The organism is Streptomyces sp. NPDC053426 (assembly GCF_055585405.1).
On sequence record NZ_JBVJKE010000006.1, the window covers coordinates 287,188 to 393,859 of the forward strand.

Annotated in this window: 103 protein-coding genes, 2 tRNA genes and 1 riboswitch (1 of these 106 cut by a window edge); of the genes, 28 read left to right on the forward strand and 77 right to left on the reverse strand. The window is 71.3% G+C overall.

What is annotated here, in order from left to right:
- Both ACZ62B_RS15050 and drmB read left to right on the forward strand, forming a co-directional pair.
- Positions 1–1,260 carry the final stretch of a helicase-related protein gene (locus tag ACZ62B_RS15050; RefSeq protein ID WP_469690593.1) on the forward strand. Its footprint begins 1,986 nt before the window's first position, so only the last 1,260 of its 3,246 coding nucleotides appear in the window; its start codon lies beyond the left edge, outside the window; the stop codon is at positions 1,258–1,260.
- Entirely contained in the window at positions 1,257–3,125 is a 1,869-nt protein-coding gene (gene drmB / locus ACZ62B_RS15055) for a DrmB family protein (protein ID WP_469690595.1), read from the forward strand. The genes ACZ62B_RS15050 and drmB overlap by 4 nt, the downstream gene beginning before the upstream one ends.
- Positions 3,126–3,133: 8 nt before the next feature.
- Here the strand turns inward: drmB and ACZ62B_RS15060 are convergent, their stop codons facing one another.
- Complete coding sequence (locus ACZ62B_RS15060) at positions 3,134–3,799, reverse strand: ATP-binding protein (RefSeq protein WP_469690597.1); 666 nt, start codon at positions 3,797–3,799, stop codon at positions 3,134–3,136.
- Positions 3,800–4,010: 211 nt separating this feature from the next.
- Between ACZ62B_RS15060 and ACZ62B_RS15065 the strand changes: the two genes are divergently transcribed.
- On the forward strand, positions 4,011–4,859 hold the full coding sequence (locus ACZ62B_RS15065) for a helix-turn-helix domain-containing protein (RefSeq protein ID WP_468886201.1): 849 nt from the start codon (positions 4,011–4,013) through the stop codon (positions 4,857–4,859).
- Positions 4,856–5,068 carry a DUF397 domain-containing protein gene (locus ACZ62B_RS15070; protein ID WP_468886200.1) on the forward strand — a complete coding sequence of 71 codons (213 nt, stop codon included), beginning with the start codon at positions 4,856–4,858 and terminating at the stop codon, positions 5,066–5,068. The genes ACZ62B_RS15065 and ACZ62B_RS15070 overlap by 4 nt, the downstream gene beginning before the upstream one ends.
- Before the next feature lie 21 nt (positions 5,069–5,089).
- On the opposite strand, the gene ACZ62B_RS15075 is transcribed toward ACZ62B_RS15070, so the two are convergent.
- Complete coding sequence (locus tag ACZ62B_RS15075; RefSeq protein WP_469690599.1) at positions 5,090–5,572, reverse strand: DUF7919 family protein; 483 nt, start codon at positions 5,570–5,572, stop codon at positions 5,090–5,092.
- Positions 5,573–5,692: 120 nt separating this feature from the next.
- Between ACZ62B_RS15075 and ACZ62B_RS15080 the strand changes: the two genes are divergently transcribed.
- A complete protein-coding gene (locus ACZ62B_RS15080; RefSeq protein ID WP_469690601.1) occupies positions 5,693–6,139 on the forward strand; it encodes an ester cyclase in 447 nt (148 codons plus the stop codon).
- A 95-nt stretch (positions 6,140–6,234) separates the two neighbouring features.
- Here ACZ62B_RS15080 and ACZ62B_RS15085 read toward each other — a convergent pair whose 3' ends face one another.
- The 4 genes from ACZ62B_RS15085 to ACZ62B_RS15100 all read right to left on the reverse strand — a co-directional run bounded on the left by ACZ62B_RS15085 (position 6,235) and on the right by ACZ62B_RS15100 (position 9,127).
- Entirely contained in the window at positions 6,235–7,077 is an 843-nt protein-coding gene (locus ACZ62B_RS15085) for an aminoglycoside phosphotransferase family protein (protein WP_469690603.1), read from the reverse strand.
- 190 nt (positions 7,078–7,267) lie between these two features.
- The gene (locus ACZ62B_RS15090; protein ID WP_469690605.1) at positions 7,268–7,681 is read right to left on the reverse strand and encodes a VOC family protein; all 414 of its coding nucleotides are present in this window, start codon (positions 7,679–7,681) and stop codon (positions 7,268–7,270) included.
- The gene (locus ACZ62B_RS15095) at positions 7,678–8,277 is read right to left on the reverse strand and encodes a dihydrofolate reductase family protein (protein ID WP_469690607.1); all 600 of its coding nucleotides are present in this window, start codon (positions 8,275–8,277) and stop codon (positions 7,678–7,680) included. The genes ACZ62B_RS15090 and ACZ62B_RS15095 overlap by 4 nt, the downstream gene beginning before the upstream one ends.
- A 283-nt stretch (positions 8,278–8,560) precedes the next feature.
- Positions 8,561–9,127, reverse strand: coding sequence for a CGNR zinc finger domain-containing protein (locus tag ACZ62B_RS15100; RefSeq protein ID WP_344563711.1), 567 nt, complete (start codon positions 9,125–9,127; stop codon positions 8,561–8,563).
- Positions 9,128–9,212: 85 nt separating this feature from the next.
- Between ACZ62B_RS15100 and ACZ62B_RS15105 the strand changes: the two genes are divergently transcribed.
- Both ACZ62B_RS15105 and ACZ62B_RS15110 read left to right on the forward strand, forming a co-directional pair.
- Positions 9,213–10,130 (forward strand): alpha/beta fold hydrolase, encoded by a 918-nt coding sequence (locus tag ACZ62B_RS15105; protein WP_468881567.1) that lies wholly within the window; start codon positions 9,213–9,215, stop codon positions 10,128–10,130.
- Positions 10,127–10,579: a VOC family protein gene (locus ACZ62B_RS15110; protein WP_382054897.1), complete on the forward strand. Its 453-nt coding sequence runs from the start codon at positions 10,127–10,129 to the stop codon at positions 10,577–10,579. Before ACZ62B_RS15105 ends, ACZ62B_RS15110 begins: the two co-directional genes overlap by 4 nt.
- 101 nt (positions 10,580–10,680) lie before the next feature.
- On the opposite strand, the gene ACZ62B_RS15115 is transcribed toward ACZ62B_RS15110, so the two are convergent.
- From ACZ62B_RS15115 to ACZ62B_RS15135, 5 genes are all read right to left on the reverse strand, one after another.
- A complete protein-coding gene (locus ACZ62B_RS15115; protein ID WP_469690610.1) occupies positions 10,681–11,265 on the reverse strand; it encodes a L,D-transpeptidase in 585 nt (194 codons plus the stop codon).
- Between the two features lie 149 nt (positions 11,266–11,414).
- Positions 11,415–11,765 (reverse strand): hypothetical protein, encoded by a 351-nt coding sequence (locus tag ACZ62B_RS15120; protein WP_344563717.1) that lies wholly within the window; start codon positions 11,763–11,765, stop codon positions 11,415–11,417.
- A 335-nt stretch (positions 11,766–12,100) separates the two neighbouring features.
- Positions 12,101–13,129, reverse strand: a complete 1,029-nt coding sequence (locus ACZ62B_RS15125) for a peptidoglycan-binding protein (protein WP_469690612.1) — start codon at positions 13,127–13,129, stop codon at positions 12,101–12,103.
- A 392-nt stretch (positions 13,130–13,521) separates the two neighbouring features.
- Positions 13,522–13,980 (reverse strand): TIGR03618 family F420-dependent PPOX class oxidoreductase, encoded by a 459-nt coding sequence (locus ACZ62B_RS15130; RefSeq protein ID WP_344563721.1) that lies wholly within the window; start codon positions 13,978–13,980, stop codon positions 13,522–13,524.
- A gap of 74 nt (positions 13,981–14,054) precedes the next feature.
- Entirely contained in the window at positions 14,055–14,897 is an 843-nt protein-coding gene (locus ACZ62B_RS15135; RefSeq protein WP_344563723.1) for an aldo/keto reductase, read from the reverse strand.
- A 119-nt stretch (positions 14,898–15,016) separates the two neighbouring features.
- Here ACZ62B_RS15135 and ACZ62B_RS15140 point away from each other — a divergent pair, with 119 nt between their 5' ends.
- Positions 15,017–15,718 carry a PH domain-containing protein gene (locus ACZ62B_RS15140; RefSeq protein WP_469690615.1) on the forward strand — a complete coding sequence of 234 codons (702 nt, stop codon included), beginning with the start codon at positions 15,017–15,019 and terminating at the stop codon, positions 15,716–15,718.
- A gap of 110 nt (positions 15,719–15,828) precedes the next feature.
- Here ACZ62B_RS15140 and ACZ62B_RS15145 read toward each other — a convergent pair whose 3' ends face one another.
- From ACZ62B_RS15145 to ACZ62B_RS15165, 5 genes are all read right to left on the reverse strand, one after another.
- Complete coding sequence (locus ACZ62B_RS15145) at positions 15,829–16,407, reverse strand: TetR/AcrR family transcriptional regulator (protein WP_344563727.1); 579 nt, start codon at positions 16,405–16,407, stop codon at positions 15,829–15,831.
- Between the two features lie 16 nt (positions 16,408–16,423).
- Complete coding sequence (locus ACZ62B_RS15150) at positions 16,424–17,008, reverse strand: sugar O-acetyltransferase (protein WP_344563729.1); 585 nt, start codon at positions 17,006–17,008, stop codon at positions 16,424–16,426.
- Positions 17,009–17,061: 53 nt separating this feature from the next.
- On the reverse strand, positions 17,062–17,436 hold the full coding sequence (locus ACZ62B_RS15155; RefSeq protein ID WP_468719425.1) for a VOC family protein: 375 nt from the start codon (positions 17,434–17,436) through the stop codon (positions 17,062–17,064).
- 182 nt (positions 17,437–17,618) lie between these two features.
- Positions 17,619–18,095 carry a DUF2267 domain-containing protein gene (locus ACZ62B_RS15160; protein WP_468719424.1) on the reverse strand — a complete coding sequence of 159 codons (477 nt, stop codon included), beginning with the start codon at positions 18,093–18,095 and terminating at the stop codon, positions 17,619–17,621.
- A 168-nt stretch (positions 18,096–18,263) separates the two neighbouring features.
- Positions 18,264–18,692: an Hsp20/alpha crystallin family protein gene (locus ACZ62B_RS15165; protein ID WP_201262966.1), complete on the reverse strand. Its 429-nt coding sequence runs from the start codon at positions 18,690–18,692 to the stop codon at positions 18,264–18,266.
- Positions 18,693–18,907: 215 nt separating this feature from the next.
- On the opposite strand from ACZ62B_RS15165, the gene ACZ62B_RS15170 reads away from it, so the two are divergent.
- Complete coding sequence (locus tag ACZ62B_RS15170) at positions 18,908–19,210, forward strand: hypothetical protein (RefSeq protein WP_073931643.1); 303 nt, start codon at positions 18,908–18,910, stop codon at positions 19,208–19,210.
- 83 nt (positions 19,211–19,293) lie between these two features.
- Here the strand turns inward: ACZ62B_RS15170 and ACZ62B_RS15175 are convergent, their stop codons facing one another.
- The 8 genes from ACZ62B_RS15175 to ACZ62B_RS15210 all read right to left on the reverse strand — a co-directional run bounded on the left by ACZ62B_RS15175 (position 19,294) and on the right by ACZ62B_RS15210 (position 29,428).
- Positions 19,294–19,731 (reverse strand): DUF5980 family protein, encoded by a 438-nt coding sequence (locus tag ACZ62B_RS15175; RefSeq protein ID WP_344563737.1) that lies wholly within the window; start codon positions 19,729–19,731, stop codon positions 19,294–19,296.
- A 208-nt stretch (positions 19,732–19,939) separates the two neighbouring features.
- The gene (locus ACZ62B_RS15180; RefSeq protein WP_344563739.1) at positions 19,940–21,412 is read right to left on the reverse strand and encodes an MFS transporter; all 1,473 of its coding nucleotides are present in this window, start codon (positions 21,410–21,412) and stop codon (positions 19,940–19,942) included.
- A gap of 324 nt (positions 21,413–21,736) precedes the next feature.
- Positions 21,737–23,101 (reverse strand): DUF445 domain-containing protein, encoded by a 1,365-nt coding sequence (locus tag ACZ62B_RS15185; protein WP_344563741.1) that lies wholly within the window; start codon positions 23,099–23,101, stop codon positions 21,737–21,739.
- Between the two features lie 247 nt (positions 23,102–23,348).
- Positions 23,349–24,515 (reverse strand): XdhC family protein, encoded by a 1,167-nt coding sequence (locus ACZ62B_RS15190; RefSeq protein WP_468886190.1) that lies wholly within the window; start codon positions 24,513–24,515, stop codon positions 23,349–23,351.
- Entirely contained in the window at positions 24,512–26,722 is a 2,211-nt protein-coding gene (locus tag ACZ62B_RS15195) for a xanthine dehydrogenase family protein molybdopterin-binding subunit (RefSeq protein WP_468719422.1), read from the reverse strand. The genes ACZ62B_RS15190 and ACZ62B_RS15195 overlap by 4 nt, the downstream gene beginning before the upstream one ends.
- Positions 26,719–27,702: an FAD binding domain-containing protein gene (locus ACZ62B_RS15200; RefSeq protein WP_344563747.1), complete on the reverse strand. Its 984-nt coding sequence runs from the start codon at positions 27,700–27,702 to the stop codon at positions 26,719–26,721. The genes ACZ62B_RS15195 and ACZ62B_RS15200 overlap by 4 nt, the downstream gene beginning before the upstream one ends.
- The gene (locus ACZ62B_RS15205) at positions 27,699–28,334 is read right to left on the reverse strand and encodes a (2Fe-2S)-binding protein (protein ID WP_344563749.1); all 636 of its coding nucleotides are present in this window, start codon (positions 28,332–28,334) and stop codon (positions 27,699–27,701) included. Before ACZ62B_RS15205 ends, ACZ62B_RS15200 begins: the two co-directional genes overlap by 4 nt.
- Before the next feature lie 86 nt (positions 28,335–28,420).
- Positions 28,421–29,428: an aldo/keto reductase gene (locus ACZ62B_RS15210; protein ID WP_344563751.1), complete on the reverse strand. Its 1,008-nt coding sequence runs from the start codon at positions 29,426–29,428 to the stop codon at positions 28,421–28,423.
- 187 nt (positions 29,429–29,615) lie between these two features.
- On the opposite strand from ACZ62B_RS15210, the gene ACZ62B_RS15215 reads away from it, so the two are divergent.
- Positions 29,616–30,386, forward strand: coding sequence for a TetR/AcrR family transcriptional regulator (locus tag ACZ62B_RS15215; protein ID WP_344563753.1), 771 nt, complete (start codon positions 29,616–29,618; stop codon positions 30,384–30,386).
- A 198-nt stretch (positions 30,387–30,584) separates the two neighbouring features.
- Positions 30,585–31,952: an SGNH/GDSL hydrolase family protein gene (locus ACZ62B_RS15220; protein WP_469690620.1), complete on the forward strand. Its 1,368-nt coding sequence runs from the start codon at positions 30,585–30,587 to the stop codon at positions 31,950–31,952.
- 200 nt (positions 31,953–32,152) lie between these two features.
- Here the strand turns inward: ACZ62B_RS15220 and ACZ62B_RS15225 are convergent, their stop codons facing one another.
- The 4 genes from ACZ62B_RS15225 to ACZ62B_RS15240 are packed head-to-tail and all read right to left on the reverse strand — an operon-like array spanning position 32,153 to position 35,579.
- A complete protein-coding gene (locus ACZ62B_RS15225; RefSeq protein ID WP_344559335.1) occupies positions 32,153–32,917 on the reverse strand; it encodes a DUF1707 SHOCT-like domain-containing protein in 765 nt (254 codons plus the stop codon).
- A gap of 33 nt (positions 32,918–32,950) precedes the next feature.
- Positions 32,951–33,958 (reverse strand): ABC transporter ATP-binding protein, encoded by a 1,008-nt coding sequence (locus tag ACZ62B_RS15230; protein ID WP_344559333.1) that lies wholly within the window; start codon positions 33,956–33,958, stop codon positions 32,951–32,953.
- 6 nt (positions 33,959–33,964) lie between these two features.
- Positions 33,965–34,786 carry an ABC transporter permease gene (locus ACZ62B_RS15235; RefSeq protein ID WP_468719418.1) on the reverse strand — a complete coding sequence of 274 codons (822 nt, stop codon included), beginning with the start codon at positions 34,784–34,786 and terminating at the stop codon, positions 33,965–33,967.
- Positions 34,779–35,579 carry an ABC transporter permease gene (locus tag ACZ62B_RS15240; protein ID WP_383456360.1) on the reverse strand — a complete coding sequence of 267 codons (801 nt, stop codon included), beginning with the start codon at positions 35,577–35,579 and terminating at the stop codon, positions 34,779–34,781. Before ACZ62B_RS15240 ends, ACZ62B_RS15235 begins: the two co-directional genes overlap by 8 nt.
- A gap of 223 nt (positions 35,580–35,802) precedes the next feature.
- Here ACZ62B_RS15240 and ACZ62B_RS15245 point away from each other — a divergent pair, with 223 nt between their 5' ends.
- Entirely contained in the window at positions 35,803–38,208 is a 2,406-nt protein-coding gene (locus ACZ62B_RS15245; protein ID WP_469690626.1) for a transglycosylase domain-containing protein, read from the forward strand.
- Positions 38,209–38,224: 16 nt separating this feature from the next.
- On the opposite strand, the gene ACZ62B_RS15250 is transcribed toward ACZ62B_RS15245, so the two are convergent.
- The 3 genes from ACZ62B_RS15250 to ACZ62B_RS15260 all read right to left on the reverse strand — a co-directional run bounded on the left by ACZ62B_RS15250 (position 38,225) and on the right by ACZ62B_RS15260 (position 39,445).
- A complete protein-coding gene (locus ACZ62B_RS15250) occupies positions 38,225–38,545 on the reverse strand; it encodes a DMT family transporter (protein WP_030825380.1) in 321 nt (106 codons plus the stop codon).
- A gap of 33 nt (positions 38,546–38,578) precedes the next feature.
- Positions 38,579–38,640, reverse strand: a riboswitch (guanidine-III (ykkC-III) riboswitch).
- Positions 38,641–38,706: 66 nt separating this feature from the next.
- Positions 38,707–39,063, reverse strand: a complete 357-nt coding sequence (locus ACZ62B_RS15255; protein WP_004930971.1) for a GroES family chaperonin — start codon at positions 39,061–39,063, stop codon at positions 38,707–38,709.
- 52 nt (positions 39,064–39,115) lie between these two features.
- Positions 39,116–39,445, reverse strand: coding sequence for a DUF3618 domain-containing protein (locus ACZ62B_RS15260; protein ID WP_344559320.1), 330 nt, complete (start codon positions 39,443–39,445; stop codon positions 39,116–39,118).
- A 148-nt stretch (positions 39,446–39,593) separates the two neighbouring features.
- Here ACZ62B_RS15260 and bcp point away from each other — a divergent pair, with 148 nt between their 5' ends.
- Together bcp and ACZ62B_RS15270 are read left to right on the forward strand one after the other, a co-directional pair.
- A complete protein-coding gene (gene bcp / locus ACZ62B_RS15265; protein WP_468719416.1) occupies positions 39,594–40,061 on the forward strand; it encodes a thioredoxin-dependent thiol peroxidase in 468 nt (155 codons plus the stop codon).
- A 39-nt stretch (positions 40,062–40,100) separates the two neighbouring features.
- Positions 40,101–40,187 (forward strand) — tRNA-Leu (locus tag ACZ62B_RS15270).
- Positions 40,188–40,191: 4 nt separating this feature from the next.
- On the opposite strand, the gene rdgB is transcribed toward ACZ62B_RS15270, so the two are convergent.
- The 4 genes from rdgB to ACZ62B_RS15290 all read right to left on the reverse strand — a co-directional run bounded on the left by rdgB (position 40,192) and on the right by ACZ62B_RS15290 (position 42,418).
- Entirely contained in the window at positions 40,192–40,794 is a 603-nt protein-coding gene (rdgB, locus tag ACZ62B_RS15275; protein WP_344559318.1) for an RdgB/HAM1 family non-canonical purine NTP pyrophosphatase, read from the reverse strand.
- Between the two features lie 33 nt (positions 40,795–40,827).
- Positions 40,828–41,226: a tropomyosin gene (locus ACZ62B_RS15280; protein ID WP_383456367.1), complete on the reverse strand. Its 399-nt coding sequence runs from the start codon at positions 41,224–41,226 to the stop codon at positions 40,828–40,830.
- Positions 41,227–41,370: 144 nt separating this feature from the next.
- Positions 41,371–42,108, reverse strand: coding sequence for a ribonuclease PH (rph, locus tag ACZ62B_RS15285; protein ID WP_344559317.1), 738 nt, complete (start codon positions 42,106–42,108; stop codon positions 41,371–41,373).
- Positions 42,109–42,184: 76 nt separating this feature from the next.
- Complete coding sequence (locus ACZ62B_RS15290) at positions 42,185–42,418, reverse strand: PTS sugar transporter subunit IIB (protein ID WP_344559315.1); 234 nt, start codon at positions 42,416–42,418, stop codon at positions 42,185–42,187.
- A gap of 185 nt (positions 42,419–42,603) precedes the next feature.
- On the opposite strand from ACZ62B_RS15290, the gene ACZ62B_RS15295 reads away from it, so the two are divergent.
- Together ACZ62B_RS15295 and ACZ62B_RS15300 are read left to right on the forward strand one after the other, a co-directional pair.
- Positions 42,604–43,917, forward strand: coding sequence for a PTS transporter subunit EIIC (locus ACZ62B_RS15295; protein WP_344559313.1), 1,314 nt, complete (start codon positions 42,604–42,606; stop codon positions 43,915–43,917).
- A 211-nt stretch (positions 43,918–44,128) separates the two neighbouring features.
- Positions 44,129–45,376, forward strand: coding sequence for a PTS transporter subunit EIIC (locus ACZ62B_RS15300; protein ID WP_469690633.1), 1,248 nt, complete (start codon positions 44,129–44,131; stop codon positions 45,374–45,376).
- Between the two features lie 73 nt (positions 45,377–45,449).
- Here the strand turns inward: ACZ62B_RS15300 and ACZ62B_RS15305 are convergent, their stop codons facing one another.
- Complete coding sequence (locus tag ACZ62B_RS15305; protein WP_344559309.1) at positions 45,450–46,202, reverse strand: MBL fold metallo-hydrolase; 753 nt, start codon at positions 46,200–46,202, stop codon at positions 45,450–45,452.
- A gap of 201 nt (positions 46,203–46,403) precedes the next feature.
- Here ACZ62B_RS15305 and ACZ62B_RS15310 point away from each other — a divergent pair, with 201 nt between their 5' ends.
- Positions 46,404–46,541: a hypothetical protein gene (locus ACZ62B_RS15310; protein WP_344559347.1), complete on the forward strand. Its 138-nt coding sequence runs from the start codon at positions 46,404–46,406 to the stop codon at positions 46,539–46,541.
- Between the two features lie 63 nt (positions 46,542–46,604).
- On the opposite strand, the gene ACZ62B_RS15315 is transcribed toward ACZ62B_RS15310, so the two are convergent.
- From ACZ62B_RS15315 to clpS, 7 genes are all read right to left on the reverse strand, one after another.
- Positions 46,605–47,555: a PLP-dependent cysteine synthase family protein gene (locus ACZ62B_RS15315; RefSeq protein ID WP_344559307.1), complete on the reverse strand. Its 951-nt coding sequence runs from the start codon at positions 47,553–47,555 to the stop codon at positions 46,605–46,607.
- A 6-nt stretch (positions 47,556–47,561) separates the two neighbouring features.
- Positions 47,562–47,840, reverse strand: a complete 279-nt coding sequence (locus ACZ62B_RS15320; protein ID WP_344559305.1) for a MoaD/ThiS family protein — start codon at positions 47,838–47,840, stop codon at positions 47,562–47,564.
- Positions 47,841–47,942: 102 nt separating this feature from the next.
- Complete coding sequence (locus ACZ62B_RS15325; protein WP_327378561.1) at positions 47,943–48,038, reverse strand: putative leader peptide; 96 nt, start codon at positions 48,036–48,038, stop codon at positions 47,943–47,945.
- Between the two features lie 113 nt (positions 48,039–48,151).
- Entirely contained in the window at positions 48,152–48,574 is a 423-nt protein-coding gene (locus ACZ62B_RS15330) for a M67 family metallopeptidase (RefSeq protein WP_344559301.1), read from the reverse strand.
- Between the two features lie 155 nt (positions 48,575–48,729).
- Positions 48,730–50,271, reverse strand: coding sequence for an alanine/glycine:cation symporter family protein (locus ACZ62B_RS15335; protein WP_344559300.1), 1,542 nt, complete (start codon positions 50,269–50,271; stop codon positions 48,730–48,732).
- Positions 50,272–50,635: 364 nt separating this feature from the next.
- Entirely contained in the window at positions 50,636–51,238 is a 603-nt protein-coding gene (locus ACZ62B_RS15340; RefSeq protein ID WP_344559345.1) for a DUF2017 domain-containing protein, read from the reverse strand.
- 71 nt (positions 51,239–51,309) lie between these two features.
- Positions 51,310–51,627, reverse strand: coding sequence for an ATP-dependent Clp protease adapter ClpS (gene clpS / locus ACZ62B_RS15345; RefSeq protein ID WP_344559298.1), 318 nt, complete (start codon positions 51,625–51,627; stop codon positions 51,310–51,312).
- A 97-nt stretch (positions 51,628–51,724) separates the two neighbouring features.
- Between clpS and ACZ62B_RS15350 the strand changes: the two genes are divergently transcribed.
- A complete protein-coding gene (locus tag ACZ62B_RS15350; protein ID WP_468719413.1) occupies positions 51,725–53,071 on the forward strand; it encodes a nicotinate phosphoribosyltransferase in 1,347 nt (448 codons plus the stop codon).
- A 170-nt stretch (positions 53,072–53,241) separates the two neighbouring features.
- Positions 53,242–53,835 carry a nicotinamidase gene (locus tag ACZ62B_RS15355; protein ID WP_073931621.1) on the forward strand — a complete coding sequence of 198 codons (594 nt, stop codon included), beginning with the start codon at positions 53,242–53,244 and terminating at the stop codon, positions 53,833–53,835.
- A gap of 96 nt (positions 53,836–53,931) precedes the next feature.
- Here the strand turns inward: ACZ62B_RS15355 and ACZ62B_RS15360 are convergent, their stop codons facing one another.
- Both ACZ62B_RS15360 and ACZ62B_RS15365 read right to left on the reverse strand, forming a co-directional pair.
- Positions 53,932–54,261 (reverse strand): hypothetical protein, encoded by a 330-nt coding sequence (locus ACZ62B_RS15360; RefSeq protein ID WP_468886177.1) that lies wholly within the window; start codon positions 54,259–54,261, stop codon positions 53,932–53,934.
- A gap of 122 nt (positions 54,262–54,383) precedes the next feature.
- Positions 54,384–56,741 (reverse strand): immune inhibitor A domain-containing protein, encoded by a 2,358-nt coding sequence (locus tag ACZ62B_RS15365; RefSeq protein WP_344559292.1) that lies wholly within the window; start codon positions 56,739–56,741, stop codon positions 54,384–54,386.
- 389 nt (positions 56,742–57,130) lie between these two features.
- Between ACZ62B_RS15365 and ACZ62B_RS15370 the strand changes: the two genes are divergently transcribed.
- A complete protein-coding gene (locus ACZ62B_RS15370) occupies positions 57,131–57,448 on the forward strand; it encodes a hypothetical protein (RefSeq protein WP_468886173.1) in 318 nt (105 codons plus the stop codon).
- A 3-nt stretch (positions 57,449–57,451) separates the two neighbouring features.
- Here the strand turns inward: ACZ62B_RS15370 and ACZ62B_RS15375 are convergent, their stop codons facing one another.
- The 3 genes from ACZ62B_RS15375 to ACZ62B_RS15385 all read right to left on the reverse strand — a co-directional run bounded on the left by ACZ62B_RS15375 (position 57,452) and on the right by ACZ62B_RS15385 (position 61,194).
- Positions 57,452–58,135 (reverse strand): RDD family protein, encoded by a 684-nt coding sequence (locus ACZ62B_RS15375; protein WP_344559281.1) that lies wholly within the window; start codon positions 58,133–58,135, stop codon positions 57,452–57,454.
- Positions 58,136–58,220: 85 nt separating this feature from the next.
- Entirely contained in the window at positions 58,221–59,663 is a 1,443-nt protein-coding gene (locus tag ACZ62B_RS15380) for an RDD family protein (RefSeq protein WP_468719411.1), read from the reverse strand.
- Between the two features lie 115 nt (positions 59,664–59,778).
- Positions 59,779–61,194 carry an FAD-binding oxidoreductase gene (locus ACZ62B_RS15385; protein WP_344559277.1) on the reverse strand — a complete coding sequence of 472 codons (1,416 nt, stop codon included), beginning with the start codon at positions 61,192–61,194 and terminating at the stop codon, positions 59,779–59,781.
- 103 nt (positions 61,195–61,297) lie between these two features.
- On the opposite strand from ACZ62B_RS15385, the gene ACZ62B_RS15390 reads away from it, so the two are divergent.
- On the forward strand, positions 61,298–62,710 hold the full coding sequence (locus ACZ62B_RS15390; RefSeq protein ID WP_469690640.1) for a tetratricopeptide repeat protein: 1,413 nt from the start codon (positions 61,298–61,300) through the stop codon (positions 62,708–62,710).
- Between the two features lie 345 nt (positions 62,711–63,055).
- Here ACZ62B_RS15390 and hppD read toward each other — a convergent pair whose 3' ends face one another.
- Positions 63,056–64,204: a 4-hydroxyphenylpyruvate dioxygenase gene (gene hppD / locus ACZ62B_RS15395; protein WP_469690642.1), complete on the reverse strand. Its 1,149-nt coding sequence runs from the start codon at positions 64,202–64,204 to the stop codon at positions 63,056–63,058.
- A 122-nt stretch (positions 64,205–64,326) separates the two neighbouring features.
- Here hppD and ACZ62B_RS15400 point away from each other — a divergent pair, with 122 nt between their 5' ends.
- Genes ACZ62B_RS15400 through ACZ62B_RS15420 form a run of 5 tightly spaced genes read left to right on the forward strand, consistent with a single transcriptional unit; the run spans position 64,327 to position 68,618 of the window.
- Positions 64,327–64,797 (forward strand): Lrp/AsnC family transcriptional regulator, encoded by a 471-nt coding sequence (locus ACZ62B_RS15400; protein ID WP_344559271.1) that lies wholly within the window; start codon positions 64,327–64,329, stop codon positions 64,795–64,797.
- 30 nt (positions 64,798–64,827) lie between these two features.
- Positions 64,828–65,475, forward strand: coding sequence for an ABC transporter permease (locus ACZ62B_RS15405; RefSeq protein WP_344559269.1), 648 nt, complete (start codon positions 64,828–64,830; stop codon positions 65,473–65,475).
- A 19-nt stretch (positions 65,476–65,494) separates the two neighbouring features.
- Entirely contained in the window at positions 65,495–66,763 is a 1,269-nt protein-coding gene (locus ACZ62B_RS15410) for an ABC transporter ATP-binding protein (protein ID WP_469690708.1), read from the forward strand.
- Positions 66,760–67,635, forward strand: coding sequence for an ABC transporter permease (locus tag ACZ62B_RS15415; RefSeq protein WP_469690644.1), 876 nt, complete (start codon positions 66,760–66,762; stop codon positions 67,633–67,635). The genes ACZ62B_RS15410 and ACZ62B_RS15415 overlap by 4 nt, the downstream gene beginning before the upstream one ends.
- Entirely contained in the window at positions 67,632–68,618 is a 987-nt protein-coding gene (locus tag ACZ62B_RS15420; RefSeq protein WP_344559265.1) for a glycine betaine ABC transporter substrate-binding protein, read from the forward strand. Before ACZ62B_RS15415 ends, ACZ62B_RS15420 begins: the two co-directional genes overlap by 4 nt.
- On the opposite strand, the gene ACZ62B_RS15425 is transcribed toward ACZ62B_RS15420, so the two are convergent.
- The 6 genes from ACZ62B_RS15425 to ACZ62B_RS15450 all read right to left on the reverse strand — a co-directional run bounded on the left by ACZ62B_RS15425 (position 68,615) and on the right by ACZ62B_RS15450 (position 74,978).
- Complete coding sequence (locus tag ACZ62B_RS15425) at positions 68,615–69,400, reverse strand: YlbL family protein (protein ID WP_344559263.1); 786 nt, start codon at positions 69,398–69,400, stop codon at positions 68,615–68,617. The two genes, ACZ62B_RS15420 and ACZ62B_RS15425, sit on opposite strands and share 4 nt — an antisense overlap.
- Positions 69,401–70,070: 670 nt before the next feature.
- Entirely contained in the window at positions 70,071–70,712 is a 642-nt protein-coding gene (locus ACZ62B_RS15430) for an IclR family transcriptional regulator (protein WP_073931606.1), read from the reverse strand.
- Positions 70,713–70,988: 276 nt separating this feature from the next.
- On the reverse strand, positions 70,989–72,788 hold the full coding sequence (locus ACZ62B_RS15435; RefSeq protein ID WP_344559260.1) for a DEAD/DEAH box helicase: 1,800 nt from the start codon (positions 72,786–72,788) through the stop codon (positions 70,989–70,991).
- Positions 72,789–72,903: 115 nt separating this feature from the next.
- A complete protein-coding gene (locus ACZ62B_RS15440) occupies positions 72,904–73,278 on the reverse strand; it encodes a type II toxin-antitoxin system death-on-curing family toxin (RefSeq protein ID WP_344559258.1) in 375 nt (124 codons plus the stop codon).
- Positions 73,275–73,475 carry a hypothetical protein gene (locus tag ACZ62B_RS15445; RefSeq protein WP_469690647.1) on the reverse strand — a complete coding sequence of 67 codons (201 nt, stop codon included), beginning with the start codon at positions 73,473–73,475 and terminating at the stop codon, positions 73,275–73,277. Before ACZ62B_RS15445 ends, ACZ62B_RS15440 begins: the two co-directional genes overlap by 4 nt.
- A 48-nt stretch (positions 73,476–73,523) precedes the next feature.
- Positions 73,524–74,978, reverse strand: a complete 1,455-nt coding sequence (locus ACZ62B_RS15450; protein ID WP_469690649.1) for an MFS transporter — start codon at positions 74,976–74,978, stop codon at positions 73,524–73,526.
- 219 nt (positions 74,979–75,197) lie between these two features.
- On the opposite strand from ACZ62B_RS15450, the gene ACZ62B_RS15455 reads away from it, so the two are divergent.
- Positions 75,198–75,270, forward strand: a tRNA-Cys gene (locus ACZ62B_RS15455).
- Between the two features lie 154 nt (positions 75,271–75,424).
- On the opposite strand, the gene ACZ62B_RS15460 is transcribed toward ACZ62B_RS15455, so the two are convergent.
- The 10 genes from ACZ62B_RS15460 to ACZ62B_RS15505 all read right to left on the reverse strand — a co-directional run bounded on the left by ACZ62B_RS15460 (position 75,425) and on the right by ACZ62B_RS15505 (position 88,314).
- Positions 75,425–76,600 carry an SUKH-4 family immunity protein gene (locus ACZ62B_RS15460; RefSeq protein ID WP_344559253.1) on the reverse strand — a complete coding sequence of 392 codons (1,176 nt, stop codon included), beginning with the start codon at positions 76,598–76,600 and terminating at the stop codon, positions 75,425–75,427.
- Between the two features lie 229 nt (positions 76,601–76,829).
- Complete coding sequence (locus ACZ62B_RS15465; protein WP_469690651.1) at positions 76,830–79,148, reverse strand: xanthine dehydrogenase family protein molybdopterin-binding subunit; 2,319 nt, start codon at positions 79,146–79,148, stop codon at positions 76,830–76,832.
- Complete coding sequence (locus ACZ62B_RS15470) at positions 79,145–81,175, reverse strand: (2Fe-2S)-binding protein (RefSeq protein ID WP_469690653.1); 2,031 nt, start codon at positions 81,173–81,175, stop codon at positions 79,145–79,147. The genes ACZ62B_RS15465 and ACZ62B_RS15470 overlap by 4 nt, the downstream gene beginning before the upstream one ends.
- Positions 81,172–82,065 (reverse strand): FAD binding domain-containing protein, encoded by an 894-nt coding sequence (locus tag ACZ62B_RS15475; protein WP_344559247.1) that lies wholly within the window; start codon positions 82,063–82,065, stop codon positions 81,172–81,174. Before ACZ62B_RS15475 ends, ACZ62B_RS15470 begins: the two co-directional genes overlap by 4 nt.
- Positions 82,066–82,387: 322 nt before the next feature.
- The gene (locus ACZ62B_RS15480) at positions 82,388–84,046 is read right to left on the reverse strand and encodes a beta-N-acetylhexosaminidase (RefSeq protein WP_468719401.1); all 1,659 of its coding nucleotides are present in this window, start codon (positions 84,044–84,046) and stop codon (positions 82,388–82,390) included.
- Position 84,047: 1 nt separating this feature from the next.
- Positions 84,048–84,893 carry a carbohydrate ABC transporter permease gene (locus ACZ62B_RS15485; RefSeq protein WP_073932043.1) on the reverse strand — a complete coding sequence of 282 codons (846 nt, stop codon included), beginning with the start codon at positions 84,891–84,893 and terminating at the stop codon, positions 84,048–84,050.
- A 29-nt stretch (positions 84,894–84,922) separates the two neighbouring features.
- Entirely contained in the window at positions 84,923–85,912 is a 990-nt protein-coding gene (locus ACZ62B_RS15490) for a carbohydrate ABC transporter permease (RefSeq protein WP_344559245.1), read from the reverse strand.
- Complete coding sequence (locus ACZ62B_RS15495; protein WP_468719400.1) at positions 85,909–87,201, reverse strand: extracellular solute-binding protein; 1,293 nt, start codon at positions 87,199–87,201, stop codon at positions 85,909–85,911. Before ACZ62B_RS15495 ends, ACZ62B_RS15490 begins: the two co-directional genes overlap by 4 nt.
- Positions 87,202–87,429: 228 nt before the next feature.
- On the reverse strand, positions 87,430–87,711 hold the full coding sequence (locus tag ACZ62B_RS15500; RefSeq protein WP_073931595.1) for a DUF3039 domain-containing protein: 282 nt from the start codon (positions 87,709–87,711) through the stop codon (positions 87,430–87,432).
- Positions 87,712–87,741: 30 nt separating this feature from the next.
- Entirely contained in the window at positions 87,742–88,314 is a 573-nt protein-coding gene (locus tag ACZ62B_RS15505) for a YqgE/AlgH family protein (RefSeq protein ID WP_344559240.1), read from the reverse strand.
- A 254-nt stretch (positions 88,315–88,568) separates the two neighbouring features.
- Between ACZ62B_RS15505 and murA the strand changes: the two genes are divergently transcribed.
- On the forward strand, positions 88,569–89,915 hold the full coding sequence (murA, locus tag ACZ62B_RS15510; RefSeq protein ID WP_073931593.1) for a UDP-N-acetylglucosamine 1-carboxyvinyltransferase: 1,347 nt from the start codon (positions 88,569–88,571) through the stop codon (positions 89,913–89,915).
- Between the two features lie 449 nt (positions 89,916–90,364).
- Here the strand turns inward: murA and ACZ62B_RS15515 are convergent, their stop codons facing one another.
- The 12 genes from ACZ62B_RS15515 to ACZ62B_RS15570 form a co-directional block, all read right to left on the reverse strand.
- Positions 90,365–90,646, reverse strand: a complete 282-nt coding sequence (locus tag ACZ62B_RS15515) for an HU family DNA-binding protein (protein ID WP_004987462.1) — start codon at positions 90,644–90,646, stop codon at positions 90,365–90,367.
- Between the two features lie 337 nt (positions 90,647–90,983).
- Positions 90,984–92,402 (reverse strand): NAD-dependent malic enzyme, encoded by a 1,419-nt coding sequence (locus ACZ62B_RS15520; RefSeq protein ID WP_344559237.1) that lies wholly within the window; start codon positions 92,400–92,402, stop codon positions 90,984–90,986.
- 408 nt (positions 92,403–92,810) lie between these two features.
- A complete protein-coding gene (locus tag ACZ62B_RS15525) occupies positions 92,811–95,108 on the reverse strand; it encodes a HelD family protein (RefSeq protein WP_344559236.1) in 2,298 nt (765 codons plus the stop codon).
- A 242-nt stretch (positions 95,109–95,350) separates the two neighbouring features.
- A complete protein-coding gene (locus ACZ62B_RS15530) occupies positions 95,351–96,112 on the reverse strand; it encodes an anti-sigma factor family protein (protein WP_468719399.1) in 762 nt (253 codons plus the stop codon).
- A gap of 65 nt (positions 96,113–96,177) precedes the next feature.
- Complete coding sequence (locus tag ACZ62B_RS15535) at positions 96,178–96,762, reverse strand: sigma-70 family RNA polymerase sigma factor (RefSeq protein WP_004930798.1); 585 nt, start codon at positions 96,760–96,762, stop codon at positions 96,178–96,180.
- Between the two features lie 280 nt (positions 96,763–97,042).
- On the reverse strand, positions 97,043–97,636 hold the full coding sequence (locus ACZ62B_RS15540; protein WP_468719398.1) for a CGNR zinc finger domain-containing protein: 594 nt from the start codon (positions 97,634–97,636) through the stop codon (positions 97,043–97,045).
- Between the two features lie 269 nt (positions 97,637–97,905).
- Complete coding sequence (locus ACZ62B_RS15545) at positions 97,906–99,060, reverse strand: uroporphyrinogen-III synthase (protein WP_468719397.1); 1,155 nt, start codon at positions 99,058–99,060, stop codon at positions 97,906–97,908.
- 150 nt (positions 99,061–99,210) lie between these two features.
- Complete coding sequence (locus tag ACZ62B_RS15550) at positions 99,211–100,569, reverse strand: nitrate/nitrite transporter (protein WP_468719396.1); 1,359 nt, start codon at positions 100,567–100,569, stop codon at positions 99,211–99,213.
- 152 nt (positions 100,570–100,721) lie between these two features.
- Positions 100,722–101,516, reverse strand: coding sequence for a hypothetical protein (locus ACZ62B_RS15555; protein WP_469690658.1), 795 nt, complete (start codon positions 101,514–101,516; stop codon positions 100,722–100,724).
- Between the two features lie 178 nt (positions 101,517–101,694).
- Positions 101,695–102,990 carry an acyltransferase family protein gene (locus ACZ62B_RS15560; protein WP_469690660.1) on the reverse strand — a complete coding sequence of 432 codons (1,296 nt, stop codon included), beginning with the start codon at positions 102,988–102,990 and terminating at the stop codon, positions 101,695–101,697.
- Positions 102,987–105,185, reverse strand: a complete 2,199-nt coding sequence (locus ACZ62B_RS15565; RefSeq protein WP_468719393.1) for a polysaccharide deacetylase family protein — start codon at positions 105,183–105,185, stop codon at positions 102,987–102,989. The genes ACZ62B_RS15560 and ACZ62B_RS15565 overlap by 4 nt, the downstream gene beginning before the upstream one ends.
- Positions 105,185–106,000 (reverse strand): hypothetical protein, encoded by an 816-nt coding sequence (locus tag ACZ62B_RS15570; RefSeq protein WP_469690662.1) that lies wholly within the window; start codon positions 105,998–106,000, stop codon positions 105,185–105,187. The genes ACZ62B_RS15565 and ACZ62B_RS15570 overlap by 1 nt, the downstream gene beginning before the upstream one ends.
- Between the last annotated feature and the right edge of the window lie 672 nt (positions 106,001–106,672).

The window sequence follows — 106,672 nt, forward strand, 5'->3', positions numbered from 1 at the left end:
ACCCCTCCTCCGGAGCTGATCGTCCAGGACGAACTCCACCTGATCTCCGGCCCCTTGGGCACTCTCACCGGCCTCTACGAGACCGCTGTCGACGCGCTGGCCGACCGGCCCAAGGTGATCGCCTCCACGGCGACCATCCGCCGCGCCGCCGACCAGGGCCGCCACCTCTTCGCCCGCGATGTGCGGCAGTTCCCGCCCGCCGGCCTGGACTCCCGCGACTCGTGGTTCGCCGTGGAGACCCCGAGCGAGGAAAAGGCGAGCCGCCGCTACGTCGGCCTCCTGGCTCCCGGCACCAGTCAGTCCACGCTGTTGATCCGCACGTACGCGACGTTGCTGCACCGGGCCATGCACGCGGACACCGACGACAAGGTGCGAGACGCCTACTGGAGTCTCATCGGCTACTTCAACAGCCTGCGGCTGCTCTCCGCGGCCGAACTCCAGGTCCACGACGACGTGGTGGCGTACCTGGAGCTGCTCGCCGACCGCGAGGGCGTGGCGGTGCGCTCGGTGGCCAACTACTCGGAGCTGACCAGCCGGATCGACGCCAGCGAGATTCCCACGCGCCTCAAGGGCATCGAGAAGAGGCTCCCGGACGAGGACACCGTGGACGTCCTGCTCGCCACGAACATGATCGCGGTGGGTGTGGACGTGGACCGTCTCGGACTGATGGCCGTGATGGGCCAACCGCAGACGACCGCCGAGTACATCCAGGCCACGAGCCGCGTCGGACGCGCCCATCCCGGCCTGGTCGCGGTCATGCTCAACTCGGCACGAGCTCGGGACCGCTCGCACTACGAGAACTTCCAGCATTACCACTCGGCCCTCTACCGCGAGGTCGAGTCCACGTCCGTGACCCCGTTCTCCGCCCGCGCGCGTGAACGTGGACTGCACGCGGTGATCGTCGCTCTCGCCCGCATCCTGATCCCTGCCGCCCGCCCGAACACCGGCGCCGGTCAGGTCGAGTCCTACGAGCACACCCTTCGGGGCCGCATCAGGTCCCTGCTCCTAGACCGTGTCCTCGCGGTCACTCCCTCGGAGGCCGATGCCGTGGAGCAGGGCTTCGACAAGTTCGTCGATTGGTGGTGCCAGGAGGCCGACATTCACGGCGATTTGCTCTTCGAGCCGAAGCGGGGCAGCCGTGCCCCTTCGATCCTGAAGTCGTACGACGACGAGTCCGAGGACCGCGAGGCGTGGCCCACCCTGTGGAGCCTGCGTGACGTCGACGCCGAGTCCGCCCTGTTCCTGGAGGGAAACCGATGACCCCGCCTCCCGCCCGCCGCCGTCGGACCGCGGCGAACGGCACCGCCCCGGCCCACAACCTGCCCCGTCGCGGCACGGTCCGCCGGGCCCAGGCGATCAGCACGTACGGTGTCGGGTCGCTCATCGCCGTCGACCACGAGTCCTTCGTCGTCTCGGGCCTGGACGAGGCCGACCGCACCTGGCGCAGGGACGAGTCGCCCGTCGTCCATGAGCGGCGGCTGGCCCGGCTGCTCGACGTCGACTTCTTCCGGCTGCCGCCGGCATCCGACGACACCAGCAAGGACGGCCTTCGGGTCCGCCGCTTCCCCTTGATGCACTCGTGTCCGGAGTGCAACGACCTGCAGCCCCACCGTGACTTCTCCCCGCCGGCCGGTCGAAGCGTCTGCGGCACGTGCGAGGTGGACCTCGTCCCCTCCCGCTTCGTCGTCGCCTGCGAGGCCGGGCACCTCGACGAGTTCCCCTACTGGCAGTGGGTGCACCGCTCGCCCGACCGTGACTCCGCGAGGATCGGCAAGTGCGGCGGCGAGCTCAGGATGCGTACGACCGGACGCACCTCCTCGCTCCGCTCGATCGTCATCTCCTGCACCTGTGGTCAGGTGCCCGAGGTCTCGATGGAGGGTTCCTTCCGCAGGAACGCGCTGAAGGACCTGCGCCTCACCTGCCGAGGCGCCCGCCCGTGGCTCGGCTCCTCCGCGACGGACCCGGCGGGGTGCGGGCTCCCGCTGCGCACCCTGCAGCGCGGTTCCTCGTCGGTGTGGCAGCCGGTGCTGAAGTCGGCGCTCTCCATCCCTCCGTGGAGCAACAGCCGTGCCGATCCACTCGCGGAGCACTGGGCCGCACTGCGCCAGTTCGACGACCGTGAGCACATCCGGATCTACCTCCAGGGAGCGTTCCGGGGCAACTGCCCGGTCCCGCTGGACGAGGTCATGGCCCTGCTCGACGCGGAACGCGAGGAGGACCCGGAGGACGACAAGGCGTCCAGCTTCGACCACCGCTATCGCGCCCTCCGCAACAAGGAGTACGAGCGTCTGCGCTCGGGCAACGACGAGAGCGAGCAGTCCCGTGACGAGCAGTTCGTCTGCGAGACGCCGCTCGGTGACCCGAGCGTGCTCCAGCCGCTCGGGATCACCGGTCCGATGCTGGTGAAGAAGCTTCGCGAGGTGCGGGCCTTGAAGGCGTTCACCCGCCTCGTCGACGCCGAGTCGACGACCGATGCGAAGGAGATGTCGCTCTCCGAGAAGCCCCTGCGTTGGCTGCCGGCCATGGAGGTCCAGGGCGAGGGGGTCTTCCTGCGTCTGGACGAAGACCGTCTGGACGCCTGGGAGAAGGCGCCGGCCGTGGCGGCCCGGGTCGAACGCATGCGTACCGCTCACCAGCGGGTGCTCGAGCAGCGGGCCGACGACCCGAGTCAGGCCGTGGCGTCTCCGGCGACGCCTCGCATGGTGCTGTTGCACACCTTGGCCCATGTCCTCGTCAACGAGTGGAGCCTGGAGTCGGGCTACCCGTCCGCCTCCTTGCGCGAGCGCCTGTACGCAGCGGATGACATGGCCGGGGTGCTCATCTACACGGCGACGAGCGACTCGGCGGGCAGCCTCGGCGGTCTCGTCGCTCAAGGCGAACCGGAAGTTCTCGACCGTACGGTGCGTTCAGCGATCCGCCGGGCCGAGTGGTGCTCCTCCGACCCACTCTGCATGGAGGCCGAGGTGGCTGGCTCGACCGGGACGAATCTCGCTGCCTGTCACGCCTGCGTGATGCTCCCGGAGACGAGTTGCGAGCACAACAACATCCTGCTCGACCGCGCCCTGCTGGTAGGCGCTCTGGAGGATCCCTCGGTGGGATTCTTCCGGCAGGTACTGACGGGCTGAAGCAAGCCTCACCGCCCGCTCACCGACAGGACAGCCTCGTAACGGCTCTGCGCGCGATCGAGCACCTCGTCCGCGTCGCACCCGTGGGCCCGCAGCCAGCGGAGGAAGTCCGTGATGACGTCGATCACGGCCTCCTCCGCCACCGTCCGGCCCACCCTGCCGAGCCCGGGTTCGTAGCGGCAGGTCGGCGGCCTCAGCGTCGCGTACATGTCCAGCAGTGCCTCGGCGCGTGTCACCGACGGGTCCACCGTGTGGTCGGCCGGTGGCGTGAGCCCGGTGGCCAGTTCGCACCACGTCACCTTGTGGTCCTCGTGGAGTTGGACGCCCCAGCGGTCGGTGAGGGCCTCGACGAGTGCCATGCCCCGCCCGCCCTCGGCCTCGATGTCGGCGGCGACGAGGGTAGGCAGGGCCCGGGTGTCGGGGTCGTGGACCTCGATGCGCAGGTACGCGCCGTCCACCGAGACCGCGAGCGAGCCCGGCGTGCCGAGGCCGACGTGGGTGACGACGTTGGACACCAGCTCGCTGACGCACAGTTGGGCCGCGTCGACGAGCCCGTGCAGGTTCCAGGCCGCCAGACAGAGACGTACGACGCGCCTCAGTGCGGCCACCTCCTCGGGGTGGGCGGTGAACTCCACGCTCCACGGCTTTCGCGTCGGGCACGCTTCCTGGATCAAGAGGGCTCTCCCATCTGTGTTCACACCTGCCGTTCACCAGCGGAGCGTCACGAGTCATCACTCTGCGTCTCTCGCCGGTGTTCAGCATGGAGTCGGCGTATCCCGTTGTGCAATGTGCACGGCGGGATTCCCACTTCCGTGTGATTGGCAAGCCGCACTCTTGGCACGAGACTGAACACTCGTTACGAGCCCGGGGTTTGAGAGGATCGAGATGGCCGGTTCACCGACGGCACGCCGACGGCGTCTGTCGATCGAGCTGAAGAAGCTCCGGGAGAAGAGCGCACTGACCTGCGCTCAGGTCGGCGAGGCGCTGGACTGGAGCGGATCCAAGGTCAACCGCATGGAGACGGGCAGCGGCAGGGTCCAACCGTCCGACATCGACGCGCTGTGCCGGTTCTACGACACGAGTGACGAGCTGCGTGAGTTCCTCAAGTCACTGGCACGACAGGCGAAGACGCGTGGTTGGTGGCAGGTCCACGGTGCGGGTGTGCCCGAGTGGTTCAACATCTACATCGGCCTGGAGCAGGACGCCTCCACGCTCCGCCAGTACCAGTGCGAGGTGCTGCCGGGCCTCATGCAGACCAAGGCTTATGCCCGCGAGCTGCACACGACGGGCGCGCACATGTCGGCCGAGGACATCGACCGGGCCGTCCGCGTACGGCTGGAACGCCAGGAGATGCTGGCTCGGCCGGATTCCCCCGACGCCTGGTTCATCGTGCACGAGGGCGCTGTGCGCAACGTGATCGGTGACCGGGAGATCATGCGGGAACAGCTCGAGCGGATACTGGAGACGACCGAGCTGCCGAGCGTGACCCTGCAGGTCCTCACCTTCGACTCCGGCACCTACCCGGTGACGGGTTCCTTCACCATGCTGGGTTTCCCCGCCCCGGAAGACCCGGATCTGGTGTACCGCGACGGGATCACGGACGCGGTCTACCTGGAGGGCGAGCATCATGTACGGGAGTACACGCGAGCGTTCGACGGCCTGCGCGCCGCGGCCCTGAGCCCTCAACGCTCCGCCCAGCTGATCGAGTCCGTCGTCAAGGAGCACTCAAGGTGAACGCCACCGAGCCCATGGGGGCTCCCCCGATGTGGTTCACGTCGTCGTACAGCAACGGCGCGGGAGGCGAGTGCGTCGAGTGCGCGATGGTCCAGGACCGCGCACTCGTACGCGACTCCAAGAACACGGGAGCTGCTGTGGTCGCTGTGAAGCAGCACGCCTGGAATTCCTTCGTCCAAGCCCTCAAAGGCGGCCCTTGGTCGCACTGATCGCCGGCGGCGCCCCGGCATCTACTCCAGCATGCGCTCCGCGTCCCCAGGAACCCAGGGAAACGGCACGTCGGGCCACCGTACGGAGGCCCACGCGTCGGCGTCGACCGCGAGGACGGCGTCGATGAAGGCCCGGGGCGGGCGGTAGCCGTGGGCGGTGACGTAGTGCGTGATGAGGGACGGGGCGGCGTAGGCGATGCCGGGCTCGCCCGGGATGCGTAGCTCCCCGTTGCCCTCCGGGGGCGGCTCGTCCCCCGCCGGGCACAGGTCGCACTCGTGCACGCCCAGGCAGACGTTCATCCACTGGACCCGCTGGACGGCCTTCAGCTTCTCCACGAACCCGTCGGGGACCGGGCCCGTCGGGTACGGCTCGCTGGCCTCCAGCCAGCCGACGTTCAGGCGGGTGTACGCGGGGCGGTACCAGGTCCCGTAGAAGCCCGACTCCGGGTCCGTGAAGGTGTCGTCGTCCAGGTGGTCGTACTCGCTGAGGTCCTCGTGGAACACCCGCACATCATCGCCTCACGGTGGCGGTCACGACGCCCTGGCCGGGTGTCGTGTCACATTCCCGGCGGCCGTGTCGTCGTATTGCTGGGACACCCCGTACGGACGCAGAGGAGAGAGCACGTGTCGGCAGCCGGGACCACGAGCAACGCAGCGACGCTCCAGCGCTTCCACTCCGCCGTGAACAGCGGCGATCCGGAGGTCATCTCGAAGGCCATCGACGATCTCGTCGCGCCGGACCTGCTCTTCCACGCGCCGGTGCCGATGGGGCTGACGGGTGCGGAGGCCTTGAAGCGGGTGTGGGAAGTGCTTCTGCGGGCGTTCCCCGACATCCGCGTCACCGCCGAGGAGACGATCTCGGAGGGAGACAGGACCGCCGTCAGGAACACGGTGACCGGAACCCATCGGGGCGAGTACCAGGGTGTGCCGCCCACCGGGAAGACCGTCTCCTACAGCGAGATCTTCATCTTCCGCTTCACGGGCGGGCGGATCGCCGAGGTGCGGGGTGTCGTGGACGTCCTCTCGCTGCTGCGTCAGCTCGGCGCCCTCCCGTCCTGGCGGGGCTCATGAGCCGGGATCGTCCCGTGTCAGGGCTCCGCTCCGGGCGGGGAAGTCCGGCACCCGGCACCGGGGCGGGTCCGGCCGGCAGTCCCTCCGTCTCGGGTTCAGTCCGGGCCGCAGCGATCAAGGGCGGCGCGGACGTGGCTGAGCCCCTGGACTCTCCAGTGGGCCCGGTCAGGCATCTGGTCGTCTCGGCGCCAGCGCCAGGCCGAGAACATCGCCCAGTTCAGGGCGCGGCACCGGTGGATCAGGTCGTGGTCGGCTCCCGCGTAGTGTGCTCCCACTTCTTCGGGCGCATGGGCGAGGTCGAACTCGACCGGTCCGCGGCAGCAGGTGGCGAGGTCCACGAAGAGCGGGCCTCGCCTTGTGTTCAGGAGGTTGCCCGGGTGCGGTTCGCCGTGCAGCAGCTGGTCGTCGGTTGTGTCGGAGCTGATCGCGGCGCTCAGGTCGGTGAGGGTGTCGACGAGGAGTTCCCGGTCGGGGTCGGGCAGGTCGGGGGACCGCTCCCGGTCGTTCACCTCTCTCAGTGCCGCGGCGACTCGATCGGTGAAATGCGGTGCGTCGAGGTCGGTCCGGCGCAGGGCGGCGTGGTGCCGTACGAACGCGTCCGCGTAGTCGGCCGGCGCGATCTCTGATCCCACGGGTTCGTAGTAGGTCCAGAGTGAGATCGCGAAGGCGTCACGCACATGGACTTGGGGGGCGGCCCGCGGGTCGAGCTCAGCCACCGGAGCGCCGGTGTCGGTGAGACGGCGAGCGACCTCCACTTCGAACTCGGAATCGGCCAGTTGTCCCGACGGTGCGACCCGAGCCAGGACGTCGCAGGGGACCAGGCGCAGTGCGACGCGGTCCGAGTCGTGGATGACGACGACTTCGTCGACCCGAAGGCCCAGCTCCGAAGCGGTCGCCCGTGCCGCCTCGACTGCCCGCTGGAGTTCCGATGGCTCCATCCCGTCCTCTCTCATCGCCGGGTACACGTACCTGTCCGGGGTGACGGGTGACCGGGTGTGGGTCCTCTGCGTCCTCAGCAGGGGATCCTTCTCCAACGCGGCCGGCCCGGGCAACATCTTTTGGCCGACGGGGAGCACGGGGCATCGGATGCGGGCGTGCTCGTGCCGGCAGGGTGGTCACCGCCGGCACTCAGGAGAAGTCCGTGGCGGTGATGCCGTCGGGGTGTCCAGGCGGCCATTCCACCAGTTCGATCCGGTAGCCGTCCGGGTCCGTCAGCCACGACGTCTTCGGGCCGTGGGGGCCGCCCGGGTACTGGACGGGTCCCGGGTCCAGGCCGGCGCCGGTCAGCCGGTCCAGGGTGGCGGCCAGCGCGTCCACTTGGATCGCGAGGTGGTCGAAGCCGCTGCCCACGTCTACGCGTCCGTCCGCGGGGCGGTGGACCAGTTCGAGCGAGGCCGCCGGTTCGCCGGGGAAATGGAGGATCACGAGGTGACTCCCGTCGCCGATGTCGACCCTGCCCAGTTCGACGTAGCCCAGGGCGGTGTAGAAGTCGAGCGAGCGGGTCAGGTCGGTGACGCGGTAGGAGACGAAGAGCGTCTTCACGGGGTTTTCTCCTCGGGTCGGCGTACCCGGTAGCGGAGGTGCGTCACGTCCCGGTCGTCGAGCCGTCGGACGAGGTCCAGTTCGATGTGATCACCACCCAGGTGATCGAACAGGCGTCGGCCGTCCCCCAGGAGGACCTGGACCAGGTGGATCTCCATCTCGTCCATCTGTCCGGCTCGGAGGAGCGCTCGGGCCGCGCCCGCCCCGTGGACCATGACCGGCCGGTCCCCGGCGGCCTCGCGGGCCTGACGGGCGCAGTCGTCGACGTCGGTGACGAATCGCGCATGGCCGGGTGGCACGTCCCCGTCGTCCACGTGGTGGGTGAGGACGAGGATCGGTACGCCGGCGTGGTGGTCGCCCTGCCAGCGCCCGGCGAGTTCGAAGGTCCGACGGCCGGAGATCACCGCGCCGGTCGCCAGCGCCTCGCGATGGACCTGTCCGCTGGGACCGTCGGATTCCCGGTCGTCGAGCCAGTTGAAGAGACGTCCCCCGGCGCGTCCGAGCTCCTGGCCGGGGCGATCGTCCGGACCGGCGATGTAGCCGTCGAGCGACATCGACATGTACAGCCGAATCGGATTGCTCTTCTTGGCCGCCATCTCTGCTCCATAGCGTGGGAATGCTTCGCTTCTCGTCCTGTATGGACGGGAATGTCAAGAGGAAGACTCCGAGCGGCGGGCAAACTCATCGCCCTGGCCGGGAGCAGATCAAGAGCAGCCGATCAGCGGGGCCCGGGGCGTCTCGCAGCGCATCGTCACCGACAGCGAGCGGCTGCGTCAGCCGGCCGTCGCCTTCCCCGTGCCGGACCGCTCCGGCGTCCACCCGGTGAACGGTCTTTCCGTCGGACTCGGCGAGCCGTTCCCCGATCCGGTCGGCGGGGTGTCAGGTGGTGCGGTGGCGCTGGTAGTGGCGGGCGACGCGGACTCGGTTGCCGCAGCGGGCGGCTGAGCACCAGCGGCGGCGTGGGTGGGTGGGCAGGAACAGCAGGACACAGTCCTCGGCCGCGCATCGGCGGACCGTGGTGACCGCCGGGTCGGTGAGCAGGTCGGTGGCGGCTTCGGCGAGCCAGGCCGCCAACCGCGCGGCGGTCGGACCGGTGCGGCGGGGGGTGGCGGTGACGGCCGTGCCGTTCCAGTCCAGTTCGCGGACGGCGGGCGCGGCGCCCTGGGCTCGGGTGAGTGCGTCCAGCGCTTCCGGTGGGGGCCGTTCGCCGCCACGGGCACGGTCGAGCGCGCGGGCCGTGTGCGCGCGGACTTCACGCGCGGCCTCCAGGTCGGCGTCGGTGAGTTCGGCGGCGGCGAACTCCCGTGCTTCGGGGGATCGTTCGGCCTGCAGGAGCAGCCAGGCACGCAGGTCGTCCGGGCCGGTCAGCAGGTCGCCGACGGACGGATGGGTGTTGACCAGGTCCAGAGCCAGCGGTTCCCCGGTCAGGGGGGCGGGACCACTCATGTTCCTAATGGTACTACCAGCACTTGACGCGTTAGCCAGTCGGACGGTAGATCTAATGCATCAGTAGCCAGAGAAGGGATTAGTCATGGTTCGCTTACCGGTGGCTCGCACCGTTCACCGCCACGTCGAGGTCGACGGAGTCCGCGTCTTCTACCGCGAGTCGGTTCCCGAGCGCCCGGACGCCCCCGTGCTCCTGCTGCTGCACGGCTTCCCCTCGGCATCGCACCAGTTCCGCCGGCTGATCGACGTCCTCGGCTCCCGCTACCGCCTGGTCGCCCCCGACTACCCCGGTTTCGGTCACACCCAGGCCCCGGACGGCTTCGTCCACACCTTCGACCGTCTCGCCGACATCACCGAAGGCTTCGTGCAGCGGCTCGGCCTGACCCGCTTCACCATGTACACGTTCGACTTCGGCGCCCCGGTCGGCCTCCGCCTCGCCGAGCGGCGTCCCGAGCGGATCGCCGGCCTGGTCGTGCAGAACGGCAACGCCTACCAGGAGGGCCTGTCGGACGCGGCCCGCGACTTCATCGCGCTGCGCCCCGAGACCCCCGGTGCCGAGAAGACCGTCCGCGACCTGCTCACCCTGCCCGGCACCCGCGGCCAGTACGAGACCGGGGTCCCCGTCCCGGAGCTGCTGGCCCCCGACGGCTGGACCCTCGACCAGCACTTCCTGGACCTCCCCGGCCGCAAGGACGCCCAAGTGGCGCTGGCCTTCGACTACCGGTCCAACCTCGAACGCTACGACCGGTGGCAGTCCTGGCTGCGCACGCACACCCCGCCCGCCCTCATCACCTGGGGCGTCGGTGACCCGTTCTTCACCGAGGCCGGCGCCCGGGCCTATCTGCGCGACCTCCCCGACGCCGAACTCCACCTGTTCGACACCGGCCACTTCGCCCTGGAAACACACCTGGCCGAGATCGCCCCGCTGATCGCCGGCTTCCTCGACCGCACCTGGAGCACCGGCGATCCCGCCGCCCTCCGCCAGGGTGAGGGTCCGAAGTGACCGCCCCGCAGCGGACCGGACCCGGGGACCGGCCGAGCCACCCGTCCCCGGTCGGAGGGACCACACACGTCCGCATCGCCCGCCCCTCGCGCGATCTCGCCGCCGCGGAACGCTTCTACGTCGAAGGGCTGGGGCTGCGGGTGCTCTGGCGCACCACCGCGCGGGTGCCGGGCGAACACGACCTGCTCATGGTCGGCCCGCCCGACGCCGCCTGGCACTTCGAGCTCACCCGTGACCCCCGGCAACCCCTCGACCCCACCCCGACGCCCGACGACCTGTTCGTCGTCTACCTGGGCACTCCCGTCGAAGACGCCCTGCTGGACCGCCTGGTGGCCGCCGGCGGAACGCGCGTCGCCGCGCACAACCCGTACTGGGACCAGTACGGCGTGACCATCGCGGACCCCGACGCCTACCGCCTGGTCCTGAGCTCGCGCACCTGGAACGCCTGATCCCCCGGTGCCCCGGCCGGGTGCCTCCGCCCCCCGACGACCATGTCCGTGGCCACCCCTTCCGCCCTGCTGGAGCGCGTGGCCCGGGGCCTCCCGCCGGATCAGGGAACCACCCGCAAGTGGGTCGGCCAGCCGACGCGGTCGAGGAGGCGGAACATCGCCTTGATGTCCGCCGGGTGCAGTTTCACGCAGCCGTTGGACCTGTAGTCGCCGGGGCCGTCCCAGCGTCGGGCTTCGGACGTGCCCTCGCTGCCGTCGCGGTTCGTCTCTGAGTGGATGAAGATCTCCGTGCGTGTCACCGTGCCCCGGGAGCACGGCATGTCCTGGAGGCGGACGGCGTACCCCTTGACGAGGTCGCCGTCGTAGGTGCGGGTGCCGGCGCGGATCCGCCAGTTCCCGTCCGGGAGCCAGCCCTTGGCGCGGGCACAGTCGTCCTGGACGCCGAGACCTGATCCGGCCCGGTAGGTGGCCCGGGGTTTCCCGTTCCGGTGGACCGAGAGCGTCGAGTCGGTGGGGTCGTCGGGGTTCTTGTCGAAGACCAGGGTGGTCGCCGTCGGCGCCGCCGCTTCGGCCTCGGCTCCGGAGCCGGCGGGGTCGGCCGTGAGGGTGGCCGGGGTGAGGGTCAGGGCGGTCATCACCGCCCACGCCGTGATGAGGTCGCGCAGGGAACCCTTGTCCGCGTTCACGTGGCTGCCTCGTTCCTCGTTCTCTCCTCGCGGCCGGCTCCGCCCGTCGTACCGGTACGGGATGCCGCACCCGCCCGGGCTCCCCGTCGGGCGGGTGCGCACCCCGGACGTTCCGGGGCGGGCGTTCACGGCCCGCCCCGGAACGGGGTTCAGACGATGGCCAGGCGCACCTGGGCCTCGTTCGTCCCGGCGAAGGTGAAGCCGAACTGCTCGCGGACGCCGGAGCCGCAGGCCTGCTTCGTGCGGTACTCGCCGTTGCCGCCGACGACGCGGACCACGGCGCACTTGCCGTCCATGCGGGTGTCCTCGAGCCAGCCGGACACCCGCACGGAACCGCCCGAGCAGCTCAGGGACCAACTGGCGATCGCACCGTCGATCTTCGGGGACGCCGTGGACGGGCAGGTGGCGGCGCTCGCCGTGCCGGCGGTGCCGACGGCCAGCCCGCCGGCGAGGACGATCGTCGACAGCACGGACATGACGGACTTGCGGACAGCGGACATGGAGGTACCCCTTCGGATGGAGAGTGGTTCGGAAAGCGCACCGGCGCCGCGCCCCGGGCACGTCGTCCGCCGACGAGGGCGGATCGGGCCGGCCGGGGAGCGCCGGGCGCTGCACCCAGACTGACCGCGGGAGCGGGGTGCGGGAAGACATTCCGGGGGGTCTGCACAGGCGCATCCATGCAGCCGTCGTGCAATTCGCGGTACGGGGGCCTGGCCTGCGGTTATGCCTGCCGGGAGAGGGATTCGCGCATCATGCGGCACGAGGGGCGGGCGGCGTGCGTGCGGGCCGCCCGCCCCCGTGCGGGCGCCTCACGCGGGTGGCCGGGGCGGTCCGCTCACGCCGGCGTGGAGGGCAGCGGGCTCGTGGACCTCTGGTACGCGGGGGCGCCGGCCGGCGCGCGCTGGAAGACCAGCAGGGCCAGCCAGGTGTCGACGTCCACCCTGCCGTTCGGCCGCAGGCCGTGGCTGTTCTGGAAGAACCTCAGGTCCTCGGCGGTCGCCGCGGTGAACTCCCCCGAGACCTCCGTGCCGCCCTGGCCCGCGTTGTGCAGGAGCTCCTGGAGGGCCAGGACCGCGTGCCCGTCGGCTCCGCGCCCGAGGGGGACCACCAGCTCGGGCCAGGTGTCCTCGCCCACCTTGCCGTCGGACGGCAGGTTGTTACGGCGCTGGAAGTCCATGACGGCGTCCCGGGTCCCGGCGCCGAAGAACCCGTCCGCCTTCACCTCGTAGCCGTGCGCCCTCAGCAGGTGCTGCAGGGCGCGGCCACGGGTGAACTGGTCCCCCTCCCGCTTCATCAGCAGCGGCCACTCCAGCGGTGCGCCGCTCGCCGGGACGGCGCCGGCCGCCACACCGTCGGGCGCGGTCCGGGGGTGGGGGGCGTACTGGTCGCGCACGACCGCCCCGGCGGCGAAGGACAGCACCGTCACCGCGGCCACCAGTGCCGGCAGAGCCCACCGGGATCGCCCCGGCCGGCCCGGGGTGTCGCGCCCGCCCGTGCCGCCCGCGGCGTCGGCTGCGGATGCCGCGTCGGCGGGCTCCGGGCCGTCGACGGCGGCCGCTTGGCCGCGGTTCTCCTCCAGTACCGCCCGGCACAACTCCCGTGCCCGTTCCAGCTCCGCCGCCGGGGCGCGCAGGTGGGCGTGCAGCGCCTCCACCACCCTCGGCGGAGCGGTCGACGCGTGCTTGGGGTTGAGGTAGCGCGAGAGCGTCGTCTGGTCGATGCCCAGGCGCGAGGCCAGTGCCTGCTGTGTGGGCCGGGTGCCGCCGGACGCGCTCCCGGCCTCCTCCCACCAGCGTCGCAGCAGCCGCGCCAGCCGCTCCCCCGGCCGTTGCCCCCGGTCCTGCGCCTCCGGCTCGTGCGCCATGTGTCTCTCCCCGTCGTCTCGCGGAACGGCCGGGCGTCCACGCCGCCTGCATCGCTGCATAACAGCAGGTCGATCGCGTGCATGGCGGTAAGCGCGGACGCATCGGCCCACAGCAGCGCAGATCGTAGTGATGCCGGGCGGAGGGTCCGGCACCTCCGCCGCGGGCCGTCCGCGCCTCCGCGTGGCCACCGGGCGTTCCGTGGTCCCGTGACGGGGCTGCCCACGGCCCCTACGGGGAGCCGCGCCGAGCACCGGCGCGGAGAGCACGCGTTCACCCGGACGAGCGCCGACGCGGCACACGTCACTCACCCACAGGAAGGACGGCCGGCCGGGCCCGGCCCGCGATGTCGAGCGCCGTCCCGGCGAACCGGTGCGGACCCGGGGCCGTACGGCTAGCCCGTGATGTCGAGCGCCGTCCCGTACAGCCGGTTCACCTTCAGGCGGACGACCACCCGGCGTTCGGCGACCAGTTGTTCCAGGAACGCGTCCTCGTCCTCGGGCCTCGCGGCCTGCGGGAGCATTCCGAGGAGTTCGCGGCCGACCTCGTCGCCGGGAGCCGTCGTGATGCCGGAGACCTCCGCCTCGCCCTCGGCGACGGCGAACGACCACACGTCGCCGCCCTGTACGTGCAGCGCCGCGCGCGGGTCGTGGCGCAGGTGCTTGAGCTTGACGCGGTCGGCCGTGGTGGAGAAGCGGGCGATGCGGGCCTCGGGATCCCAGCTGTACACCATGGTGGTCAGGTGGGGGTGGCCGCTGCGCTTGACGGTGGCGAGCGTGCCGAACCGCTGCGTGCGGAGCAGGTCGGAGAGGGCTTCGTCGGACAGGGTGCGCGGTGCGGGTCGATTGGTCATGACGTGGTCAACTTCCTCGTCCGCCCAGTCATTTCCTGAACGCCGCGACGGCGTCGTCCGGTTGTGGAGGGGCCCTACGTCACCGCTTCGGACAGGCGGTCGAGGCGCTCGCGGTGTTCCGGGAGCAGGACGAGGCGCTCTGCCGCGAGGTTCTCCTCCAGGTGGTCGATGCGGGCGGTGCCGGGGATCGGGAGGATGACCGGTGAGCGGGCGAGGAGCCAGGCGAGGGCGACCTGGGTGGGGGTGGCGTCGAGTTCGGCCGCGACCTCGGTGACCTCCGCCCTCGCCCCCGATTCGCCCCAGGCGACGGTGCGCCACGGCAGGAACGCGATGCCCGCCGCCTCGCAGGCGGCGAGGACGGGCTCGTGCTCGCGGTCGAGCAGGTTGTACCGGTTCTGCACGCTCGCGATGTCGGTGATCCGGCGTGCCTCGTCGAGTTGGGCGGCGGTGACCTCGGACAGGCCGATCCTGCCGATCTTGCCCTCGGTCCGCAGGTCCCGCAGGGTGCCCACCTGGTCGGCGAGCGGTGTGTCGGGGTCGACGCGGTGCAGCTGGAGCAGCTCGATCCGCTCGACGCGCAGTCGGCGCAGGGCCTGTTCGACCTGGTCGCGCAGGAGGGCCGGGCGGCCGTCGAGCTTCCACTCGCCGTCGGGGCCCGTCCGGGCGACGCCGACCTTGGTGGTGACCAGCAGGCCCTCGGGGTAGGGGTGCAGGGCTTCGGCCAGGAGTTCCTCGTTGGCTCCCCCGCCGTACAGATGTGCGGTGTCGATCAGTGTGACGCCCAGCTCGACGGCCCGCCGGGCGACCGCGAGGGAGGTCTCGCGGGCCGGGCCCGGTTCCGTGGGCAGGTGCATGGCTCCGAAGCCCAGCCGCCGTACGGGGAAGTCCCCGCCGACGGGAAACGCGGTCGATGTCATGTGGTGTCTTCTCCCCCTCGTCCGGAGGGAACGCTAACAGCGCAACGTGACGGGCGCCGGGCTCGTTGACCCGTCGGTACCGTTGGCGGGCGAAGGCCCAACTCCTGCTGGGAGGGGATGTGTCGAGCGGCGGTGGCAGCGGGGTGCTGCGTACGTATCGGTTGGGGCCCGCCCAGTTGGGGCTGGTCACTCTCGTCCTGGGGCTGCCCGGGATCCCGCTGGCGGGCACGATCGTGCCGGAGGACGATCTGCCAGTGATGTTCAAGGCCGGGATGCTCGTCCTGATGAGCACGGTGTATCTCGCCATCGTCTGGTTCTGGCGGGCGGCGACCGTCGTGCACGAGGACCACATCGCCGTACGGCAGTTGTTCCGGACCCGCAGGACCGCCTGGTCCGATGTGCTGGGCATCGAGGTGGACGATCACCCGGGGTCGTCCAGGACGCTGATGCTCGACGGGGAGGGCCGGCTGTTCGCCCTGCCGGGGGGAGTCGGGGCGCGGCCGGACGCTGTCCGCGCCATCCGGGACGTGTGGGAGCGGTCGCGGGGCGAGGGCTGGGAGGCGCCGTCCGAGGCCTTCGTGCTGGCGGCGCGGGAGCGCGCCTCGGCCCGGTCGTCGGCGATGGTGCTGGCCGTCTTCCTGACGGTGGGGTCGTTCCTCGTGCTCCTGCTCGGCGGATTCGTCCTGGGCGATGTACTGGACTGGGACGGCGAGGGGGTTCCCCCGCTGTTCCAGGGCATCGGCTTCGTGCCGGTCGTGGTGTTCCCCGCCGTGTACCTGCTCGCCGTCCGGCGCCTCCGGGGCCGTGAGGACGACGCGTAGGGCCCGATGCCTTGGTGCGGTGATCGCTTCGCCGGCAGTGCGGGTGAACCCGCGGGCGGCCGGCGAGGACATGGGCCGTGCCCGACCGCGCCCGGCCGTATCGGCGCCCGTCAGGGCGGCGTGCGGCGCGCTCGGGGGACCCCGTCGCGGGGCGCGGTGATGCGGGTGACCGCCTCGTGGGTCAGTGCGCGGTCGGGCGGGGTGTCGTCCAGGGCGCGGTGGAGGGTCAGGCCCTCGACGAGGGCGTCCAGTTGGCGGGCCGTGGCGGCGTCGAAGTGGTGTTCCAGGAGGGTGCGGCTGCGGCGCATCCAGCGGGCGCACAGGTCCCGGTACGGCTCGTGGCGGGCCGCCAGGGTGTAGAGCTCCTGGGTGAGGATCAGGTCGCGGCGGGTGCCCTCGGAGAGGGTGTGGATCAGGTCGGCAACTGCTTCGCGGGCCTGGTCGGGGGTGGTGGCGCCGCTGAGGTGGTGCTCGAAGAGGGCCACCACGTGGTCGGCGTAGCCGGTGAACGCCTGGAGCAGGAGGTCCTCGATGCCGGTGAAGTGGTACGTCATCGAGCCCAGGGGGACCTGGGCGCGGGCGGCGATCTTGCGGTGGGAGACGCCGGCGACGCCCTCCTCGGCGATGAGGTCGAGCGCCGCCGCGAGGATGCGCTCGCGGCGGTGGGGGTCGGTGTGTCCGGTGGCCATGGTCCGTGGTCGGGGTTCAGATGGTGCGGACCGGGCGGGCCGGGTTGCCCACGGCCACGACATTGGCCGGGACGTCCTTGGTGACCACCGCGCCCGCGCCGATGACCGAGTTGTCGCCGATCGTCACCCCGGGGCAGATGATCGCGCCGCCGCCGAGCCAGACGTTGTCGCCGATGGTGATGGGGAGGGCCGCCTCCAGCTTGTCGCGGCGGGGCTGTGGCTCCACGGGGTGGGTGGGGGTGAGGAGCTGGACGTTCGGGCCGATCTGGCAGTCCTCGCCGATGGTGATCCGGGCGACGTCCAGGGCGGTCAGGTTGTAGTTGACGAAGGTACGGGCTCCGATGCTGATGTTGCTGCCGTAGTCGACGTACAGCGGGGGGCGTACGTCGACGCCTTCGCCCACCGAGGCGAGGAGCTCGGTCAGGATCGGCCTCGCCTCGGTGGGGTCCTCGGGGTAGGCGGCCTGGTAGCGGGCCGCGAGCCGCATCGCGCGCTGCTGGCGGCGGGCGATCTCCGGGTCGTCGGCGATGTAGAGGTCGCCCGCGAGCATGCGCTCCAGGTTCGTGCGCGGGTCGTTCGCGAAGTGGTCGTCCGTCGGCATGCGTACGATCGTACGCTCCCGAGCGTACGAACGTACACCCCGAGCGGGATCGTTCAGTCCAGTTCGCCCCGCTCTATACAGAATTCGTTGCCTTCCGGATCGGTCAGGGTGACCCAGCCCTTGCCGTCGGGGCGGGTGTGGTCGGCGACCTGGCGGGCGCCCAGGGAGATGGCGCGGGCCACTTCCTCCGCGCGGGTGCGGCCGGTCGGCCGGAGGTCGAAGTGGAGGCGGTTCTTGGCGGTCTTGCCCTCCGCCACCCGCACGAAGAGCAGGCCGGGCCCGCCGGACGGGTCCGCGATCAGGGCCTCCGGGTCGCCGGGCTCGTCGTCGTCGGCGAGCGGGTTGCCCAGCATCGCGCTCCAGAACGTGGCGAGGTCGTAGGGGTCACCGGTGCAGTCGAAGGTGATGTGGCGGATGGTGGGGTTCAACGGTCCTCCGGGGACGGTCGGCCGGCGTGGTTTCCGGCCCGCAGGATGGCGCGCGGGGAGGGGTGTCGTCGAACCGTTTGCCGGGCGGTGACGAGATCCGGACGTGATCCGGCCCCGGACGCGGGTCCGGGGCCGGATCACGCCGGGCGGTTCTCACGGGTGCGGGGGCCGCGGCCCGGCCGTCACGCCGGGGACAGTTCCGCCCGGCCGAAGAGCAGGGCGTAGCCCGGCGGCAGTTGGGCCAGGACGCGGGTGACCAGGGCGTCACCGACCAGGCCGGGCAGGACGCTCAGGACCGAGCTGACGTCCCAGCGGGCCGTCGCCGGGGTCGCGCCCTCGATGCGGGCGGCCACCGAGTCGACGAACTCCGCGGCGGTCAGCTCGCGGGTCACCGGGATCTGGGAGGCGACCGCTCTCGCCGCCTCTTCCGGCAGGGCGCGGGCCAGGTCGACGCGTTCGTCGCCGACGACGTGACCACCGAGGGCGGAGAGGACGACGCGGGTGACGCTCTCCGCCTGCGACCGTGTCGGGTACTGGCCCGACTCCCGTACGGCTTCGATCAGTTGGTGCCAGCTGTCGTCACGGGGCGCGACCGCCGGGGCCGGGACCCCTCCGGCCTGCTTCGGGGTCGCGGGCTTCTGCGGTGTCAGCGTGGTCATCCGGTCCTTCTCTCCTTCTCCGGTTTCTCCAGTGCCCCGGTCTCCGGTTCTCCAGTGCCCCGGTTCCTCCCGGGCATGTGCCCCTTTCGGACCGGACGGCATCCGGACGGCACGGGGCGCGTCCCGCGGACCGACGGGGTCCGCGGGACGTGTGGTGGGTGCGGGGGGTCAGCCGCCGATCTGCTTGCGGCTGTCGCCGCCGGTGATCTGGATGCGGCGCGGCTTGGCCTGTTCGGCGACGGGGATGCGCAGGGTCAGGACGCCGGCCTCGTACGAGGCGTCGATGCGTTCCGTGTCCAGGGTCTCGCCGAGGAACAGCTGGCGGGTGAAGGTGCCGGTGGGACGCTCGGCGACCACGGTCTCCGCACCCTCGGGCGCCGGGGAGCGGCGCTCGGCGCGCACGTTGAGGACGTTGCGTTCGACGTCGAGGTCGATCGTCTCCGGGTCGATGCCGGGGAGGTCGAAGTGGACGATGAAGTCGTCCCCCGACCGGTAGGCGTCCATCGGCATCGCCGTGGGACGGCCTGCGGGGGTGGCGCCGAAGACCTGCTGCGCGAGTCGGTCGAATTCGCGGAACGGGTCGGTACGCATGAGCATCACGGTCATCTCCTTCCGTGGGTGTCATCTGCGATGCCCTTACGGTCTCGCCTTCTTATATAGCTCGGAGGAGGAAAGTTGACAAGCCGGGACTCAGGTTGTGTCACACGACCGGCTTCGGGCCTGGGCGCGGGGGGCGTCTCCCGAGAGCGCTAGCCTCGGAGTCCGGACGACGTCGGCCCGGTGGGCCGGCGCAGTGGCAGGAGGCAGCAGGCATGGCGAAGGTACCGAGTTCAGTGGTGGCCGCGGGCGGGCTCGTCGGGGGGTACGGCGTGGCCCGCTGGACCCGGAAGCGGCAGCTGGGCGGGGTCGTCCTCGCCGCCGCCGGGGCCGCCGCCGCGCAGCAGTGGCGGGAGCGGGCCGGGGGCGGGGCGGCGGGGGCGCTGTCGGTGGCGTACGTCGCCGCGTTCGCCGGGTCGCATCCGCTGGCGAAGAAGGTGGGCGCCTGGCCCGCCGTGTTCGGGGTGGCGGGGGCCGTGGCGCTCGCCTCGTGGGCGGTGGCCGACCGGCGGGGATGAGGAGGGCAGGAAAGCCCGGCGTCCGCGTCACGGTGCCCGGGCCGGCCGCCCGGGCACCGTGGTTCGTGAGCGTTCCGCGGGACCTACCAGCACTTCTCCTTGTAGACGATCTTCAGCGAGTCGGTCTCGGTCCGCTTGCCGTCGGTGGCGTAGATCTCGGCGGTGTACTCACCGAGCGGTGCCAGTCCCAGGGACATGAAGACGTAGCCGTTGACGGTCAGGCTGCCGTCGGCGGGGTCGCGTTCGTTCGTTCCCGGGGGAATGGTGTAGCGGCCCAGGTCGGCGGAGTCCTTGCCCGGCAGGTCGCGGATGCCGGTCCTGATGGTGTCCGACCAGCTTCCGGACACCGGAGCCAAGGCGTAGGTCCAGGAGAACCCGCCCCGGACGCATATCTCCTGCCCCTCGGCTTCCAGCGTCCATGTCGACGTCGAGGCGGACGCCGGGGACGCGCCGAGGAGCGAGAGGGTCAGGGCCGAGGACAGGCCGAGGAGTAATCCGGCCCCGCGGCGGCTTGTTTTCATCGGTACCTCCTGATCGAGGGCGTGGGGACGCATGAGGCGGTACGACGTTCCTGCCGGCCCGGTTGACTTGAAGGGCCGGCCACCGTCAGCGAGTGTCACTCGCGCAACACCCCTCGAACAAGGGAGTAGTTGTACATTCAAGGACCTGTGGCCTGATGTCGCCGTCCGGTGTCCGACAAGGGCCGCCGCCACGGCCCCGGCGGCTCGGTCACTTCCCCGCCGTCTCCGCCTTCGCCACCGACAGCGGGGCCGCGATGTCCTCCAGGGAGCGGCGTTCCGCCTTCACCGCGAGGAACGCGGCGACCAGGCCCGCCGCGCACATCAGGCCCGCGCCGATCTGGAAGGCCAGGACCGTGTCGGCGACCTTGCCGGTGTCGGTGAGTTCGGCGAACAGCAGGGGGCCGCTGATGCCGCCCGCGGCGGTGCCGATGGCGTAGAAGAAGGCGATGGACATGGCCCGGGTCTCCATGGGGAAGACCTCGGAGACCGTGAGGTAGGCGCTGGACGCACCGGCCGAGGCGAAGAACAGGACCGCGCACCAGCAGGCCGTCATCGTGGTGGCGCCGAGCGAACCGCGGTCGAACAGCCAGGCCGTGCCGAAGAGGAGCAGGCCCGAGAGCAGGTACGTGCCGGAGATCATCATCCGGCGGCCGACCGTGTCGAAGAGCTTGCCGAGCAGCAGCGGGCCCAGGAAGTTGCCGGCCGCGATGACGGCGAAGTAGTAGCCGGTGTCGCCGGACGGGACGTCGAAGAACGTGGTCAGGATCGCGCCGAAGCCGAAGGTGATGGCGTTGTAGAGGAACGCCTGGCCGATGAAGAGGGAGAAGCCCAGGACCGAGCGCCTGCGGTACTTGGCGAAGACGGTGCGGGCGATCTCGGTGAACGTGACGTTCCCGCGCCGGCGGATCGTCAGTTCGCCCTCCACGCGGGGCAGCGGCTCGTTCCGCTCGGCCTCGACCCGTTGTTCGATGTCGCCGACGATGCGTTCCGCCTCCTCGTCACGGCCGTGGATCAGCAGCCAGCGAGGGCTCTCGGGCACGTGACGGCGCACGAGGAGGATGACCAGGGCGAGTACGGCGCCGAGGGCGAAGGTCAGGCGCCAGCCGATGTCGGCCGGGAAGACGTCGGTGTCCAGGGCCAGGATCGACAGCAGGGAGCCGCCCACCGCGCCCAGCCAGAAGCTGCCGTTGATCATCAGGTCGACGCGGCCCCGGTACCGCGCCGGGATCAGCTCGTCGATCGCGGAGTTGATGGCCGCGTACTCGCCGCCGATGCCGAAACCCGTGAGGAAGCGGAAGAGGAAGAACCACCAGGTGTCGAAGGCGATCGCGGTGAGGGCGGTGGCGCCGAGGTAGACCGCGAGGGTGATCATGAAGAGTCTCTTGCGGCCCCAGATGTCGGTCAGGCGGCCCCAGAAGAGGGCGCCCGAGCAGGCGCCGGCGACGTAGAGGGCGGCGGCGACGCCGGTGACCTCGCCGGAGGTGATGGGCAGTCCGCTGCCCGGTTCGGACAGGCGGCTCGCGATGTTGCCGACGACCGTGACCTCCAGGCCGTCGAGGATCCACACGGTGCCGAGACCGATGACGACGGACCAGTGCCAGCGGGACCACGGGAGGCGGTCCAGGCGGGCTGGGATGCGGGTGGTGATCGTGCGTTCGGTCCCGGACTGCGCGGTGGTCATGGGCTCCCTCCCTGGCGAAGCGAACCCCCGTCGGATGCCCCGGGCGGGCGTTCTCACGCCCGCCCGCTTTCTGACGCCGGGGAGTGCGGTGGGCCCCGCCGGCCTCTGGGCTTGCGGGGCGTGGTGCTCCGGCGGGTGCGTCGTGGCTGTTCGCGCCCGCGCGGCGGAGCCGCACGTCGATACAGCCCCGCGCCCCTGGGGAGTTGTGGTCGCCGTCGGCCGGAAACACCAGGGGCCCCAGGGGGAGCCCACGGCAGGGCCACCCCCTGAGGGGCGCGGGGAACTGCGCGAACAACCACGCCACACCCGCGGGAGCCCGGCGCGCTACGCCCCCAGGACCCGTGACACCGTGTAGATCAGCAGACCGGCGAGCGAGCCGACCACCGTGCCGTTGATGCGGATGAACTGGAGGTCACGGCCGATGTTGGCCTCGATCTTCTTCGTGGTGTGCTCGGCGTCCCAGCTCGCCACCGTGTCCGTGATCAGGGAGGTGATCTCCTTGCGGTAGGTGGTGACCACGTACACCGCCGCGCTCTCCAGCCAGCCGTCGACCTTGCCCTGCACCTTGGGGTCGAGCGACATGCGGGCGCCCAGCGAGAGCAGCGAGGCGCGCACGCGCAGGCGCAGTTCGCTGCGCTCGTCCTCCGCAGCCGAGACGATCATGGATCGTACGGCCGTCCACGCGGAGGCGATCAGGTCCTGCACCTCGCCCCGGCCGAGGATCTCGCTCTTGAGGCGTTCGACGCGGGCGCGGGTGTCGGTGTCGGACTGGAGGTCGGAGGCGAAGTCGGTGAGGAAGCGGTCCAGGGCGCCGCGCGCGGGGTGGGACGGCATGTCGCGCATCTCTGTGATGAAGCGCAGCAGTTCCTTGTAGACGCGCTCGCCGACCTTGCGGTCGACGAATCTGGGGGTCCAGCCGGGCGCGCCGCCGTGGACGGCGTCCATCACGGTGTCGCTGTGCAGCACCAGCCAGTCGTGCGCACGGGTGACGATGACGTCCACGGCCCGTTTGTGGCCGCCGTCGGCGACGATCCGCTCCAGCATCTTGCCCATGCCGGGCGCGATCTCCTGGGCGTCCGCGCGGCGGGTGATGGCCTCGCCGACCACCGCCTGGACGTCGGAGTCGCGCAGCACGGTCAGCGCTCCGCGCAGGGCGGCCGAGAGCTCGGCGGTGACCCGGTCGGCGTGCTCCGGGACGGCGAGCCAGGCGCCGAGCCGGCTGCCGATGCCGACGGCGCGCAGCCGCTGCCGTACGACGTCCTCGGAGAGGAAGTTCTCGCCGACGAACTCGCCGAGGGAGACGCCGAGCTGGTCCTTCTTGGTGGGGATGATCGCGGTGTGCGGGATGCGCAGGCCGAGGGGGTGACGGAAGAGGGCGGTGACGGCGAACCAGTCGGCGAGCGCGCCGACCATGCCGGCCTCGGCCGCGGCGGCGACATAGCCCGCCCAGGCGCCGGCTCCCTGGTGGGAGGCCCATTCGGTGAGGACGTAGACGACGGTGACGAACAGCAGCAGTCCGGTGGCGGTGAGCTTCATCCGGCGCACCCCGCGCCGCTTCTCCTCGTCCGCGGGGCTGAACGTGTTCATCGCGCGGTTGGTGAAGGCGCCGGTGCGGGCACGCCGCCCTTCGGCGCCCCGGCCGCCGGTTCCTGCTTCTTCCGGCGTTTCCGCCGTTTCTGTCCGTTCCATCCGCTCCGCCCGTTCGGTGATCCCTCACACATTGTCCCTTCCTGACCGACTCCTGGAACGGAACAGGAGTTCCCGGCGTCGGTCCGGAGAGGGTTTTCCCAGGGAGATCACCTAAGTGGCAAGGCGGCGACGAGGAGACGGACGGGGCGCGAGGCAGTGTTTCGTCGAAGGGCGTGGAGCGCGGCAGGGCGGGAAGGCAAGGGGGGCCGGGCTGCGTCCTCGGCCGCCGCCGGGCGGCCGGTGTCCGTCATCGCTCGGATCGACCCGCCGCGAACCGGATGTCCCCCGGTGCGGGGGACGTCCGGTGGATGGCGCCCTCGGTCGCCGAGAGCCGGTCACCCGTGCCGGAGTGGCGGCGGAGAAGTATCTCGGAGGCGATGGACAGTGCCGTCTCCGCCGGGTCGGCACCGCCCAGGTCGAGCCCCGCGGGGGAACAGAGCCGTGCCAGTCGGTCGTTCCGCACCCCTGCGGCCCGCAGCGACGCCCTGCGCCGCCCGGCGGTCCGGCGGGAGCCCAGAGCACCGACGTAGGCGAGGTCCATCCGCAACGCGGTCTGCAGCAAGGGCACGTCGAACTTGGGGTCGTGGGTGAGCGAGACGACCACGGTGCTGTGGTCGATCCGCCCCGCCGCCGCCTCCGCGGCGAGGTGCCGGTGGGGCCAGTCCACGACGACCTCGTCGGCGTCCGGAAAGCGCTCGGGGGTGGTGAACACCGGCCGCGCGTCGCACACCGTCACCCGGAAACCGAGCAGCGCGCCCTGGCGGGTGAGAGCCGAGGCGAACTCGGTGGCACCGTAGACCAGCATGCGGGGCGGTGGAGCCAGGCAGTTGACGAACACCCGCGGGGCGGCCCCCGGGCTCGCGTCGCCGGCCCCGGTGCGGAACACGTGGGAGGAGCCCCCCTGCGCGAGCAGTCGCCCGGCCACGCCGGCGGCTTCGGTGTCGACGGCGGGGTCGCCGGTGCTTCCGGTGGTGCCGCCGGACCAGTGCACCAGGTGTGCTCCGGCGGGTACGGATCCGTGGGGCTCCACGACTGTGGCCAGGGCGACGGCGTCCCCGGCCCGCATGCGCTCGACGAGAAGACCCAGTTCGGGGAAGGACCGCCGGTCGATGCGTTCGACGAAGACCTGAATGGTTCCGCCGCAGGTCAGCCCGACGGCTCCGGCGTCGTCATCACTCACCGCGTAGCGTTCGAGCACCGGAACGCCGTCCCGTACGGCCTGCTGGGCCAGGTCGTACACGGCGCCTTCCACGCAGCCGCCCGACACACTGCCGGTGACGGTGCCGTCCGGAGCGCAGATCATGAGGGCTCCGGGCCGGCGCGGGGCCGAACCGTACGCCGAGACGACCGTGGCGAGCCCGCACGGTGTGCCCGCCTCCCACCATCGGTGGAGCCGCTCCCACATGTCGTTCATCGGACTCCCCCCTCCCCGATGATCTTGTCCGGGGTGATGGGCAGGTCGCGGACGCGACGTCCGGTGGCGTGGTAGACGGCGTTGCCGATGGCGGCGGTCATCCCGGTCATCGGGGTCTCGCCGAACCCGCGTGCGCCGAGGGCGTCGGGGTTCGCCGGGTCGGGCTTGTCCACGAAGCCCATGTGGACCTCGGGGACGTCGGCGTTGACCGGCACCAGGTAGCCCGACAGATTGGGGTTGACGATCCGCCCCAGGTGCGGGTCGACCATGGTGTGCTCGGACAGGGTGAAACCGACGGCCCAGACGGCGCCGCCCATCCCCTGACTGCGCAGCGTCCTGCGGTTGAGCACCCGGCCGGCGTCGAAGAACCCGTGCATGCGGGTGACGCGGACCCGTCCGAGCCGGGGATCGACGCGCACTTCCGCGAAGCACGCACCGGTGGAGTAACCGGGAGGAATGAAGACGGGGTCGGCGGTGGCCTCGACGGGTACGCCGTGCCGGGCGATGACCGCGCGGACGGTGTCGCGGCGCGTGCGCCGGTCGGTGTCGTGGAGGATCCCGTCCTCGACGGTGATCCGGTCGGCCGGGACGCCGTGCAGGGGGGAGCGTGTGTCCGCGACGGTGAGGTCGATCAGTGCCCGGCGGGCCGCGGCGCAGGCCCGGTTGACGGCGGCGCCGACACCGGGAACCGTCGCGGACGCGGCGGAGACGAAGGCGTACGGGTAGGCGGTGTCCCCGAGTTCGAAGTCCACGTCGTCGATGTCCAGACCCAGGCTCTGCGCGGCCACCTGGGACATCACGGTGTACGTACCGGTTCCGACGTCCTGGGTGGCGACCTGGACCGTCGCCTTCCCCCTGGTGGAGATCACCACGCGGGCGCCCGCTCCCGGCCTTCCGCCGGCCGTGTGCGCGGCGGTCGCCATGCCCCAGCCGATCAGGGTGTCGCCCTCGCGCATCGACCGCGGGCGCGGATCGCGCTTGCTCCAGCCGAACGCGTCCGCGCCACGGCGGTAGCACTCCTCCAGGTGCTTGCTGCCGAAGGGGGCGCCGTCGTCGTCGGGGTTGTCCGAGGCGTAATTGCGCAGCCGGAGCTCGACGGGGTCCATGCCCAGTTCGTAGCTCAGCTCGTCGAGTGCCGTTTCCAGACCGTGGGAGGCGACGACCTCCGGTGACCGCATCATGCTCGGCGCGGGCAGGTGGAGCCTCACCGCCCTCTGTGTCACCCGCACGTTGGGGCAGGCGTACAGCATGCGGGTCGGCTCACTGGTGTTGAACAGCAGATCCTCGGTACGGCTGACCTGGGACGTGGTGATGTGTTCGATGGCGGTGAGCGTGCCGTCCCGCTTCGCTCCGATCCTGAGCCGCTGGTGTGTCTCGGGGCGGTGGCCGTGGGAGGTGTAGGTGTGCGCGCGGGAGAGCACCAGTTTGACCGGGCGCCCCAACTCGCGGGCTATGGCGGCGGTGATCAGGGTGTGCGGCCACACCGGGCCCTTCGCTCCGAAGCCTCCGCCCAGGAACCGGGACAGCACACGCACGTCGGCGGGAGGCACTCCGAGCGCCTCGGCCACGGTGGCCTTGGTGGCGTTGACGCCCTGCGCGGTCTCGTACACCGTCAGCTTCTCGCCGTGCCAGACGGCGGCCGTGGCGGACGGCTCCAGGGCGTTGTGATGGTGCATGGGCGTCGTGTAGCCGACGTCGACGCGCACGTCGGCCTGGGCCAGGCCTGCCGCGGGGTCGCCGCGGGTGATGTCGTTGGGGCCCTTCAGGCCCGGCTCGGGCACGTAGGCCTCGTCCATGGCTTCGGCCAGGTCGGCCTGGGGTGTGCGGGCGTCGTAGGAGACCCTGACGAGCGACGCGGCGTGCTGGGCCTGCTCCAGGTTCTCGGCCACGACGTAGGCCACGGGCTGGCCGCTGTGGTGGATGTCCGTGTCCTGGAGGGGAACGACCCGCTTCCAGTAGACCGTTCCCTGCGCCGTGGGCATCACCAGCTCGGGCATGTTCCGGTGGGTGAAGACGGCGACCACGCCGGGAGAGCGCTCGGCGTCCCGTACGTCGATGCCGGTGACGCGCCCGTTGGCGACGGTGCTCAGCACGAGGAAGCCGTGCAGGGCCCCGCGGATCTCGGTGTCCGCGGTGTAGGTGGCCGCGCCGGTGACCTTGGCGTGCCCGTCGACCCGGGCGAGGGGGCTGCCGACGATCGGGCTCATTTCAGGCCTCCGAGTTCCTCGAGGACGTCGGCCAGGGCACGCTGCACCAGCTCGACCTTGAACGCGTTGTGCTCGCGGGGCCGGGCGCCGTCGACCAGGGCCCGGCCGGCCGCCGCGATGGTGGCCCGGGTCAGGGGGCGGCCGCGCAGGGCGTCCTCGGCCTCCGGCGAACGCCACGGCCTGGGGGCGATGCCGCCGAAGGCGAGCCGGACGTCACCGACCGTCCCCCGCTCCCGGGTGAGGGCGGCGGCCACGGAGACCACGGCGAACTCGAACGAGGCACGGTCGCGCAGCTTGAGGTAGCGCGAGCCGGCCGCGAGGCGGCTCCGGGGGACGTCGACACCGGTGATGAGCTCGCCGTGCCGCAGCGTGGTCTCCTCGTCCGGCGTGGAACCGGGCAGGCGGTAGAGGTCTCCGATCGGGATGGACCGGCGGCCGTCCGGTCCGAGGGTGACCACCGTGGCGTCCAGGGCGGTCAGCGAGACGGCCAGATCCGACGGGTGGACGGCGATGCAGTGATCGCTGCCCCCGTGGATCGCGTGCCATCGGTTCTGCCCGTCGAGGGCCGGGCAGCCGCTGCCGGGTTCGCGTTTGTTGCAGGCACTGCCGGGGTCCCGGTAGTACCAGCAGCGGGTCCGTTGCATGAGGTTCCCGCCGATGGTGGCCCGGTTGCGTATCTGCGGGGACGCGGAGGCCAGCAGGGCCTCGGAGACGACGGGGAATCGCTCGCGGACCACTGGGTGGTCGGCGACGTCCCTCATGCGGGCCGTGGCCCCGATGTGCAGTCGGTCCTTGCTCACGCCGATGTCCGACAGGTCCAGCCGGCCCACGTCCACGACGAGATCCGGGGCGAGGACGCCGTCCTTCATCAGATTCGTCAGTTCGGTGCCGCCGCCGATGAACGCGCCTCCGGGATGGCCCGCGACCAGGTCGACGGCGTCGGACGCGCGCGACGTACGCGTGTAGTCGAAGAGTTTCACTTCCCGCGTCCCTTCGCGGCGTCCCGCACCGCGTCGACGATGTTCGGATAACAGCCGCACCGGCACAGGTTGCCGCTCATCCACTCACGGACTTCGGTGTCCGAGCCGGCGTGACCCTCTCGGACGCAGGCGACGGCCGACATGATCTGCCCCGAAGTGCAGAAGCCGCACTGGAAGGCATCGCGCCGGATGAAGGCCGCCTGCACGGGGTGCAGTTCGTCCCCGCGGGCCAGGCCCTCGATCGTGGTGATCTCCCGCCCGTCCTCCATGACCGCGAGGGTCATGCACGACTTGACCCGCTCACCCTCGATGAGGACGGTGCAGGCGCCGCACTCACCGCGGTCGCAGCCCTTCTTCGTCCCCGTCAGCCCGAGACGCTCACGCAGCGCGTCCAGCAGGGTGACCCGGGACTCGACCGCGACATGGCGTTCCACGCCGTTGACGTGGAGTGTCACATCGGCCGTCGAGGCCGGAGGCGGTAACGCCGTCTCCGCACCGACGGGACCGCCGGCCGCAGTCGTCGTCATGCCGCCCGACGCGGCCACGGCGACGGCGCCGACGGCACCGGCTTTGAGTACGCTGCGGCGGCTGTGCTCGTCGGCTGAGCGGTCGTGCTCCTCGGTGTCGGACATGTTTCTGTGTCTCCTCGCGTGAAGTGACGGAAGAAGAAGTGACGGAAGGATCCGCGTTCCTCGGTCGCGGTCGCGTCCGCCGGACATCAGCGCTCGCTGTCGAGGGTGGCCATCAGGGGGACGGGGTAGCGCTCACCGGCCGCGGCGCCCGCCGGTACGGCCGCTTCGATCTCCCTCAGCGTCTGGGCGCTCATGGTCAGGGAGGCCGCGCCCAGCGACTCCGCCAGACGCTCCCGGCGACGCGCACCCACCAGCGGCACGATGTCCGCCCCCTGGGCCGCGACCCAGGCGATCGCCGCCTGGCTCGTCGTCATGCCCAGGCGCCGCGCCACTCGGCCGAGCGCCTCGACGAGACGCAGGTTCGCTTCCAGGTTCCCGCCCTGGAAACGGGGTGAGTGGGTGCGGAAGTCCTCGTCGCCCAGCTGCCGCGAGGCCGACCAGTACCCGCTCAGCAGGCCACGTGACAGTACGCCGTACGCCGTCAGGCCGATGCCCAGCTCCCTCAGGGTGGGGAGGACCTCCTTCTCCGGTCCGCGGGACAGCAGCGAGTACTCGATCTGCAGGTCGCAGATCGGCGCCACCGCCGCGGCCCGGCGGATCGTCTCCGCACCCACCTCGGACAGCCCGATGTACCGGATGTAGCCCGCCTGCCGCATCTCCTCCAGCGCGCCCACCGTCTCCTCGACCGGAATCCGCGGGTTCAGCCGCGCCGGACGGTAGATGTCGAGGTAGTCGGTCCCCAGACGCCGCAGCGAATAGGCGAGGCGGTCCTTCACCGCTTCCGGGGAAACGTCGTAGGGGGCGGGCTGGAAGGCTCCGTCCGGGGTTCGGCGGGAGCCGAACTTGACGCTGATCACCACGTCCTCGCGTCGGCGTTCCCGCAGGACCCGTCCGATGAGCATCTCGTTCGAGCCCGATCCGTAGAAGTCACCGGTGTCGATGAGCGTCACGCCCGCGTCGATCGCCGCGTGCAGCGTGGCCACGTTCTCCACGTCGTCGGCCGGGCCGTAGAGATCCGACATCCCCATGGCGCCCAGACCGATCGCGGAGACCTCCGGACCCCACCGGCCCAATGTGCGACGGCTGACAGACATGTGCGTTCTCCCTTTCGCGGATTGCTGCGGTGACCGGTCGTCCATCGGACGGGCGGTCCACTCGGCGGCACGGGCCGCGCCGGCGTCTCTTTCCGCGAGCACGAGCCACTCACGGAATCACTGATGACGAGTTCGCCACATCGACGATAACACAGCAGCGATGTCGGTCAAGCGTTATCATCGATCCATGACGTTCACCGACACGGCGCCCCAGCCGCGCGAGCGCATCCTCCAGGCAGCGGCGGACCTGCTCGCCGGTGGTGGACGCGAGGCGGTCTCCACTCGCTCCGTCAGCGCCGCCGCAGGCGTACAGGCGCAGACGATCTACCGGCATTTCGGAGACATGCAGGGGCTGCTCGACGAGGTGGCTCGCCGGGGATACGCCTCCTACCTGGCGGCCAAGCAGGAGAACCTCACGACTGGTGACCCCATCGACCAGCTGCGGCGCGGCTGGGCCATGCATGTGGCGTTCGGTCTCGCCAACCCGGCTCTCTACCGGCTGCTCAACACCGACGCACGTCCCGGCGCGGGATCGTCGGTGACCGGTGAGGCCGGCGGCCTGCTTCTGCGGCTCGTCACCCGGGTCGCCGAGGCCGGCCTGCTGCGGGTGGGCGTCGAAGAGGCGGCGGCGATGATCCATGCCGCGGGTGTCGGGGTCACGATCACCCTGATCGACGCCGACGCCGCAGGTCGGCTCGCCGACCACGAGGGCCTTTCGGAGCGCACGCGCGACGCCGTTCTCGCGGCACTGGTCACAGACCCGGAGGACGAACCGGCCGAGGACACGCGTGCCGCCCGCCGCGCCCGGCACGCCGTCGCCCTCAAGGCACTGCTCGACGACGGGGAGCAGGGCTTCACCCCGGGGGAGCGTCTACTGCTGGACGAGTTGCTCACGCGGCTTGTCGCCACGACGGCGGACGGTCAGGAAAACGGACCCATGACGAAGTCCCGCGGCTGAGACGTCGGCCCATGTGGAGTGTCGGGTGGTCCGGCCTGCGGTGCCGGCCGGCCGAGCGCGCGATGTCCTGGCCGGGCGGCTGCCGCCGTTCACACCACCGCCGCGCACGCGCGGCCGAGCACCTCCCGGCCCGTGGATCATCATGGGTTCATCAGATCGGAGCCTCTCGCTCCCGTCTTCCGAGGAGAACGGAACAGCATGACCCGGGGTCGTGACGGGGGCGCGCAGGCGCCTCCCGCCAAGCAGCGTGCCCTGCTCGCCGCGGTCCTCGCCGCGATTCTGGCGGTTTCCGCCGCCATCTACGTCGGCGTCGGAGTCGACGACGGTGCGCGGGAACGGGGCACCGTGGCCGGTGACCGTGACGCCCGGAACAACCCGGCCGCGCCCGCCTCCACCGGCACCTGGGTCTCCTCCTGGGCCACCTCCCCGGTCGGGGGCGAACCCGGCACCGAGATGACGGGGCTCGCGGGCCGCTCGGTGCGCAACGTCGTCCACACCAGCGCCGGCGGTACGAGCGCCCGCGTCACGCTGTCCAACCTGTACGGCCAGTCGCCGCTGACCGTCACGCACGCCTCGATCGCGGTGTCCGCGGACCCGGACACGGCGGCGGCGCTCGCGGAGACCATGCGACCGCTGGCCTTCGCCGGGAACCCGGCGGTCGTCGTCCCGGCGGGCGGACAGGTGACGAGCGACGTCGTGCGCATCGCCGTCCCGCACGACGGGGACGTCCTCGTCACGACGTACTCCCCCACCGCGTCCGGGCCGGTCACCTACCACCCGCACGCGCGCCAGATCTCGTACGTCGCCGACGGCGAGCACACCCGGGACGCGACCGGGGCCGCGTACACCGGGCAGAGCACGGTCTGGCGGTACGTGACCGCGCTGGACGTGCTGAGCGACGAGGCGGACGGGACGGTCGTCGTCCTCGGTGACTCGCTGACGGACGGTGTCACCTCGACGACCGGGGCGAACAACCGGTGGCCGGACGTGCTGTCCGACCGGCTGCGGTCGGCTGTCGCCGACGGGCGGGACGTGCCGCGGTACAGCGTCGTCAACGAGGGGATCAGCGGGAACCAGGTGCTCGCCGACGGGCTGGGGCGGCCCGCGGAGAACGCCAGTGGGCTGAACCGGTTCGAGCGGGATGTGCTGGGGCGGACGAACGTCGAGGTCGTCGTCGTCGTGCTCGGGGTCAACGACATTCTGCGTCATCCGGGGACCGCCGATCCGGACGCGATCGTCGCAGGGCTGAACGCGCTGGTCGAGCGGGCTCATGCGCGGGGGGTGAAGGTCGTGGGGGCGACGCTCATGCCGTTCCGCGGGCACCGGGGGTACACCAGCGCGCGGGAGGACGTGCGGCGGGTGATCAACGCGGAGATACGGGCGGGGCGGGTGTTCGACGCGGTCGTCGACTTCGACGGGGCGCTTCGCGATCCGTACGATCCGCGCCGGTTCCGTTCGGAGTACGACTCCGGGGATCATCTTCATCCCAGTGACAGGGGGTATGCCCGGATGGCGGAGGCGTTCGATCTGGATGATCTGAAGGGTGGGGCTCCGGCGCGGTTGTAGGGGGTTCGGGGTGGTTTCTTCGCCCCCGCCGCCCCTTCCCGTCCCCGTTCTCCGGGGGCGCTGCCCCCAAGCCCCCGCTCCTCAAACGCCGGAGGGGCTGAATTTCAGCCCCTCCGGCGTTTGAGGAGCGGGGTCTGGGGCGGAGCCCCAGGGTCGGGACGGGAAGGGGCGGCGGGGGCGAAAAACCCCTGAAGAACCCCTCAGCGACGGTCCTCGCGCTCCTCGTGAGCCTTCCCGAGGTTCAAGTGGTCCGGGAGGGACGCCTCCAGCTCCCGGCGACGTTCCTGCTTGCGTTCCAGTTTTTCCCTGCGGCGCTCCTCGCGCAGGCGCTGCTTCTCCGCGCGGGGGAGTTTGCGGTCGACGCCCACGCCGCCCCAGAAGGCGAAGCCCGTGACGATCACGCGCGGGGCGCCCGGCTCGCCCGGTACGCCCTCCTCGCGGTGGTCGAAGCCGCCCATGACGCCGATGCCGCGCACGACGACCTCGACGCCGGGCGGGACGACGACCTCCACCCCGCCCATGATCGCGACCGCGTTGATGACGATCTCGCGGTCCGCGAAGTTCGCCTCCCGCAGATCGATCTCCCCGCCGCCCCAGAAGGCGAAGCAGTTGAAGCGGCGCGGCGCCGTCCAGCGGCCCTTGCGCTGGAAGCCCGACATCACGGCCACGGCCCACGACGACGTGCCCGAGTCGTCGCCGCCGATGATCCTGTCTCCCCAAGTGCCGGCCCGTTCCGGCTGCTTGGTGAGGGACACGGCCGGGGCGGACGTCCCGTGGTCCGGCAGGTCGCGGGTGATCGGCGTCAGGTCGCCGTACGTGCGCGCCTTGTACGTCGCGTCCAGCCGTTCCTCGAACTCCTCCATGTCGAGGCGGCCCTCCGCGAGGGCGTCCCGCAGGATCTCGGCGACCCGTTCACGGTCGGCGTCGGAGGCGCGGAGGTCCGGGGCGGCTGCGTCGTCGGTCATACCAGCAGCCTACGAGTTGTCTCCGCCGCACGGCTACGAGAGGGCCCGCCCGGCTCGCTCCTGCGGGGGTTCGGGGGTGTCCCCCAATGAACGCAGCATTCTCGCGATCACCGCCTCGATGTCCGGTTCCCGTACCGACAGGTCCACCAGCGGGTACCGCGCCGCGATCCGCGCCACCAGTTCGGCCGCCGACGCCGACGCCGGGAACGCCAGCCACTGCCGGGGCCCCTCCACCCGTACCACCCGCGCGGGCGGGGGCGCCTCGATCGGCGGGAGTTCCCGCTCCAGGTCCACCACCAGCGTCCGCTCGCTCTCCCCCGCCTCGTGCAGCCCGGTGAGCGGGCCGTCGTAGACCAGCCGGCCGTGGTCGATGACCATCACCCGTGAGCACAACTGCTCGATGTCCTGGAGGTCGTGGGTGGTCAGCAGCACCGTCGTGGACCGCTCGGCGTTCAACTGCCGCAGGAAGTCGCGCACCTTGGTCTTGGAGATGACGTCCAGGCCGATCGTCGGCTCGTCGAGGTAGAGCACCTCCGGGTCGTGCAGCAGCGCCGCCGCGATGTCCCCGCGCATCCGCTGGCCGAGCGAGAGCTGACGCACCGGCACGTCCAACAGCTCGCCCAGGTCGAGGAGTTCGGTCAGCCGGTCGAGGTTCTCCCGGTACCGGGCGTCCGGGATGCGGTACATGCGGTGCATCAGCTTGTACGAGTCGACCAGCGGGAGGTCCCACCACAGCGTCGTACGCTGCCCGAACACCACCCCGATGCGGTGCGCCAGCCGGGTCCGCTCGCGGGAGGGGTCGATCCCGGCGACCCGCAGCCGGCCGCCGCTCGGTGTGAGGATCCCCGTCAGCATCTTGATCGTCGTCGACTTCCCGGCGCCGTTGGGGCCGATGTAGCCGACCATCTCGCCCCGCGCCACCGTGAAGGAGATCGAGTCGACCGCCCGCACCCGATGCCGCTCCCGCTTCAGGAAGCCGGTCTTCCTGCGGACGTCGAAGACCTTCTCCACGCCGTCGAGTTCGATGAAAGCGTCATCCATCGTCTGCTAGCTCCCCGTGCTCCGGTACGACCTGAGACCCGTCCGCCACGCCAGACCCGCCAACGCACAGCAGCCCACCGCCACCAGCGGCGACGCGAAGGCCGACCAGCCGGGCAGACCGATGGGGTACGGACGGTCCAACACGTAGGAGGCCGGGACCCAGTTGACGAAGGCGAGCGGCAGCATGAACGTCACCCCGCGCACCAGATCCTTCCCGAACACGCTCGGCGGATACTGCAGCAGCGTGGTACCGCCGTACGTGAACGCGTTCTGCACCTCGGCGGCGTCCTGCGCGAAGATCTGGAACGCCGCGCCCGCCACGAACACCGCCGAGAAGATCGCCGCGCCGCTGACCACCATCACCGGCACCAGCAGCACCTTCACCGCGCTCCAGTCGACGTCGACCGCGGCCAGCGACCAGCCCAGCACCACCGCGCCCTGCGTGATCCGGCCCAGCCGGCGCACCGCGAAACGGTCCGCGCCGACCTGCGCCAGCACCGGCACCGGACGCACCAGCAGGATGTCGAACGAGCCGTCCCGCATCCGCGCGCCCAGCACGTCCATCGAGCCGAGCAGCATGTCGGCGATCCCGAACGACGTCACCGACAGCGCGTACAGCAGGGCGATCTCCGGCAGCGTCCAGCCGCCCAGCGAGTCGACCTGCGAGAACATCAGCAGGATCCCCACGAAGTCCAGGCCGGTCATCAGCAGGTTCCCGAACACCGTGAAGACGAAGGACGCGCGGTAGGTCATCCCGGACCGCACCCACATCCCGGCGATCAGCCCGTAGGCCCGCAGCCCTTCCACGACCGGGCTCCGCTCACCCACCCTGCACCACCACCCGCCGCGTCGCCACCGACTGCAGCAGCCGCCCCGCCGCCAGCAGCGCCACCGCCCACGCCGCCTGGAACGCGAACGCCCCCAGCGGGTCCCGCTCCCCCATCAGCACATCCGCCGGAACCTGGATCTGCGCCGCCCACGGCAACACCTGTACGGCGTCACCGAGCCCGTCCGGGAAGGCGTTCAGCGGCAGCACCATGCCCGAGAAGAACACCCCCGTGATCATCAGCACCTGGCTGACGCCCGTGCCGTCCATCAGCCAGAACACGCTCAGCGCCGCCAGATAGCGGATCGCGAAACTCACCACCGCCGCCAGCAGCAGCGTCACCGCGAAGGCCAGCCACGGCGTGATCTCCGTGGGCAGCGCCATCGTGAAGAACAGCGAACCGAACACGAACGGCACCACGCCCCGTCCCAGCATCTGGAACACCGCCCGGCCCACGTCACCCGCCAGCCACCACAGCTGCAGATCCACCGGCCGGTACAGGTCGACGGCGATCTCACCGGTACGGATGCGTTCCATCAGGTCCTTCTCGGCGCCCCCGCCCTGGATCGCCAGCGTCGCGTACAGACACTGCCCCAGCCACACGTACGTGACCGCCTGCGCCTGGTCGTACCCGCCGAGCCCCGGCCGCTCCTCCCACAGCGCCAGATACGTGTAGACGAGGATCAGCCCGAACACCGTATTGGTGAACACCCCGGCCGCCGTCGCCGCCCGGTACGACGCGTACCGCCTGAAACCCCCGACCGCGACGGCCAGATACAACCGCGCCGAGCCCACGCCCCGCCCTCCTCCCGCGTCCGGCACCGAAGCGCAGGAGCCTAGTGCGCCCGCCACATCCCCGGCCACGCATTTTCGTTGGGGCCATGTGTGTGACAAGCCGTGTACGCGCGCCACGCGCGGCGTCGGCGGAGACGCGCCGCCGGATGGGACAGTCTTGAATAAGAGGCACACACCACGGCGTAGTGGAACAAGCCAGGCGAAACAGGAGTCCGTGCACGACATGAGCGACGAGCCGCAGCCGCAGCCGCCCGGGAAGCAGTCCGGAAAACACTCCGGGGAGCAGTCCGGGAAGGGCTGGGCACCGAGGAAGTCCCAGGCGGCCGCCGCCACGAAGAGGCCCGAACGCACCGGATGGCGCCGGCTGCTCCCCACCTGGCGGATGGTCCTCGGCGGCCTCCTCGTCGCCGCCGCGGTCGTCATCGGCGGCTTCTTCCTCGGCTACCACCTCGTACAGATCCCCGCCGCCAACGCCCTCGCCACCCAGCAGGCCAACGTCTACCTCTACGCCGACGGCTCCGTCATCGCCCGCGACGGCGACGTCAACCGGGAGAACGTCACCCTCTCCCAGATCTCCGAGGACGCCCGGTACGCCGTCCTCGCCGCCGAGGACCGCGACTTCTACACCGAGTCCGCCATCGACCCCCAGGCCATGGTCCGCGGCGCCTGGAACACCCTCACCGGCAAGGGCAAGCAGTCCGGATCCACCATCACCCAGCAGTACGTGAAGAACTACTACCTCCGTCAGGAACAGACCGTCACCCGCAAGGTGAAGGAGTTCTTCATCGCCATCAAACTCGACCGCGAACAGACCAAGGACCAGATCCTCGAGGGCTACCTCAACACCAGTTTCTTCGGCCGCGGTGCCTACGGCATCCAGTCCGCCGCCCACGCCTACTACGGCATCGACGCCTCCGAACTCGACGCCGGCCGCGCCGCCTACCTCGCCGCCCTCGTCAACGCCCCCAGCCAGTACGACGTCATCATCCACCCCGAGAACCGCGACACCGTCGAGGACCGCTGGAACTACGTCCTCGACGGCATGGTCGACGAGGGCTGGCTCAGCGCCTCCGAACGCGCCGGCCTGAAGTTCCCCATGCCCAAGCGGACCACCGTCTCCACCAGCCTGTCCGGGCAGCGCGGCTACATCGTGAACATCGTCAAGAACCAGCTCGTCCAGAACGGCATCGTCGACGAGGACACCCTCGACACCGGCGGCTACCGCATCACCACCACCCTGCACAAGGACAAGCAGGACGCCTTCGTCGACGCCGTCAACGACAAACTCATGGACCGGCTCGACAAGGAGAACCGCGAGGTCGACACCTACGTCCGCGCCGGCGGCGCCTCCATCGACGTGAAGACCGGCAAGGTCGTCGCCATGTACAACGGCATCGACTACGTCAAGCAGTACACCCCCAACGCCACCCGCCGGGACTTCCAGGTCGGCTCCAGCTTCAAACCGTTCGTGTTCACCGCCGCCGTCGAGAACGGCTCCCGCACCCACGACGGCCGCCCCATCACCCCCAACACCATCTACGACGGCACCAGCGAACGCCCCGTCCAGGGCTGGCCCGGCGACCGCTACGCCCCCGAGAACGAGGACCACCGCGACTACGGCGACATCACCGTCCGCGAGGCCACCGACAAGTCCGTCAACGCCGTGTACGCGCAGATGGCCGTCGACGTCGGCCCCGACAAGGTCCGGCAGACCGCCATCGACCTCGGCCTGTCCGAGAACACCCCCAGCCTCTCCGACGCCGGGCCCTCCATCGCCCTCGGCGTCGCCACCGCCAGCGTCCTCGACATGGCCGAGGCGTACGCCACCCTCGCCAACCACGGCAAGCACGGCGACTACACGATGATCGAGAAGGTCACCCAGAACGGGCAGGACGTCGAGCTGCCCGACCGCCGCACCCGCCAGGCCGTCAGCCGCCAGGCCGCCGACACCACCACCTCCGTCCTGCGCGGCGTCGTCGAGAACGGCACCGCCACCGCCGCCCAGACGGCGGGCCGCCCCGCCGCCGGCAAGACCGGCACCGCCGAGGAGGACACCGCCGCCTGGTTCGCCGGCTACACCCCCGACCTGGCCACCGTGGTCGCCGTCATGGGCCAGGACCCCGTCACCGCCGGCCACAAACCCCTCTACGGCGCCATGGGCCTGCCCCGGATCAACGGCGGCGGCGCCCCCGCCGAGATCTGGGGCCAGTACACCCGCGAAGCCCTCGAGGACGTACCGGTCACGGCCTTCAACCTCCGCCTCCAGCCCGGCGCCTGGAAGACCCAGCCACCCCCCGGCGACTCCAGCACCGGACCGTCCTCCTCCGGCGACCCGGGCGACGACGGCAGCGGCGGCGGCAGCGGCGGCGGCAGCAGCGAGGCACCGGGCGGGACGGAGACGGGCGACGAATCAACCGGCCAGGACGAGGCGGAACCGTCCCAGGGGCAGACCGGGGGCGGCACCACCGGCGGCGAGACGGAGGACGGCGGCGGAACGGCCACGGACGACACCGGGGACGGCGACGCCAACGGAGACGACGACGCCAGCGGGGACGACGACAACGGGGACGACGACCCCGGACCGGACGGTCTGACCGGCACGCTCATCCAGAACAGCCGGTGGGACTGACCGGCCGGCCCGCCGCTCAGTGCCCGGACGTCGCCTTCAGCCCCACCACGGCCACCAGCAGCAGACAGATGAAGAAGATCCGCGCGGCCGTCACCGGCTCGCCCAGCACCAGCATGCCCAGCACCGCCGCCCCGGCCGCGCCGATCCCCACCCACACGCCGTACGCCGTGCCGATCGGCAGCGTACGAGCGGCGTACGACAGCAGCAGCATGCTCGTCACGATCCCGGCGCCGGTGAGCAGACTCGGAACCAGCCGGGTGAAACCGTCGGTGTACTTCATCCCCACCGACCAGCCGACCTCCAGCAGACCGGCAACGACAAGCAGAACCCAGGCCATGACGGGCACCTCCGGGACACGAACGGAAACGGGGGTGCGTCGTCTTTGCCTTCGCCCCGGTACGGCGCGTCTCGTCGGGGCCCTCTCGGGTCCTTCCACCCTAGCCCGAAAACGGGAAAGGGGCCGGTGACAACGGTCACCAGCCCCTTCCCACCACCGCTCTACAGGTACAGACCGGTCGAATCCTCGGAACCCTCGAAACGGTCCGCGGCCACGGCGTGCAGATCGCGCTCCCGCATCAGCACGTACGCCGTTCCCCGCACCTCGACCTCCGCCCGGTCCTCCGGGTCGTACAGCACCCGGTCACCCGGCTCCACGGTGCGGACGTTCTGCCCCACCGCGACCACCTCGGCCCAGGCCAGCCGACGGCCCACGGCCGCCGTCGCGGGGATCAGGATGCCGCCCCCGGAACGCCGCTCGCCCTCACTCGTGTCCTGTCGCACGAGCACGCGGTCGTGCAACATCCGGATGGGCAGCTTGTCGTCCTGGGAACCGTGCTCGTGTCTCTTGGCGCTCACGTCCTGAAACCTACCTGCAATCGCCGCTCGCACCGTCGGGCGGGGTACACGGTCAGCGCCTGCGCCGACGGGATCCGAACGCCATCAGCCCCACGACCCCCACCACCAGCACCGCCACCGGAACGACCCGCTCCAGCCGGGGCGAGCCCTCCTCGTCCACGAACTGCGCCTTGACGTCACTCACCACGCCGTTGACCCGGACGTACGCCCGCCCCAGCGTGTGATCGACGTTCGAGACGACCCGGGCCTTGGCGTCCCCCACGATCGTCTTCGGGTGCACCCGCACACCGATCTCGTCCAGGGTCTCGGCCAGCACCGCGCGGCGGCGCCTGATGTCCGCCTCGATCTGCGCCGGGGTTCTGGTGTCCGCCGTGTCCGCCACCGTGCCGCCTCCGAAATCCGCTGATACCCGTGTACCTGTGCCGGACAGTCTGTCAGCTCCACGCCGCCACGCACTGTCAGGACCCCCGGTTACCCTCGTTCCCGGCACCCGATCCACGCAGCGCGTACGTACGAGGAGACCGGATTCGATGAGCGAACGCCTCCAGCCCGGGGACGAGGCCCCCGCCTTCACCCTGCCCGACGCCGACGGCAACGAGGTGTCCCTGGCCGACCACAAGGGCCGCAAGGTCATCGTCTACTTCTACCCGGCGGCACTCACCCCCGGCTGCACGAAGCAGGCCTGCGACTTCACGGACAACCTGGAGCTGCTGGCCGACGCCGGCTACGACGTCATCGGCATCAGCCCCGACAAGCCGGAGAAGCTCGCCAAGTTCCGCGAGGCGGAGTCGTTGAAGGTCACCCTCCTCGCCGACCCGGAGAAGCAGGTCCTCGACGCGTACGGCGCCTTCGGCGAGAAGAAGAACTACGGCAGGACCTACATGGGCGTCATCCGCTCCACGATCGTCGTGGACGAGGAGGGCAAGGTCGAACACGCCCTCTACAACGTCCGGGCGACGGGCCACGTGGCCAAGATCATCAAGGATCTGGGCATCTGACCCCGCTGCCCGGCCGCTAGCATGGCCGGGCAGCATCAGGCGGCCGTGGTGGAATTGGCAGTCACGCTGGGTTTAGGTCCCAGTGGGGTAACTCCCGTGAGGGTTCGAGTCCCTCCGGCCGCACCAGTGTTCAGTCGAGCAGTTCCCGGATCACCGGAACCAGCGCCCGGAACGCCATGCCGCGGTGGCTGATGGCGTTCTTCTCGGCCGCCGTCAGTTCCGCGCAGGTCCTCGTCTCGCCCTCCGGCTGGAGGATCGGGTCGTAGCCGAAGCCGTTCGTGCCCGCCGGGGTGTGGCGGAGGGTGCCCGTCAGGTGGCCCTCGACCACTCGCTCCGTGCCGTCGGGGAGGGCCAGGGCCGCCGCGCAGGCGAAGTGGGCGCCCCGGTGTTCGTCCGCGATGTCGCCCAACTGGGCCAGCAGCAGATCCAGGTTGGCCTTGTCGTCGCCGTGGCGTCCCGCCCAGCGGGCGGAGAAGATGCCGGGGGCGCCGTTCAGGACGTCCACGCAGAGGCCGGAGTCGTCGGCGACGGCGGGAAGGCCGGTGGCCCGGGCCAGGGCGTGGGCCTTGAGCAGGGCGTTCTCGGCGAAGGTGACGCCGGTTTCCTTGACGTCGGGGATGTCGGGGTAGGCGTCGGCGCCGACGAGGTCGTGGGGCAGGCCCTCGTCGGCGAGGATCGCGCGCAGTTCGGTGATCTTCCCGGCGTTGCGGGTGGCGAGGATCAGGCGGGTCATGGGCCCAGTATCCCCGGGCCCGTGCACGGGTCCTTACGGCGTGCAGACCTTGGTGAGTTCGCCGGCCGCGTCGGTGACCGGGCTGATGTCGGGGGTCTCGTCGCCGTTCTCGATGGAGGTACGGACGTTCTGCACGGCCTTCTCGAGGTCCTCGACGGCCTTGCCGACGTCGGCGTTGTCGGTCTTGTCGCCGATCTCGCCGAGGTTCTTGTCTATGGACTCGAGGGATTCCTCGAGCTGGGTGACGTCGTTGCCGGCGTTCTCGACGGCCTGCTGCATGTCGGTGACGCTGTCGGCGATGGCATCGGCGGTCTGGACGCAGTCCAGTGCCTTGTCGACGGCGTCGCAGCCGGTGGTGAGTCCGGCGGTCAGCACGACGGCCGCCAGGGTGGCGGCGACGGCTGCGGTGCGGCGTCGGCGGCTCGCGGCCATGGAACGGTCCCTCCCCTTGTCGGGCCGCCCGGCGGCCCTGGTCGTTGGCCGGGCGCCCGGGGTCGATCCGTGCGCCCGTACTCCTTCAGACGCGGCGGCGGCCGGCGCGGTTGCCCGCGTCGGCCGGCTGCCTTGGTGTGTCTTTTACCTTTCGAGGACGGTATCAAGCGCGGCGCGCTGGGCGGCGGCGAGTTCGGTGCAGCCGGTGACGGCGAGGTCGAGGAGGGCGTTGAGTTCGTCGCGGGCGAAGGGCTCGGCCTCCGCGGTGCCCTGGACCTCGACGAAGCGGCCGTCGCCGGTGCAGACGACGTTCATGTCGGTGTCGGCCTTGACGTCTTCCTCGTAGCGGAGGTCGAGGAGGGGGACTCCGGCGACGATGCCGACGGACACGGCGCTGACGGTGCCGGTGAGGGGCTTGCGGCCGGGCTTGATGAGTTTCCTGCCCTGGGCCCAGGCGACGGCGTCGGCGAGGGCGACGTAGGCGCCGGTGATGGCGGCGGTGCGGGTGCCGCCGTCGGCCTGGAGGACGTCGCAGTCGAGGACGATGGTGTTCTCGCCGAGGGCCTTGTAGTCGATGACGGCGCGCAGGGAGCGGCCGATGAGGCGGCTGATCTCGTGGGTGCGGCCGCCGATGCGGCCGCGGACGGATTCGCGGTCGCCGCGGGTGTTGGTGGCGCGGGGCAGCATCGCGTATTCGGCGGTGACCCAGCCCTCACCGCTGCCCTTGCGCCAGCGGGGGACGCCTTCGGTGACGGAGGCGGTGCAGAGGACCTTGGTGTCGCCGAAGGAGACGAGGACGGAGCCTTCGGCGTGCTTGCTCCAGCCGCGTTCGATGGTGACCGGGCGGAGTTGTTCGGGGGTGCGGCCGTCGATTCGAGACATGGCGCTGAGCCTAGCCGTACAAGGGAAGGGGCCCCTTCCGCAGGTGCGGGAGGGGCCCCGAAGACGTGGCCGCGGCTCACATCATGTCTTCGATCTCCGCCGCGATGGGGTCGGCGTCGGTGCCGATGACGACCTGGATGGCGCTGCCCATCTTGACGACGCCGTGGGCGCCGGCGGCCTTGAGGGCGGCTTCGTCGACCAGTGCGGGGTCGTTGACCTCGGTGCGGAGGCGGGTGATGCAGCCCTCGACCTCTTCGATGTTGTCGATGCCGCCGAGCCCGGCAACGATCTTCTCAGCCTTGGTGGCCATGTTCGTTCTCCCTGATCCGAACCGCTTTGTCGCAGTAACCCACAGTTGGCCCATCTTTGCGAGCGGTCCTGTCGCGGGTGCCGAATGATGGCGTCACGACAGCGGAACCGTCCCTCCGACTGGTCTACACCACCGGGTGGACTGCCGCCAAACCCGCCGTCACCGCTTTCGCCGAGGGGGACCTGATGAGTGCCGAGAGTGCCGCCGGCGCCGGGAGTACGGTCCCTCCCGCGCGTGAACGCTGGAACCGTCTGTTCCAGGGCCTGCAGAAGATGGGGCGGAGCCTGCAGCTGCCGATCGCGGTGCTGCCGGCGGCGGGCATCCTGAACCGGCTGGGGCAGCCGGACGTGTTCGGGGACGAGGGTCTGGGCTGGACGAACGTCTCCAAGGTGATGGTGGGCGCGGGCGGCGCGCTGCTGGACGGTTCGCTGGGGTTGCCGCTGCTGTTCTGCGTGGGTGTGGCCATCGGGATGGCGAAGAAGTCGGACGGGTCGACGGCGCTGGCGGCGGTGGCGGGGTTCCTGGTCTATTTCAACGTGCTGCGGCAGTTCCCGGAGGACTGCCCAAAGGGGTCGGAGGCGGTGCCTCAGGTCGGGTGCCAGCTGACCGACGGGGCGAGGACGGTGACCGCGTTCACGTTCCAGAACCCGGGGGTCTTCGGCGGCATCGTCATGGGGCTGCTGGCCGCCTACTTCTGGCAGCGGTTCCACCGCACCAGGCTGGTGGACTGGCTGGGCTTCTTCAACGGCCGCCGGCTCGTGCCGATCATCATGGCGTTCGTGGCGATCCTGTTCGCGGCGCTGTGCCTGTGGATCTGGCCGCCGATCGGCGGCGCGCTGGAGAGTTTCAGCGACTGGCTCAGCGATCTGGGCGCGTGGGGCGCGGGTGTGTTCGGCATCGCCAACCGGGCGCTGCTGGTGATCGGGCTGCACCAGTTCCTGAACGTGCCGATGTGGTTCCAGTTCGGCAGCTACACCAAGCCGGACGGCACGGTGGTGCACGGCGACATCAACATGTTCCTGGCGGGCGACCCGACCGCGGGCCAGTTCACCACCGGTTTCTTCCCGATCATGATGTTCGCCCTGCCGGCCGCCGCGCTGGCGATCACGCACTGCGCCAAGCCGCACCGCCGCAAGGAGGTGGGCGGCCTGATGCTGTCGGTGGGGCTGACGTCGTTCGTGACCGGCATCACCGAGCCGCTGGAGTACTCCTTCCTCTTCATCGCGCCGGTGCTGTACGCGATCCACGCGGTGCTCACGGGCGTGTCGATGGCGGTGACGTGGGGGCTGGGGGTGAAGGACGGGTTCAGCTTCTCGGCCGGGCTCATCGACTACGTCATCAACTGGAACCTGGCGACCCGGCCGTGGGCGATCGTTCCGATCGGGCTGTGCTTCGCGGCGGTGTACTACGTGATCTTCCGCTTCGCGATCACGAAGTTCGACCTGAAGACCCCGGGACGGGAGCCGGAGGAGGAGGTGGAGGACACCACCAAGGCGTGATTGCTTAGGCTGGAGGCGGCTGTTCGAGCCCTCGGACCTCGTGGTCCGGGGGCTTTTCGGCGTGCCTGGAGGCGGTTCCGCTTGCCGCTCCGGGCGGGCACGGTGGGTAGCCCGGCGGTAGCAGGTTTCATGGGTTCCTTACGCGGCCTTCATCGTGCTACAACAGGTCTACACCACTGAGTGGTGTAGACCATCACCCGATGGAGGACTTATGAGCACCGCCACCGCAACGGCGGCCCCCGCAAAGAAGCGGGGATCCGGCCTGTTCCAGGGCCTGCAGAAGGTCGGCCGAAGCCTTCAGCTCCCGATCGCCGTGCTGCCGGCGGCGGGCATCCTGCTCCGGCTCGGCCAGGCCGACGTCCAGGAGAAGCTGAACCTCCCCGACAAGGTCACCGCGGTGTTCGCCACGGCGGGTGGCGCGATCTTCGACAACCTCCCGATGCTGTTCTGCATCGGTGTCGCGATCGGCTTCGCCAAGAAGGCCGACGGCTCCACCGCCCTCGCCGCGCTCGTCGGTTTCCTGGTCTACAGCAACGTCCTGAAGGCGTTCCCGGTCACCGAGGCCAAGGTGCAGGACGGCGCGGACATAGCCGCGACCTACAACAACCCCGGTGTTCTCGGCGGCATCCTGATGGGCCTGCTGGCGGCGGTGCTGTGGCAGCGCTACCACCGCAAGAAGCTGGTGGACTGGCTGGGCTTCTTCAACGGCCGCCGCCTCGTCCCGATCATCATGGCCTTCGTCGGCACCCTCATGGGTGTCCTCTTCGGTCTGGTCTGGGAGCCCATCGGCGGGGTCATCTCCGACGCCGGTGAGTGGATCACTGGTCTGGGCGCCGCGGGTGCCGGTCTGTTCGGTCTGATCAACCGCGCGCTGATCCCCATCGGCATGCACCAGTTCGTGAACACCGTCTCCTGGTTCCAGATCGGCGACTTCGCCAACGCGGCCGGCGAGGTCGTGCACGGTGACCTGAACCGGTTCTTCGCCGGTGACCCGGACGCCGGGCAGTTCATGTCGGGCTTCTTCCCGATCATGATGTTCGGCCTCCCGGCCGCCGCCATCGCCATCGCGCACGCCGCCCGGCCGGAGCGCCGCAAGGCCGTGATGGGCATGATGGTCTCCCTCGCGCTGACCTCCTTCGTGACCGGTGTGACCGAGCCGATCGAGTTCTCGTTCATGTTCATCGCCCCGGTGCTGTACGCGATCCACGCGGTGCTCACCGCCCTGTCCATGGCGATCACCTGGGCGTTCGGTGTCCACGCGGGCTTCACCTTCTCCGCGGGCGCCATCGACTACGGGCTCAACTGGAGCCTGGCGACCAAGCCATGGCTGATCATCCCGATCGGTCTGGTGTTCGCGGCGATCTACTACGTGCTCTTCCGCTTCGCCATCGTCAAGTTCAACCTTCCGACCCCGGGCCGTGAGCCCGAGGAGGAGCTCGAGGACGCCACGAAGGCGTGAGCCGTTCCCGTACGACATGACACCGGGGCCCCCGGAAGCCGTGACGGCTTCCGGGGGCCCCGGTCGTCGCGCGTCAGATCTCGTACGTCGCCCCGGACGCCGCCAGCCCCACCGGGCCGTCGTACACCTCGCGGGCGTCGGTGAGGTTGGCCTGCGGGTCGGTCCACGGGGGGATGTGGGTGAGGATCAGGCGGCGGGCTCCCGCGCGGGCTGCCGTCTCACCCGCCTCGCGGCCGTTGAGGTGCAGGTCGGGGATGTTCTCCTTGCCGTGCGTGAAGGCGGCCTCGCACAGGAAGAGGTCGGCGTCGCGGGCGAGGTCGTCGAGCGCGGGGCTGACGCCCGTGTCGCCGGAGTACGTCAGTGTCCTGCCGCCGTGTTCGATGCGGATGCCGTACGCCTCGACCGGGTGCGCGACGCGCTCGGTGTGGACGAGGAACGGGCCGATCTCGAAGGTGGACGGCTTGACCGTGTGGAAGTCGAAGACCTCGCTCATGGAGGAGGCCGAGGGGGTGTCGGCGTAGGCGGTGGTGAGCCGGTGCTCGGTGCCCTCGGGGCCGTAGACCGGCAGGGGGGCGCAGCGGCCGCCGTCGTGCCGGTAGTAGCGCGCCACGAAGTAGGCGCACATGTCGATGCAGTGGTCGGCGTGCAGATGGCTGAGGAAGATCGCGTCGAGGTCGTAGAGACCGCAGTGGCGCTGCAGCTCGCCCAGGGCGCCGTTGCCCATGTCGAGGAGCAGCCGGAAGCCGTCGGCCTCGACGAGGTAGCTCGAACAGGCCGATTCCGCGGACGGGAACGACCCCGAGCAGCCGACGACGGTGAGCTTCATGAAGCAGAAACCTCCGCTGGCGGGTGTGGAGAGACGGGGGTCGTGCGGTTCGTCGAGCGTAAGGCGCAAAACCTGTGGTCGCTCCTCCGCCAGGGGCCGTTGTGGGCGAACTCACCTGCGCTGTCACCGGTTCGGCTGGATGCGGCGCACGACGGGGCGGGAGGGGCGCGGGACGGGGGCTCGCGCCGGTACGGTCGGGGCATGCACACGGCCTGGTGGCTCGCGCTCGCCGCGGTGGTACTGCTCGCGCTCGTCTCCGCGCTCGTCGACGGGTGGGGCCGGGGGCACCGGTCCCGGAGACGGCGCGGGCCCGGGAGGGGTGACGGCGAGCGGGAGTGATCCCCTCCGGGGCATGCGAAAGGGGCCGGAGACGGGCTCCGGCCCCTTGTCGTGGCTGTGGGGCTACGCCCAGAGCTGGCCCTGGAGGGTGTCGATGGCCTCTTCGGTCGTCGCGGCGGTGTAGACGCCGGTCGACAGGTACTTCCAGCCGCCGTCGGCGACGACGAAGACGACGTCGGCGCTCTCGCCGGCCTTGAGCGCCTTGTTCGCGACGCCGATCGCCGCGTGCAGGGCGGCGCCGGTGGAGACGCCGGCGAAGATGCCCTCCTGCTGGAGGAGTTCGCGGGTGCGGGTGACGGCGTCGGCGGAGCCGACGGAGAAGCGGGTGGTCAGCACGGAGGCGTCGTACAGCTCGGGGACGAAGCCCTCGTCGAGGTTGCGCAGGCCGTAGACGAGGTCGTCGTAGCGCGGTTCGGCGGCGACGATCCTGACGTCGGGCTTGTGCTCGCGCAGGTAGCGGCCGACGCCCATGAGGGTGCCGGTGGTGCCGAGGCCGGCCACGAAGTGGGTGATGGAGGGCAGGTCGGCGAGGATCTCCGGGCCGGTGGTCGCGTAGTGCGCGCCGGCGTTGTCCGGGTTGCCGTACTGGTAGAGCATCACCCAGTCGGGGTGTTCGGCGGAGAGTTCCTTGGCGACGCGCACGGCGGTGTTGGAGCCGCCGGCGGCCGGGGAGGAGATGATCTCCGCGCCCCACATGCCGAGCAGGTCACGGCGTTCCTGCGAGGTGTTCTCGGGCATCACGCAGACCATGCGGTAGCCCTTGAGCTTGGCGGCCATGGCGAGCGAGATGCCGGTGTTGCCGCTGGTCGGTTCGAGGATGGTGCAGCCGGGGGTGAGGCGGCCGTCCTTCTCCGCCTGCTCGATCATGAACAGGGCGGGGCGGTCCTTGACCGAGCCGGTGGGGTTGCGGTCCTCCAGCTTCGCCCAGATCCGGACGTCGGCGGACGGCGAGAGCCGCGGCAGGCGCACCAGGGGGGTGTTGCCCACCGCGGCCAGCGGGGAGTCGTAACGCATCGCCGATCAGGCCATACCGCCGGCGACGGCCGGCAGGATCGTGATGCTGTCGCCGTCGGACAGCTTGGTGTTGATGCCGTCCAGGAAGCGGACGTCCTCGTCGTTGAGGTAGACGTTGACGAAGCGGCGGAGCTGCTCACCGTCCACGATGCGGGCGTGGATGCCGGTGTGCCGGGTCTCGAGGTCGGTGAAGAGCTCGGCGAGGGTGTCCCCGGTGCCCTCCACCGCCTTCTGACCGTCGGTGTACTGGCGGAGGATGGTGGGGATGCGGACCTCGATGGCCATGGCTGAGGGCTCCTGTCGGAAGTGTCTGTCGTGGGTTCGTAAGGGCGCGCGGGGGCGCGCGGCAGTTCGCCGCGGCTCACGGCCCACGGCGGCAGCGGAAGATCAACAGATGGCGCTGTTCAGCCTGCACAGGTCGACGTGCAGCCGCGCCACGAGCAGGGCGCCCGGCGCTTTTTCGCTCACGTCTGGAAGAACCATGGGGTCATCGTATCGATTCCCGGACCGGCCTCCAGAGTGTGATCTCACGCTTCGGACATCTTTCTTCCGGGATGCGAGATCGGAGCCGTGTTCGCCGGTTCGGCGGGCCCGGTTCAGTAGGCCTCCACGACCTTGACCTCCTCCTCCGTGACCTCGCCTTCCAGAATGCGGAAGGAGCGGAACTGGAACTCGCCGGCGCCGTCGGTGTCGGCGGTGGAGACCAGGACGTAGTGGGCGCCGGGCTCGTTGGCGTAGGAGATGTCGGTGCGGGAGGGGTAGGCCTCGGTCGCGGTGTGGGAGTGGTAGATGACCACCGGCTCCTCGTCGTTGTCGTCCATCTCGCGGTACAGCTTCAGCAGGTCCTGGGAGTCGAACTCGTAGAAGGTGGGCGAGCGGGCCGCGTTCAGCATGGGGATGAAGCGCTCGGGGCGGCCGGCGCCCACCGGGCCCGCCACCACGCCGCACGCCTCGTCGGGGTGGTCCGCGCGGGCGTGGGCGACGATCTGGTCGTACAGGGCCTGGGTGATGGTCAGCATGGGGCTCAGGATAAGCAGACGGGCCGTTCCGTACCGAGGGGTGGTACGGAACGGCCCGCATGCCGGACGCCTTGAGCGGGCGGCCGCAGAGGGTGCCACGAGCACTTCCTGCGGCCGGCGTCCTGGTGGGGACGGACAGAGGTCCTGTCCGGGGGTCAGGACGACTTGGTCGCCGGGGAGTCGGCCGTCTCGGACGGGGTGTCCGCCACTTCACCGCTGTTGCGGCGGCGGACGAACTCCAGGAAGGAGTTGAGCTCGCGCTTGACCACGGGGGCCAGCAGGTAGAGGCCGATGATGTTGAACACGGAGAGCAGGAAGAGCGCCGAGTCCGCGAGGCTGATCAGCGAGTCGAGGGAGAGCAGGGAGCCCGCGACCACGAACACGCTCCAGGTCACCTTGAACGTCATCTCGCTGGCCTTGCTCCGGCCGAAGAGGTACGTCCAGGACTTGAGGCCGTAGTAGCCCCAGGTCAGGATCGTGGAGAAGGCGAAGAGCAGCACCGCGACGGTCAGCAGGTGCGGGAACCAGGGCAGGACGGTCTCGAAGGCGTCGGAGGTGATGGTGACGCCGCCGATGCTCTCGCCCTGGCGGGCCTCGTCCCAGCTGGCGGGGGCCGCGATGACGATGGTCAGCGCGGTCATGGTGCAGACGATGACGGTGTCGATGAACGGCTCGAGCAGGGCGACCAGGCCCTCGCTGGCGGGGTGCTTGGTCTTGACCGCGGAGTGGGCGATGGGCGCGGAGCCGATGCCGGCCTCGTTGGAGAAGGCGGCGCGCTGGAAGCCGACGATCAGGGCGCCGATGATGCCGCCCGCGACGCCGTCCGCCTCGAAGGCGCCCTGGAAGATGCTGCCGATCGCGTCGGGCACGGCGGTGATGTTCGTCAGGATGACGATCAGACAGGCCACGACGTACATGATCGCCATGGCGGGGACCAGCCGGCTGGTGACGGAGGCGATGGAGCGGATGCCGCCGAGCAGTACGAGGCCGACCAGGGCGGCCACCACCAGGCCGAACAGCACGGCGCCCGCGGAGGAGGCCAGGAAGCCGTCCTCGCCGCCGAAGGTGGAGGAGATCTGCGCGTAGCTCTGGTTGGTCTGGAACAGGTTGCCGCCGAACAGACCGAAGAAGAGGATCATGGCGGACGCCAGGACGGCGAGCACCTTGCCGAGCTTGGCGCCACCGCGGCCGAAGCGTTCGGCGAGGCCCTTGGGCAGGTAGTGCATGGGGCCGCCGGAGACGGTGCCGTCGGCGTGCTCCTCGCGGTACTTCACACCGAGGGTGACCTCGACGAACTTGGTGGCCATGCCGAGCAGACCGCAGAGGATCATCCAGAAGGTGGCGCCGGGGCCACCGATGGAGACGGCGACGGCCACACCGGCGATGTTGCCGAGGCCGACGGTGCCGGAGACGGCGGCGGTCAGGGCCTGGAAGTGATTGACCTCGCCGGGTGCGTCCTTCTCGTCGTACTTGCCCCGTACGACGTCGAGGGCGAGTTTGATCTTGCGTGCCTGGACGAGGCCGAACCAGCCGGTGAAGACCAGGCCGGCGATCACGAGCCAGGCGACGATGAGCGGGAGGTCGGTGCCTCCGAGCGGGACCGTGTAGAAGACGATGTCGCCGACTGTGGTCGCGACAGGGTCGAAGAAATCACTGACGGCGTCGTCAATGGTGGTGGTGATGGAGTCGAGTGACATCGAACTTCCTCGGTGGCGCGGGGACGTGCTGGCGTGCGCAGCGGAGCGGGTGTCGATGTGGGCGGGGCCCACGTCCCGTTCGGCGACGGCGTCGGGGCGGCGGCCGTGAACCGGGACCGTCGTCCTCTTGTCGTGCTGGTCGTACACACCGGCGGTGACCGGCTTTCCCGATCACGGCGAGGGGTGGGCCGCAAACGAGTTGCCGATTCTTACCACGCCGTTTACCTGACAACGAGTGACACAGATCACAGGAAACCGCCCGTACGGGGTAAACCCGCAGGGGCGGTGACGGGATCGTTATCCGGACTTGAGGTTTCTCTGAGCGAACAGATCGAGGGATCTTTCCGGACAGATCCTGATCAATTCACGGCATCAGCGTCGAGACGAGGGTCTCCTGGAGTCCGCCGAGCCACAGGTACGCCATCACCATCGGCTTGCGCGGGTCCTCGTCGGGGAGGCGGAAGAGGAGGTCGCTGTCGTCCTCGTCGCCGATCTCCAGGCGGGAGCCGATCGCGAGGCGCAGGTCGTTGAGGGCGCCGAGCCACTGGCGGGACGCGTCCGGCGACAGCTCCAGCACCGCGCCGCCCTCGCCGGCCGGGGTGAGCGCGTCCAGGGAGCGGATCACCGCGAGGGCGTTGTCGCGCTTGCCGGCCCGCAGGTCGTTCTCGGTGTAGCGGCGGAACTCGGCGGAGTGGGCCCGCTGCTCCTCGGCCTCCTCGGCCCCCGGGGTGCCCTCGGGGTCGCCGTAGGCGTCCGGGAAGAGGCGACGCAGCACCGGGTCGGAGGGCGGTTCGCTCGGGCCCTCGGCGAAGAGTTCGGCGAGCGGGTCGGCGGAGACGTCCTCGGACGGGCCGGGGCCGATGAGCTCCATGAGCTGTACGGCCAGGGACCGGATGATGGAGATCTCGACGTCGTCGAGGGCGACGGCCGCGCCGCCGCCGGGGAGCGGTTCGAAGGTTCCTGGCATGGCGGCGATTCGCTGCTTCCGGTCCTGCGGGCGGGGGCGGGTCATGTCCGGTTCGGTCATGTCCGGATCGGTCACTTGCGGTCGTGCTGGAGGGTGGCCCACAGGCCGTAGCCGTGCATGGCCTGGACGTCGCGTTCCATCTCCTCACGGGTACCGCTGGAGACGACCGCCCGGCCCTTGTGGTGGACGTCGAGCATGAGCTTGGTGGCCTTGTCCTTGCTGTAGCCGAAGTACGTCTGGAAGACGTACGTCACGTAGCTCATGAGGTTGACCGGGTCGTTGTGGACGATGGTGACCCACGGGACGTCGGGCTCGGGTACGGCGAAGGCCTCCTCCGCCGGTTCGGTGCGTTCGATCTCCAGGGGCGCGGGTGACGTCACACAGCCCATGCTGCCACCGCAGGGGGGTGGTCGCACAAACCGGCCCGCTGTTCCGGCCCCGGAACCGAAATCGTCAAACTGACGAAATGGGGGTAGCATCCGGAGCATGAACACAGCGGACCTTGGGCTGCCGGTGGATGTCCCGTCGACGGCGCTCTTCACTGACCAGTACGAGCTGACGATGCTGCGGGCCGCGCTGAAGGGCGGTACGGCCGGGCGGCGCAGCGTGTTCGAGGTCTTCACCCGGCGGCTGCCGGACGGCCGCCGCTACGGCGTGGTGGCCGGCACCGGGCGGGTGCTGGACGCGGTGGAGAACTTCCGCTTCGACCCGGGCGTCCTCAGGTTCCTGCGCGAGAAGGACATCGTCGACGAGGAGACCCTGGACTGGCTGTCCGGCTACCGCTTCTCCGGTGACATCTGGGGCTACCCCGAGGGCGAGGTGTACTTCCCGGGCTCGCCGATCATGCGGGTCGAGGGCAGCTTCGCGGAGTGCGTGCTCCTGGAGACGGTGATCCTGTCGATCCTCAACCACGACTCGGCGATCGCCGCCGCGGCCTCCCGGATGTCGTCCGCCGCCGGGGACCGGCCGCTGATCGAGATGGGCGCCCGGCGCACCCACGAACTGGCCGCGGTGGCCGCCTCCCGGGCCGCCTACGTCGGCGGCTTCGCCTCCACCTCCGACCTGGCGGCCGGCTTCCGCTACAACATCCCCACCGTGGGCACCTCCGCCCACGCCTTCACCCTGCTCCACGACAGCGAGCGGGACGCCTTCCGGGCCCAGGTGGACTCCCTCGGCGGCGGTACGACGCTGCTGGTGGACACCTATGACGTGACCGAGGCGGTCCGTACGGCCGTGGAGATCGCCGGCCCCGAGCTGGGCGCCGTGCGGATCGACTCCGGGGACCTGCTGCTGGTGGCGCACCGGGTGCGGCAGCAGCTGGACGAGCTGGGCGCCACCGGCACGAAGATCATCGTGACCTCGGACCTGGACGAGTACGCCATCGCCTCGCTGGCGGCGGCGCCCGTGGACGCGTACGGGGTGGGCACCCAGCTGGTGACCGGCTCGGGGCACCCGACGGCCTCCATGGTGTACAAGCTGGTCGCCCGCGCGGAGTCCGCCGACCCGAAGGCGCCGCTGGTGCCGGTGGCGAAGAAGTCCACCGGCGGGAAGACCTCCGTCGGCGGCCGCAAGTGGGCCGCGCGGCGGCTGGACGAGCACGGCGTCGCCGAGGCGGAGGTGGTCGGCACCGGTGCGGTGCCCGACGAGCTGGCCGGGCGGCAGCTCCTGGTGCCGCTGGTCGAGGGCGGTGAGGTGATCGCCCGTGAGCCGCTGGACGTGGTCCGCGACCGGCACGCGGCGGCCCGCGCGGGACTGCCGCTGTCCGCGACCCAGCTCTCCCGAGGGGAACCCGTCCTTCCGACGGAGTACACGCACGGGCCGTCGGGTAGTTGAAGACGTGCCCCCTTTGCGCGGGGCGAGGCTTCCGTCGCGCGGGCGGGGGCTTCCGCCCGCCCCGCCGTGCCCCTGTCCGCGCCGTCCCCAATTCAATAGGCTCGGAGGTTCACCCGGCCGGGCCACCCCCACCCGACCCCACCCGATCCCACAGTCGAAGGACACCGACCATGCGCCGCGCACTGATCGTCGTTGACGTGCAGAACGACTTCTGCGAGGGGGGCAGCCTCGCCGTGGCAGGCGGGGCGGACGTGGCCGCCGCCATCACCGAGCTGATCGGGCAGGCCGCCTCGGCCGGCGGCTACCAGCACGTGGTGGCCACGCGCGACCACCACATCGCGCCCGGCGGGCACTTCGCCGACAACCCCGACTTCGTACGGTCCTGGCCCGCGCACTGTGTCGCCGGGACGGAGGGGGTGGGCTTCCATCCGAACTTCGCCCCCGCGGTGACTTCGGGGGCGATCGACGCCGTGTTCGACAAGGGGGCGTACTCGGCCGCTTACAGCGGGTTCGAGGGGGCCGACGAGAACGGGGCGTCGTTGGCGGAGTGGTTGCGGGAGCGGGGGGTCGACGAGGTGGATGTGGTGGGGATCGCCACGGATCACTGTGTGCGGGCGACTGCGCTGGACGCCGCGCGGGAGGGTTTTCGCACCCAGGTGCTGCTCGATCTCACGGCCGGGGTGGCGTCGGAGAGCACGGAGCGTGCGCTGGAGGAGCTGCGCTCGGCGGGGGTGGAGTTGTCGGGGAAGCCTGTCGTGCAGTGAGGTCCGTGGGGGTGGGCGGGTGGGGTTTCAGCTCGCGGCGCTGAGCCGGTGCCGCTGCGCCCACCCGTGCCGCCCCAGCGGCACGATTGCCCGCAGTTATGCGGGGGCGGCCGGGCGTCTGAGCAGGGCTCTTATGGGGTGCCAGAGTTCTACCGTCAGGGCGGCGGTGTCGGGGGTCGTGCGCCATATGAGGCCGTCGGGGTGGTGGAGGACCGCGGTGATCTCGTCGGGGGTGGGCGGGGCGGCGTTGCCTCGTAGGTAGATGGAGCGCAGACCCAGGTTGCGGAGCCTGGTCAGGGCTCGGGCGCGGTTCTGGGCGTGGACGAGGACGCGGACCCCGGCGGGTGCGTCGGCGGCGGGGCTGGGCAGGTTCAGTGCCACCACCACCGTGCCGTTCGGCAGCTTGCAGAAACCTCCTGCGGCCATGCGGTCATACCCCCGTGTCCACTGGTGTCAATAAGAGAGCCACAGGAGGCACCTAAACACGGATCGGCGGTGACCCGCCAGGGGGTCACCGCCGATCATGCTCTGACCTGCGAAGATGCTATTTACCTACCGGCGGGGCCGACCTCGAGCTCGATCGTCGAGCCGTCCCTGGCCTCCTTGAGGATCTTGATCTTCGTGTTGGTGTCAGTGACCTTGACACCGCCGCCCGGGTTCTCCGGGTCGTAGTAGGTGTTCGTGCGGTCGTTGAAGACCGACACGCCCTTCGACGACGGGATCCACTTCGCCACGTCCGCCTTGTGCAGCGTCATGCCCTGGGTGCGGAACTTGCTGAACGTCGCGTCGTAGGTCTGGATGCGGTTGCGCATCAGCGTGCCGTCGGACCACTTCAGCGCGGTCGGGTGCGAGTCGATCGGGAGGACCAGACCGGTGCCCGGGTGCTGGCTGGTGTTGTTGTCCGCCTGGGAGGTGTCCCACTTCCAGATCAGCAGGCCGTTCTGGTACGCGTAGTGCTCGACCCAGTCCGGGCGGGACGTGAAGCCGAAGTTGTACGGGCCGACCTCGAGGGTCTTGTCGTACGACACGTACTGGCGGTTCTCGGCGATGTAGTACTGCGCGTAGTCCTTGGTGAAGGAAGCGCCCTGGCGGGTGAAGCCGTTCGCCGTCCAGGCGGCGTCCGCGCTCTCGGCGTTGTCGGAGAAGACCGGCGCGCCGTCCGCCGTCACCGTGATCTGGTCGGCCGTGAAGCCCTTGAGGGCCACGCCGCCGTCGGACTGGTAGCGGAAGCGCAGGTCGACCTTCTGGCCGGCGTAGGCGTCGAGGGAGTACGCGAACTTCTTGTAACCGTCGAGCGCGCCGTGCAGGGCCGGCTTGTCGCTGCCGTCGCGCGGGATCGGCTGACCGTCGACCGTGCCGTCGATGGCGGTCCAGTTCTCGCCGCCGTCGGTGGACACCTCGGTGTAGAGGTAGTCGTAGTTGGCCTCGATCTCGTACCAGCCGTCGAAGGCGAGCTCGGCGGAGGACTTGCCGGTCAGGTCGACCGAACGCGTCAGCGTGTTCTTGAGGTTGTCACCGCTGCCGCTCCACCACTGGGTCTGCCCCTCGGCCGGCTCGATGATCTCGGTGGTCACGGCCTTCTTCGGCAGCGTGACGACCAGCGCCTGCTTGTGCTTGGTGTTGTACTCGGCGACACCCAGCTTGTGCCAGGAGTTGACGCCCGCCTTGGCGGTGTCGTAGTTCAGCCAGCCGAGCTGGAGCTTGTCCCAGGCGGTCATGTCGCCGGGCAGGTTGCCGATCTCCTTCTTCCCGGTACCGAGCCAGGAACCGGAGGACATCAGCGTCCAGAAGCCGGTGGAGTTCTCGCCGCCGGCGGTGTCGTAGAGGTCCGGCAGACCGAGGTCGTGGCCGTACTCGTGGGCGAAGACGCCGAGTCCGCCGTTCTCCGGCTGGACGGTGTAGTCGCCGACCCAGATGCCGGTGGAGCCGATCTGCGCGCCGCCGAGCCGGTTCTGCTCGGGGCCGGTGGCGCCGGCGTCGGTGCCGAAGGCGTACCAGCGGTGGGCCCAGATCGCGTCGGTGCCCTGGGCGCCGCCGCCCGCGGACTCGTCCTCACCGGCGTGCACGATCTGGAAGTGGTCGATGTAGCCGTCGGGCTCGTTGAAGTCGCCGTCGCCGTCGAAGTCGTAGCGGTCCCACTCGTCGAAGCGGGTGACGTCCGCCTTGATCTGGGCGTCGGTGCGGCCGGCCGCCTTCTGCTGGGCGACCCAGGCGTTCAGGCCGTCGCTGACGACGTTCCACACGCTCGGGCAGTTGGTGTCGCCGCAGGCGTTGTTGCCGTAACGGGCCTCATTGTACGGGACCTTGACCCAGTCGGAGACCTCGCCCTCGACCGAGTAGCGGCCGGAGGACTGCTTCTCGTAGTAGGTCTTGACCGAGTCGACGCCCTTGCCGGACCCGAAGTACAGGTCCTCGAAGTGCTGCTGGTCGTAGTCCTCCTGCCAGGCCGTGGAGTTGTCCACCTTGCGGTCCGGCTTGGCTATCCGGTTGTGCAGCGGGCCGGCGTCGCCACCGTAGCGGCTGTCGATCTCGTCGCCGAACTCGACCAGGATCGTGAAGATCTTGTCGGTCTTCTCGCGGCCGAGCTCTACGTACTTGCTGTCGCCCTTCTTGCTCTTGAGCTGGACGACCTTCGAACCGTCACGGTCCTTGACCGAGGCTTTACCGGATATGACCTGGTTGAGCGCCTCTTCCCGCTGGGCCTCCTGCGTCTTGGAGAGCGGCCCCTCGAGGTCGTGCTCGACGTGGTTGTGCTCCGCCGGGTCGTGCCGGTCCACGGCGCTGGGACGCTCGGCCTTGTCAGCCGAGTCGGCCTGGGCCACGGTGAACGCAGAGCAGGTGGCGGTGACCGCCGCGAGGGCCACGCCCGTCGCGGCCGCTCTGAACGTCCAGGGTCTACTGATCACTTGAGATCCCCTCCCGCGTGCGTACGCGCGGCCGAAGGAGGTTCCGTCTGTGGAAGGTCCCGCGCGCACGTGATCAACGCGTGTAGTCAAGTGACGACATTTGACTAGAGGTTCGCCAGAAAAAACAGACCTTGACTTGAACAGTTCAACTGCACTATGCGGAGTCGCGGTTCGCTTTCCGGACACACCGCCGCGAACCCGAGCGGGCGCGTACAACAGTCCACTTGGTGGACGCCATGAATCCGTGCGCCCCCTGTGCACCGGCCCTGTCGGTCAGGTCACGCTTACTGTCCGTTCCCCTCGGGCACGCTCGCGGTTAGAGTCGTTTGGCGAAACCGCCCTGAACCGGTGGAAAGCCAGGCGGACATCCCCCGACTCCCGAGGACACGATGGCCATGCCCCGTCCGACTGTCGCTCAGCTAGCTTACGGTTCGTGCACCGTGATCTTCTCGACGTTCGCCATGCTGCTGTTGTCCGGCGCGAGTTCGGGCGTGGGCATCGCGGTCGTCGCCGTCTCGGCGCTCGCCCTCGGACTGCTGGTGGCCATGACGGTCCCGCTCCCCGGGCCCCGGCGGCCCGTCGCGGTGGTGCGGCCCGCCGTGGCGGACCGGCCCGCGACCCCGGAGCCGGGCCGGCCGGGCCGGCCGGTACGGGCCACCGTCGCCCCTCCGGCCCGCGAGCCGGTGCGGGAGCGCGCGGCGTCCTGACCCTCATCCGGTGCTGACCACCACGGTCTTGGCCGCCTTGTCGTGCAGGCCCTGTTTGTAGGGCCGGTCGAAGAAGCTCCAGCCGCCCGCGATCACGGTCCACACGCAGGCGCAGCAGAACGCGAACGGCAGCCACAGCACGAGGGCGCGGATCAGCGCGGTCTGCACGGAGGGGTTGGAGCCGTCGGAGAGGTCGGCCACCCGCATGCGCAGCCATCTCTTGCCCAGGGTCTGGCCGTTGCGGACGGTCATGAAGGTGTCGTAGGCGATGTAGAGGGCCGCGGCGATGAGGGACTGCGCGAAGGAGTTGCCGACGTTGATCTCGTCGCCGTCGACGTCGTACTCGCTGACCCCGAACGGCCAGGTGAGCAGCCAGACGACGATGCCGACGAGGATCATGTCGATGATGCGGGCGAGCGTGCGCCTGCCGCTGTCGGCGAGCGGGGGCATGCCGGCGAGGGGGTCGGAGGGGCCGGGGGGTCCGCCGTAGGGGCCGCCGCCGCCACCGCCGTAGGGGTCACCACCGCCGTAGGGGCCGCCGCCCCCGGTCGGCGGTGGCGGGCCGCCGGGGGTGTCGTACGGGGAGCCGGGTCCCGGGGCGTCGGGGCCGCCCGGCGGGGGGTGCTTCTTGAACGGGTCGTCGTCCGGCGGCTGCCGGCCGGAGCCGGGGGGCGGTTCGGTGGTCATGCCCCCGAGTCGACCGTGAACCCCCCGGCCCCGCATCCGGCGAGCGGCCGTCCGGAGTAGCGGCGGCGGTACGGGTGACGAGGGCTCAGTCGGCGGCGACGAACGTGTGCGCGGCCTTGTCGTGCCAGCACTGGCGCCAGGGCTTGTCGAACAGACACCACAGGACGCCGACGATCCCGACGACGAGCAGTCCGGGCACGCTGTAGACGAGCCAGCGGCGCAGGGCCGCGCCGAAGGACGGCGCCTCGTGCCCCTCGATGTCCCGCACCTCGATGCCCAGCAGCCTCTTGCCCAGCGTGCGGCCCCACTTGACGGTCGGCAGCACCTCCAGGAGGAGACCGGCGAGGAGGAGGACGGCGAGGACGATGCCGAGGTGGACGGAGGTGGTGCCGTCGAGCAGCCAGACGGTGACGGTCTCGCCGGACAGCTTGGCCGCCTCGATCTTCGCGTCGATGTGGTCCATGGCCCGGATGCCGAGCGGCACGGCGGCCACGGCGGTGACGGCGCCGAGGACGACGGTGTCCAGCAGCCGGGCGGCCAGCCGCCTGCCGAGCGCGGCGGGACGGGCCGCGGCCTGGCGCCGGGCGGCGGCCTGGAACACGTCCTCGACGGGCGGCTTCCAGGGCGCGACGGGCGGCTCCTCGCCGCCGGCCAGCCGGTGCACCTGCTGTGCCCAGGAGGACTGGCCCCCGCCGGCGCCGCTCGACAGGGGCGCGCCCGCGGCCTGCGGGGGCACGGCCTGCGGGGACGCTGTCCGCGGAGGCGCTGTCTGCGGGGGTACGGCCGGGGTGGCGGTCTGCTGGGGGCCGGACGGTGCCGCGGCGGCAGCGGCGGCGGCCCGTGCGGCCGCCGCCTTCCCGGCCCCGAACCCGGGCCGCCCGGGGGCGGCGGAGTCCGTCTGCGGTCCCGTGGTGCCCTGTCCCGTGCGCGGGGTGACGGCGCGGAAGGTCATCGTGCCCTCGTCCGCGCGTTCTCCGTCGGGAGCCCCGGCCCCCTGCCTCGGCTTCGACGCCGACGCCGGTCTGCGGAACACGAAGGTGTTGCCCGAATCGGCCGCGGCCCGCTCGTCCGGGGTGTCCGCGCCCGCGGGCCCGGCCTCCGGCGAGGAGGGCGCGGAAGGCGTGGAGGCCGCGGAAGGCGCGGACGGCGAGGCCGCGTGCGACACCCTCGGGTCGGCGCCCCAGGACACCTTGCGGTCCTGGTCGCCGCCGAAGCCGCTCTGGTGGGAGCGGTCGGCGCCCCACGCCGAGGCGGGCTCGGGCCGGCTGCCGTGCTGGGACTCGGCCGGGGACGGTTCCTCGACGGGGTCCTCGTCGAAGAAGTGCGGACCGGTCTCCTCGACGGAGGGCCGCGCCGGGCCCGCGCCGGGCGGCGGTGCCGGCGACTCGCCGTCCTTGGGCGCCGGACGGCTCGTGCCCGGTACCCAGGAGGCACCGTTCCAGTACCGGACGTATCCAGGAATGGACGGGTCCGGGTAATACCCTTCGCGGGGCCTGTCGTCGCCGGGGGCCGGGGTTGGGGCGCTCATGTCCGTCGTCCCGTATCTGCTCGATGGGTGGGTCGGGGGGAACCACATCTATCAGACGGGCGGGGACCTGACCGCCCGTCCGGCCGGACCCCACCCCTTTCGGGCGTCTTCCCGTTCAGAAGAGCTTGCCCGGGTTGAGAATGCCCAGCGGGTCGAAGACCTGTTTGACGGCCCGCTGCATCTCCAGTCCCACGGGGCCGATCTCGCGCGCCAGCCACTCCTTCTTCAGCACGCCGACCCCGTGTTCGCCGGTGATGGTGCCACCGAGTTCCAGGCCGAGCGCCATGATCTCGTCGAAGGATTCGCGGGCCCGCCGCGACTCCTCCGGGTCCGTCGCGTCGAAGCAGACCGTCGGGTGGGTGTTGCCGTCGCCGGCGTGGGCGACGACGCCGATGGTGAGCCGGTGCTTCCCGGCGATCCGCTCGACGCCGTCGATGAGCTCGCCGAGCTTCGAGCGGGGCACGCACACGTCGTCGATCATCGTCGTGCCCTTGACCGCTTCGAGGGCGACCAGGGACAGCCGCCGCGCCTGGAGCAGCAGTTCGGACTCGGCGGCGTCCTCGGCCGGCACGACCTGGGTGGCGCCGGCGGCCTCGCACAGCGCGCCGACGGCGGCGAGGTCGGCGGCGGGGTCGGTGGTGTCGAAGGCGGCGAGCAGCAGGGCCTCGGTGGACTCCGGGAGGCCCATGCGGGACATGTCGTTGACGGCCTTGACGGTCGTACGGTCCATGAGTTCGAGGAGGGAGGGGACGTGGCCGCCGGCCATGATGCGGCACACGGCGTCGCAGGCGGCGGCGCCGGAGGAGAACTCGGCGGCCAGCACCAGTTGCCCGGGCGGCTTGGGCCGCAGGGCGAGGACCGCGCGGACGACGATGCCGAGGGAGCCCTCGGAGCCGACGAACAGGCGGGTCAGGTCGTATCCCGCGACGCCCTTGGCGGTGCGGCGGCCGGTGGACATCAGGCGGCCGTCGGCGAGGACGACGTCCAGGCCGAGGACGTACTCGGCCGTCACCCCGTACTTCACGCAGCACAGCCCGCCCGAGGCGGTGCCGATGTTGCCGCCGATGGTGCACATCTCCCAGCTGGAGGGGTCCGGCGGGTAGGAGAGGCCGTGTTCGCCGACCGCGCGGGAGAGCGTGGCGTTGACGACGCCGGGTTCGACGACGGCGATCCGGTCGACCGGGCTGATCTCCAGGATGCGGTCCATCCTGGTCAGGGAGAGCACGACGCAGCCGTCGGTGGCGTTGGCGGCGCCGGACAGGCCGGTGCGGGCGCCCTGCGGGACGACGGGGACGCGCAGTTCGGTGGCGGTGCGCATCACGTGCTGGACCTGCTCGACCGTGCGCGGCAGGACCACCACCGCGGGGGTGCCGGCCGGGCAGAAGCTCGCCATGTCGGTGGCGTAGGAGGCCGTGACGTCGGGGTCGGTGAGGACGGCCTCGGGGGGCAGGCCGCCGAGCAGCCGGTCGACGAGGGGGCCGGCCGCCACCGTGTCTTCATCGCGTCGCGCTTCGATACGGCTCATGATCACAGCGTCGCACCGGGGGCCATCGGTGTGAACCCCACGTAGGCACGCGCGTCACATCGGAGTGTGATCATCGTACGTACATGGGGTGTGACGCACAGTGTGCGCCATGACTGTGTGCGCCACGGACGACAAGCCACGTGAGCCCCGTCGGCGGGTGCGCCGGCGGGTGCTGCTCGCCTCGGTCGCCGGGTGCGCGGTGCTGGGCGGGATGCTGGTGCTGCTGCCCCGGGAACAGGCGGCGCCGCCCGCGCCGGATCCGGGGGCACGGGCGCTGGCGGCGGTCACCAGCGGGGTGCCGGCCGCGCTGCCCGACCTGGAGGTGCTGGTCGGGGAGCACGAGCGGCGGGTGCGGAAGCGTCCCGGGGACGCGGAGGCCTGGGCGGTGCTCGGGGCGGCCCGGGTGGAGCAGGGGCTGCGGCTGGCGGACCCGGCGTACTGGCCACGGGCCGAGAAGGCGCTGCGCACCTCGCTGAAGGTGCGGGCGGAGGGGAACGCCCCGGCACTGCGGGGGCTGGCCGCGCTGGCGAACGCGCGGCGGGACTTCGCGGAGGCCCGGAAGTGGGGCGAGGCGGCGCGGAAGCTGGAGCCGAAGCGGTGGACGACGTATCCGCTGCTGATCGAGGCGTCCGCCGGGCTCGGTGACGACGAGGAGACGGGGAAGCTGCTGGAGAGGCTGAAGAAGCTGCGCTCCGGTCCCGCCGTGATGGCGCGGGCGGCGGCCGTGTACCGGGACCGGGGCTGGCGGGAGGACGCGGCGGCCAAGCTGGCGGACGCGGCGTCGGCCGCCGGGGAGCCGGCCGAGCGGGCGGCGTACCTGGAGCGGGCCGGGCAGCTCGCCTGGGAGCGCGGCGACCGGGAAGACGCGCTGCGGCACTTCCAGGAGGCGGTACGGGTCGACCCCGACCAGCGGGCGGCACAGGCGGGGCAGGGCAGGGTGCTGGCGGCACTGGGGCGGACGACGGAGGCGCTGAGCGCGTACCGGGTGGCGCTGGCGAAGCAACCCCGGCCGGAGTACGCGCTGGAACTGGGCGAGCTGTACGAGTCGCTGGGGCTGAAGCAGGCGGCGGGTGTGCAGTACGGGGTGTTGCGGGAGCGGGTGCGGGCGGCCGCCGCGCACGGGGGTGACGAGTCGTTGGTGCTGGGGCGGTTCGAGGCGGATCACGGGGATGCGTCGGATGCCGTGCGGCGGCTTCGGGAGGTGTGGGAGCGGCAGCCGTCGACGGAGGTGGCGGACGCGTTGGGGTGGGCGCTGCACCGGGCGGGGGAGCACGAGGAGGCGTTGCCCTTCGCCGTGCGGGCGACCGAGGGGACGAAGGGCGGGGGTGTGCGGAGTGCGTTGTACGTGTTCCACCGGGGGATGATCGAGCGGTCGCTGGAGCGGTACGGGTCCGCGCGGCGGCACTTGAAGGAAGCCCTCCAGATCAACCCGTGGTTCTCACCGCTGCGGGTGCCGCAGACGAAAACGGCCCTGGCCCGCCTGGGCGAACCTTCCGTCCAGGCGGGGCCCGAGTCTTCCTGAAGCCCCCCCCCCACGGACAGCCGCACCGAGCACGCACACGCCGCGGACAGCCACACGCCGCACCCCCGCCCCCCGCGGGCAGCGGCGCCGAGCACGCACACGCCGCGGACAGCCGAGCGGCTGGGGCGCCGCCCATCCCGCGGGCAGTCGTGCCGCAGGGCGGCACGGGTGGGCGCGGGCGGCACCCCGTGAGCGCCGGGCTGCGCGACGTCCCCCGGCAGGCACCAGCATCGTTGCGCTTGCCGGGGGCGGGTTGCTCTGCCGGCGCTTGCCGGGTGCCGCTGCGCCCACCCGTGCCGCCCCAGCGGCACGACTGCCCGCAGCTACGCGGCGGCGCCTACGGCGTCACAGGTTGCCGCGCTTCTCCTGCTCTCGTTCGATGGCCTCGAAGAGGGCCTTGAAGTTGCCCTTGCCGAAGCCCATCGAGCCGTGTCGTTCGATGAGTTCGAAGAAGACCGTCGGACGGTCCTGAACCGGCTTGGTGAAGATCTGGAGCAGGTAGCCGTCCTCGTCCCGGTCGACGAGGATCTTCAGCTCGCGCAGCGTCTCCACCGGCACCCGCGTCTCGCCCGCCCACTCGCCGAGCGTGTCGTAGTACGAGTCGGGGGTGTCCAGGAACCGGACGCCGGACGCGCGCATCTGGCGGACCGTCTGCACGATGTCGTTGGTGTTCAGCGCGATGTGCTGGACGCCGGCACCGCCGTAGAACTCCAGGTACTCGTCGATCTGGGACTTCTTCTTGGCGATGGCGGGCTCGTTGATCGGGAACTTGACCTTGAGCGTGCCGTCGGCGACCACCTTCGACATCAGCGCGCTGTACTCGGTGGCGATGTCGTCGCCCACGAACTCCTTCATGTTCGTGAAGCCCATGACCTTGTTGTAGAACTCCACCCACTCGTTCATCCGGCCGAGTTCGACGTTGCCGACGCAGTGGTCGATCGCCTGGAAGGAGCGCTGGGCCGGCGGCTCGACGATCGGGTCGGCCGCGACGTACCCGGGCAGGTAGGGGCCGTCGTAGCCGCTCCGCTCGACCAGCGTGTGGCGGGTCTTGCCGTACGTGGCGATCGCGGCGAGTACGACGGTGCCGTGCTCGTCCTTCAGCTCGTACGGCTCGGTGACGGAGCGGGCGCCGTGCTCGACGGCGTAGGCGTACGCGGCACGGACGTCCGGGACCTCGATGGCGAGGTCGACGACGCCGTCGCCGTGCGCGCTCACGTGGTCGGCGAGGAAGGCGCCCCACTCGGTGGACTGCTTGATCACCGAGATGAACACGAAGCGGGCCGAGCCGCTCTCCAGGACGTAGGCGGCGGTCTCGCGGCTGCCGTTCTCCGGTCCGGAGTAGGCGACCAGCTTCATGCCGAAGGCGGTGGAGTAGTAGTGCGCCGCCTGCTTGGCGTTGCCCACGGCGAAGACGACCGCGTCCATTCCCTTGACCGGGAAGGGATCGGCCTGCCGGGCGGTCGTGTCGGGAGTGTGGTGTGTGGTCTGCGTCATAGGGGCAGCGTGGGCCAGCTCCGCAAGGTGCGCAATAGTTTGCCTGTTCACTGGGCAATGTGTTCAGTCGTACGCGCCCGTCTACGGGCTTTCTGTACAGGATGACCACTGGGGAGGACCGTATGGCGATCGATCATCTGGACGGGCGGATCATCCTGCTGCTGGCGCGGGAGCCGCGCATCGGGGTGCTGGAGATGTCCCGGCGGCTGGGGGTGGCGCGCGGGACCGTTCAGGCCCGCCTGGACCGCCTTCAGTCGAACGGAGTCATCCGCGGATTCGGCCCCCAGGTGGATCCGGCGGCCCTCGGCTACCCGGTCACGGCGTTCGCCACGCTGCAGATCCGGCAGGGCCAAGGAGCCGACGTGCGGGCCCACTTGACGACCGTGCCGGAGGTGCTGGAGCTGCACACCACGACCGGTACCGGGGACATGATGTGCCGCCTCGTGGCGCGCTCCAACGCCGATCTTCAGCGGGTGATCGACCGCGTCGTCGGTTTTGATGGCATCGTCCGGGCCTCCACGGCGATCGTCATGGAGAACCCCGTTCCGCTGCGGATCATCCCGCTGGTGGAGCAGGCCGCGCTCGGCGAGTGAACCGACCTGGCCGAGCTGGGGTGAGCAGAGGTGAACTTCTGGGAGTACCTGGGGAGCCGGCATCAGCAGCTGCTCGTCGACGCCTACCAGCACGCCAGTGTCGTCTTCCAGTGCATGGTGGTGGCGACCCTGCTCGGCGTGGTGATCGGGGTGGTCACCTACCGCAGCGAGTGGGCGGGGAACCTGGCCACGACCGCCACCGCCACCCTGCTGACCATCCCGGCGCTGGCCATGATCGGTCTGCTGATCCCGGTGGTGGGGCTCGGGGTGCCGCCGACGGTGATCGCGCTGACGCTGTACGGGCTGCTGCCGATCGTGCGGAACGCCATCGTGGGGCTGCGCGGGGTCGACCCGTCGCTGGTGGACGCGGCCAAGGGCATCGGCATGTCGCGCGCGGCCCGGCTGGCGCGGGTGGAGCTGCCGCTGGCCTGGCCGCCGATCCTGACCGGGATCCGGGTCTCCACGCAGATGCTGATGGGCATCGCCGCCATCGCCGCGTACGCCTCCGGGCCCGGCCTCGGCAACCTGATCTTCCGCGGGATCGCCTCGCTGGGCAGCAAGAACGCGCTGAACCAGGTGCTCGCGGGCACCCTCGGGATCATCGTCCTCGCCCTGCTGTTCGACGCCGCGTACGTGCTGATCGGGCGGCTGACCATTCCCAGGGGGATCCGTGCCTGATCCGTCCGATCCATCCGACCTGCATGATCTGCCCGGTCCCGAGACATCCGGGACGGAGTCCCGCTCGGTCGGGGCGACCATCGAGCTGGAGGGTCTGACCAAGCGGTACCCGGGCAGTGCGCTGCCGGCCGTCGACAACGTCAGCATGGACATCAGGGCGGGCGAGACGGTGATCTTCGTCGGCCCCTCGGGCTGCGGGAAGTCCACCACCCTGAAGATGATCAACCGGCTGATCGAGCCGACGGGCGGCCGGATCCGTATCGGCGGCGAGGACGTCACCGACATGGACCCGGTGCGGCTGCGCCGCAAGATCGGGTACGCGATCCAGGCGAGCGGCCTGTTCCCGCACATGACGGTGGCGCAGAACATCGCACTGGTGCCGAGGATGCTGCGCTGGCCCGCGTCCCGGGTGCGGGCGCGGGTGGAGGAGATGCTGGACCTGGTCGGTCTGGACCCCGGCGAGTTCCACGGCCGCTATCCGCGCCAGCTCTCCGGCGGCCAGCAGCAGCGGGTGGGCGTGGCGCGGGCGCTGGCGGCGGACCCGCCGGTGCTGCTGATGGACGAGCCGTTCGGCGCGGTCGACCCGATCACCCGGGACCACCTCCAGGACGAGCTGATCCGGCTCCAGCGGGAGCTGCACAAGACGATCGTCTTCGTCACCCACGACTTCGACGAGGCGATCAAGATCGGCGACCGGATCGCGGTGCTGCGCGAACGCTCCCACATCGCCCAGTTCGACACCCCGGAGGCGATCCTCACCAACCCCGCCGACGACTTCGTGTCGGGGTTCGTGGGCGCCGGGGCGGCGCTGAAGCGGCTCAACCTCACCCGGGTGCGGGACGTGGAGATCACCGACTATCCGACGGTGACCGTCGACGACCCGCTCCAGCACATCTTCGACCGGCTCCGCTCCAGCGGCTTCAACGAGATCCTGCTGCTCGACAAGCGGGGCCGCCCCTACAAGTGGCTCAGGCGCGGCGACATGACGCTCGCCAAGGGTTCGCTGGCCCGCGCGGGCACACTGGTGCACGACACGGTGACCCGCGACGCGACGCTGCGGGACGCGCTGGAGGCGGTGCTCACCGACAACACGGGGCGGGTCGCGGTCACCGGGCGGCGGGGCGCGTACGAGGGTGTCGTGGACGTGGAGACGCTGATGAACTCCGTGCACGAACTGCTGGAGGCGGACCGCCTGGAGGCGATGGACGCCCAGCACGAGCTCGAGGAGCAGCGGTCCGCGCAGACGCACGCCGAGCAGGAGGGCTTCGGCGGGGAGGCGAAGGCGTGAGAGCCCCCACTCCCGGCTCCTCCGGGCGGCGGCCCGAGGGCGAGCACGAGGTGCGGGGGCACGCCTTCTGGGACGAGGGCGGCGGATCGTCCGACGAGCCGGAGGCCCCTCCCCCGCCCCCGGCCGTGAAGCCGCCCCGGGTGACCTGGCGGAAGCTGACGTTCCTGCCGGTGGTGCTGATCGCCGTGCTGCTCGCGACCTGGCTGTGGTTCGAGCAGGCCGACCTCGACGCGCTCACCCGGAACGCGCTGTCGAACGGGCAGGTGACCAAGGCGCTGTGGCAGCACATCCAGCTCACCGTGATCTCGACGTTCTTCGTGCTGATCATCGCGATCCCGCTGGGCGTCCTGCTGACCCGCCGCATGTTCCGCAGGGCCACCCCGGCGGCGATGGCGCTGGCCAACATGGGCCAGGCGACCCCGGCGATCGGTCTGCTGGCGCTGCTGGTGATCTGGCTGGGCATCGGCCGCAAGGCGGCCCTGATCGGCATCATCGCCTACGCCGTCCTGCCGGTGCTGTCCAACACCATCGCCGGCCTGAAGGCCAACGACCCGACGCTGCTGGAGGCGGCGCGCGGCATCGGCATGTCCCCGCTGGGCGTGCTGACGCGGGTGGAACTGCCGCTGGCCGTCCCGCTCATCCTGGCGGGTGTGCGGACGGCGCTCGTGCTGAACGTCGGCACGGCGACGCTGGCCACCTTCGGCGGCGGCGGAGGGCTCGGCGTGCTGATCACCACCGGGATCACCAGCCAGCGGATGCCGGTGCTGATGGTGGGCTCGGTCCTCACCGTCGTCCTCGCGCTGCTGGTGGACTGGCTGGCCTCCCTGGCGGAGCTGCTGCTGCGGCCGCGGGGGCTGGAGGCGGGCCCATGAGACGTGTACGGGTACGTGTCCGCCTGTTCCTGCTGTTCCTGGCCGGGGCGCTGCTGGCGGCGGCCTCGGGCTGCGGGCTGACCAGCGGCTCCCCCATGGTCGACGACGTGGAGCCCGGCTCGATCGGCAAGGGCAAACCGCTGGAGGGCGCGGAACTCACCGTCACGTCGAAGGAGTTCACCGAGCAGCTCATCCTCGGCGCGATCATGGGCATCGCCTTCCAGGCGGCGGGCGCGGAGGTCGTCGACCGGACCGGCATCCAGGGCTCGGTCGGCTCGCGGGAGGCGGTCGTCAACGGTGAGGCGGACGCCGGGTTCGAGTACACGGGCACGGCGTGGATCACGTACCAGGGCAACAGCAGGCCGATCCCCGATCCGCGTGAGCAGTGGGAGGCGGTGCGGGACGCGGACGTGAAGAACGGGGTGACCTGGCTGGAGCCGTCGGAGCTGAACAACACCTACGCCCTCGCCATGAGCCAGGCGAACTACGAGAAGTACCGCACGCGGACCCTCTCCGAGGTGGCGGAACTGGCGAAGTCCGATCCGGGGGCGGTGACGCTGTGCGTGGAGGGCGAGTTCGCCAACCGCGCGGACGGACTGCCGGGCATGGAGAAGGCGTACGGCATGGACGTCCCGGCACGCAACGTCACGCAGATGGACACCGGGATCATCTACACCCAGACGGCCAAGGGCGCCTGCACGTACGGCGAGGTCTTCACCACCGACGGGCGGATCAAGTCCATGAACCTGGTGGTGATGGAGGACGACAGGAAGTTCTTCCCCAACTACAACGCGGCGCCGACGGTCAACACCGACACCTTCGAGGAGTGGCCGGCCATCGCCGACGTCCTCGCACCGGTGACGGCGAAGCTGGACAACACCGTGGCGCAGGACCTCAACGCGAGGGTGGACGTCGACGGGGAGGACCCGCACCAGGTGGCACTGGACTGGATGGTGGAGGAAGGGTTCGTCAAGGAGGGCTAGGACTGGCAGGCGGGGACCTCGCCGGTGCCCTTCTCCAGGGCGGTCAGGGCGTCGACGGCGCTCTTGAGGGTGGTGACCGGGATCAGGCGCAGGCCCTCGGGGAGCTCCGCCTGCGCGTCGGAGCACTCGGCCTTCGGGACCAGGAAGACGGTGGCGCCGTCCCGCTCGGCCGCCTGCGTCTTCAGGGGCACGCCGCCGACCGCGCCGACGGTGCCGTCCGCGTCGATCGTGCCCGTACCGGCGATGACCCGGCCGCCGGTGAGGTCGCCGCTGTCCAGCTTGTCGACGATGCCGAGGGAGAACAGCAGGCCGGCGCTGGGGCCGCCGACGTCGGCGAGCTCGAGGGTGACCTCGATGTCCTCGTCCTCGCGGTTCAGGTAGTTCAGGGCGGCCCGGGTGGCCTCGTCCTGGGACTCCTTCATCTGCTCGCGGTTGTACTGCTGGATCTCCTCGACGCTGTCGCCGCTGGGGTAGACGGCGTCGCGGGGCATGACCGCCCGGTCGGTGCTGAACCAGCTGTCGATGACGTCCGGGAGGTCGACGCGGGTGTCCGGGGAGGTCGCCTCGATGGTCGTCATCCGCAACTGCCCGCTGGTCTCCCGTACGGGGGCGCCGGTGATCGTGATGACCTGGGTGCCCTTGTTCTCACCGAGCACGTCGGCGGTCATGCCGGGCTGCGCGACGGAGAAGGGGAGCGGGGCGAACGCGGCTGTGGCCAGCAGCGCGACGACGGGGGCGGCCAGGACGGCGAGGGCTTGGGGACGCGTGAGGCGGGAGAACACGAAGTCAATCTAACGTGCCGCCGCCACGGCCAGCCGCGCCGCCTGACGTACCACCGCTGCGGGCAGCCGCACCGCCTGGCGTGCCGCCGCTGCGGGCAGTCGTGCCTCCCCCAGTGCCTCAAGGGCCTGGGAGGTACCCCCAGGGCGGCGCGGGTGGGCGGTGGGGGTACCTCCCGCTCGAGCGAAGCCGAGAGTGGGGGAGGCACCCGGCAAGCGCCGGGCAGCGCGAACACCCCCGGCAAGCGCAACGATGCTGGTGCCTGCCGGGGGGGACGTCGCGCAGCCCGGCGCTCACGGGGTGCCGCCCGCGCCCACCCGTGCCGCCCTGCGGCACGACTGCCCGCGGAAGGGCGGGTGCGCGCACCCGCGAGATGGGCGGCGGCGTCCCACGACCGCCCGCGGAAAGAACGGGGCATCCCACGGCTGCCCGCGGGATGGGCGGGCGCGCACCCGCGGGATGGGCGGCGGTGTCCCACGACCGACCGCGGGAAGGACAGGGCATCCCACGGCTGCCCGCGGGATGGGCGGGTGCGCACCCGCGGGATGGGCGGCGGTGTCCCACGACCGACCGCGGGAAGAACGGGGCATCCCACGACCGCCCGCGGGAGGGCGGGCGGAGGGCGGTGGTGGACCGGCCGTGTGGCTGGTCGTGTGGCTGGTCGTGGCTGTGTCAGCGCAGTGCCTCCGCGACCTCCCGGGCCGCGTCCATCACCCGCGTTCCGACCCGTTCCGGGACGACCTCCGCCAGCATCACCACGCCCACGCTGCCCTCGACCCCGGTCACCCCGAGCAGCGGCGCAGCCGCCCCGCACGCGCCCGCTTCCAGCTCCCCGTGCGTCAGCGTGTACCCCGGCTCGTCCGCCGCCCGCTGCCGGGCGGCGAGGATCGCCTTCCCGGCGGCCCCCCGGTCCAGCGGATGCCGGAAGCCGGCCCGGTACGCCACGTGGTAGTCCGTCCACGACGGCTCCACCACGGCCACCGCCAACGCCTCCGCGCCGTCGACCAGCGTCAGGTGCGCGGTCGCGCCGATGTCCTCCGCCAGCGACCGCAGTGCCGGCATCGCCGCCTCCCGCACCAGCGGGTGCACCTGTCGGCCCAGCCTCAGCACGCCCAGCCCGACCCGGGCCCGTCCGCCCAGATCGCGGCGTACGAGGGCGTGCTGCTCCAGCGTGGCGAGCAACCGGTACACAACGGTCCGGTTCACGCCCAGTTTGTGGGAAAGCTCGGTGACGGTCAGCCCATGGTCCGTATCGGCCAGCAGCTTGAGGACACGCAGTCCCCTGTCGAGCGTCTGAGAGGTCTCCGCGGTCACGACGCCCACTCCTTAGTGGTGAGGTCGGCGGCCCCCTCGCGGCAGGTGCGTCACCGAGTCCCGTCGGTCACGCGCTTCAGAGGCCGCCGATCGGCCGGCGGCCCGGCCGTGATCCGGGCACAGTCGCTTCACGGCTGCGCTCCGCGGCGGCGCTGCCACGGGGCGTGTGCGTAGCGGGACAGTAGCGAGCCGGTTCGGTCAGCGGAAGGCTCCGTCCAGAATCCGGGCACTCTCACAGGGAAGTGGTTCCGTTTGTCCTCATACGTACACACGGTGTCACCGCATGCGCGTGGCCCACTCCTGCACCTTTTCGATCCGCTGGCGCAACTGTCCCGCCGTGGCCTCCGCCGAGGGCGGGCCGCCGCAGACCCGGCGCAGCTCGGTGTGGATCACGCCGTGCGGTTTGCCGCTCTGGTGGACGTACGCGCCGACGAGGTTGTTGAGCCGCTTGCGCAGCTCCATCATCTCCTTGTGGGAGACCACGGGCCGCCGCTCGGCGGGCAGTTCGAGCAGATCGGCCTCGGTGTCCGGCTTCTTGCGGCTGTGCGCGATCTGCCGGGCCTGCCGCTTCTGGAGCAGCAACTGCACCTGGTCGGGTTCGAGGAGCCCGGGGATGCCGAGGTAGTCCTGCTCCTCGTCGCTGCCGGGGTGGGCCTGCATGCCGAACTCGGCGCCGTTGTACATCACCCGGTCGAAGACGGCGTCGGACTCCAGCGCCTCGAAGGGCAGCATGTCCTGCTCGCCGGTGTCCTCGTCCTGCTCCCGGTTCGCCTCCTCCATCTCCTTCTCGGACTCGGCGTACGGGTCCTCCTCGCCCTCCTTCTTGGGCTTGTCGAGGACGTGGTCGCGCTCGCGCTCCATCTCGTTGGCGAAGCCGAGCAGGTCCGGGATGGTCGGCAGGAACACGGACGCGGTCTCGCCGCGCCGCCGGGACCGTACGAAACGGCCGACGGCCTGGGCGAAGAACAGCGGGGTGGAGATGGTGGTGGCGTACACGCCGACCGCGAGGCGCGGGACGTCGACGCCCTCGGACACCATGCGGACGGCGACCATCCAGCGGTCGGTGCCGCTGCTGAACGTGTCGATGTTCTTCGACGCGCCGGCGTCGTCGGACAGCACGACGGTGGCCTTGCTGCCGGTGATCTCGCGGATCAGCTTGGCGTACGCCCGCGCGGAGTCCTGGTCGGCGGCGATGACGAGGGCGCCGGCGTCCGGGATGGCCTTGCGGACCTCGGTGAGGCGCTGGTCGGCGGCGCGCAGCACGGCCGGCATCCATTCGCCGCGCGGGTCCAGCGCGGTGCGCCAGGCCTGGCTGACGGCGTCCTTGGTCATGGGCTCGCCGAGGCGCGCGGCGATCTCGTCGCCGGCCTTGGTGCGCCAGCGCATGTTGCCGCTGTACGACATGAAGATGACGGGACGGACGACGTTGTCGGCGAGGGCGGAGCCGTACCCGTAGGTGTAGTCGGCGGACGAGCGCCGGATGCCGTCGTCGCCCTCCTCGTACGTCACGAAGGGGATGGGGTTGGTGTCGGAGCGGAACGGCGTGCCGGTGAGCGCGAGCCGCCGCGTGGCCGGCTCGAACGCCTCCAGGCAGGCCTCGCCCCAGGACTTGGAGTCACCGGCGTGGTGGATCTCGTCGAGGATGACGAGGGTCTTGCGCTGCTCGACGCGGTTGCGGTGCAGCATGGGGCGCACGCCGACACCGGCGTACGTCACGGCGACGCCGTCGTACTCCTTGCCGAGCGGGCCCGCGCTGTACTCCGGGTCGAGCTTGATGCCTATCCGCGCGGCGGCCTCGGCCCACTGCTTCTTCAGGTGCTCGGTGGGCGCGACGACGGTCACCTGCTGCACGACGTGGTGGTGCAGCAGCCAGGACGCCAGCGTCAGCGCGAACGTCGTCTTGCCGGCGCCGGGCGTGGCGACCGCCAGGAAGTCCCGGGGCTGCGCCTGGATGTACTTCTCCATCGCCCCCTGCTGCCAGGCGCGCAGCTTGCCGGCGGTACCCCATGGGGCACGTCCGGGGAAAGCCGGGGACAGGTGGTGCGAGTGGGACGCGGAGCTGGCGGTGGTAGTCACGATCTCCGTGGGGTGGTCGGGCGGCGCGGTGCGTATGACAACCGGGCCACCCTACCGATGGCCCGGAGCTGTCGACGCCGCTACGCGGCCGCACCACCCGAGGGTGGGACCCACATCACAACCGCCCCAGCCGCTCCGCGATCTCCTTCACATCGCTCGCCGTCCCGGAGGCCACGTCGACGACCAGCGTGTACGCCGTGTCCTGGTCCACGCCGGCGAGGTCGACGCCGTTCACCGCGAGGAAGGTGGCGGTGGCCAGCCAGGCGGTGCGTTTGTTGCCGTCGACGAACGGGTGGTTCGTCGCGATGGCGTGGAGGAGCGCCGCTGCCTGCTCGTGCAGATCCTCGTACGCCGTGGTGCCGAACATCCGGGCGCGTGGGCGGTGCACGGCCGAGGCCAGCAGCCCCGGCGCCCGGGTCTCGGGCGGCCGCCCGCCGAAGGCGACCTCGGCGATGGCCGTGACCTCGTCGACGGTGAGGTGCCGGGTCATTCGCCGAGCCTCCTCAGCAGCTCGGCGTGCTCCCGCGCGAGGCGCTCGGCGACGGCACGCACCAGCCGGCCCTCCTCGTGCAGGTGGCGTCGCAGCGCTTCCCGCGCGACCTCCTCGGGGGCGCGGTCCTGCGCGTCCGCGAGGTCGTGGAGAGCTTGGTGCACGTCGGGGTCGAGGCGGAGAACCAGTTCGGACATGGCGGGATACTACTTTCTGCGATCTTCCGATGACGATCGGTTTACGGGTCAGCGCTCCCGCACCCGAGTGGCCACCCAAGCCCCCGCCAGCGCCACCGCCGCCATCGGCAGGAACACCGCGACGAAGGCGGCCGGGTGGGAGCCGGTGGCCTCCGTGGCCGCGTGGCCGGCCGTGCCGCCGCCGAGGGCCGCGAAGGCGGCGCCGCCCGCGGCCAGCAGGAGGACGTTGGAGAGGCCGTCGGAGATCTGGAGGGCGGCGGAGTTGGTGCCGGCCTCCTCGGGGGCGGAGAGCTGGAGCAGCAGGACGCTGGTGGAGGAGATCACCAGGCCCATGCCGAAGCAGCCGAAGGCCCAGGCGACCGCGACCGTCCAGGCCGGCACGGCCTCGATCAGCACGCTGGGGGCCGCCGCGATCGCCGCCGCCACCAGCACCATGCCGAGGGCCATCAGACGCTCCCGGTACGGCTCCAGGCGGGGCCGGGACTGGAACCAGGAGCCCAGCGCCCAGGTTCCGCCGCCCGCCGCGAGGGAGAAGCCGGCCAGCGTCGGGCTGAGGCCGCGCTGGGTGACCAGCATCAGCGGGACGAAGGACTCCGCCGCGATGAAGGAACCGGCGGCGACTCCGCGCAGGAGGACGACCGAGGGCAGTCCGCGCGCCGCGCGGTAGGTGCCGCGCGGGAGCAGGCCGAGCACGGCCGGGACCAGCAGGGCGACGCCCAGCGCGCCCGGCGGCAGGGAGGCCCAGCGCAGGTCCTGGGCGGTGTACTGGAGCAGGCCCGCGCCGAGGGAGATCGCCAGGGCCAGGCGGATGCGGCGGCCGTCGAAGGAGGCGGGCCCGTCCGCGTCCCCGTTCACCGGGCCGGACGCCAGGCGCCGTATCTGCGGCAGCGCGAGCGCCAGCGGGAACACCACGAGCACCGGGATGCCGAGGAACACCCAGCGCCAGCCGATGTGCTCCGTCACCGCGCCGGAGGCCAGCGGGCCGACGATCGACGGCACCACCCAGCTCGCCGCGAACGCCGCCATGATCGCCGGCCGCAGCCGCTCCGGGTAGGCCCGCCCGACGATGACGTACAGCGCGACGATCACCAGTCCGCCGCCGAGTCCCTGCACGGCCCGCCCCAGGATGAACAGCCACATCGCCCCGGCCGTACCGGCGAGCAGCAACCCGGCCGCGAAGGAGGCGATGCCCCAGGTCAGCGGCGCGAGCGGGCCCCGCCGGTCGGACCACTGGCCGGACAGCACCATGCCGAACAGGCTGGTCGTGAAGTACCCCGAGAACGCGAACGCGTACAGCGGCACCCCGTCCAGCTCCCGCGCCGCCACCGGCATGGCCGTGCCCACCGCCGTCGCCTCGAAGGCGATCAGCAGCACCACGGAGACGACACCGATGCTCAGCGCCCGGTAGGGGCTGCTCAGCACGGTCTCCTCGGGGGCGGCGGGCGGTGAAGGGACGTCGGCGGGCTCGGTGACATCGGTGTCACGCGGGTTCGGGGCGGTCATGACCGCCAGAGTAAGGGCCACGGCACGGTTTGACCCCTGTCGGGGGTCGGGACCGGCACCGGGACCTTGGTCGTAGGACCGGAGCCGCCGTTCATGAACGGCGTGTGGCAGTCGTATTGCGGCCCCCGGCATTTCCTTGAGCGCCGCCTCCGGCCCACCGTACGGTCGTCACACCGGTTCGGAACGGCGAAGCACCGCACGGCACTTCGCCCCCGACACGGCCGTGTGCCCGAGTGGTCCCAGGGACTCGCCTGCAAAGCGAGGTACGCGGGTTCGATTCCCGCCACGGCCTCCCTACATGGGCGGGGTGCTCTTCGAAGCGCCCCGCCCGTCCGCGTCAGCGCCCCCGAGGGGCGCGGGGCCGTATCGGCATGCGGCTCCGCCGCGTGGGCGCGACCGGCCCCGACGACGCCGCAGCCGACCGGCAACCGTCCCCGAGCGGGGCCCTACAACACGCCCCCGGCCTCGTCCTGGAACAGTTCCGTCCAGTAGTGCCACTCCGCATCGGGCGTCGTACCCGTGGGGTCGATGGACGACAACACCTGCAACATGGTCAACGCCAGTTGGTCATACGTGTCGGTGGTCAGCGCGTGGCCCGACGCCTCGTCGATGGCGTGCTCGCGGTGGAGCAGCCAGAGGGTGAAGGCGAGGGTGGAGATGTCCGTGTTCAGCGGGTGGAGGACACCTTCCGGTTCGCTCCAGTTGAGCACCGCGCCCGTGGCGCCGTCGACGACCAGGCTGTTGTCCTCGATCAGGTACCCCAGGCGTATCAGCTGCTCGGCGCGGGCGGGGAGGCGGGCGTCGGGGAGTTCGCGGTCGTCGGTGTAGTACTCCGCGAGGGTGCGCAGCGGCAGGTCGGTGTCCAGCTGGAAGAGGAAGCCGTCCTCCGGCAGGCCCGTCTCGCGCAGGAAGCGGCGGGTCGGCTCGTGGTCGAGCGTCGCGGGGAAGTCGACCTCCTCGAAGCGGACCACTCCGCCCCGGCCGAACTCCTCGTCCAGCAGGCGGAGGGGGAGGTCCAGGGCGAGGCCCGAGGCCGTGCCGGGGCCCGCCACCAGGGCCAGCGGCCTGATCAGCGCGGCCATCCTCCAGAACGGCGCCGGCTCGCCGTCCGTGCCCTCCTCGAAGACCGCCAGGAGCTGCCGGGAGGCCTCCGCGACCGCCTTGGCGCCGTACCGGCCCGCGTAGGCGGCGAACTGGCCGCGCAGTCCCGCCAGCTCGTCCGTCGCCGCCGCGAAACGCACCAGCGTCGGCAGGGACGGGGCGAGCGGGCGGCGGTCCATCAGGTCGGGGCGGTCGTGGAAGAAGAACGTCGTGGAGACCTCGCCGGTCGCCCCGTCGAGCAGCACCGACTCCGTCTCCAGACCGGCCGGGCCCAGCAGCCCGCCGATGACCAGCTGGTCCCGCAGCTCCGGGGAGAGCCGGTCGGCGGGGCCGCCCGTCGAGTCGCCCACCGTGCGCGGGCCGCCGGGCCGCGCCAGCTCCGCGAAGCCGAACAGGCCGCTGTCGGCGGGCAGTCCGGGACCGGTCAGCCAGTCGCGCGTGGACGCGTGCGTGATGAAGGGATCGAGGTCGGCGCCGGTCAGTGTGATCGCCGCCGCGACAACGGTGTCGGTCGTACTCATGATTCCCCCGCGATACGTGTGCTCGGTCCCGGGCCCGCGAACGTCCCGCCCCGGGCAGGACGGCCCTGACCCTTCCGGACCCGTCAGCCGTCCCCCACTGCTCGGAACACTACGCGGCACCACTGACAACGCCTTGGACCGAGGGCGGCGAACGCAACGCCCCCATCACACAAGACGCCTGAGCAACCGTTTGCGTTGCCTCCCCCGCGGGAATCGTCCGGAACGACGTTCAGCCCCCGGCCGTCACCACCGCGGCCTGCGGCCGGATCGGCAGCCGGTTCACCGGGCGGCCCGTGGCGGCCCGTACGGCGGAGGCGATCGCCGCCGGCGAGGTCACCACCGGCACCGCGCTGACCGCCTTCGCGCCGAACGGCGCGACCACGTCCCGCTCCTCGACCAGCTTCACGATGTGGATGTCCGGCGCGTCCAGCGCCGTCGGGAGGGCGTACCCGGTCAGGTCGGGGTGGCGGACCAGCCCGCGCGGCGTGCGCAGGTTCTCGGTGAGCGCGGCGCCCAGGCCCTGGGTCACGCCCGCCTCGATCCGGGCGGCAAGCTGCGCCGGGTTCAGCACCCGGCCCACGTCCTGGGCGACCGCCAGCTCCACGACCCGTACCGAGCCGAGTTCGATGTCGACGTCGACCACCGCGCGGATCGCGCAGAAGGCCATGCCGACGAAGGCGTCGCCCTGGCCGGAGGCGTCCAGCGGCTCCGTCGGGTGCGGACGGCACTGGGCGGTGGCCCACAGCTCCTTGCCGTCCATCGCCTCGGTGACGGTCGTGGACAGCACGCCGTCGTACGAGGTGATCTTGCCGTCGGTGATCTGGAGCAGCTCGGTGGACATGCCGAACTTGTGCGCGAGGGGCTGGAGGAGCTGGGTGCGGACCATCTTCGCCGCGCGCTCCACCGCGCCGCCCGACACCCACGTGTGCCGTCCCCGGCAGCCGGGTCCCGCCGGGGGCTGGTCGGTGTCGACGGGCACCACGTGCACCTCGTCGACGCCGAGGGTCTCCTGGACGATCTGCCGGGCCAGCGTCGAGAAGCCCTGGCCGCTCTCCACGGCCGCGCACAGCACCGTCGCCACGCCGTCCTGGACCCGCACGGTGGCCGTGGACACCTCGTCCGCGCCCTCCGCGCCGAGCATGTGCACCATGCCCAGGCCGTAGCCCACGCCCCGGCGCACCGCGCCCGGCTCGCCCGCGCCCTCGGGGCCGCCGGGCAGCAGCCACTCGTCCTCGGGGGTGTCCTTGGGCAGCGGCGGCAGCGGGAAGTCCCGCACCGCCTCGAGGAGTTCCGCGACCGGGGCCGGGCAGGTCACCGTCTGGCCGGTGGGCAGCACGTCGCCGGTGGCCATCACGTTGCGCAGGCGCAGCTCCGCCGGGTCGACGCCGAGCTTCTTGGCCAGCTTGTCCATCTGCGCCTCGTAGGCGGCGCACACCTGCATCGCGCCCTCGCCGCGCACATGGCCGGAGGGGGGGTTGTTGGTGCGTACGGCCCAGCCCTCGATGAAGGCGTTGGGCACGACGTACGGGCCGCAGGCGAAGGCCACGGCGGCGGCCAGGGCCTCGGAGGAGGTGTCGGCGTAGGCGCCCGCGTCGAGCAGGATCTGCGCCTCGACCTTCACCAGCCTGCCCTCGGCGTCGGCGTGGTGACGGTAGCGCAGCAGCGTGGGGTGGCGGTGGGCGTGGCCGAGGAAGGACTCCTCGCGCGTGGCGGCGAGTTTCACCGGGAAGCCGGTCCTCAGCGCCAGCAGGCCGAGCGGGAGCTGGAAGCTCCGGTCCTCGCGGTCGGCGGTGGCGCCGGGCACCCCGGTGACGACGACCTTCACCCGATCGGGTGCCAGGCCGAACGCGGCGGCGGCGGTGTCCCGGTCGCCGTGCGGGTCGGTGGAGGCCAGGTACAGCTCGACGCCGCCGTCCGGGCGGGGCACGGCGAGACCGGCCTCGGCGCCGATGGGGGCGGGGTCCTGGCGGCCGATGCGGTACAGGCCCTCGACGACGACGTCGCCGGCCGCGTCGGGGTCGCCGTGGCGCAGCGGGATGTGCCGGATCAGGTTGCCGTCGGGGTGCAGCGGTTCGGCCTCGAAGGCCTGCTCGGGGTCGGTCACCGGGTCGAGCACCTCGTACTCGACGATGACGGCGGCGGCTGCCATCCGCGCGGTGTCCGGGTGGTCGGCGGCGACGGCGGCGATGGGCTCGCCGTGGTGGCGTACGACCTCGGAGGCGAAGACCGGGCGGTCGGCCGTGCCGCGGCCGTGCAGCGGGTCGCCGGGGACGTCCTCGTGCGTGACCACCGCGCGGACGCCGGGCATCTCACGCGCGTGGGTGGTGTCGATGGACACGATGCGCGCGTGCGGGTGCGGCGAGCGCAGCACGGCCGCCCACAGCAGGCCCTCGGCCCACAGGTCGGCGGCGTACGGGAAGGTGCCCTCGGTCTTGGCGCGGGCGTCGGCGGCCGGGAGGGAGACGCCGAGTCCGTGCGGGAGCGGTTCCGGCTCGGGGGCGGCCTCCGCGGCCCGTACGGCCTGCGCGGTGGCTGCTTCGTCGGTCACGCCTGGCCTCCGTCCTCGCCGTACGGCTGGTCCTGGGGCTGCTCATCGGGTCCGGGGCCGTCGAACGCGGCGGGGTTGACGCCGCCGGCGCCGGGGCCCGCCTGGTGCGGGATGCGGGGCGGTTCCGGCTCGCCGTCGGAGTCGTCCTCGTCGGACGCGGAGTGCGCCTCGCGTTCGGCGACGACCTCCTTGACGGCGTTCACCACGCCCCGGTAGCCGGAGCAGCGGCAGAGGTTGCCGCACAGGGCCTGGCGGGTCTCCAGCTCGGTGGGCGCCGGGTTGCCCTCCAGGAGGTCGTGCACGGTCATCGCCATGCCCGGCACGCAGAAGCCGCACTGCACGGCGCCGCACCGCGCGAGCGCCCGCTGCACGTCCGAGGGCCGGCCGTCCTGCGCCAGGCCCTCGACGGTACGGACCTCGCTGCCGGCCGCGGTGACGGCCGGGACCAGGCAGGACGCCACGAGCCGTCCGTCGACCTGCACGTTGCAGGCCCCGCACTCGCCCTGGGAGCAGCCGTCCTTGGCCCCGGCGAGACCGAGCCGCTCGCGCAGCACGTAGAGCAGCGACTCGCCGATCCAGGCGTCGGTGACGGGCCGGTCGGTGCCGTTGACGCGGAGCACGTAGGAGGCGAGGGGGTGGTCGTCGTGCGGTGCGACCGGCTCGCCCCGGCCGTCCGGAGCGTCCGGGGTGTCCGGAGTCTCCGGAGCGCCGGGGGCCGTGTCGGTGTCCGGGGACTCGGCGTCGGCGGGTTCCGTCGCCGCTTCCGCGTCCGGAGCGGGCTCGGCGGGGGCCGCGGAGGGCTCCGAGAGGCCTTCGGCGGCCTCGGGAGCCCCGTGGGTGCCCTCGGCGTCCTCGGCGGCCCCGGAAGCGGGCGCCGGGGCGTCCTCGGCGGCCTCCGTCTCGGACCGCCACCGCGGCTCCGCGTACCCCTCGGCGGCGAACGGCTGAGGAACGCCGGAGTGCCCGGACGGCTGCTGGAACGCGGGGTCGTCGCCCCGAACGGGCTCGCCGTGGAACTCCGGGGCGTGCTCGGGCGTGCCGGAGGGCTCAGGCGCGGCACTCGCTCCGGGCCGCCCCGGCGCGTGCTCGGGCACGGGACCGGCGTCCGGCCGCCCTTGTGCGTGCTCACCGGCCGGCTGCACGGGCGTGCCCTGGGCCGGTGTCCCGCCGTAGGCGTCCTGGCCTCCGGGCCGCCCCGGCGCGTGCTCGTCGGCCGGCTGCACGGGCGTGCCCTGGGCCGGTGTCCCGCCGTACACGTCCTGGGCCGTGGGGGCCTCGTCCCGGTTGCCGGGGTCGGCGTACGGGAGTGGTTCGGCGGCGGGCAGGGGCTGTCCGCCGTACGTGACCGCGCCGGGCGGCTGCTGGGGGCCGGGTTCCTGCCGGTCCCGCGCGGGGGCGTGTTCGGTGCCCCGCGGCTCCTGGTCCTCGTCCTGCGGGACGCCGGGCACGCCGGGTCCCCACGGGCGGCCGATGGCCTCCGTGGGCGCCCAGGGGGCGGGGGCGCCGCCCGGCAGGGTGGCCGGCGGGGTGCCGCCCCACTGCTCGACCAGGGCGGACGTGGTGAACTCGCCCGACTCGTCCGGCAGGTCGCCGTCGGCCACGGGGATCGACCACTGGCCGGTGACGTCGTGTCCCGGCGCCGGGTTCTGCGCGGCCTGCTCCTCGAAGGTCCACTGCCCGGTCGCACCGGGGTCGTACGTGAACCGGTCCCCCGGTGCCGCGCCCGCCTCGGGGGCCTGCGGGTCGTGCCACCGGGCGCCGTCGACGGGCGCGCCGGGCACCCCCCAGGTGCCGGTGGCGGCCGGGTCGGTGCCCGCGGTGGCCGCCGGGTCGACCGTGATCTGCGGCGGCACATAGCCGTGGCCGGGCGCGGCGAGCGGGCTCTCCATGGCGTCCAGCAGGGCGTCGATGCCGCCCTCGGGGAGGTTCACGAAGGCCGTGGCGCCGTCGTCGTAGTCGCCCTGGGGCAGCGGGTCCCAGCGGCTGCCGCCCGGGGGCGTGCCCTGTCCGTGCTGGTCGTCGGTCACGACAGCGCCCTCCCCAGTGCTCGTCGGGCCAGCGCGGCGACGGTGCGCCGCAGGTGCAGTACCGCGGGCGGAAGCGGTGGGACGGTGCCGTCCTCGCCGGGTGCGGCGTCGGGGATGCAGGCCGCGGCGACGTACTCCCCGAACGCGTTCAGTGCCTCGGGCACGATCGCGCGGTTGTTGTCCCAGTCGATGAGCTGCGCGACCCACTGCTCGGCGTCCAGGGGCCGCAGCGGCATCGGAGCTATGGCGCCCACCGCGCAGCGCACCCCGCGGCGGGCCGGGTCGAGCACCAGGGCGACGGAGGCGACCGCGCGGCCGGGGCCGGTGCGGCCGGTCGCCTTCAGGAAGACCTGGGGGGCGTGCAGCAGCGGCACGCGCACGTAGCCGATGAGTTCGCCGGGGCGCAGCAGGTCCATCCCGGCCAGCAGGTGCGACACCGGGAGTTCGCGGCGGGCTCCGCCCGGGCCCGCGATGATCAGCGTCGCCTCCAGCGCGGCCAGCACGGGCAGCGCGTCGCCGGTGGGGGCGGCGGAGGCGATGTTGCCGCCCAGGGTGCCCGCGTTGCGGATGTGCGGCGGTCCGGCGGCCCGCGCGGAGGCGGCGAGCGCCGGGATGAGGGCGGCGAAGTCGGGGCGGCCCATGCGCGCGTGGGTGAGACCGGCGCCGAGCAGCGCGTGTCCGTCCAGGTACTGCCAGCCGCGGATCTCGCTGATCTTGCCGAGGCCGACCAGCGCGGCGGGCCTGAGCTGCCCGGAGTTGACGGCGGCCATCAGGTCGGTGCCGCCCGCGACGGGCACGGCGGCGGGCATCGCCGTGAGGGCCGCCACGGCCTCGTCGAGTGTCGTGGGCAGCGTCACGGCCTGCGCCGCCTGCGGTGCGTGCGTGCTCAAGTCCGGCTGCCCCTTCCCGCTGCCCCACCTGGTCCCACCTGTGCTGCCGTACGGTACGGCCTGACAGGGCGGACGTGGCAACTCTGGCACATCTTGGCAGGTGCCGAGGACGGGGGTCCGCTAGGAGGCATTCGCCCACCTCACCCCGGACGTGGTCGTTTTCGCACCAGATGGCCGATGCGCTCCGCATACGCACTCTTCGGTGACTTTCACACCTTTTTCGCATGACCTGTTCGACACGGACCGAACAGGTGCGCACACCCCGTCCCGGGTGCCCGGCGCGGGGCTGCCCGCCCGGCGCCGGGAACCCGGGACGGGCGGGCTACTGGTGCGGCGGCGGGCCGTCGAGCGGGCGCCCCAGGATGCCCGGACGCCGCTGCCAGGGCAGCGGGCCGGTGGGCGGCCGGTAGGCGACCCCGAGGGCGTCCAGGCGCCGGTAGTGGGCGGTCATCCGCCGTTCGAAGCCGGCGAAGTCCCGGTCGGCGGGGGCGGGCAGGTCGCTCCAGGCGACCTCGGCGAGCGCGGCGAGCCGGGGGAACGTCTGGTAGTCGACCCGCCCCTGGTCCTCCATCACCTCGGTCCACACGTTGGCCTGGGTGCCCAGCACCCGCGCGGCCTCCTCGCCCGTCAGCTCCGACGGCACGGGCTCGAACCGGTAGACGTCCTCCAGGGTGCGCACGTACCCGATCGGCACCGGCTCGTCGGGGCCCGCGTCCTGACGGTAGTCCAGGTACACGTACTGCTGGGGGCACATGACCACGTCGTGCCCCGCGCGGGCGGCGGCGACCCCGCCGGAGTAGCCGCGCCAGGACGACACCGCGGCGCCGGGGGCCAGGCCGCCCTCCAGGATCTCGTCCCAGCCGATCAGCCGCCGCCCCCGCGCGGCGAGCCACTGGTCGAAGTGACCGATGAACCAGGACTGGAGCGCGTCCTCGTCCGGCAGTCCGAGGTTGCCGATCTGTTTCTGCGCGGCGTCCGACTCGCGCCACTGGTCCTTGAGGCATTCGTCGCCGCCTATGTGCACGAACGGCGAGAAGGGGCCGGCGTCCGCGGGGAACAGTTCCAGGACTTCCTCGAGCACCCCTTCGTAGAACCGCAGGGTGTTGTCAGTGGGGGCGAGTACGTTCGGATTGATCCCCCAGGTGTCCCAGACGGTCAGGGAGGCGGTGTCGATGACATCGGAGTTGCCGAGTTCCGGATACGCGGCGATGGCGGCCTGCGAGTGGCCGGGCACGTCGATTTCCGGGACGACGCTGATATGCCGCTCGGCGGCGTAGGCGACGATCTCGCGGATGTCGTCCCGGGTGTAGTGACCGCCGTACGGCCTGTCGTCCCACAGCGGTGACGCGCGGTGTCCGATTTTCGTCCGGGCCCGCCAGGAGCCGATCCCGGTGAGCTTCGGATACCGCTGGATCTCGATGCGCCAGCCCTGGTCGTCCGTCAGGTGGAAGTGGAGGACGTTGAGTTTGTGCGCCGCCATCAGATCGAGATAGCGCAGCACGCCTTCCTTGGGCATGAAGTGCCGGGCCACGTCGAGCATGAGTCCGCGCCAGCGGAAGCGGGGCTCGTCCTGGATCTCGGCTTCCGGCAGCTCCCAGGCGGCGCGCCCGAGGCGCGCCCGCCGGAACGCGTCGGGGCCGAGCAGTTGCCGGAGCGTCTGCGCGCCGGCAAAGGCACCGGCCGGGTCACCGCTCCTGATCAGCGCGCGGTCGTCACGGATGGTGATGCGATAGGCCTCGGGCGGGAGGTGGTGGTCGTGCCGCAGCTCGATCGCGTTCTCCGCGGCCCGCCCGGGCGGGCCGGGCTCGCCCTCCCGCAGCGGCAGACCGGTGGCCGCCTGCAAGGTCGTGCGCAGCCAGCGTTCGGCACTGCCCACACCCGGCCCCGCCGTCAGCGTCGTGTCCTCGTCGAGGACGAAGACCCGCTCACCCCACGTGCTCACGCTCAGCGGGGCGGGAATCAGTTCCGTCAGTGAAGTCACATCAGTCCTTTACCGCGCCGCCCAGTCCGGAGACCAGACGTCGCTGCACGAGTACGAAGAAGACCAGTACCGGAATCGTCATCACGGTGGACGCCGCCATGACCCCGCCCCAGTCCGGCTCGTCGGGTTTGTAGAAGACCAGCAGCGCCATCGGCAGGGTCGACTGCGAGATGTCGCTGATGATGAAGGACTTGGCGAACAGGAAGTCGTTCCAGGTGGAGATGAACGAAAACACGCTGGTGGCCACCAGGCCCGGCAGGACGAGCGGGAAAAGGATCTGCCAGAGAAAGCGGGCGCGGCTCGCCCCGTCGATGTAGGCGGCCTCCTCCAGCGCCTCCGGAACGGCCTTCACGAACCCCCGCAGCATCCAGATCGCGAAGGGCAGGGAGAACGCGATGTGCGGCAGGATCAGCGACCACAGCGTGTTCAACTGTCCGAAGTCCCGCATGACGAAGAACAACGGGATGGTCAGCGCCTCCACGGGCACCATCTGGGCCACCAGAAACATGATCAGCAAGGTGGTCCGCAGCCGGAACCGGAATCGCGTCACGGCGGTCGCGGCGAGAAAGGCGATCAGCGCGGAGGCGATCACCACGGCGACCGCGACGACGACGCTGTTGAGGAAGTACCGGCCGAATTCCTGCTGCCCGAACACCCGCCGGAACGAGTCCAGCGTGGGCGCGAGCGTCCAGGGCCGCGGCTCGGTCGACTCGATCTCCCCGGCCGGTTTGAAGGCGCTCAGCACCATCCAGTACAGCGGGAAGGCCACCACGGCGGCGATCAGCAGCGCCGCCGACTCGGCCGCCAGCCGCCCCGGACGCCGTACGAACCGGCGCACAGGATTCACCCGGGGTTTCCCGTCCCGGCTCACAAGGCTCACAGTTCCTCCCCCTGGCGGCGCAGCAGTCGCAGGTACACCAGCGTCACGGCGAGCAGGATCAGCAGCATCACCACGCCGATCGCCGCGCCGAGGCTGTACTGCGAGGACGCGAACGCCTGCTGGTAGGCGTAGACGTTCAGGACCAGGTTCTGGCCGGCGATGCCCCCGCCGTTCGTCATGACGTAGATCTGGGTGAAGACCTTGAAGTCCCAGATGACCGACTGGATGGTGACGACGACCAGGATCGGCCGGAGCATCGGCGCGAGCACCGAGCGCCAGATCCGCCACTGCGAGGCCCCGTCCAGAGAGGCGGCCTCCAGTACCTCGGAGGGTACGGCGCGGATCCCGGCGTAGACCGTCACCATCACGAACGGGAAGGAGCACCAGACCACTTCGAGCAGGACGAGGAAGAAGGCGCTGAACCGCCCGTACGTCCACGAGTGGTCGCCGAGCCCCAGCACCCGGTTGACCGGCCCGAAGTCGGCGTCGAAGAGGAACAGCCAGACCGTGGACCCGGTGATCGCCGGTGTCGCCCACGCGCCGAGCGCGGCCAGCATCAACGCCAGCCGCGGCACGGCCCGCACCCGCGTCAGCAGCACCGCGAGCGCACACCCCACGGCCAGCGTGCACACCACACAGGCGGCCGCGAACACCACGGTGGCCAGCAGCACCTGCCAGAACTGCTCGTCCCCGAAGAGCTCGGCGTAGTTCCCGAACCCTTCGAAGGTGGTCGGCTCCCCACCACTGACCTGCGCCTGGGTGTAGTGGAAGAGCGAGATCAGCCCGAGCTGGTAGACCGGGTAGGCGAGCAGCCCTCCGAGAACGACCAGTGCCGGCGCCAGATACAACCAGGGTGCGGTGGAGCGCCCCTTCCAGGGGCGCGGGGCTGTATTGAATGTGCGGCTACCGCCGCGTGGGCGCGACAAGCCACCGACTACCGGCAGCCGCAAACGATCCGCGCCCCGCGAGCCATTAGGCACCGTCATCCGGCGGAGCCAAACGCCTCGTTCATCTTCTTCGCCGCATCCGCCGAGGCCACGGCCACGCTCTTCTTACCGCTCACGACCTCCTGGAACATCGTCGGCAGCACCAGCGACGAGTCGATCCGCGCCCACGCCGGAGAAGCCGGCACGAACTTCGTGTCGGCCGCCAGCGTCTCGACGAACGGCTTCACGAAGCTCTCCTTCGCGGCCACCTGTTCCCGCACGTCGGAGAAGGTCGGCAGGAACCCCATGCCCTCGAAGAGCGCACCCTGCGCCTCCTTCGAAGCGAGCCGTTTCATCAGGTCGACGGCGAGGGTCCGGTGCGAGGTGGACTTGAGCACGCCGAGGTTGTTCCCGCCGGCGAACGCGGGGGCGATGGATCCGGCCTCGACGCCCGGCAGCGGCACGACGGCGTACTTGCCCTTGGCCTTCCCGGCCTCCACGGCCGCGTGGCTGAAGTCGCCGCCGATCGCCATGGCCGCCTTGCCCGAGGCGAAGGCGGTCACCGTGTCGTTGCCGCCCATCCCGGCGCACTTGGCGGCCGGGCAGTTGTCGTCGCCGAAGAGGGAGGTGTACGCCTCGATGCCCTTGCGGGAGGCGGCGCTGTCGATGGCGGAGGCGTACGAGCCTCCCTTGCCGGTGGCGAGTTCGCCGCCGTGGGCCCAGATGAAGGGCATCGCGCCGTAGGTGTAGGCGCCGCCGACCGCGATGCCGTACATCTCGGGCCTGGCGGTGTGGATCGCCTTCGCGGTGGAGATCAGTTCGGCCTGGGTCTTCGGGACGTCGAGGCCGAGTTCGTCGAAGACGTCGGTGCGGTAGTAGAGCGCGCGGACGCCGACGAAGTACGGGGCTCCGTAGACCTTGCCGTCGACGGTGACCGACTGTCTGGCGGTCGGGTCGGTGTCCTTGGCCTCGTCCCAGGCCCCGAACTCCTCGGTGATGTCGGCGAGTCCGCCGTCCTTCACGTAGCCGGCGGTGTCGGTGTTGCCGTACTCGATGAGGTCGGGCGCGGACTTCGGGTCGTTGAAGGCGGCCTTGATGCGCTGGGCGCGGGTCTCGACGGGGATGTACTCGACGGTGACGTCGGTGTCCTCGTGCGCCTTCTCGAACGCGGCGAGGACGGAGTCGACGACCTGTTCCTTGGGCTTGTTGTTGACCTCCTGGAAGAGCCAGACGCGGAGGGTGCCGGTCTTCTCGTCCTTGTCGGAGGAGGAATTGCCGGAGGTCTGGGGCGCGCAGGCGGCGGTGGCGAGGACGGCCGCGACGGCGACCAGGCGGGCGGACAGCTTCATGGAGTTGCTCCTCCGAGCACGTTGCAACATACGCAATGGCGGTTTCGCTGTGCACAACACACCGGAGGCTAGGTACTGGGTGAACCGCGCCACAAGAGGTCTCAACCACTCTGTGACCGGCGGACGCACCCTGCGCAACGCGCGGACAGCACAAAGGCCCCCAGGGCGCGCAAAGCGCACCCCGGAGGCCTCGGAGAGATCAGACCGACGGAGGGAGGGACGGACGGACTACTTGTCGCCCTTGCCCTTGTCGTCGCCGCCGGCACCCATGGACTCGTAGATCTCCTTGCACATGGGACACACCGGGTACTTCTTCGGGTCGCGGCCGGGCACCCACACCTTGCCGCACAGCGCCACGACGGGGGTCCCGTCGAGGGCGCTCGCCATGATCTTGTCCTTCTGGACGTAGTGGGCGAAGCGCTCGTGGTCACCGTCGCCGTGGGAGGTCTGCGGCGTCGGCTCGACGAGGGTCCCCGTACCAGTCCCGCGCTCGGGCTCAAGAGTGCTCATAACTGCCAAGGGTACTGAAGCCCGCACGCATCAGTTGAGCGAAGGGTCGTCCGGATACGTGGCCACCATCGCCAGCTCGTTGCGCTGGCGGCGCAGCACCTCGCGCCAGAGCCGCTCCGGGGACGGGGAGGAGACGTCTCCGGGCTCCGACTCCACGACGTACCAGGCTCCGTCCACCAGCTCGTCCTCGAGCTGGCCGGGGCCCCAGCCGGCGTATCCGGCGAAGATGCGCAGCGAGCCGAGGACGGAGGCGAGCAGCTCCGGCGGGGCCTCCAGATCGACCAGCCCGATCGCGCCGTGCACCCGGCGCCAGCCCAGCGGCGCGGCCTCCGCGGCCGTACCGCCGGGGACGACGGCGACACCGAGGGCCGAGTCCAGCGACACCGGACCGCCCTGGAAGACGACACCCGGTTCGCCGGCCAGGTCCGCCCAGTCCTCCAGGATGTCGCCCACGTCCACCGGCGTCGGACGGTTGAGGACGACACCGAGGGAACCCTCCTCGTCGTGGTCGAGGAGGAGCACCACCGCGCGGTCGAAGTTCGGGTCCGCCAGGGCGGGAGTGGCCACGAGCAGCCGCCCTGTGAGCGAGGACACCTCGGTCATGCCAGACATGATCCCGCATCTCGCTCCCGCGTGGGGAGGCAACGGGGGTACGGGAGTGAACGCAGCTCAGGGCGGACTGGAGCACGCCCGGCGCACGACGGGGGTGGTGACCCCATGTGCCCGGTGACGAACCCTTCGTGTTGTGACAGACCCATGACGCTCCAGGGCCCCGCTCGGGCTTACGGAAGGGGGGCCGAGGGCGATTACCCTTTGCCTTCTGGCCCCTGCCCCACTCCCCACGGAACGCGAGATTCATGACCGTCAACGACGTCGATGACGTACTGCTTGTCCACGGCGGGACCCCGCTGGAGGGCGAGATCCGTGTCCGCGGTGCGAAGAACCTCGTACCGAAGGCCATGGTCGCCGCGCTGCTGGGCAGCGCACCGAGCCGTCTGGGCAACGTCCCCGACATCCGTGACGTCCGGGTCGTACGGGGTCTGCTGCAGCTGCACGGCGTGACGGTCCGTCCGGGCGAGGAGCCCGGCGAACTGGTGCTCGACCCCACGCACGTGGAGAGCGCCAACGTCGCTGACATCGATGCCCACGCCGGATCCTCGCGGATCCCGATCCTGTTCTGCGGCCCGCTGCTGCACCGGCTCGGGCACGCGTTCATCCCGGGGCTGGGCGGCTGCGACATCGGCGGCCGGCCCATCGACTTCCACTTCGACGTGCTGCGGCAGTTCGGCGCGACGATCGAGAAGCGGGCGGACGGCCAGTACCTGGAGGCGCCGCAGCGGCTGCGCGGCACCAAGATCCGGCTGCCGTACCCGTCCGTCGGCGCGACCGAGCAGGTGCTGCTCACGGCGGTCCTCGCGGAGGGCGTCACCGTGCTGTCCAACGCGGCGGTGGAGCCGGAGATCGAGGACCTGATCTGCGTCCTGCAGAAGATGGGCGCCATCATCGCGATGGACACCGACCGGACCATCCGCATCACCGGTGTGGACAAGCTCGGCGGCTACACCCACCGCGCCCTGCCCGACCGCCTGGAGGCCGCCTCCTGGGCGTCCGCGGCGCTGGCGACCGAGGGCAACATCTACGTCCGCGGCGCCCAGCAGCGCTCGATGATGACGTTCCTGAACACCTTCCGGAAGGTCGGCGGCGCCTTCGAGATCGACGACGAGGGCATCCGCTTCTGGCACCCCGGCGGGCAGTTGAAGTCCATCGCGCTGGAGACGGACGTGCACCCGGGCTTCCAGACGGACTGGCAGCAGCCGCTGGTGGTCGCGCTGACCCAGGCGACGGGCCTGTCCATCGTCCACGAGACGGTCTACGAGTCCCGGCTGGGCTTCACCTCCGCGCTCAATCAGATGGGCGCGCACATCCAGCTCTACCGCGAGTGCCTGGGCGGCTCCGACTGCCGCTTCGGCCAGCGCAACTTCCTCCACTCGGCGGTCGTGTCGGGCCCGACGAAGCTCCAGGGCGCGGATCTGGTCATCCCCGACCTGCGCGGCGGCTTCTCCTACCTCATCGCCGCCCTCGCCGCCCAGGGCACCTCCCGCGTCCACGGCATCGGCCTGATCAACCGCGGCTACGAGAACTTCATGGAAAAGCTCGTGGAACTCGGCGCGAAGGTGGAACTCCCCGGCAAGGCACTCGGCTGACCCCACCCACCACACCACCCCGGCCCCGGCAACACCACCCCGGCTGGGGGTCCGGGGGTCATCCCCCGGGAAGACACAGCATGGAGAAGCTCGTGGAACTCGGCGCGAAGGTGGAACTCCCCGGCAAGGCACTCGGCTGACCCCACCCACCACACCACCCCGGCCCCGACCCCGGCAACACCACCCCGGCCGGGGGTCCCGGGGGCATCCCCCGGGAAGACACAGCATGGAAAAGCTCGTGGAACTCGGCGCGAAGGTGGAACTCCCGGGCAAGGCACTCGGATAACAGGAGCCGTCACACGAACGCCGATGGGGCGGTCACCCACACCGGGTGACCGCCCCATCGGCGTATGTGCAAGCGCCCTGAAGGGGCGCGGGGAACTGCGCGATCAGCCACAGACTGCCGGCAGTCGCCCACGGCGCCAAACCTGGACGGCGCTTACGCGCCCTTACTTGCCCTTGGCGGCTTCCTTCAGCTTCGAGCCCGCCGACACCTTCACGCTGTACCCCGCGGGGATCTGAATCGGCTCACCGGTCTGCGGGTTGCGCGCGGTGCGCGCGGCCCGGTGGGTGCGCTCGAAGGTCAGGAAGCCGGGGACGGTGACCTTCTCGTCGCCCTTGGAGACGATGTCGCCGACGACCTCGGCGAACGCGGCCAGCACGGCGTCGGCGTCCTTGCGGGTCACCTCGGCGCGGTCGGCCAGCGCGGCCACCAGCTCACTGCGGTTCATGTTGTTACTCCCGTGTTCTTCTTGCCGTTGAGGCGTGCCACGCGGCGGAGCCGCATGTCGGGCACGGCCAAGCCGATGCTGCCAGGTTCCTCGGTGGGTCCCCGGACCCGGGTCCCTACGTCAGACCCTCGCGCCCAGGGACGCATCCTGCCTCTACCTGCGGCGGTAATGCCAATCCGGCACCCGCAGGAGTCGTGAGAACACCCCGGGGAGTCACACGAAGAGCGCCACGGCCCGGCCGCCACCATAAAGGGCGATCAGGATCTCCGGGTGCCCCGACGCGCCGGTTCCAACCGGTCGTGGTGATCCTCACAGCCCCCTCGGTGTCCGGATTTCCCTAGGAGGCCGACGCCCCCGCCGCCTTCGCCGCGTCGCGCACCGCGCCGGCGACGGCGCCCGCGACCTTGTCGTTGAAGACGCTGGGGATGATGTAGTTCGGGTTCAGCTCGTCCTCGGTCACCACGTCGGCGAGGGCCTTGGCGGCGGCCAGCATCATCTCGGTGTTGACGGTGCGGGACTGGGCGTCGAGCAGGCCGCGGAAGACGCCCGGGAAGACCAGCACGTTGTTGATCTGGTTGGGGAAGTCGGAGCGGCCGGTGGCCACAACGGCCGCCGTCTGGCGGGCGATTGCCGGGTCCACCTCGGGGTCGGGGTTCGCGAGCGCGAACACGATCGCGCCCTCGGCCATCGCGGACACGTCGTCGCCGTCGAGGACGTTCGGGGCGGAGACGCCGATGAAGACGTCCGCGCCGCGCACGGCCTCCTTCAGGGTGCCGGTGAGGTTCTCGGGGTTGGTGTTGTCGGCGATCCAGCGCAGCGCGGAGCCGGGTGCGGCGTCGACGAGGTCCTCGCGGCCGGCGTGCACGACGCCGTGGATGTCGGCGACGACGGCGTTCTTCACGCCCGCGGCGATCAGCAGCTTCAGGATGGCCGTGCCGGCGGCGCCGGCGCCGGACATCACGACGCGGATGTTCTCGATGGCCTTGCCGGTGACCCGCAGGGCGTTGGTCAGGGCGGCGAGGACGACGATCGCGGTGCCGTGCTGGTCGTCGTGGAAGACGGGGATGTCCAGGGCCTCGCGCAGCCGCGCCTCGATCTCGAAGCAGCGGGGGGCGGAGATGTCCTCCAGGTTGATGCCGGCGAAGCCCGGGGCGATGGCCTTGACGATCTCGACGATCGCGTCGGTGTCCTGGGTGTCCAGGCAGATCGGCCAGGCGTCGATGCCGGCGAACCGCTTGAACAGGGCCGCCTTGCCCTCCATCACCGGCAGCGCGGCCTTGGGGCCGATGTTGCCGAGGCCGAGGACGGCGGAGCCGTCCGTCACGACCGCAACGGAGTTGCGCTTGATGGTGAGGCGGCGGGCGTCCTCGGGGTTCTCGGCGATCGCCATGCACACGCGGGCCACACCGGGCGTGTAGACCATGGACAGGTCGTCACGGTTGCGGATGGGGTGCTTCGACGCCATCTCGATCTTGCCGCCGAGGTGCATCAGGAACGTACGGTCGGAGACCTTGCCCAGGGTGACGCCCTCGATGCCGCGCAGCTGCTCGACGATCTCGTCGGCGTGCGAGGTGGAGGAGGCCGCGATGGTGACGTCGATACGGAGCTTCTCGTGGCCGGACGCGGTGACGTCGAGGCCGGTCACCGAGCCTCCGGAGGACTCCACGGCCGTGGTGAGCTGCGATACGGCGGTTCCGCTCGCGGGCACCTCCAGCCGGATCGTCATCGAGTAGGAGACGCTGGGCGCCGTTGCCATGGCCGACTTCCTCTGCTTTTACCGTGTCGCTAAACGTGCCGTCCGATCGTCGCACCTACCCCTGAGTACGCGGTAGCCGCCCTGGATTGCGGACGTTTTGTTCATCGACGCGTGCCGTCTGGCGGAAAATTTTTTCCACCATACGAGAGGCGCCCGGACAAGAAAAGAGGTCCACGTCACAGCTGTGACGTGGACCTCTCGAACGCTTGAGTGACACCGACCCGCCATGCTCGCCTCGCGGCAAGTGGTCGCTCGAAGCGACTAAGGTTGGGCCCGGGGGCTTGGATCGGGCCGGTGCCACACCAAGGCTAACAAACGGATCCGGTAAGGCCATTCCCGTGGCGCAACCCGTTTTCCCGAGCGCCCCTCAGCTCCTCGGTCCCCCCGATTCCCCGGTCCCGCGGTCCCTCAGTCCCTGAGCAGATCCGGCACCCCGGCCGCGTCCGGCTCGTCGCGGTCCGCCGAGACCACCGTGAGCTGCTGCGTGGCCCGGGTCAGGGCGACGTACAGGACCCGCAGGCCGGCCGGGGACTCGTCGGCGATCTCCGCGGGGGAGACGACGATCGTCGCGTCGTACTCCAGGCCCTTGGCCTCCAGGCTGCCGAGCGCCACCACACGGTCGCCGAGCCCGTCGAGCCAGCGCCGGGCCTCCTCGCGGCGCTGCATGGCGACGACCACGCCGACGGTGCCGTCCACGCGCTCCAGCAGCCGGGCCGCCTCCGCGCGCACGGTCTCGCCCAGCGGGCCCCCGGCGACGGAGAAGCGCGGCTCGACACCGGTGGAGCGCACCGCCCTCGGCGACCGCGACCCCGGCATGGCGAGGGCGAGCACCTTCGACGCCAGCTCGGCGATCTCGGCGGGGTTGCGGTAGTTCACGGTGAGTTCGAAGCGGCGGCGCGGGCGGGTGCCGAGGGCCTCGTCGCGGGCCTGGGCGGCCTCGTCGGGGTCGGACCAGGAGGACTGGGCCGGGTCGCCGACGACCGTCCAGGTGGCGTGCCGGCCCCGGCGGCCGACCATGCGCCACTGCATGGGGGTGAGGTCCTGCGCCTCGTCGACGATGACGTGCGCGTACTCGACGCGTTCCTGGGCGAGCCGCTCGGCCCGCTCCCGCTGCGTCTCCTCGCGCACCGGCATCAGCTCCTCCAGGCCGGTGAGCTGGTCCAGCGGGTCGAGCTCGCGCTTCTTGCGGGGGCGGGCCGGGGCGCCGAGGATCGCCTGGAGCTCGTCGAGCATCGCGATGTCGTGCACGGAGCGGCCGTCCCGCTTCAGCGCGCGGGCGACCTTGCGGACCTCGCCCGGGTTGAGGATCCGCCGGGCCCAGCGGCCGAGGCGCCGCTCGTCCGCCATGGCGTCCAGGACGGCCGCCGGGGTCAGCTCGGGCCACCAGGCGTCGAGGAAGGCGATGAAGTCGTCCTCGGTGGTGACGTCCTCGTCGAAGGAGGCGCGCAGCTCCGCGGCCAGCTCCGGGTCGGTGTGCCGGTTCCCGGCGCCGGAGCGCTCCCACAGGGCGTCCAGGAGCAGCTTGCGGGCGCGGGGGCGCAGCAGGTTGACCGGGGCGGTGCCGCCGAGGGCGGTGCGGCGGACGCCCGCCAGTTCCTCCGCCTCCAGCTCCAGGCGGCGGCCGAAGGCGACGACCCGCAGCCGCTGCGGTGCGTCGTGTCGCTCCAGCGCTCCGCGCGCGGCCTTCCGCAGCACCTTCAGCATGCGGTACGAGCCCTTGGCGCGGGCCACCGACGGGGAGTCGTACAGGGTGGCCTCGGCGCCGTCGACCAGCGAGCCGATGGCGCGGATGGCGACCTGGCCCTCCTCGCCGAGCGAGGGCAGCACGCCCTCGGTGTAGGCGACGAGGAGCGGGGTGGGCGAGACGATGAGGATGCCGCCCGCGTACCGGCGCCGGTCCTGGTAGAGGAGGTAGGCGGCGCGGTGCAGGGCGACGGCGGTCTTGCCGGTGCCGGGGCCGCCCTCCACGTAGGTCACGGAGGCGGCGGGGGCGCGGATCACCAGGTCCTGCTCGGCCTGGATGGACGCCACGATGTCCCGCATGGTGTGCGTACGGGCCTGGCCGAGCGCGGCCATCAGGGCGCCGTCGCCGATCACGGGCAGCTCGCGGCCGTCCAGGGACGCCGTCAGCTCGGGGCGCATCAGGTCGTCCTCGACGCTCTGGACACGGCGGCCCTTGGAGCGGATGACGCGACGGCGCACGACCCGGCCGGGGTCGACCGGGGTGGAGCGGTAGAAGGGGGCGGCGGCCGGCGCCCGCCAGTCGATGACCAGCGGGGCGTAGTCCTCGTCCAGGACGCCTATGCGGCCGATGTGCAGGGTCTCGGCGATGTCGGCGGTGTTGTCGGGGCGTACGGCGCCCTCGGCGGGCTCGACGGCGGTGTACGCGCCGTCGGGGCCCTTCTTGCCGTCCTTGCCGAGCAGCAGGTCGATCCGGCCGAAGAGGAAGTCCTCGTACTCGTTGTTCAGCCGGTTGAGGTGGATGCCGGCCCGGAAGACCTGGGCATCCCGCTCGGCGAGGGCGCCGGGCGTGCCGACCTGGCCGCGCCGGGCGGCGTCGCGCATGAGGAACTCGGCCTCGTGGATCTTCTCCTCGAGGCGCAGGTACACCCGGTCGAGGTGTTCCTGTTCGACTCGGATCTCCCGGTCGCGAACGGAGTCGTGAACCGGGTCGACCGCGGTTTCCTGTTGAGCCTGAGCGGCCACCGGGCCCCCTTCTGACGTGCTGGGCAGCCGTCAACCGTACGCGAAGGGGACCCCGGTCGGCTACGGGCCCACCCGGCGGATCCCGCCGGAGCCGCTGGGCCCGGCACGCGGCTCCCCCCCGGAGGGGGCCCAGCCGCGTTGCCGTCGGCTCCCCCGCGCTCGCGCGGGGGCACCCCGTCGCCCCGCTCACCGGTGTCGATCGGAACCGCGGCCCCCCTCCGGCCGGGTCCGCCGGGCAGGCCCTACGCGTCGACCTCGACGAGCAGCTCGCCGTCGAAGGTCATGACCTGGAAGTGGTCGATCTCGTTCGGCGCGAAGGCGGCGCCGCCCTGGACGTACAGGGGCTGCTTGGCCTTGTCCGTCTTGGCGTCGGGCAGGCCGTATCCCTCGCCGGGCACGGACCAGGAGTTCACCGTCTCGCGCTCGCCGTTCTTGCCCACGGCGACGAGCGAGCACTTCTGCGGGCCCTCGACGTTCTTCAGCTCCGTGACGATCTCGGTGCCCCAGAGCTTCTTCTCCAGGGCCACCGTCGCGGTCACCTGAGTGCCGGGATCGGTCGCCATGATCCTGTCGGAGCTCTTGTCGAAGGCCTCCTTCGCGGGGTTGGCCGCGAGCGTCTGGTTGGCACCGCTCCCACCACCCCCTTCGTCGCCCCCGCCGCTCGCCGCGACGGCCACGAACGGCCCGCTGATGATCAGCGCACCGGCGGCGGCCACCATGTAGAAGTTGCGGCGGCGCTTCCTCGCGCGGCGCTCGGCCACCTCGTCGACCAGCTTCTCCACCACGCGCGGGGAGGGCTTGGCGGACAGCGACTCGCCCAGCGCGGGCGTCCCGGTGCCGGGCAGGTCCGCGAGCGCGGCCAGCATCGGTTCCATGCCGGCGAGTTCGTCGAGCTGCTGGGCGCACCACTCGCAGGTCGCGAGGTGCGCCTCGAAAGCGGTTGCTTCGGCGTCGTCGAGGATGCCGAGTGCGTAGGCGCCGACGGTCTCGTGTTCGTTCGGCACCGGTGATCCCTGCATGGGACCAGACATACCCGTACCGCCCTCTCCGTATCCCCCGTAGACCCTCGTCACGCCGTCACCCCCCGCTCCTCCAGAGCCAGCTTCATCGACCGCAGGGCGTAGAAGACCCGGGAGCGGACGGTGCCGCTGGGTATGCCGAGTGTCTGCGCCGCCTCATTGACGGTACGCCCCTTGAAGTACGTCTCGACGAGGACCTCCCGGTGAGCCGGGGTCAGGTCGTCGAGCGCGTCCGACAGCGTCATCAGCCACAGCGCCTTGTCGATCTCGTCCTCCGCGGGGATGACCTCCAGCGGCGACGGATCGACCTCCTGCGGCCGGGCCTGCCGGCTGCGGTGGCCGTCGATGACGATGCGCCGGGCGACCGTCACCAGCCAGGGGCGTACCGAACCGGTCGCCCGATTGAGCTGACCGGCGTTCTTCCAGGCACGGATGAGCGTTTCCTGAACGACGTCCTCGGCGCGCTGCCGGTCTCCGGCGACCAGCCGCAGGACGTAGGCCAGCAGAGGTCCGGCGTGCTCGCGGTACAGCGCCCGCATCAGCTCCTCGTCGGGTTCCGAGGGCTGTGAGGACATGCGATGTCGGGCCCTCGCTCCACGTTCATTGGCCACGGCCGCATCCTTGCGCACGCCCACCTCCGGTGTCCGGGGGATCCCCCAGTCGGTCGCTCGACAACCGGTACGGACGTCAGGAGGCGCGTGTTCAAAGCGAGATGACAGTTTTCCGCGAGGTCAGGTGACGACCGGGACATGAACCCACAATCCCCCCGCCTCTTCTTTACATTTCCGACACAACGACAGGGATGTGATGCCGATCACAACGCGAGGTCGGTGAACAGCGGCGTGACCGACGTCACTTCGACGCCCTTCCGTGGGCCGCACCTCGGCGACCTCTCGTGGACCGCACCTGAGTCGGTCAGGCCCGCGCGAGCGCCGCGCGCCGGCGGTGGCGGGCCACCCGCTCCCGGTTGCCGCAGATCTCGCTGGAGCACCAGCGCCGCCTGCGCCCCCGGGAGGTGTCGAGGTACACGATCGGGCAGTTGTCGCCCTCGCACTGCCGCAGACTCCCGAGTGCGACGGGGTCGGTGAGCAGATCCACCGCGTCCCGCGCGACGGCCGCGAGCAGCGCCGCGCGGCCGGGCGGGCCGTCGAGGCGGCGCACCAGCACGCCGTCCTCACCGGGCACCGCGCGGGGCACCGGCGGCGCGGCACGGGCCAGTTCGTTGACCCGGGCGAGCGCGAGGTCGTACGAGGGGACACCAGGCGTCGGCCGGCCACGCACCAACGGGGCGAGCCGCCCGCGCAGTTCGCGGAAGGCCACCGGCCAGGACGTGTCGGCGTGGGCGAGCGCGGTGCCCGCGGGCACGAGTCCGGAGCCGGTGATCCAGGCGCGCAGCACCTCCACGGAGCCGAGCCGTTCCACGGGGTGGGTGGTCGCGAGCAGATCCAGGCAGACCCGCCCGGTGTCGAACCGCAGCTCGTGGGGCGCCGTGCCCGTACCCAGTGCCATGTTCCTGCCACCGCCTAGGTTGGCCCCGCGCGAGGGGGCCGGTGAGCGATCCGGGAAGCCGTTCCCTTCCCACAGTGCCTGCCCGCTCCGGCCGCCGGAACCCCTGGAGCCCGTCCTCGGACTCCCGTCTTCCGCCCCGGAGGGTCGGGGCCGCGTGGCGTCGGGTGCGTGCTCCGGGGGCGCCTCCTGCTCCGAGCAGCCCGGAAGCGTGCGGGGCGCCGCGAGACGAACGGAAGCCGGCGGCAGGGCTCGAACTCCTCGCGCCGCGCTCAGCCCTCCCCGTACTTCTCCTCCGCCGCCGGGTCCAGGGCGAGGCGGTAGCCGCGCTTGACGACCGTCTGGATCAGCTTCGGGGCGCCGAGGGCGGAACGGAGGCGGGCCATGGCGGTCTCCACCGCGTGTTCGTCGCGGCCCGCACCCGGAAGGGCGCGCAGCAGCTCCGCGCGGGAGACGACCCAGCCGGGCCGCCGGGACAGCGCCCGCAGCAGCGACATCCCGGCCGGCGGTACGGGTCTGAGTGCGCCGTCCACCAGGACCGCGTGCCCCCGGATCTCCACCCGGTGCCCGGCGACGGGCAACGCACGTGCCCGCGCGGGCAGTTCCCGGCAGAGGAGCTGGACCAGCGGGCCGAGCCGGAAGCGCTCGGGCTGCACCGTGTCGATGCCGCGGGCCTGCAACGGCAGCGCGGTGACCGGGCCGACGCAGGCGGACAGCACGTCGTGGCCGAGCGCGGCGAGCAGGTCGTCGAGCAGTCCGCGCTCCTCCGCGCGGGACAGCAGGGACACGGCGGCGGGCGCGCTGGTGAAGGTGACCGCGTCCAGGGTGCGGGCGACGGCCGCGTCGATGAGGCGGTCGACGGGACCGAGGTCCTCCGGCGGCAGCCACCGGTAGACCGGCACCCCCACCACCTCCGCTCCCCCGGCCCGCAGCGACTCCACGAACCCGGGCAGCGGCTCGCCGTGGAGCTGTACGGCGATCCGCAGCCCGTCGACGCCCTCTTCCAGCAGCCGGTCGAGCACCTCCGCCATGGACTCCGACGCCGGCGACCACTCCTCCGTCAGCCCGGCGGCCCGGATCGCGCCCTTCACCTTCGGCCCGCGCGCCAGGATCCGCACCCCGCGCAACCGCCCCAGCAGGTCCTCGCCCAGCCCCCAGCCGTCGGCGGCCTCCACCCAGCCCCGGAACCCGATGGCGGTGGTGGCGACCGCGATGTCCGGGGTCTGCCCGATGATGTCCTTGGTGGCGGCCAGCAGCTCGCTGTCGTCGGCGAGCGGCACGATCCGCAGGGCCGGGGCGTGCAGCACGGCGGCTCCGCGCCGCTCAAGGAGCGCGCCCAGCTCGTCGGCCCGGCGCGCCGCGGTCACACCCACGGTGAACCCCGCGAGGGGCCCGTGTTCCGGTGGCTGCTCTTGTTCGTCGTACATGGCTCTCGTCCCGGCTCGAGTCGGCGTACTGCGGGGAGGTGCGTCCTGCGTGCGTGAAAGTGCGGCTCCACCTCCATGCCGATCGAGCCTGTCAACGATCCGTGACAGGCTCGGTTCGGCTTCATGTCACCAGTGTTACGTCACTTCGCGTCACACATCGGCGTAGCTGAGCTGCGGCTTCTCCTCCGGAGCCGGGTTCGTGCCACCCGCGCGGGCCACCGGGCGGCGCAGGTATACGGCCCAGGTGACCGCGAAGCAGACCGCGTAACAGGCGAGGAAGGCGACGAACGCGCCGGTGCCGGAGCCGTAGGAGAGGAAGGACTGGCGGAAGGCCAGGTTGATGCCGACCCCGCCGAGCGCCCCCACCGCGCCGATCAGCCCCATGGCCGCCCCGGACAGCCGCCGCCCGTACACGGCCGCCTCCTCGCCCGCCAGCCCCTTGGCCAGCGCCTTCGCCTGGAAGATGCCGGGGATCATCTTGTACGTCGACCCGTTGCCGAGCCCCGTCAGCACGAACAGCACCACGAACGCGACGGTGAACAGCGCCAGCGACTCCCGCACGGAGCCGACGATCAGCACGGAGGTCGCCGCGCCCATGGCGACGAAGTTCCACAGCGTGATCCGCGAGCCGCCGTACCGGTCGGCGAGCCACCCGCCCACCGGACGGATCAGGGAGCCGAGCAGCGGCCCGATGAAGGTGACGTACGCGGCCTGCAGCGGCGTACGCCCGAACTGGCTCTGCAGCACCTGCCCGAAGGCGAAGCTGTAACCGATGAACGAGCCGAAGGTGCCGATGTAGAGGAACGCCATGATCCAGGTGTGCGCGTCCCGCGCGGCGTCCTTGGCGGCACCGGTGTCGTTCTTCACCGAGGCGAGGTTGTCCATGTACCGCGCGGCGAGCACGGCGGCGACGACGATAAGCGGGATGTAGACGCCGAGCAGCACGCGCGGCCCGCCGCTCGCGCCGATGATCGCGAGGGCGGTGAGCTGGATCACCGGGACGCCGATGTTGCCGCCGCCGGCGTTCAGCCCGAGCGCCCAGCCCTTCTTCCTGAGCGGGAAGAAGGCGTTGATGTTGGTCATGGAGGAGGCGAAGTTGCCGCCGCCGATCCCGGCCAGCAGGCCGACGAGGAGGAACGTGGAGAAGGACGTCCCCGGCTCCATCACGGCGAACGCGGCGACGGTGGGCACGAGCAGCAGCCCCGCGCTGATCACCGTCCAGTTCCGCCCGCCGAAGATCGCGACGGCGAAGGTGTACGGCACCCGGACCACGGCGCCGACCAGCGTGACCACCGACGTCAGCAGGAACTTGTCGGCGGGCGTCAACCCGTACTCCGGGCCCATGAAGAGCACCAGCACGGACCACATCGTCCAGATGGAGAACCCGATGTGCTCGGACAGCACGGAGAAGAGGAGATTGCGGCGGGCGATCCTCTCCCCGGTCCGGTCCCAGAAGGTCTCGTCCTCCGGATCCCACTCGTGAATCCAGCGGCCACTGCGGGCTGTCATGAGGCCTCCACTGCTCTCCGGGGGCGCGGGCGGTGCCGCGAGGTGCTGGTCCCGAAGGTAGGGAGGGGGCGTTTCGGCGCTGTGGCAGGCGGTGACCGGGAGGGAACGTTGCGCTCACCCGGGACGGGGACGGGGTGAGAGGTACGGCGGCCTCAGCGCTGCGGGGGCTGCCAGTGGGGGTTCTGCTGGGCGGGGTGCCCGTACGGAGGCTGGGGGTACGGGGGCTGGGGCTGGCCGTACGGCATCGGAGGCTGAGGGGGCTGATAGCCGTAACCCGGCACCGGCGCCGGCATTCCGGGCGCCGCGCCCCCGTACGGGCCACCCCCGAAGGGATTGCCCTGCTGCCCCGGCATCTGCCCGCCCGGGGGCAGATAACGCACCCGGCCCGTCTCGTCCGCCACCGGGGCGAAGCCGGCCGCCTGCAACCGGGCCGCGAACTTGGCGTTCCGCTTGCGCGTGACGACGAGGCCGATGCCGAAGACGGCCATGAGGGCCAGCCAGATCACGCCCGTGATCACGAAGTCCGTGGGCTCGCCCCCGAGTCGGAAGGCGAGGATCACGCAGCCGATGGAGACACCGAGGGCGCCGTACCCCATCCGCTTCTCGGCGCTCTTGCCGGTGAGGTCGAAGTTGATGCGGGCCTTGAGGAGTTCGAAGGCGTCCGGCACGAGCGGCGGCAGGGACACCCCGTCGCCGGCGTTCGGATACTGCGCCCAGTTCTGCGCGGCACGGGCGCGGGCCTGCGGACTGTGATCGGGCACGATCAGCATCTTCAACTGGCTGTTGTTCCCGCCACCTTGCCGTACGTCCGCGTACTCGTACCCGAACTGCTGGGCGGTGAAGGCGAGTCGGGCGAGCTTCTTCACGGAAGCCATCGCACTGGTGAGCTCGACCGGCTCCCCGCTCGCCATCAGTCGCAGCATCTTCCGCGTCTGCCGCTTACTCATCCGCCCCCGCCCCCTGGCACCTCTGTTCACTTCCGCAACAGGGGCAGTTTTGCACGCCCGCCCCCTTCGAACCAGAGCGGCTTCCCGGCTCCCCGCCCCGTGGGCCGTCTTCCTCACGCACGTCACGAGGTGCCCGCCGCGCCACCGGTGAACCCCGGTGGCGCGGGCAACCGTGACGTCAGCTCCGGTGCGCCCCGGTGCTCGGCTGGGGGCGCTTGCTCTTGCTCCCGTTCGGCCACAGGCGTGGCCTGCGCTTCGCCGCGAGGTCCTCGATCCAGCCGACCGCGAGGATCATCAGGCCGATGAGCGGCCAGACCAGGGCGAACGTCCAGAGCGTGTACGTGCTGTCGAGAGCGGCTGCCGCCCGCTCGCTCTGCATGAACGGAAGCTCGTACAGCAGGTCGATGATCGGGAACGTCGCCATGATCATCATGTTGTGCCACAGGTAGATGGTGACCGCCCGGTTGTTGGACAGGGTCACCAGCTTGTCCCAGTTCGCCAGGCGTCCAGGGAGCTCCCGCCACGACGGGGAGTACTGGAGCAGGATGACGACGAAGCCGAACGACCAGGTGGCATCGGCCAGCGGGATGTCGTTGAGGTCCCAGCCCGAGGGACCGAGGTGGCCCGAAGCCCACCACAGGCCGAAGGCCATCACCAGGGACGCGCAGGAGACGGAGACGTACCGCGGGATCTTCTTCAGCATGCCGTCGTGATGGGCGAAGCCCAGGACCCAGCAGCCGCCGTAGACCGCGAAGTCGGTGACCGCGTTGCCCAGCTCGCCGGGGATGGTCACCAGGCCGGTGCCGACGATCGCCGTCAGGCCGAGCGGGGCGAGCAGCGTCGGCCAGGGAGCCTTGCGGAACAGCCACAGCAGCAGCGGCGACGCGATGACGAACCACAGGTAGGCGCGCAGGTACCACAGCGGTCCCACCGTCTCGTCCGCCCAGGTGCCCTCCAGCGGGCCCAGAACCCCGGCATCCACCGGGTAGGGCGGGGCGCCTATCGGGACGAGGTAGTTGACCAGGTTGACCAGACCCCAGACCCCGTCCTGGTCCGGGTCCTTCGAGGGGCTCCAGTCGCCCACGAACAACAGCGCCAGCACGACCGCCGCGAACGCCCACATCGGCGGCAGCAGTCGGCGGACCCGTCCGCGGATCACGCTCCACGCCGGCCGCTTCAGCGACCGCGCCATCAGCGAGCCCGCCAGCGCGAACATCACGCCCATCGACGGGAACAGCACCGACAGCCAGGCCCAGCCGAAGAGGTGGTAGATCACGACGCGGACCAGGGCGATGGAGCGCAGCAGGTCCAGGTAGCGGTCGCGGCCCGGCTTCTTGGGCTCCGGGGCGGGCCCGGGTACGGGTGCGGGTGCGGGCTCGGTCGTGCGCCGCTGCGGGACGTCGGCGTACGGCGTTCCGTACGGGCTCACCGGTTCCGGGCTCGTGCCCGTACCGGTCGTGTATCCGTGGGTCATGCCACGGGCCTCCGATCATCGCCGCGCCGGCTCTGGCTCGGCACCGCTCCGGCGACGGGCGCCCCGACCACGCCGGTGCGCCGCAGCTTCTGCCAGCGCAGGCGGCCGCCGGTGAGTGCGGTGATCCAGGACTGGAGCAGCACCACGTACATGAGCTGGCGGTAGAGGATCTGCTGCAGCGGCAGCGAGATCAGGTGGGTCATGCGTTCGCGGTCGAGGCGGAAGGCGAAGGCCGCGCAGACCGCCTGGATGGCGAGGACGCCCAGCCACGCCGTGATCGTCTTCTCGGTCGGGCCGAAGACGATGCCGTAGAGCAGGAAGACGTCGATCAGCGGGGCCAGCAGCGGGGCCACGATCATGAACAGGGAGACGAAGGGCAGGCCGATGCGGCCGAAGCGGCCCGAGGGGCCCTTCTCGATCACCGCGCGGCGGTGCTTCCAGATGGCCTGCATGGTGCCGTACGACCAGCGGTAGCGCTGGGACCAGAGCTGCTGGACGGTCTCCGGGGCCTCGGTCCAGGCGCGGGCGTTCTCGGCGTAGACCACGCGCCAGCCGGCGCGGTGCAGCGCCATGGTGACGTCGGTGTCCTCGGCGAGGGTGTCGTCGCTCATGCCGCCGATGGGCTCCAGGGCGGAGCGGCGGAAGGCGCCCACCGCGCCGGGGATGGTGGGCATGCAGCGCAGGATGTCGTACATCCGGCGGTCCAGGTTGAAGCCCATCACGTACTCGATGTGCTGCCAGGCGCCGATGAGGCTGTCCTTGTTGCCGACCTTGGCGTTGCCCGCCACCGCGCCGACCCGGGGGTCGCCGAAGGGCTGGACGAGTTCGCGGACGGTGGACGGTTCGAAGACGGTGTCTCCGTCCATCATCACGACGATGTCGTAACGGGCGTTGGCCAGGCCCCGGTTGAGCGCGGCCGGCTTGCCCGCGTTGAGCTGGCGGATCACCCGTACGTTGGGCAGGCCCATCGCCTCGACGATGCGGGCGGTGCCGTCGGTGGAACCGTCGTCGATGACGAGGACCTCGATCGGGTGCTCGCTCGCCATCAGGGAGTTGACGGTGTTCTCGATGCACTTGGCCTCGTTGTACGCCGGGACCAGAACCGTCACCGGCTCGTTGACCGGCGGGCCCCAGCGGAAGTTCTTCCGGCGGACGCGGCGGGCGTGGAAGCCGGAGAGGAGCAGCATCAGGACGAAGCGGCCGATGACCAGGGTGCCGATGATCGCGAGGCCGACCACCAGGACGTCGGTGATGTGCTCGGAGGCCTGGACCAGGAAGATCCACGCCTTGCCCTTCCAGAGGTCGGCGCCGGTGACCGGGCTGTGCGCGCTGGGCGCGTCCAGGGCCTCGGTGAGGTTGTCGAACTCGTAGCCCTTGTCCTTGAGGTCGGGCAGGAACCTGTCGAGCGCCGCGACGGTCTGGCTGCGGTCGCCGCCGGAGTCGTGCATCAGGACGATGGCGCCCTTGCCGCCCTCGGGCGTGGCGCGGCGGATGATCTCGTCGACGCCGGGCCGCTTCCAGTCCTCGCTGTCGGTGTTGTTGACGACGGTGAGGTAGCCGCGGCTGCCGATGTACTGGGTGACCGGCCAGGTCTCGTTGTCCATGGCGGCGGAGAAGGAGGAGTACGGCGGGCGGAAGAGCGAGGTGCGGATGCCGGCCGCGCCGGTGATGGCGAGCTGGTTCTGCGACAGCTCCCAGTCGATGCGCTTCTTGGACTGGAGGGAGAGGTCGGGGTGGTTGAAGGTGTGCAGGCCGATCTCGTGGCCCTCGTCGACCATGCGCTGGACGAGGTCCGGGTAGCGGGAGGCCATGGTGCCGGTGACGAAGAAGACCGCGTGCGCGTCGTGCTTCTTCAGCACGTCGAGCACCCTGGGCGTCCAGGTCGGGTCCGGGCCGTCGTCGAAGGTGAGGACGAGGCGGTGGTCGGGCACGCTCAGGCTCTGGACCTTGCCGGCGCGGGCGTCGATGACCGGGCCGCCCTCCAGTATTTCCTCCGGCACCTGGGTGGTGGGGGCGGGTTTCTGGACGCGGTGGTCGGCGAGGATCTCGCTGTGCACGTACCCGCGCAGCATGAGCATCGCCGCCAGGGCGACGAGGACGAGCACCGGAAGCAGGAGGCGCAGGGGTACGCGGCGACGCAGGGCACCGCCACGGGCCTGACGGGGAGGCCGGTGGCGGGGGGAGCGGGATGCCATCAGACGACGTTCTCCGGGGACTGTGCGGCGGGGGTGGTGGACGGGTCCGGCTGAGCGGCGGAGCCGTCGTCGGCGACGACCGGCTGGCCGGCGGGGGCACCGGCGAGGCTGTCGGTGCCGCCGGCCTCTCCGCCGCCCGTGGGGGCGGTCGTCACGGGATCTGGGGTCTCCGACACCGGTTGGCCCGCGGGCGGTGTGCTCACGGTGTCGTCCGGGGGTGTGGAGGTGGCGTCGTCGTCACCGCCGGTGACCGGGCCGGTGGTGTCCTGCTCGGTCGCCGTCGGTGTCGGGTCGGTGGCGTCCGGCTGGTTCCCGGTGCCGGTTCCGCCGCCCGTCGCGGGGGCGGTGGCGTCGGGCGCGGGCAGGGTCGGGGTGCCGGTGGTCGGCGTGCCGCCCGGGGCGAGGCTGGTGCCGGAGCCGGGCGTGGTGTCCGTCTCGGTGGGCTGCGGTGTCGTCTCGACCTGACCGGCGGGCTTGTTCTCCTGGCCGGGCACGGGCATCCAGGGGGCGTCGGAGTTGCCGGACAGCAGCGTGGCGACCATGACGACGGCGTAGCCGGCGCAGGCGAGGCCGACGACCAGGCCGATACGGCGGTAGAGGCGGCTGCGGCGGCCGGACTCGTCGACGAACACGGGTCCGCCGGCGGCTTCCTGCCCGCCGCCGCCCGCCTGGCCCGGCGTCCGGCGCAGTTCGAGGCCCTCCCCTATCTGCACGGAGTCGAGCTGGACCGTCACCTCGTGCGGGTCGTGGGTGGCCGCGGCGGAGTCACCGGCCTCTTCCTGCCAGGGGTCACGGACGGGGGTGCGGGAGGCCATCGGGGCGCCGGGGCCCGAGGAGGAGGGGCGCAGGAACTCGGTCGGAGCGCCGGAATCCGAGGACGGACGCAGGAACTCGGTCGGGGCGTCTGCCGCTCCGGGGGCGGACGACGGGCGGCCGGAAGCCGCCGGGAGCACGGCGGTCCCGGCGTCGGACGACGAGCCTCCGGAAGCCGGCGGGAAGCCGGTTGTCCCAGGGCCGGACGACGAGCCTCCGGAAGCCGGCGGGAAACCCGCTGTCCCGGGGGCGGACGCCGGGCGTCGGGAGGCCGGCGGGGAGCCGGCCGCTCCTCGGTCGCCCGAGAGGCGTGCTCCGCCCGGCCGGGAGGAGGGGTCTGCCGGCTTGGCGCCGGGGACGCCGCCCGGCTGACGGGGGACGCGCAGGGCGGTGGTGCGCTCGGTGTCCCAGGGGGCGTCCGCCGGGCTTTCGGACGGCCCCGTCCGGTGCGGCGTCGCGGGGCGCTCGGCGTTCCGGGAACCGTCCGCCGAGCTCTCGGACGGCCCCGTCCGGTGCGGCGCCGCGGGGCGCTCGGCGTTCCAAGGGCTGTCCGGACGGCCCGACGCCGGCGCCGCAGGACGCCCAGCGTTCCGGGAACCGTCCGCCGAGCTCTCGGACGGCCCCGTCCGGTGCGGCGCCGCGGAACGCCCAGCGTTCCGGGAACCGTCCGCCGG

Bases quoted from the DNA above. Each gene is read 5' to 3' on its own strand.
- ACZ62B_RS15330 (WP_344559301.1), bottom strand. From the start codon at position 48,574: ATGCTGACCATCACCCAGGCCCTGTACGACCAGATCGTCGCCCACGCC.
- ACZ62B_RS15445 (WP_469690647.1), bottom strand. From the start codon at position 73,475: ATGTCCGAACTGGTTCTCCGCCTCGACCCCGACGTGCACCAAGCTCTC.
- rdgB (WP_344559318.1), bottom strand. From the start codon at position 40,794: ATGACCCGCCTGATCCTCGCCACCCGCAACGCCGGGAAGATCACCGAA.
- ACZ62B_RS15340 (WP_344559345.1), bottom strand. From the start codon at position 51,238: ATGCCAGGAACCTTCGAACCGCTCCCCGGCGGCGGCGCGGCCGTCGCC.
- ACZ62B_RS15355 (WP_073931621.1), top strand. From the start codon at position 53,242: ATGCGCCGCGCACTGATCGTCGTTGACGTGCAGAACGACTTCTGCGAG.
- ACZ62B_RS15350 (WP_468719413.1), top strand. From the start codon at position 51,725: ATGAACACAGCGGACCTTGGGCTGCCGGTGGATGTCCCGTCGACGGCG.
- ACZ62B_RS15460 (WP_344559253.1), bottom strand. From the start codon at position 76,600: ATGAGTACGACCGACACCGTTGTCGCGGCGGCGATCACACTGACCGGC.
- ACZ62B_RS15105 (WP_468881567.1), top strand. From the start codon at position 9,213: ATGGTTCGCTTACCGGTGGCTCGCACCGTTCACCGCCACGTCGAGGTC.
- ACZ62B_RS15095 (WP_469690607.1), bottom strand. From the start codon at position 8,277: ATGGCGGCCAAGAAGAGCAATCCGATTCGGCTGTACATGTCGATGTCG.
- ACZ62B_RS15085 (WP_469690603.1), bottom strand. From the start codon at position 7,077: ATGGAGCCATCGGAACTCCAGCGGGCAGTCGAGGCGGCACGGGCGACC.
- ACZ62B_RS15300 (WP_469690633.1), top strand. From the start codon at position 44,129: ATGAGCACCGCCACCGCAACGGCGGCCCCCGCAAAGAAGCGGGGATCC.
- ACZ62B_RS15320 (WP_344559305.1), bottom strand. From the start codon at position 47,840: ATGGCCATCGAGGTCCGCATCCCCACCATCCTCCGCCAGTACACCGAC.
- ACZ62B_RS15335 (WP_344559300.1), bottom strand. From the start codon at position 50,271: ATGTCACTCGACTCCATCACCACCACCATTGACGACGCCGTCAGTGAT.
- ACZ62B_RS15500 (WP_073931595.1), bottom strand. From the start codon at position 87,711: ATGAGCACTCTTGAGCCCGAGCGCGGGACTGGTACGGGGACCCTCGTC.
- ACZ62B_RS15225 (WP_344559335.1), bottom strand. From the start codon at position 32,917: ATGACCGACGACGCAGCCGCCCCGGACCTCCGCGCCTCCGACGCCGAC.
- ACZ62B_RS15505 (WP_344559240.1), bottom strand. From the start codon at position 88,314: ATGACCGAGGTGTCCTCGCTCACAGGGCGGCTGCTCGTGGCCACTCCC.
- clpS (WP_344559298.1), bottom strand. From the start codon at position 51,627: ATGGGCTGTGTGACGTCACCCGCGCCCCTGGAGATCGAACGCACCGAA.
- ACZ62B_RS15325 (WP_327378561.1), bottom strand. From the start codon at position 48,038: ATGGTTCTTCCAGACGTGAGCGAAAAAGCGCCGGGCGCCCTGCTCGTG.
- ACZ62B_RS15145 (WP_344563727.1), bottom strand. From the start codon at position 16,407: ATGGCCACCGGACACACCGACCCCCACCGCCGCGAGCGCATCCTCGCG.
- ACZ62B_RS15165 (WP_201262966.1), bottom strand. From the start codon at position 18,692: ATGCTCATGCGTACCGACCCGTTCCGCGAATTCGACCGACTCGCGCAG.
- ACZ62B_RS15135 (WP_344563723.1), bottom strand. From the start codon at position 14,897: ATGACATCGACCGCGTTTCCCGTCGGCGGGGACTTCCCCGTACGGCGG.
- ACZ62B_RS15220 (WP_469690620.1), top strand. From the start codon at position 30,585: ATGACCCGGGGTCGTGACGGGGGCGCGCAGGCGCCTCCCGCCAAGCAG.
- ACZ62B_RS15375 (WP_344559281.1), bottom strand. From the start codon at position 58,135: ATGACCACCGAACCGCCCCCCGGCTCCGGCCGGCAGCCGCCGGACGAC.
- ACZ62B_RS15175 (WP_344563737.1), bottom strand. From the start codon at position 19,731: ATGAAAACAAGCCGCCGCGGGGCCGGATTACTCCTCGGCCTGTCCTCG.
- ACZ62B_RS15215 (WP_344563753.1), top strand. From the start codon at position 29,616: ATGACGTTCACCGACACGGCGCCCCAGCCGCGCGAGCGCATCCTCCAG.
- ACZ62B_RS15560 (WP_469690660.1), bottom strand. From the start codon at position 102,990: ATGACCCACGGATACACGACCGGTACGGGCACGAGCCCGGAACCGGTG.
- ACZ62B_RS15490 (WP_344559245.1), bottom strand. From the start codon at position 85,912: ATGACGGTGCCTAATGGCTCGCGGGGCGCGGATCGTTTGCGGCTGCCG.
- ACZ62B_RS15210 (WP_344563751.1), bottom strand. From the start codon at position 29,428: ATGTCTGTCAGCCGTCGCACATTGGGCCGGTGGGGTCCGGAGGTCTCC.
- ACZ62B_RS15150 (WP_344563729.1), bottom strand. From the start codon at position 17,008: ATGCCGACGGACGACCACTTCGCGAACGACCCGCGCACGAACCTGGAG.
- ACZ62B_RS15185 (WP_344563741.1), bottom strand. From the start codon at position 23,101: ATGGAACGGACAGAAACGGCGGAAACGCCGGAAGAAGCAGGAACCGGC.
- ACZ62B_RS15540 (WP_468719398.1), bottom strand. From the start codon at position 97,636: ATGGCACTGGGTACGGGCACGGCGCCCCACGAGCTGCGGTTCGACACC.
- ACZ62B_RS15295 (WP_344559313.1), top strand. From the start codon at position 42,604: ATGAGTGCCGAGAGTGCCGCCGGCGCCGGGAGTACGGTCCCTCCCGCG.
- ACZ62B_RS15550 (WP_468719396.1), bottom strand. From the start codon at position 100,569: ATGACAGCCCGCAGTGGCCGCTGGATTCACGAGTGGGATCCGGAGGAC.
- ACZ62B_RS15170 (WP_073931643.1), top strand. From the start codon at position 18,908: ATGGCGAAGGTACCGAGTTCAGTGGTGGCCGCGGGCGGGCTCGTCGGG.
- ACZ62B_RS15205 (WP_344563749.1), bottom strand. From the start codon at position 28,334: ATGTCCGACACCGAGGAGCACGACCGCTCAGCCGACGAGCACAGCCGC.
- ACZ62B_RS15125 (WP_469690612.1), bottom strand. From the start codon at position 13,129: ATGGCGCACGAGCCGGAGGCGCAGGACCGGGGGCAACGGCCGGGGGAG.
- ACZ62B_RS15380 (WP_468719411.1), bottom strand. From the start codon at position 59,663: ATGAGCGCCCCAACCCCGGCCCCCGGCGACGACAGGCCCCGCGAAGGG.
- ACZ62B_RS15280 (WP_383456367.1), bottom strand. From the start codon at position 41,226: ATGGCCGCGAGCCGCCGACGCCGCACCGCAGCCGTCGCCGCCACCCTG.
- ACZ62B_RS15100 (WP_344563711.1), bottom strand. From the start codon at position 9,127: ATGAGTGGTCCCGCCCCCCTGACCGGGGAACCGCTGGCTCTGGACCTG.
- ACZ62B_RS15250 (WP_030825380.1), bottom strand. From the start codon at position 38,545: ATGGCCTGGGTTCTGCTTGTCGTTGCCGGTCTGCTGGAGGTCGGCTGG.
- ACZ62B_RS15570 (WP_469690662.1), bottom strand. From the start codon at position 106,000: ATGGCCTCCCGCACCCCCGTCCGTGACCCCTGGCAGGAAGAGGCCGGT.
- ACZ62B_RS15555 (WP_469690658.1), bottom strand. From the start codon at position 101,516: ATGAGTAAGCGGCAGACGCGGAAGATGCTGCGACTGATGGCGAGCGGG.
- ACZ62B_RS15450 (WP_469690649.1), bottom strand. From the start codon at position 74,978: ATGACCGCCCCGAACCCGCGTGACACCGATGTCACCGAGCCCGCCGAC.
- ACZ62B_RS15130 (WP_344563721.1), bottom strand. From the start codon at position 13,980: ATGACCAATCGACCCGCACCGCGCACCCTGTCCGACGAAGCCCTCTCC.
- ACZ62B_RS15290 (WP_344559315.1), bottom strand. From the start codon at position 42,418: ATGGCCACCAAGGCTGAGAAGATCGTTGCCGGGCTCGGCGGCATCGAC.
- ACZ62B_RS15360 (WP_468886177.1), bottom strand. From the start codon at position 54,261: ATGGCCGCAGGAGGTTTCTGCAAGCTGCCGAACGGCACGGTGGTGGTG.
- ACZ62B_RS15420 (WP_344559265.1), top strand. From the start codon at position 67,632: ATGAGACGTGTACGGGTACGTGTCCGCCTGTTCCTGCTGTTCCTGGCC.
- ACZ62B_RS15400 (WP_344559271.1), top strand. From the start codon at position 64,327: ATGGCGATCGATCATCTGGACGGGCGGATCATCCTGCTGCTGGCGCGG.
- ACZ62B_RS15520 (WP_344559237.1), bottom strand. From the start codon at position 92,402: ATGGCAACGGCGCCCAGCGTCTCCTACTCGATGACGATCCGGCTGGAG.
- ACZ62B_RS15315 (WP_344559307.1), bottom strand. From the start codon at position 47,555: ATGCGTTACGACTCCCCGCTGGCCGCGGTGGGCAACACCCCCCTGGTG.
- ACZ62B_RS15160 (WP_468719424.1), bottom strand. From the start codon at position 18,095: ATGACCACGCTGACACCGCAGAAGCCCGCGACCCCGAAGCAGGCCGGA.
- ACZ62B_RS15545 (WP_468719397.1), bottom strand. From the start codon at position 99,060: ATGTACGACGAACAAGAGCAGCCACCGGAACACGGGCCCCTCGCGGGG.
- ACZ62B_RS15180 (WP_344563739.1), bottom strand. From the start codon at position 21,412: ATGACCACCGCGCAGTCCGGGACCGAACGCACGATCACCACCCGCATC.
- murA (WP_073931593.1), top strand. From the start codon at position 88,569: ATGACCGTCAACGACGTCGATGACGTACTGCTTGTCCACGGCGGGACC.
- ACZ62B_RS15190 (WP_468886190.1), bottom strand. From the start codon at position 24,515: ATGAACGACATGTGGGAGCGGCTCCACCGATGGTGGGAGGCGGGCACA.
- ACZ62B_RS15230 (WP_344559333.1), bottom strand. From the start codon at position 33,958: ATGGATGACGCTTTCATCGAACTCGACGGCGTGGAGAAGGTCTTCGAC.
- ACZ62B_RS15195 (WP_468719422.1), bottom strand. From the start codon at position 26,722: ATGAGCCCGATCGTCGGCAGCCCCCTCGCCCGGGTCGACGGGCACGCC.
- hppD (WP_469690642.1), bottom strand. From the start codon at position 64,204: ATGACGCAGACCACACACCACACTCCCGACACGACCGCCCGGCAGGCC.
- ACZ62B_RS15305 (WP_344559309.1), bottom strand. From the start codon at position 46,202: ATGAAGCTCACCGTCGTCGGCTGCTCGGGGTCGTTCCCGTCCGCGGAA.
- ACZ62B_RS15440 (WP_344559258.1), bottom strand. From the start codon at position 73,278: ATGACCCGGCACCTCACCGTCGACGAGGTCACGGCCATCGCCGAGGTC.
- drmB (WP_469690595.1), top strand. From the start codon at position 1,257: ATGACCCCGCCTCCCGCCCGCCGCCGTCGGACCGCGGCGAACGGCACC.
- ACZ62B_RS15065 (WP_468886201.1), top strand. From the start codon at position 4,011: ATGGCCGGTTCACCGACGGCACGCCGACGGCGTCTGTCGATCGAGCTG.
- ACZ62B_RS15390 (WP_469690640.1), top strand. From the start codon at position 61,298: ATGACTGTGTGCGCCACGGACGACAAGCCACGTGAGCCCCGTCGGCGG.
- ACZ62B_RS15245 (WP_469690626.1), top strand. From the start codon at position 35,803: ATGAGCGACGAGCCGCAGCCGCAGCCGCCCGGGAAGCAGTCCGGAAAA.
- ACZ62B_RS15515 (WP_004987462.1), bottom strand. From the start codon at position 90,646: ATGAACCGCAGTGAGCTGGTGGCCGCGCTGGCCGACCGCGCCGAGGTG.
- ACZ62B_RS15565 (WP_468719393.1), bottom strand. From the start codon at position 105,185: ATGGCATCCCGCTCCCCCCGCCACCGGCCTCCCCGTCAGGCCCGTGGC.
- bcp (WP_468719416.1), top strand. From the start codon at position 39,594: ATGAGCGAACGCCTCCAGCCCGGGGACGAGGCCCCCGCCTTCACCCTG.
- ACZ62B_RS15495 (WP_468719400.1), bottom strand. From the start codon at position 87,201: ATGAAGCTGTCCGCCCGCCTGGTCGCCGTCGCGGCCGTCCTCGCCACC.
- rph (WP_344559317.1), bottom strand. From the start codon at position 42,108: ATGTCTCGAATCGACGGCCGCACCCCCGAACAACTCCGCCCGGTCACC.
- ACZ62B_RS15310 (WP_344559347.1), top strand. From the start codon at position 46,404: ATGCACACGGCCTGGTGGCTCGCGCTCGCCGCGGTGGTACTGCTCGCG.
- ACZ62B_RS15120 (WP_344563717.1), bottom strand. From the start codon at position 11,765: ATGTCCGCTGTCCGCAAGTCCGTCATGTCCGTGCTGTCGACGATCGTC.
- ACZ62B_RS15370 (WP_468886173.1), top strand. From the start codon at position 57,131: ATGGCCATGCCCCGTCCGACTGTCGCTCAGCTAGCTTACGGTTCGTGC.